The 94,248-nt window shown below is 70.2% G+C and carries 97 protein-coding genes, 1 other RNA gene and 1 pseudogene; 39 read left to right on the forward strand and 60 right to left on the reverse strand.

The features are described from left to right. The first annotated feature begins 115 nt into the window (after nt 1-115). Nucleotides 116-607, forward strand: a complete 492-nt coding sequence (locus ABZ796_RS16445) for a hypothetical protein (protein WP_357338258.1) — start codon at nt 116-118, stop codon at nt 605-607. On the opposite strand, the gene ABZ796_RS16450 is transcribed toward ABZ796_RS16445, so the two are convergent. The 3 genes from ABZ796_RS16450 to gabT form a co-directional block, all read right to left on the reverse strand. Then, complete coding sequence (locus tag ABZ796_RS16450; protein ID WP_357338259.1) at nt 604-4,056, reverse strand: indolepyruvate ferredoxin oxidoreductase family protein; 3,453 nt, start codon at nt 4,054-4,056, stop codon at nt 604-606. The two genes, ABZ796_RS16445 and ABZ796_RS16450, sit on opposite strands and share 4 nt — an antisense overlap. A 165-nt stretch (nt 4,057-4,221) precedes the next feature. Beyond that, nucleotides 4,222-5,682, reverse strand: coding sequence for an NAD-dependent succinate-semialdehyde dehydrogenase (locus tag ABZ796_RS16455; RefSeq protein WP_357338260.1), 1,461 nt, complete (start codon nt 5,680-5,682; stop codon nt 4,222-4,224). Further along, a complete protein-coding gene (gabT, locus tag ABZ796_RS16460) occupies nt 5,679-7,010 on the reverse strand; it encodes a 4-aminobutyrate--2-oxoglutarate transaminase (protein ID WP_357338261.1) in 1,332 nt (443 codons plus the stop codon). Before gabT ends, ABZ796_RS16455 begins: the two co-directional genes overlap by 4 nt. Nucleotides 7,011-7,075: 65 nt before the next feature. Between gabT and ABZ796_RS16465 the strand changes: the two genes are divergently transcribed. After that, nucleotides 7,076-7,972 carry a LysR family transcriptional regulator gene (locus ABZ796_RS16465; protein WP_357338263.1) on the forward strand — a complete coding sequence of 299 codons (897 nt, stop codon included), beginning with the start codon at nt 7,076-7,078 and terminating at the stop codon, nt 7,970-7,972. On the opposite strand, the gene ABZ796_RS16470 is transcribed toward ABZ796_RS16465, so the two are convergent. The 4 genes from ABZ796_RS16470 to ABZ796_RS16485 form a co-directional block, all read right to left on the reverse strand. After that, a complete protein-coding gene (locus ABZ796_RS16470; RefSeq protein ID WP_357338265.1) occupies nt 7,945-8,541 on the reverse strand; it encodes an adenylate kinase in 597 nt (198 codons plus the stop codon). The two genes, ABZ796_RS16465 and ABZ796_RS16470, sit on opposite strands and share 28 nt — an antisense overlap. Nucleotides 8,542-8,625: 84 nt before the next feature. Beyond that, a complete protein-coding gene (locus ABZ796_RS16475) occupies nt 8,626-9,978 on the reverse strand; it encodes an NAD(P)/FAD-dependent oxidoreductase (RefSeq protein ID WP_357338267.1) in 1,353 nt (450 codons plus the stop codon). A gap of 1 nt (nt 9,979) precedes the next feature. Beyond that, nucleotides 9,980-11,026 carry an agmatinase gene (gene speB / locus ABZ796_RS16480; protein ID WP_357338269.1) on the reverse strand — a complete coding sequence of 349 codons (1,047 nt, stop codon included), beginning with the start codon at nt 11,024-11,026 and terminating at the stop codon, nt 9,980-9,982. A 56-nt stretch (nt 11,027-11,082) separates the two neighbouring features. Beyond that, complete coding sequence (locus tag ABZ796_RS16485; RefSeq protein ID WP_357338270.1) at nt 11,083-12,471, reverse strand: APC family permease; 1,389 nt, start codon at nt 12,469-12,471, stop codon at nt 11,083-11,085. Between the two features lie 145 nt (nt 12,472-12,616). On the opposite strand from ABZ796_RS16485, the gene ABZ796_RS16490 reads away from it, so the two are divergent. Then, entirely contained in the window at nt 12,617-13,213 is a 597-nt protein-coding gene (locus tag ABZ796_RS16490) for a TetR/AcrR family transcriptional regulator (RefSeq protein WP_357338272.1), read from the forward strand. Between the two features lie 491 nt (nt 13,214-13,704). Here ABZ796_RS16490 and ABZ796_RS16495 read toward each other — a convergent pair whose 3' ends face one another. From ABZ796_RS16495 to ABZ796_RS16535, 9 genes and pseudogenes are all read right to left on the reverse strand, one after another. Continuing rightward, nucleotides 13,705-13,932 carry a hypothetical protein gene (locus ABZ796_RS16495; protein WP_357338365.1) on the reverse strand — a complete coding sequence of 76 codons (228 nt, stop codon included), beginning with the start codon at nt 13,930-13,932 and terminating at the stop codon, nt 13,705-13,707. After that, nucleotides 13,923-14,165 (reverse strand): hypothetical protein, encoded by a 243-nt coding sequence (locus tag ABZ796_RS16500; RefSeq protein WP_357338366.1) that lies wholly within the window; start codon nt 14,163-14,165, stop codon nt 13,923-13,925. Before ABZ796_RS16500 ends, ABZ796_RS16495 begins: the two co-directional genes overlap by 10 nt. A 131-nt stretch (nt 14,166-14,296) precedes the next feature. After that, nucleotides 14,297-14,449 (reverse strand): annotated as a pseudogene (locus ABZ796_RS16505) (hypothetical protein); the annotation flags it as partial. 4 nt (nt 14,450-14,453) lie between these two features. Continuing rightward, a complete protein-coding gene (locus ABZ796_RS16510) occupies nt 14,454-15,368 on the reverse strand; it encodes an iron-siderophore ABC transporter substrate-binding protein (RefSeq protein ID WP_357338273.1) in 915 nt (304 codons plus the stop codon). A gap of 58 nt (nt 15,369-15,426) precedes the next feature. Further along, the gene (locus tag ABZ796_RS16515) at nt 15,427-16,239 is read right to left on the reverse strand and encodes an ABC transporter ATP-binding protein (RefSeq protein WP_357338275.1); all 813 of its coding nucleotides are present in this window, start codon (nt 16,237-16,239) and stop codon (nt 15,427-15,429) included. Then, nucleotides 16,236-17,294, reverse strand: a complete 1,059-nt coding sequence (locus ABZ796_RS16520; RefSeq protein ID WP_357338276.1) for an iron chelate uptake ABC transporter family permease subunit — start codon at nt 17,292-17,294, stop codon at nt 16,236-16,238. Before ABZ796_RS16520 ends, ABZ796_RS16515 begins: the two co-directional genes overlap by 4 nt. Further along, the gene (locus ABZ796_RS16525) at nt 17,291-18,748 is read right to left on the reverse strand and encodes an iron ABC transporter permease (protein ID WP_357338277.1); all 1,458 of its coding nucleotides are present in this window, start codon (nt 18,746-18,748) and stop codon (nt 17,291-17,293) included. Before ABZ796_RS16525 ends, ABZ796_RS16520 begins: the two co-directional genes overlap by 4 nt. Before the next feature lie 9 nt (nt 18,749-18,757). After that, nucleotides 18,758-19,507, reverse strand: coding sequence for a hypothetical protein (locus ABZ796_RS16530; RefSeq protein ID WP_357338278.1), 750 nt, complete (start codon nt 19,505-19,507; stop codon nt 18,758-18,760). Nucleotides 19,508-19,634: 127 nt separating this feature from the next. Then, the gene (locus ABZ796_RS16535; protein ID WP_357338279.1) at nt 19,635-20,126 is read right to left on the reverse strand and encodes a MarR family winged helix-turn-helix transcriptional regulator; all 492 of its coding nucleotides are present in this window, start codon (nt 20,124-20,126) and stop codon (nt 19,635-19,637) included. Nucleotides 20,127-20,223: 97 nt separating this feature from the next. Here ABZ796_RS16535 and ABZ796_RS16540 point away from each other — a divergent pair, with 97 nt between their 5' ends. Continuing rightward, on the forward strand, nt 20,224-21,135 hold the full coding sequence (locus ABZ796_RS16540; RefSeq protein WP_357338281.1) for a class III extradiol ring-cleavage dioxygenase: 912 nt from the start codon (nt 20,224-20,226) through the stop codon (nt 21,133-21,135). On the opposite strand, the gene ABZ796_RS16545 is transcribed toward ABZ796_RS16540, so the two are convergent. The 4 genes from ABZ796_RS16545 to ABZ796_RS16560 form a co-directional block, all read right to left on the reverse strand. After that, a complete protein-coding gene (locus tag ABZ796_RS16545) occupies nt 21,093-22,322 on the reverse strand; it encodes an AGE family epimerase/isomerase (protein ID WP_357338282.1) in 1,230 nt (409 codons plus the stop codon). The genes ABZ796_RS16540 and ABZ796_RS16545 overlap by 43 nt on opposite strands. 7 nt (nt 22,323-22,329) lie before the next feature. Beyond that, a complete protein-coding gene (locus ABZ796_RS16550; protein WP_357338284.1) occupies nt 22,330-23,199 on the reverse strand; it encodes a carbohydrate ABC transporter permease in 870 nt (289 codons plus the stop codon). After that, nucleotides 23,196-24,134, reverse strand: coding sequence for a sugar ABC transporter permease (locus tag ABZ796_RS16555; protein WP_357338286.1), 939 nt, complete (start codon nt 24,132-24,134; stop codon nt 23,196-23,198). The genes ABZ796_RS16550 and ABZ796_RS16555 overlap by 4 nt, the downstream gene beginning before the upstream one ends. Nucleotides 24,135-24,235: 101 nt before the next feature. Beyond that, a complete protein-coding gene (locus ABZ796_RS16560; RefSeq protein WP_357338287.1) occupies nt 24,236-25,507 on the reverse strand; it encodes an ABC transporter substrate-binding protein in 1,272 nt (423 codons plus the stop codon). A gap of 168 nt (nt 25,508-25,675) precedes the next feature. Between ABZ796_RS16560 and ABZ796_RS16565 the strand changes: the two genes are divergently transcribed. From ABZ796_RS16565 to ABZ796_RS16585, 5 genes are all read left to right on the forward strand, one after another. After that, nucleotides 25,676-26,848, forward strand: coding sequence for an ROK family transcriptional regulator (locus tag ABZ796_RS16565; protein ID WP_357338289.1), 1,173 nt, complete (start codon nt 25,676-25,678; stop codon nt 26,846-26,848). 24 nt (nt 26,849-26,872) lie between these two features. Then, on the forward strand, nt 26,873-27,964 hold the full coding sequence (gene nemA / locus ABZ796_RS16570) for an N-ethylmaleimide reductase (protein ID WP_357338291.1): 1,092 nt from the start codon (nt 26,873-26,875) through the stop codon (nt 27,962-27,964). 63 nt (nt 27,965-28,027) lie between these two features. After that, nucleotides 28,028-30,442, forward strand: a complete 2,415-nt coding sequence (locus ABZ796_RS16575) for a GH92 family glycosyl hydrolase (RefSeq protein WP_357338292.1) — start codon at nt 28,028-28,030, stop codon at nt 30,440-30,442. Nucleotides 30,443-30,488: 46 nt separating this feature from the next. Beyond that, nucleotides 30,489-30,740 carry a hypothetical protein gene (locus tag ABZ796_RS16580; protein WP_357338294.1) on the forward strand — a complete coding sequence of 84 codons (252 nt, stop codon included), beginning with the start codon at nt 30,489-30,491 and terminating at the stop codon, nt 30,738-30,740. After that, a complete protein-coding gene (locus ABZ796_RS16585) occupies nt 30,734-31,135 on the forward strand; it encodes a type II toxin-antitoxin system VapC family toxin (protein ID WP_357338295.1) in 402 nt (133 codons plus the stop codon). Before ABZ796_RS16580 ends, ABZ796_RS16585 begins: the two co-directional genes overlap by 7 nt. A gap of 5 nt (nt 31,136-31,140) precedes the next feature. Here the strand turns inward: ABZ796_RS16585 and ABZ796_RS16590 are convergent, their stop codons facing one another. Beyond that, nucleotides 31,141-32,019, reverse strand: a complete 879-nt coding sequence (locus ABZ796_RS16590; protein ID WP_357338296.1) for a hypothetical protein — start codon at nt 32,017-32,019, stop codon at nt 31,141-31,143. Nucleotides 32,020-32,574: 555 nt separating this feature from the next. Here ABZ796_RS16590 and ABZ796_RS16595 point away from each other — a divergent pair. From ABZ796_RS16595 to ABZ796_RS16625, 7 genes are all read left to right on the forward strand, one after another. After that, a complete protein-coding gene (locus ABZ796_RS16595) occupies nt 32,575-34,035 on the forward strand; it encodes an NCS2 family permease (RefSeq protein ID WP_357338298.1) in 1,461 nt (486 codons plus the stop codon). After that, a complete protein-coding gene (locus tag ABZ796_RS16600; protein WP_357338299.1) occupies nt 34,035-34,715 on the forward strand; it encodes a GntR family transcriptional regulator in 681 nt (226 codons plus the stop codon). The genes ABZ796_RS16595 and ABZ796_RS16600 overlap by 1 nt, the downstream gene beginning before the upstream one ends. Before the next feature lie 67 nt (nt 34,716-34,782). After that, a complete protein-coding gene (locus ABZ796_RS16605; RefSeq protein ID WP_357338300.1) occupies nt 34,783-35,568 on the forward strand; it encodes an ABC transporter ATP-binding protein in 786 nt (261 codons plus the stop codon). A 79-nt stretch (nt 35,569-35,647) separates the two neighbouring features. Beyond that, nucleotides 35,648-36,298, forward strand: a complete 651-nt coding sequence (locus ABZ796_RS16610; protein WP_357338301.1) for an ABC transporter permease subunit — start codon at nt 35,648-35,650, stop codon at nt 36,296-36,298. A gap of 24 nt (nt 36,299-36,322) precedes the next feature. Next, nucleotides 36,323-36,484 (forward strand): hypothetical protein, encoded by a 162-nt coding sequence (locus ABZ796_RS16615; protein ID WP_357338302.1) that lies wholly within the window; start codon nt 36,323-36,325, stop codon nt 36,482-36,484. Nucleotides 36,485-36,517: 33 nt separating this feature from the next. After that, entirely contained in the window at nt 36,518-37,330 is an 813-nt protein-coding gene (locus ABZ796_RS16620) for a hypothetical protein (protein ID WP_357338303.1), read from the forward strand. A gap of 20 nt (nt 37,331-37,350) precedes the next feature. Next, nucleotides 37,351-39,690, forward strand: coding sequence for an amidohydrolase (locus tag ABZ796_RS16625; RefSeq protein ID WP_357338304.1), 2,340 nt, complete (start codon nt 37,351-37,353; stop codon nt 39,688-39,690). A gap of 1 nt (nt 39,691) precedes the next feature. Here ABZ796_RS16625 and ABZ796_RS16630 read toward each other — a convergent pair whose 3' ends face one another. The 13 genes from ABZ796_RS16630 to ABZ796_RS16690 all read right to left on the reverse strand — a co-directional run bounded on the left by ABZ796_RS16630 (nt 39,692) and on the right by ABZ796_RS16690 (nt 50,413). Next, on the reverse strand, nt 39,692-40,717 hold the full coding sequence (locus tag ABZ796_RS16630) for an LLM class flavin-dependent oxidoreductase (RefSeq protein WP_357338305.1): 1,026 nt from the start codon (nt 40,715-40,717) through the stop codon (nt 39,692-39,694). A gap of 13 nt (nt 40,718-40,730) precedes the next feature. Continuing rightward, nucleotides 40,731-41,483 carry an urease accessory protein UreD gene (locus ABZ796_RS16635; RefSeq protein WP_357338306.1) on the reverse strand — a complete coding sequence of 251 codons (753 nt, stop codon included), beginning with the start codon at nt 41,481-41,483 and terminating at the stop codon, nt 40,731-40,733. Beyond that, on the reverse strand, nt 41,458-42,198 hold the full coding sequence (ureG, locus tag ABZ796_RS16640; protein ID WP_357338307.1) for an urease accessory protein UreG: 741 nt from the start codon (nt 42,196-42,198) through the stop codon (nt 41,458-41,460). Before ureG ends, ABZ796_RS16635 begins: the two co-directional genes overlap by 26 nt. Further along, the gene (locus ABZ796_RS16645) at nt 42,191-42,853 is read right to left on the reverse strand and encodes an urease accessory UreF family protein (protein ID WP_357338308.1); all 663 of its coding nucleotides are present in this window, start codon (nt 42,851-42,853) and stop codon (nt 42,191-42,193) included. Before ABZ796_RS16645 ends, ureG begins: the two co-directional genes overlap by 8 nt. Before the next feature lie 5 nt (nt 42,854-42,858). After that, nucleotides 42,859-44,553 (reverse strand): urease subunit alpha, encoded by a 1,695-nt coding sequence (locus ABZ796_RS16650; protein WP_357338309.1) that lies wholly within the window; start codon nt 44,551-44,553, stop codon nt 42,859-42,861. Next, nucleotides 44,553-44,873 carry an urease subunit beta gene (ureB, locus tag ABZ796_RS16655; protein ID WP_357338310.1) on the reverse strand — a complete coding sequence of 107 codons (321 nt, stop codon included), beginning with the start codon at nt 44,871-44,873 and terminating at the stop codon, nt 44,553-44,555. The genes ABZ796_RS16650 and ureB overlap by 1 nt, the downstream gene beginning before the upstream one ends. Nucleotides 44,874-44,883: 10 nt before the next feature. After that, the gene (locus tag ABZ796_RS16660) at nt 44,884-45,186 is read right to left on the reverse strand and encodes an urease subunit gamma (RefSeq protein ID WP_357338311.1); all 303 of its coding nucleotides are present in this window, start codon (nt 45,184-45,186) and stop codon (nt 44,884-44,886) included. Nucleotides 45,187-45,207: 21 nt separating this feature from the next. Beyond that, the gene (locus ABZ796_RS16665) at nt 45,208-45,885 is read right to left on the reverse strand and encodes an ATP-binding cassette domain-containing protein (protein ID WP_357338312.1); all 678 of its coding nucleotides are present in this window, start codon (nt 45,883-45,885) and stop codon (nt 45,208-45,210) included. Continuing rightward, on the reverse strand, nt 45,885-46,610 hold the full coding sequence (urtD, locus tag ABZ796_RS16670) for an urea ABC transporter ATP-binding protein UrtD (RefSeq protein ID WP_357338313.1): 726 nt from the start codon (nt 46,608-46,610) through the stop codon (nt 45,885-45,887). The genes ABZ796_RS16665 and urtD overlap by 1 nt, the downstream gene beginning before the upstream one ends. Next, nucleotides 46,607-47,758, reverse strand: a complete 1,152-nt coding sequence (gene urtC, locus ABZ796_RS16675; RefSeq protein ID WP_357338314.1) for an urea ABC transporter permease subunit UrtC — start codon at nt 47,756-47,758, stop codon at nt 46,607-46,609. The genes urtD and urtC overlap by 4 nt, the downstream gene beginning before the upstream one ends. After that, a complete protein-coding gene (gene urtB / locus ABZ796_RS16680; protein WP_357338315.1) occupies nt 47,755-48,639 on the reverse strand; it encodes an urea ABC transporter permease subunit UrtB in 885 nt (294 codons plus the stop codon). The genes urtC and urtB overlap by 4 nt, the downstream gene beginning before the upstream one ends. Nucleotides 48,640-48,642: 3 nt before the next feature. Beyond that, entirely contained in the window at nt 48,643-49,884 is a 1,242-nt protein-coding gene (gene urtA / locus ABZ796_RS16685) for an urea ABC transporter substrate-binding protein (RefSeq protein ID WP_357338316.1), read from the reverse strand. A gap of 115 nt (nt 49,885-49,999) precedes the next feature. Then, complete coding sequence (locus tag ABZ796_RS16690; RefSeq protein ID WP_357338317.1) at nt 50,000-50,413, reverse strand: MarR family transcriptional regulator; 414 nt, start codon at nt 50,411-50,413, stop codon at nt 50,000-50,002. Nucleotides 50,414-50,495: 82 nt separating this feature from the next. Here ABZ796_RS16690 and ABZ796_RS16695 point away from each other — a divergent pair, with 82 nt between their 5' ends. Both ABZ796_RS16695 and ABZ796_RS16700 read left to right on the forward strand, forming a co-directional pair. Further along, nucleotides 50,496-51,653, forward strand: coding sequence for a substrate-binding domain-containing protein (locus ABZ796_RS16695; RefSeq protein ID WP_357338318.1), 1,158 nt, complete (start codon nt 50,496-50,498; stop codon nt 51,651-51,653). Nucleotides 51,654-51,707: 54 nt separating this feature from the next. Next, nucleotides 51,708-52,130 (forward strand): carboxymuconolactone decarboxylase family protein, encoded by a 423-nt coding sequence (locus tag ABZ796_RS16700; RefSeq protein WP_357338319.1) that lies wholly within the window; start codon nt 51,708-51,710, stop codon nt 52,128-52,130. A 12-nt stretch (nt 52,131-52,142) separates the two neighbouring features. Here ABZ796_RS16700 and ABZ796_RS16705 read toward each other — a convergent pair whose 3' ends face one another. The 3 genes from ABZ796_RS16705 to ABZ796_RS16715 all read right to left on the reverse strand — a co-directional run bounded on the left by ABZ796_RS16705 (nt 52,143) and on the right by ABZ796_RS16715 (nt 54,818). After that, a complete protein-coding gene (locus tag ABZ796_RS16705) occupies nt 52,143-53,465 on the reverse strand; it encodes a DUF222 domain-containing protein (RefSeq protein ID WP_357338320.1) in 1,323 nt (440 codons plus the stop codon). A gap of 303 nt (nt 53,466-53,768) precedes the next feature. After that, the gene (locus ABZ796_RS16710; protein WP_357338321.1) at nt 53,769-54,173 is read right to left on the reverse strand and encodes a type II toxin-antitoxin system PemK/MazF family toxin; all 405 of its coding nucleotides are present in this window, start codon (nt 54,171-54,173) and stop codon (nt 53,769-53,771) included. A gap of 69 nt (nt 54,174-54,242) precedes the next feature. Beyond that, on the reverse strand, nt 54,243-54,818 hold the full coding sequence (locus ABZ796_RS16715; RefSeq protein WP_357338322.1) for a GNAT family N-acetyltransferase: 576 nt from the start codon (nt 54,816-54,818) through the stop codon (nt 54,243-54,245). A gap of 121 nt (nt 54,819-54,939) precedes the next feature. On the opposite strand from ABZ796_RS16715, the gene ABZ796_RS16720 reads away from it, so the two are divergent. Then, a complete protein-coding gene (locus ABZ796_RS16720; RefSeq protein WP_357338323.1) occupies nt 54,940-55,149 on the forward strand; it encodes a hypothetical protein in 210 nt (69 codons plus the stop codon). A gap of 24 nt (nt 55,150-55,173) precedes the next feature. Beyond that, nucleotides 55,174-55,743 carry a hypothetical protein gene (locus tag ABZ796_RS16725; RefSeq protein WP_357338324.1) on the forward strand — a complete coding sequence of 190 codons (570 nt, stop codon included), beginning with the start codon at nt 55,174-55,176 and terminating at the stop codon, nt 55,741-55,743. On the opposite strand, the gene ABZ796_RS16730 is transcribed toward ABZ796_RS16725, so the two are convergent. Beyond that, the gene (locus ABZ796_RS16730; RefSeq protein WP_357338325.1) at nt 55,683-57,389 is read right to left on the reverse strand and encodes a hypothetical protein; all 1,707 of its coding nucleotides are present in this window, start codon (nt 57,387-57,389) and stop codon (nt 55,683-55,685) included. The genes ABZ796_RS16725 and ABZ796_RS16730 overlap by 61 nt on opposite strands. Before the next feature lie 267 nt (nt 57,390-57,656). Here ABZ796_RS16730 and ABZ796_RS16735 point away from each other — a divergent pair, with 267 nt between their 5' ends. Beyond that, nucleotides 57,657-58,361, forward strand: coding sequence for an SGNH/GDSL hydrolase family protein (locus ABZ796_RS16735; protein WP_357338326.1), 705 nt, complete (start codon nt 57,657-57,659; stop codon nt 58,359-58,361). Here ABZ796_RS16735 and ABZ796_RS16740 read toward each other — a convergent pair. From ABZ796_RS16740 to ABZ796_RS16755, 4 genes are read right to left on the reverse strand one after another with little or no spacing between them, the layout of a single operon-like run. Next, on the reverse strand, nt 58,358-58,675 hold the full coding sequence (locus ABZ796_RS16740; protein ID WP_357338327.1) for a DUF4387 domain-containing protein: 318 nt from the start codon (nt 58,673-58,675) through the stop codon (nt 58,358-58,360). The genes ABZ796_RS16735 and ABZ796_RS16740 overlap by 4 nt on opposite strands. Further along, nucleotides 58,668-60,062: an acyclic terpene utilization AtuA family protein gene (locus ABZ796_RS16745; protein ID WP_357338328.1), complete on the reverse strand. Its 1,395-nt coding sequence runs from the start codon at nt 60,060-60,062 to the stop codon at nt 58,668-58,670. Before ABZ796_RS16745 ends, ABZ796_RS16740 begins: the two co-directional genes overlap by 8 nt. Further along, nucleotides 60,059-61,021, reverse strand: coding sequence for an NAD(P)-dependent oxidoreductase (locus tag ABZ796_RS16750; protein WP_357338329.1), 963 nt, complete (start codon nt 61,019-61,021; stop codon nt 60,059-60,061). Before ABZ796_RS16750 ends, ABZ796_RS16745 begins: the two co-directional genes overlap by 4 nt. Next, on the reverse strand, nt 61,018-61,725 hold the full coding sequence (locus ABZ796_RS16755; protein ID WP_357338330.1) for an MFS transporter: 708 nt from the start codon (nt 61,723-61,725) through the stop codon (nt 61,018-61,020). Before ABZ796_RS16755 ends, ABZ796_RS16750 begins: the two co-directional genes overlap by 4 nt. A gap of 108 nt (nt 61,726-61,833) precedes the next feature. On the opposite strand from ABZ796_RS16755, the gene ABZ796_RS16760 reads away from it, so the two are divergent. The 8 genes from ABZ796_RS16760 (at nt 61,834) to ABZ796_RS16795 (ending at nt 68,290) form a co-directional block, all read left to right on the forward strand. Then, on the forward strand, nt 61,834-62,547 hold the full coding sequence (locus tag ABZ796_RS16760) for a GntR family transcriptional regulator (RefSeq protein ID WP_357338331.1): 714 nt from the start codon (nt 61,834-61,836) through the stop codon (nt 62,545-62,547). Further along, the gene (locus tag ABZ796_RS16765; protein WP_357338332.1) at nt 62,547-63,467 is read left to right on the forward strand and encodes an AEC family transporter; all 921 of its coding nucleotides are present in this window, start codon (nt 62,547-62,549) and stop codon (nt 63,465-63,467) included. Before ABZ796_RS16760 ends, ABZ796_RS16765 begins: the two co-directional genes overlap by 1 nt. A gap of 116 nt (nt 63,468-63,583) precedes the next feature. Then, entirely contained in the window at nt 63,584-63,982 is a 399-nt protein-coding gene (locus ABZ796_RS16770; RefSeq protein ID WP_357338333.1) for a DUF1707 domain-containing protein, read from the forward strand. Nucleotides 63,983-64,166: 184 nt separating this feature from the next. Continuing rightward, nucleotides 64,167-65,144 carry an ABC transporter substrate-binding protein gene (locus ABZ796_RS16775; protein ID WP_357338334.1) on the forward strand — a complete coding sequence of 326 codons (978 nt, stop codon included), beginning with the start codon at nt 64,167-64,169 and terminating at the stop codon, nt 65,142-65,144. Beyond that, a complete protein-coding gene (locus ABZ796_RS16780) occupies nt 65,141-65,962 on the forward strand; it encodes an ABC transporter permease (RefSeq protein WP_357338335.1) in 822 nt (273 codons plus the stop codon). The genes ABZ796_RS16775 and ABZ796_RS16780 overlap by 4 nt, the downstream gene beginning before the upstream one ends. Beyond that, a complete protein-coding gene (locus ABZ796_RS16785) occupies nt 65,959-66,735 on the forward strand; it encodes an ABC transporter permease (protein ID WP_357338336.1) in 777 nt (258 codons plus the stop codon). The genes ABZ796_RS16780 and ABZ796_RS16785 overlap by 4 nt, the downstream gene beginning before the upstream one ends. A gap of 17 nt (nt 66,736-66,752) precedes the next feature. Next, nucleotides 66,753-67,541, forward strand: coding sequence for an ABC transporter ATP-binding protein (locus ABZ796_RS16790; protein ID WP_357338337.1), 789 nt, complete (start codon nt 66,753-66,755; stop codon nt 67,539-67,541). After that, nucleotides 67,538-68,290 (forward strand): DUF1932 domain-containing protein, encoded by a 753-nt coding sequence (locus ABZ796_RS16795; RefSeq protein ID WP_357338338.1) that lies wholly within the window; start codon nt 67,538-67,540, stop codon nt 68,288-68,290. Before ABZ796_RS16790 ends, ABZ796_RS16795 begins: the two co-directional genes overlap by 4 nt. Before the next feature lie 142 nt (nt 68,291-68,432). On the opposite strand, the gene ABZ796_RS16800 is transcribed toward ABZ796_RS16795, so the two are convergent. Then, nucleotides 68,433-69,086, reverse strand: a complete 654-nt coding sequence (locus ABZ796_RS16800) for a GntR family transcriptional regulator (protein WP_357338339.1) — start codon at nt 69,084-69,086, stop codon at nt 68,433-68,435. Nucleotides 69,087-69,146: 60 nt separating this feature from the next. Further along, entirely contained in the window at nt 69,147-70,799 is a 1,653-nt protein-coding gene (locus ABZ796_RS16805) for a glycoside hydrolase family 13 protein (protein ID WP_357338340.1), read from the reverse strand. A gap of 322 nt (nt 70,800-71,121) precedes the next feature. Here ABZ796_RS16805 and ABZ796_RS16810 point away from each other — a divergent pair, with 322 nt between their 5' ends. Next, complete coding sequence (locus ABZ796_RS16810; protein ID WP_008357755.1) at nt 71,122-71,325, forward strand: cold-shock protein; 204 nt, start codon at nt 71,122-71,124, stop codon at nt 71,323-71,325. Between the two features lie 91 nt (nt 71,326-71,416). Here the strand turns inward: ABZ796_RS16810 and ABZ796_RS16815 are convergent, their stop codons facing one another. Both ABZ796_RS16815 and ABZ796_RS16820 read right to left on the reverse strand, forming a co-directional pair. Next, nucleotides 71,417-71,896 (reverse strand): YbaK/EbsC family protein, encoded by a 480-nt coding sequence (locus tag ABZ796_RS16815; RefSeq protein WP_357338341.1) that lies wholly within the window; start codon nt 71,894-71,896, stop codon nt 71,417-71,419. 9 nt (nt 71,897-71,905) lie between these two features. Beyond that, the gene (locus tag ABZ796_RS16820) at nt 71,906-72,604 is read right to left on the reverse strand and encodes a fused MFS/spermidine synthase (protein WP_357338342.1); all 699 of its coding nucleotides are present in this window, start codon (nt 72,602-72,604) and stop codon (nt 71,906-71,908) included. A 191-nt stretch (nt 72,605-72,795) separates the two neighbouring features. Here ABZ796_RS16820 and ABZ796_RS16825 point away from each other — a divergent pair, with 191 nt between their 5' ends. Beyond that, on the forward strand, nt 72,796-73,980 hold the full coding sequence (locus ABZ796_RS16825; RefSeq protein ID WP_357338343.1) for an MHYT domain-containing protein: 1,185 nt from the start codon (nt 72,796-72,798) through the stop codon (nt 73,978-73,980). A gap of 3 nt (nt 73,981-73,983) precedes the next feature. On the opposite strand, the gene ABZ796_RS16830 is transcribed toward ABZ796_RS16825, so the two are convergent. The 10 genes from ABZ796_RS16830 to ABZ796_RS16875 all read right to left on the reverse strand — a co-directional run bounded on the left by ABZ796_RS16830 (nt 73,984) and on the right by ABZ796_RS16875 (nt 85,076). Continuing rightward, on the reverse strand, nt 73,984-76,956 hold the full coding sequence (locus tag ABZ796_RS16830; protein ID WP_357338344.1) for a bifunctional [glutamine synthetase] adenylyltransferase/[glutamine synthetase]-adenylyl-L-tyrosine phosphorylase: 2,973 nt from the start codon (nt 76,954-76,956) through the stop codon (nt 73,984-73,986). 27 nt (nt 76,957-76,983) lie between these two features. Then, a complete protein-coding gene (locus ABZ796_RS16835; RefSeq protein ID WP_357338345.1) occupies nt 76,984-77,691 on the reverse strand; it encodes a type 1 glutamine amidotransferase in 708 nt (235 codons plus the stop codon). A 181-nt stretch (nt 77,692-77,872) separates the two neighbouring features. Beyond that, nucleotides 77,873-79,210: a type I glutamate--ammonia ligase gene (glnA, locus tag ABZ796_RS16840; protein ID WP_357338346.1), complete on the reverse strand. Its 1,338-nt coding sequence runs from the start codon at nt 79,208-79,210 to the stop codon at nt 77,873-77,875. Nucleotides 79,211-79,259: 49 nt separating this feature from the next. Then, a complete protein-coding gene (locus ABZ796_RS16845; protein WP_357338347.1) occupies nt 79,260-79,451 on the reverse strand; it encodes a hypothetical protein in 192 nt (63 codons plus the stop codon). Between the two features lie 22 nt (nt 79,452-79,473). Further along, nucleotides 79,474-80,262 carry a hypothetical protein gene (locus ABZ796_RS16850; protein WP_357338348.1) on the reverse strand — a complete coding sequence of 263 codons (789 nt, stop codon included), beginning with the start codon at nt 80,260-80,262 and terminating at the stop codon, nt 79,474-79,476. A gap of 40 nt (nt 80,263-80,302) precedes the next feature. After that, a complete protein-coding gene (locus ABZ796_RS16855) occupies nt 80,303-80,938 on the reverse strand; it encodes a SatD family protein (RefSeq protein WP_357338349.1) in 636 nt (211 codons plus the stop codon). A gap of 71 nt (nt 80,939-81,009) precedes the next feature. Beyond that, complete coding sequence (locus ABZ796_RS16860) at nt 81,010-81,138, reverse strand: hypothetical protein (RefSeq protein ID WP_357338350.1); 129 nt, start codon at nt 81,136-81,138, stop codon at nt 81,010-81,012. A gap of 177 nt (nt 81,139-81,315) precedes the next feature. Next, on the reverse strand, nt 81,316-83,340 hold the full coding sequence (locus tag ABZ796_RS16865) for an NAD(+) synthase (protein ID WP_357338351.1): 2,025 nt from the start codon (nt 83,338-83,340) through the stop codon (nt 81,316-81,318). A gap of 64 nt (nt 83,341-83,404) precedes the next feature. After that, nucleotides 83,405-84,466: a DUF1080 domain-containing protein gene (locus tag ABZ796_RS16870; protein ID WP_357338352.1), complete on the reverse strand. Its 1,062-nt coding sequence runs from the start codon at nt 84,464-84,466 to the stop codon at nt 83,405-83,407. Nucleotides 84,467-84,605: 139 nt separating this feature from the next. Further along, nucleotides 84,606-85,076, reverse strand: coding sequence for a GNAT family N-acetyltransferase (locus tag ABZ796_RS16875; RefSeq protein ID WP_357338353.1), 471 nt, complete (start codon nt 85,074-85,076; stop codon nt 84,606-84,608). Nucleotides 85,077-85,130: 54 nt separating this feature from the next. Here ABZ796_RS16875 and ABZ796_RS16880 point away from each other — a divergent pair, with 54 nt between their 5' ends. Both ABZ796_RS16880 and panB read left to right on the forward strand, forming a co-directional pair. Continuing rightward, nucleotides 85,131-85,667 (forward strand): N-acetyltransferase, encoded by a 537-nt coding sequence (locus tag ABZ796_RS16880; protein WP_357338354.1) that lies wholly within the window; start codon nt 85,131-85,133, stop codon nt 85,665-85,667. Between the two features lie 95 nt (nt 85,668-85,762). Continuing rightward, the gene (gene panB, locus ABZ796_RS16885) at nt 85,763-86,647 is read left to right on the forward strand and encodes a 3-methyl-2-oxobutanoate hydroxymethyltransferase (protein ID WP_357338355.1); all 885 of its coding nucleotides are present in this window, start codon (nt 85,763-85,765) and stop codon (nt 86,645-86,647) included. Nucleotides 86,648-86,776: 129 nt separating this feature from the next. Here panB and ABZ796_RS16890 read toward each other — a convergent pair whose 3' ends face one another. After that, nucleotides 86,777-87,427, reverse strand: a complete 651-nt coding sequence (locus tag ABZ796_RS16890; RefSeq protein WP_357338356.1) for an ion channel — start codon at nt 87,425-87,427, stop codon at nt 86,777-86,779. A gap of 43 nt (nt 87,428-87,470) precedes the next feature. Between ABZ796_RS16890 and ABZ796_RS16895 the strand changes: the two genes are divergently transcribed. Beyond that, nucleotides 87,471-88,685 carry a PQQ-dependent sugar dehydrogenase gene (locus ABZ796_RS16895; RefSeq protein ID WP_357338357.1) on the forward strand — a complete coding sequence of 405 codons (1,215 nt, stop codon included), beginning with the start codon at nt 87,471-87,473 and terminating at the stop codon, nt 88,683-88,685. A 20-nt stretch (nt 88,686-88,705) separates the two neighbouring features. Here ABZ796_RS16895 and ABZ796_RS16900 read toward each other — a convergent pair whose 3' ends face one another. Then, nucleotides 88,706-88,915: a hypothetical protein gene (locus ABZ796_RS16900; protein WP_357338358.1), complete on the reverse strand. Its 210-nt coding sequence runs from the start codon at nt 88,913-88,915 to the stop codon at nt 88,706-88,708. A gap of 75 nt (nt 88,916-88,990) precedes the next feature. On the opposite strand from ABZ796_RS16900, the gene ABZ796_RS16905 reads away from it, so the two are divergent. The 3 genes from ABZ796_RS16905 to ABZ796_RS16915 are packed head-to-tail and all read left to right on the forward strand — an operon-like array spanning nt 88,991 to nt 92,192. Then, a complete protein-coding gene (locus tag ABZ796_RS16905; RefSeq protein ID WP_357338359.1) occupies nt 88,991-90,487 on the forward strand; it encodes a circularly permuted type 2 ATP-grasp protein in 1,497 nt (498 codons plus the stop codon). Beyond that, nucleotides 90,487-91,416: an alpha-E domain-containing protein gene (locus tag ABZ796_RS16910; protein ID WP_357338360.1), complete on the forward strand. Its 930-nt coding sequence runs from the start codon at nt 90,487-90,489 to the stop codon at nt 91,414-91,416. Before ABZ796_RS16905 ends, ABZ796_RS16910 begins: the two co-directional genes overlap by 1 nt. Nucleotides 91,417-91,430: 14 nt before the next feature. Continuing rightward, nucleotides 91,431-92,192 (forward strand): transglutaminase N-terminal domain-containing protein, encoded by a 762-nt coding sequence (locus tag ABZ796_RS16915; protein WP_357338361.1) that lies wholly within the window; start codon nt 91,431-91,433, stop codon nt 92,190-92,192. Between the two features lie 6 nt (nt 92,193-92,198). Here ABZ796_RS16915 and ABZ796_RS16920 read toward each other — a convergent pair whose 3' ends face one another. Together ABZ796_RS16920 and ABZ796_RS16925 are read right to left on the reverse strand one after the other, a co-directional pair. Next, nucleotides 92,199-92,516 carry a 4a-hydroxytetrahydrobiopterin dehydratase gene (locus tag ABZ796_RS16920; protein WP_357338362.1) on the reverse strand — a complete coding sequence of 106 codons (318 nt, stop codon included), beginning with the start codon at nt 92,514-92,516 and terminating at the stop codon, nt 92,199-92,201. Between the two features lie 53 nt (nt 92,517-92,569). Next, the gene (locus ABZ796_RS16925) at nt 92,570-92,995 is read right to left on the reverse strand and encodes a tetratricopeptide repeat protein (protein WP_357338363.1); all 426 of its coding nucleotides are present in this window, start codon (nt 92,993-92,995) and stop codon (nt 92,570-92,572) included. Between the two features lie 88 nt (nt 92,996-93,083). Between ABZ796_RS16925 and ABZ796_RS16930 the strand changes: the two genes are divergently transcribed. Both ABZ796_RS16930 and rnpB read left to right on the forward strand, forming a co-directional pair. Further along, entirely contained in the window at nt 93,084-93,275 is a 192-nt protein-coding gene (locus ABZ796_RS16930; RefSeq protein WP_357338364.1) for a DUF1918 domain-containing protein, read from the forward strand. A 14-nt stretch (nt 93,276-93,289) separates the two neighbouring features. Further along, an RNA gene (rnpB, locus tag ABZ796_RS16935) (RNase P RNA component class A) lies at nt 93,290-93,639 on the forward strand. The last annotated feature ends 609 nt before the right edge of the window (nt 93,640-94,248 follow it).

Below are 94,248 nucleotides of genomic sequence, written 5' to 3' on the forward strand. Positions count from 1 at the left end.
CCAGATCTTCCGACTCGGCGTTGCGGGGCCTACGCTGTGTGACATGACCGATCCGCACCCCGGGCCACGGCGTCCGCTAGGTTGCCTCCCAATCACCTGTCGAAGAGGAGCTCAGATGCCCACACCCGCCCTGCGTACCGCCCAGATGATGGCGCTCGCGTTCATGAGCATGGTCGTGGTGCTGGGGGTGGTCGTCTACCTCAGCGTCCCCGACGCCGACCTGGCGCTGCCGTCGACGTACGTCATCGGGGGTCAGGTCGTGGCCGGGGTCGTCATCGGCCTGGTCCTCTCGACGATCGGGTTCCGGGTCGCTCCGGTCACGCCGGGCACGGACCCGGAGAAGGCGAAGAGCGAGGCGCTTCAGAAGCACCAGACGTCGTTGATCCTCCGGCTCGCGCTCAGCGAGCTGGTCGCAATCGTCTCCATCACCCTCGCGTTCGTCCTCACCGAGGGTCAGCTGATGACGTACGTCATCGGCGGGCTCATCTCGCTGGCGCTGATGGCTGCCTTCGCCTACCCCTCGGCCGGCAACGTACGCCGGGTGGAGGCCAGCCTCGACAGCGCTGGTGCGCAGTCGAGGCTGGCCGAGACGCTCGGCGTGATCTAGACCGCCAGGTCGATGCCCTCGGCGGCGAGCGCCTCGCGGTAGGCCTCGACGTTGCGCATCTTCACGTTCTCGTAGCCGCGCACCATGTCCGGGAGCTCCGCGAGGCGGACGGCCCGGGCGTAGGACTCCTCGGTGAGGTCGGCCGCCAGGCCGGTGACCAGCGCGGAGTAGTGCGCGAACAGGGCACGCTCGGTGCGGCGTACGTGGGCGTGACCGAAGGGGTCCAGGATCGTGCCGCGCAGGAACTTCATGGTCGCCAGCAGGCGGAGGATGAAGTGGGAACGCGGACCGAACGTCATCTTGCCGCCCTTCAGGAACGCCCCGAAGATCGGCGGGGAGAGCTTGAAGCTGATCTTGCCCTGGACCTCGGCGCGGACGCCGTCGAGCGCGGCCGGCGCGGTGAGCAGCCGGGCGACCTCGTACTCGTCCTTGTAGGCGGTGAGCTTGAACAGGTAGCGGGCGACGGCCTCGGAGAAGCGGGTGTCCTCGGTCACCGAGCGCTCGGCGTTCCAGATCCGCTCGACGGTCTCGACGTAGTCACGAGCGGTCGCCTGGTTCTGGAAGGCGACGAGCTTCGGGGCACGGACCTCGGCGAGGCGGCGCACCTCCCCGTCGAACGTCGCGGCGTCCAGGGCCGGCACGACGATCTCCTCGACCGGCGCGGTGGCCGTCCCGGTGACCTTGGCGAACTCCTCCGGCACCGCGACCGAGGCACGGCCCCAGCGGAAGGCGGCGACGTTCGCACTGACGGCGACCCCGTTGATGCCGATGGCCTCCTCGATCGCCTCGGCGGGGATCGGGAGCGCACCGGCCTGGTAGGCGGCGCCGACCAGCAGGAAGTTGGCCGCGGCGGTGTTTCCGAAGAGGGTCTCCGCCGCCGACAGCGCGTCGAAGGCACGCAGCGAGGACGTCGCGCTGTTCACCCGGGTGAGCAGCTCGTCGTCGGCCGGGTAGGCGATGTCCTTGTCGTAGACCATCGGCCCGGTCGGCGTCTTGCTGGTCGACACGACAGCGCGGGTGTGCGCCGGGTCGCCGTAGGCGAGGTTCTTGCCCTCGGCCAGGGTGAGCAGGTCGAAGCCGAGCAGCGCGTCAGCCGAGCCCGGGGTGACCCGGTTGGAGGGGTCGATCGCGCCCGGGCCGAACCGCAGGTGAGCCGTCACCGGGCCCGCCTTCTGGCTCATCCCGACCTGGTCGAGCGACTCCACACCGAAGCCGGCGCGCAGCGCGGCGGTGGCGAGCACCTGGTTGACGGTGACGATGCCGGTGCCGCCGATGCCGGCCATGAAGACGCCGTAGGTCTTCTCCAGCTCGCCGTAGCCCGGGTCGGCCACCGTCGGCGGCTCGGGGGTCGACTTCTTCGCCTTCTTGGCGCTCGGGTCGGTCTCGACGGCCATGAAGGAGGGGCACTCCCCGTCGACGCAGGTGTAGTCGGTGTTGCAGGAGGTCTGGTCGATGCGGGTCTTGCGGCCCAGCTCGGTCTCGACCGGCTGCACGGAGAGGCAGTTGGACTTCACGCCGCAGTCGCCGCAGCCCTCGCACACGGCCTCGTTGATCACGATCCGGGTGTTGCGGGCCTCGATCGTGCCCCGCTTGCGCTGACGGCGGGCGTCGGCCGCGCAGTGCTGGTCGTAGATCAGGACGGTCACGCCCTCGATGTCGCGAAGCTCTCGCTGGGCGTCGCCGAGGCGGTCGCGGTCCCACAGGCGTACGCCCTCGGGGAAGTGGGCGCGGCGGTAGCGCTTCGGCTCGTCGGCGACGACGATGATCGCCTTGACGCCCTCGTTCATCAGCTTGTGGGTCAGCTGCGCCATCGCGACCTCGCCCTGCCGCTTCTGGGCGCCGGTCATCGCGACGACGTCGTTGTGGAGCAGCTTGTAGGTGATGTTGACGTTCGCTGCCACGCACGCCTGGATGGCCAGCTGCGCGGAGTGGAAGAAGGTGCCGTCGCCGACGTTCTGGAAGGTGTGGCCGGCGTGGCTGTAGGGCGCCTGACCGATCCACTGGGAGCCCTCGCCGCCCATCTGGGTGATGCCGACGACGGCGCTGTCCTCGCGCTGCGAGGCGGTCACCAGGGTGTGGCAGCCGATGCCGCCGCCGCCCAGGCTCCCCTCCGGGAGCGCGGTCGAGCGGTTGTGGGGGCAGCCGGAGCAGAAGTAGGGCGTGCGCGAGGTCGAGAGCAGCGGCAGGTCGATCCGGACCGGGCCGGCCGGCTTCAGCTCGGCGTGGCCCTTCAGTGCACGACGCAGCGGCGCGAGCAGGCGACCGGCGGTCAGCTCACCGTCGAGCGGCACCAGCGGGACACCGTTGCGGTCCTTCTTGCCGACGATGACAGGAGCCGACGGCGCGCCGTAGAGGATCTCGCGGATGCCCTGCTCGATGAAGGAGGTCTTATCCTCGACGACGACGATCTCCTCGAGCCCCTCCGCGAAGGTCTCCACGATGGTCGGCTCGACCGGCCACATCATCCCCAGGCGCAGCACCCGGACACCTGCGGCGATCAGCTCGTCGTGGTCCAGGCCGAGGTCCTTGAGGCCCTGGCGCATCGAGTCGTAGCAGGAGCCGGAGGCGACGATGCCGACCTTGGCGTCCGGTGCCTTGACCTCGATCCGGTTGAGGTGGTTCTCGGCGGCGTACGCCTTGACGACGTTCATCCGGGGGCCGTAGAGCTTCGCCTCGGCGCCGACGATCCGGTCGGGGAAGAGCTCGATCTTGGTCGGCTCGTAGGTGTAGGGGACGCCGTCCCACTGGGTCTTCGGGGTGACCGGGTCGAGGACGCCGATCTCGGGGTTGACCACCCAGGCGCCGTCCGCGACGTCGGCGACGATCTTGAGCGCCACGACGCAGCCGGAGGCGCGGGAGAGGGCGATGCCCTCCATGCCGTACTCGACGATCTCGGAGGCGTTGCGCGGGAAGAGCACCGGGATGCCGAGGGAGGCCAGGGTGCGCTCGGAGACCGCGGGCACCGTCGAGGACTTCGCGGCCGGGTCGTCGCCGACCAGCATCAGCATGCCGCCGCTGGGGTGGGCGCCGTACATGTTGGCGTGGCGCATCGCGTCCAGCGCGCGGTCGACGCCCGGACCCTTGCCGTACCAGACCCCGGTGACGCCGTCGTAGCGCTCGGTGTCGAGGGTCACCGCCGACTGCGAGCCCCACACCGCGGTCGCCGCGAGCTCCTCGTTGAGGCCGGGCACGACGGTGATGTCGGCGTCGGCCATCTCCTTCGGCAGGCCCAGCAGGAGCTGGTCGAGGCCGCCGAGCGGGCTGCCCGGGTAGCCGGAGATGAAGGTGCCGGTCCGCAGTCCGCGGCGCTGGTCCAGCGCGCGCTGCTCGACGAGCATCCGCGCGATCGCCTGGATCCCGGTCAGCAGCACGGGGCCGGCTCCGACGCGGTAGCGGTCGGCCAGGTCGTAGGCCTCGAACGATGTCCCAGGCTCGAAAACTGCGGTCATAGGGGTGACTCCTCAATCTGCCGGGCGGCACTGGTGGTCCGTCTGGAGCAATTGCCGGGACCGCCGGGTGAGGCAGTCCCGAGGAACCACCCGCAGGGTGTGCGGGTGGCCTGGGTCACATCATCGTGGATCGAGCCTGCGTGATGCCAATCACCAAGGGCGCCGTCACCAGGCGACGCTGAGGTACTGCGTCTCGAGGTACTCCTCCAGCCCGGCCCTCGCGCCCTCGCGACCGATGCCGCTCTGCTTCACGCCGCCGAACGGAGCCGAGGGATCGGAGACCAGACCGCGGTTGACGCCGACCATCCCGGCGTCGATCCGCTCGGCCACGTGCAGCGCCTCGCCCAGCTCGCCGAAGACGTACGCCGCCAGGCCGAACTCGGTGTCGTTGACGGCGGCGAGCAGCTCCTCGGTGTCGTTCCAGACCACGATCGGCGCCACCGGCCCGAAGATCTCCTCGCGCAGCAGCGGCGAGTCGGCCGGTACGCCGGTCAGGACCGTGGGCGCGTAGAAGTAGCCCTCCGAGGCGGGGACCTCGGCGCGGTGGGCGATCACGGCACCCGCGGCCACGGCGTCGTCGACGAGGCCGGTGACGGTGGCGTACGCCTTGGCGGAGATGAGCGGGCCGATGTCGCTGCCCTGCTCGGCCGGACCCACCTTCAGCGCCTCCACCGCGGCACCGAGGCGGGCGGTGAACTCCTCGGCGACGTCGGCGTGGACGTAGAGCCGGTTGGCCGCGGTGCAGGCCTGCCCCCCGTTGCGGAACTTGGCGACCATCGCGCCCTCGACCGCCGCGGCCACGTCGGCGCTCGAGGTCACCACGAACGGCGCGTTGCCGCCGAGCTCCATCGAGGTGTTCACGACGCGGTCGGCGGCCTGGCGGAGCAGCACTCGGCCGACGCCGGTCGAGCCGGTGAAGGAGATCTTGCGGACCCGGGCGTCGGTGAGCCAGGTGCTGACGATGCCGGCTGCGTCCAGGCCGGGAACGACGTTGACGACGCCGTCCGGCACGCCCGCCTCGGCGATCAGCCGGGCGACCGCCAGCGCCGTCAGCGGCGTCTCGGCGGCGGGCTTGAGCACGACGGTGCAGCCGGCCGCGAGGGCCGGGGCGATCTTGCGGGTGGCCATCGCGGCCGGGAAGTTCCACGGCGTCACCAGGGCGGCCACGCCGACCGGCTTGTGGGTGACGATGGTGCGGGTGCCACCGGCCGGCGAGGCACCGAAGTCGCCGTGTGGGCGTACGGCCTCCTCGGCGTACCAGCGGAAGAACTCGGCGGCGTAGACGACCTCGCCGCGGGCGTCGGCGAGGGACTTGCCGTTCTCGAGCGCGATCAGCGCGGCGAGCTCGTCGGCGTCGCGCAGCATCAGGTCGCGGACCCGGTTGAGCAGGTCGCTGCGGGTGCGTGGCGGCAGCGCCGACCAGCCCGGGAGCGCCGCGGCGGCCGCGTCGACGGCCGCGGTCGCGTCCTCGGGGGTGCCGTCGGCGACGTCGGCGACGTGCTCGCGGGTCGCGGGGTTCTCGACCGCGAAGACGCCGGCGGTGCCCGGGCGCCACCGGCCGCCGACGAGGACGCCGCTGCCTGCGTCGAGGGAGTCGAGGTAGCCGGTCTCGGTAGTCGTGGTCACTTGATCTCCTCCAGTGCGGTCGTGAGTACGTCCAGGGCTTCGTCGAGCAGCTCGTCGGAGATGCTCAGCGGGGGCAGGAAGCGGATGACGTTGCCCCAGGTGCCACAGGTCAGGGCGATGACACCCTGGCTGTGAGCGTAGGCGGCCACGGCCTTGGCGACCGCACCGTCGGGGTCACCGGTGGCCGGGTCCACGAACTCGGCGGCGATCATCGCGCCCCGGCCGCGTACGTCACCGATGCGCGGGTCGCTCTGCTGCAGCTCGCCGAGCCTTCCCAGCAGGCGCGTCTCGATCTCGCGCGCCCGGGTGAGGAGGTCCTCGGCCTCGATGGTGTCGATCACGGCCAGCGCGGCGGCGCAGGCGAGCGGGTTGCCGCCGTAGGTGCCGCCCAGGCCGCCGGGGTGGACGGCGTCCATGACCTCGGCGCGGCCGGTCACCGCGGAGAGCGGCAGGCCACCGGCGATGCCCTTGGCGCTGACCACGAGGTCCGGGACGACACCGTCGTGCTCGACGGCGAACCAGGTGCCGGTGCGGCCGAAGCCGGACTGCACCTCGTCGGCCACGAAGAGCACGTCGTTGGCGCGGCACCAGTCGGCGAGGGCGGCGAGGAACCCGGGGGCCGGGACGATGAAGCCGCCCTCGCCCTGGACCGGCTCGATCACGATCGCGGCGAGGTTGTCGGCGCCGACCTGGGTCTCGATCAGGGAGGTCGCCCGGGCCGCGGCCAGCTTGCCGTCGATCTCGGCGGCGTCACGGAACGGGTAGGACATCGGGGCCCGGTAGACCTCGCCGGCGAACGGCCCGAAGCCGTGCTTGTAGGGCATGTTCTTCGCGGTCATCGCCATGGTGAGGTTGGTGCGCCCGTGGTAGGCGTGGTCGAAGACGACGACCGCGTCCTTGCCGGTGAAGGAGCGGGCGATCTTGACCGCGTTCTCGACGGCCTCGGAACCGGAGTTGAACAGGGCGGTTCGCTTCTCGTGGTCGCCGGGGGTGAGCCGGGCGAGGTGCTCGGCGACGGCAACGTAGCCCTCGTAGGGGGTGACCATGAAGCAGGTGTGGGTGAAGGCCGCGACCTGCTCGGAGACGGCCTCGACCACCCGGGCGGCGCTGGAGCCGACGGTGGTCACCGCGATGCCGGAGCCGAGGTCGATGAAGCGGTTGCCGTCGACGTCCTCGACGATCCCGCCGGCCGCGCGCGCGGCGAAGACGGGCATGGTCGTGGCCACGCCCTGGCTCACGGCCGCGACCTTGCGGGCCATGAGCTCCTGGGAGCGCGGGCCGGGCAGCGGCGTACGCAGGAGACGGGACTGTTCGAGGGACTCGGTCATGGGTTCAGCATGAACCTCGGCGACACATGTCGTCCAAGACCTTTTGACTACTACAATCATGCCTCATGAGCATGGATCTGCGGCTGCTGCGCTACTTCGTCGCCACCGCCGACGCGGGCTCCGCGACCCAGGCGGCCGAGGTGCTGCACGTGACCCAGCCGGTGCTGTCCCGGCAGCTGCGCCAGCTCGAGACCAACCTGGGCGTGCCGCTGTTCGCCCGGGAGGGGCGGCGGCTGCGCCTCACCCGGACGGCCGAGGACCTCCTCCCCCGCGCCCGCGACCTGCTCACGCACGCCGACGACCTCGAGCGGGCCGTCGGCGTGCTCGCCTCGGGCCTGCTCGACGAGCTCCATCTCGCGGTGCCCTCCACGACGCTCACCGACGTCCTCGCACCGTTCCTGGCGACGCTCGGGCCCGAGGATCCGGTCGCGATGGTCCGTGAGCTCGACCCGCGCGGAGCGGTCGCGGCAGTCCGCGCCGGCGCGGACCTGGCGATCGTCACCCGGCCGCCGGCCCGGTCCCTGGCCTCGCGTGCCCTCGCCGTCCTGCCGGTGTGGGCCTACGTCCGGCCCGACGACGCGTGGGCGGGACGGGGGTCCGTGGACGTACGCGACCTGGTGGCCCGGCCGCTCGTGCTGCTCACCGACGACCTGCGGCCGCGCCCGCTCCTGGACGCGGCGGCCGAGGACGCCGCCGTGGGCTACGGCGACGTCCTCGAGGTGTCCAACGCCCAGGTCGCGCAGGCGCTCGCAGCCTCGGGCCGTGGGATCGCGGTCGTCTCCGACGACCCACGCTTCGGCCTGGTGCCGCTGCACATCGAGGCGCCGGCGGGGCGGGTGCGGATCCGGCTGTACGCCGCCTGGGACCCGCAGCACCACGCCGCCGAGGCGCTCTCCGGCCTGGCCGAGCGGCTCTCGGCGTTCTGCGTCGAGCGCTACGGCGCCGAGGTCGCCGTCCGCTGAGCCGACATCGAGGTCAGGGCTCCCAGGATCCGCTCGGTGACCTCGTCGACCGCCCCGAGCCCGTCCACGGTGGCGAGCAGGGCGCGTGCGGCGTACCCGGCGGCGAGCGGCCCGGTCTCGGCGGCGTACACCTCGAGCCGGCGGCGGATGACCGCCTCGGTGTCATCGGCCCGACCCTGCTCCCGGGACCGGGCCAGGAGCCGGCTCACCAGCTCGTCGGGGTCGGCCTCGAGCAGCACCACGGCGTCGAGCGCGACACCCGAGATCTCCAGGATCGCGTCGAGCTCGGCGACCTGCTGCGGGGTCCGCGGGTAGCCGTCGAGGAGGAATCCGCCGTCGCAGTCACCGGCGGCGAGCCGGTCGGCGACCATCGCGTTGGTGATCTCGTCCGGCACGTACTCGCCCGCGTTCATGTACTCCTGTGCCGAGACGCCCAACGCGGTCCGCTGGGCGACGTTGGCCCGGAAGATGTCGCCGGTCGAGATCGCCGGGACGGCGAAGCGCTCGGCGATGACGGCGGCCTGGGTGCCCTTGCCAGCACCTGGCGGACCCATGAGGAGGAGGCGCATACGAGTGGTGGACCTTTCTCGAGGTTGGCGCGCTCACCCCACGATGAGCGCGCCGGTCAGAGGCTAGGCACCGCTCCGCTGCGATCACGTTGCAATGATCCGGCGAGCGATCTCCTCGCCCACACGTACGGCGCCGTCCACGTGCTGGAAGCCGTGTCCGGCGACATCGCTGCTGCCGAACTCGATCGGCCCGAGCGGCTCGCGCAGCACCGCACCCCAGCGCGTCAGGCCACCGAGGTCGAAGCTGGTCCCGTACGCCCCGCCGGTGAGCTCCTGGTGCTGCCAGTCGCTCTCGACGAAGGTGAGCGGCTCGAGCGCCGCGTCCCCGAAGTACGCAGCCAGCGACTCGAGCACCTGGCGCCGGCGCTCGGCGTCGGAGAGCCGGCCGACCGCGTCCGCGCGCTCGTCGGAGACGAAGCCGACCAGCGTCCCACGCTGCTCGCCCTCGGGGGTGTTGTCGTACACCTCGTGGACCAGCTGCCAGGGCGCGAAGCCGGTGCCGCTGAGCCCGTCGGCACGCCAGAACGGCGTCTCGTACTGCGCCTGCACCTTGATGACCAGCCCGAACGACTGGTGCTCGCGGGCGATCCGGTGCTCGGCCGGAAGCTCGGGGCTGAACCGGATCCGCTTGACGAGGGTCGGCGGGACCGCGAGGACCAGCCGGCGCGCGGCATGGATCTCGGCGCCGACGTGGACGACGGCGCCGTCCTCGTCCCACTCGATGTGCGTGACGTCCTGGCCGAGCCGGACGCGATCACCGAGTCGCGAGGCCAGCGTCAGCGGCACCCGCTGCAGGCCACCGACGACCCGGCGGTCGAGGATCACGTCGGCGTCGACGAGGTTGCTGAACGACCCCGCGCTGGCGGCCATCTGCACGGCCTGGAGGGCGGAGAAGGAGTGGGCGGGCTTCGTCAGCATCGCCGGCCCGATGTAGAGGGCGATGTTGTCGATGGCGACCGGGTCGTCGCACTGCTGCTCGAGCCAGGCGCGGAACGAGACGCTGTCGAGGTGGCCGGCGTCGTCGAGCTCCCACGGCCTCGCCGGGTCCATCGCGGCTGCCAGGCCGTCGAGGGTCTTGGTCAGCTGCGCGATGGCGGCCGCGGTGGACTCCCCCACCGGCAGGTCGTCGCCGAAGCGGTGCGCGACAGCTGCCTTGTCGACGTAGAGGGACTCGCCCTCGCGGAAGCGCGGGTACGTCGGCAGGCCGAGCTCGTCGAGGATCCCGATGAGGGCGTCCTGGTCGGGTGAGACCCACTGGCCGCCGATCTCGAAGTCCGCCTCGGCGCCGGGCGCGCCGTGCGCCTCGGTGCGCAGCCGGCCGCCGACGCGGTCGCGTGCCTCCAGGACGAGCACGTCCTGGCCCGCCTGGGCCAGTCGCCAGGCCGCGGTCAGGCCGGTCGCACCGGCGCCGACCACGATCACGTCATAGGTGGTCATGTCAGTTCTCCTGGTTGTCGGTGGGTCGCCGGTCCGGGCGCTGGGCCAGCAGCGGGAGGCTCGGGTCCCAGCGGGTCCCGTCTGCCTCGTCGCGCTTGCGGCGGGCGATGCCCGAGAGCGCCTCGAGGACGACCCGGTTGGCGAGGAACGAGGTGATGTCGGCGTGGTCGTAGGGCGGGGAGACCTCGACCACGTCGATCCCGACCACCGGCAGCTCGTACGCGATCCGGCGGACCGCGTCGAGCAGCTGGCGGGCGGTCAGGCCGCCCGGCTCCGGGGTGCCGGTGCCGGGGGCGTGCCCGGGGTCGCAGACGTCGATGTCGACCGAGAGGAAGACGCCGTCGCACTCGTCGGTGGCGATGGTGAACGCCTCGGTGAGGCACTCCTCCAGGCCGCGGTGGACGATCTCGGTCATCTCGTAGGACCGCATGCCCTGCTCGGCCATCCAGTCCAGCGTCTCGGGCTCGGGCCAGTAGCCGCGCAGCCCCATCTGCAGGAACCGGTCGCCGCGCAGCGCACCGGACTCGATGAGCCGGCGCATCGGCTGGCCGTGCCCGATCAGCGAGCCGAACTCGATGTCGCCGGTGTCGGCATGGGCGTCGAAGTGGATCATCGAGACGCGTCCCTGACCGAGGTGCTGGGCGACGCCGGCGGCGTCGGGCCAGGCGATCGTGTGGTCGCCACCCAGCACCAGCGGGATCGCGCCGTTGCTCGTCACGGCGTGGACGGCCTCCTGCAGGTCGCGCACCGAGCGGTCCGCGTCACCGGAGAACATCTCCACGTCACCGGCGTCGAGCACGCGAAGGTCCTTCAGCGCGTCGACCCGCATCGCCAGCGAGGGCCGCGAGCCGTCGTGGGCCAGGTAGCAGGTCTGCCGGATGAACTGCGGGCCGAACCGGGTGCCCGACCGGTGCGACGTACCTCCGTCGAAGGGGGCACCGAGGATGACCACATCGGCACCCTCGTACGTCGCGGGGTCGGCCCAGTCACACCGGTCGACACCCAGGAAGGTGATGTCGGGGCCGAACTGGGTTCCATAGCGAGCCATGGCGTTCTTCTCTCTTGTTCGATTCGTCGGGTTGGGACGGGTTCAGCTGGGCGTGCTCATTCCTCGGTCGGGTCGACGACGAGGAACCGCTCGCCGGGACGGCGGGCGAGGTAGAGGAAGTAGTAGGCGAGGGCGGCGACCACGACACCGGCCGTGATCACGATGTCCAGCCGCGCGGAGCCGACCAGCGCGTAGCCGATCGCGCCGATGACGACCAGCGGCGGCAGCGGCCACAGCGGCATCCGCCAGCCCTGGGCGGCGGGCCTCTGGCGACGGGCGCGGAGCGCGGCGATCGCCACGACGACGTACATCGTGGAGATGACCACCGAGGTCACCCCGAGCAGCGCCTCGATCTCGACGGCGCCGGCCAGGATCGCGCCGGGGATGCCGATGACGAGGGTGGCCAGCCACGGGGTGGCGTAGCGGGGGTGCAGCTTGGTGAGGACGCCGTTGACCGGGGCGGGCCAGGAGCGGTCGCGCGCGGAAGCGTAGACGACCCGGGCGTTCTGGAGCACCATCACGATGACGGCATTGAGGATCGCGATCGCGATGGCGACGTTCACGGCGACCGCGACGCGCTCACCGCCCCAGGCGGCCACCCACTGGGAGAAGTTGCCGGAGGCGAGGTCGCTCAGGTCGTCGACCGCGAGGACCGTGGTCACGGTCGGGACGAGGATGACCAGGCCGCCCAGGCCGAGGGTCCAGAAGATGACGCGGGCGACGTTGCGGCGCGGGTCGACGATCTCCTCGGCGAGGTAGACCGTGGTGCCGAAGCCGCTGACCAGGAACGTGCTCACGGCGAGACCGGAGATGAGGATCGCCAGAGTGAAGGGCTCCAGGCCGTTCTCACCGATGACGTGCGGCGAGACCAGCTCGCCGGGGCCGCGCTGGACGTGGCCGAGCCCGAGGATCGTGACGACGACGGCGGCGATCATCTCGAGCGCGAGGAAGGTGCCGGTGACGACGGCGTTGGCCTTGATGTTGAGGACCGCGGTGGCGGTCGAGAGGAGCATCACGATCGCACCGGTCGCGGCCCGCGGCAGCTCCACCAGGTCGGCCAGGTAGTCGGCGGTGCCGAGGGCGAAGATCGGCGGGATCAGCCAGAGCAGCACGCCGGCCAGGGAGAACGTCAGCCAGCCCATCGACCTGCCGAGGGTCTGGGTGACCATCGCGTACTCACCGCCCGAGCTGGCGGTGCGGGTGCCGAGCTCGGCGTAGCAGGCGGCGATCGCGACCGAGACCGCGAAACCGGCGACGACGGCCAGCACCGCGCCGCTCCCCTGCGTCGCGAACAACTCCGGGACGATGATGAACAGGCTCGAGGCGGGCGTGATGCACGACAGCACCAGCAGGACCGCGGCGCCGGGCCCGAGCACCCGCGCGAGCCGCCGCTGCTCCGGCGCCGGCTTCACCCCGTCGGGGCTCACCTGCATGGATTCGATCATCGCGGGTCTCCTTGTGATGAGGGTACAGCGAGTTTTGAACGCTGTACAAAACTTTGAACGGCATTCAAAGTGACCCAGATCACCGCTAGAGTCAAGGGGCCGGACCGAAGATTTTGCGAAGCGAACACGAGGGGACACTGGTGAAGTGACGCGCACACGCTCCAACCGACGCCTGGAACGACCGCGCGAGCAGGTGCTCGCGACCACCCTGGAGATGGTGGCCGAGGAAGGGCTCGCCAAGGTGACGATGGCCTCCCTCGCCGCCCGGCTCGGCACCAGCGGCGGCCACCTCCTCTACTACTTCGGCACCCGCAACGGGCTGCTCCTCGAGACCCTGCGCTGGAGCGAGAACGCCTACGCGGCACAGCGGGCGCCGATCTTGGAGAAGGTCGAGAAGGACGGCTCCGGAGGCGTCGAGACGCTGCTGTCCTTCACCGACGTCTACCTCGCCCTCGACGAGCGCGACCCGCGCTGGCTCCTCTGGCTCGAGCTGTGGGCGCGGGCGCCGTACGACGCCGAGCTCGCCGCCGCGCAGCGCGCGATGGACGACGAGTGGCACGCCGACCTGGTCCGGCTCTTCGCCGCCGCGCTCCCCGAGCTGCCCGAGCCAGAAGCCGTCTCCGAGCGCCTACGGGCGATGTGGGACGGCTTCAGCATCGGCATCGTCACCGGCGGTGGGACGACCCTGCGCGAGCGCGCCCTCGAGCACACCCGCGCCGCCGTCGCCGGACAGAAGGGGTAGCGGACGTGCCGGTCGCATCCTGATTCTCTACGTCCTGGACCTCCCCAACGACTACGTCGTGGTCCCCGGCCTGCGCAACGAGGTCCTGAAGGCGTACGCCCTCGGAACGGGCACCGAGCTCGACCATCACCGCATCGGCGGGATCCACGAGGCCCCGGCTGGAGTACGTCTGCACCACCGACGACGCCCTCGACCCGCTGTGCACCGTGATCGCCCTCGAGCTGGACGGCGAGGTATCGGTGCACCGTGAGCACGAGTCTCACTAGACGTGATGCCCAGAACCTTTCGTCAGCACTCCCCTGACAACGACCGCCAGGGCAATCATGTAGCGGGCGAAGGGCATCGGGTACTCCGGGGTGACCAGGCACGCCGCACTCACCCGCACGACAGCGGGCCGACGCGCTCAGCGGCTCAGATGACTGACGAGGTGAGCGACGATCCCTGTCCGACTCGGGGTTTCGCCATGCGCTGGCTACTGCCTGAGGCAGGCATCACCAAGATCTCGACTCATGTCCGTCGAGTGAAGCGGACATCGCCGCTGGGCAGACCCTCGTGGAGATAGGCGGCGTCGCGGGCGCGGGGTGGTGATGGCTGCAGAGCAGCGCGGCGTTGTCCTCGGCCGCGAGCTGTCTCGCTTCCTCGGCCTCGGCGATCTCGAGCGCGATCACGTCCAGGACCCAGCGTCCCAGCCGGCGCAGCTGGGCAGGGTCTAACTGCATGGCGTAGCCGACCAGCCCTCGACCGGGAGGGCGGCCTCGGGATCATCAAGGACATCGAACCCGTGGGGCCGGAAGCGGTGCATCGCCAGGTCGAGGAACGAGTCGCCATGAGAGCGCTCGTGGAGCGAGACCCCGCCGTAGGAGTCGGAGGTGTCCAGCTCGAGGCGCTCGATCTCGGCGGCGGCGTTGTAGTACGACTCCGCACGCAGGAAGTAGCCGTCGCGGGGCCGCACTCGATCACGATGTAGTCCGCGAGCGACGACTCGGTCGCACGGGTGACGAACCTGAACGAGAAGGAGCCGCTCTCGGCGTTTAACCCCGACTCGGCCGCGATCGCCTCGATGATCGTGGACTTCCCGGTGCCGTTGTCGCCGACGAGGAACGTCACCCGCTCGTCGAATTCGATCCTGTCCCCGCCGGCCAGCTCGCGGATGACCGACAGGGTGAACGGATACCGCCCGGTGTCGTGTCTGGGATCGAGGGTCGCCCGGGCGATATAGCGTTCGTCGAACCGCATGGACTCAGCCGATCTCCTTCTCGAACTGGGCGAGGATCTGCTGGGCGGCCTGGATGCCGATGCCGCTGAGCAGGTCGTCGTCGATGTCGTGGACCTGACCGGACTCGACCGCGGCGATGCGCTGCCACAGCGGTCCGCCGAGGACCTCGGCCTTGTCGGTGTCGCCCTCAGGGCCGTAGGTGCTGACGTAGAGGTGGTCGGCATCCACGGTGGTGATCTGCTCGGGCGAGATCTCGAGGAAGGTGTCCTCGCCCACCGCCTCCTCGGGAACGGTCAGGCCCATGTCGTCGAGGATGACGCCGCTGAAGGACTTGTCGGAGTAGAGCCGGATCTGACCTGGGAGGAACCGGACGATCGAGAGCGTCTTGCCGGTGCCGACTGTCTCGCCGAGGGCGGCCGCATCGCTCTCGAAGTCGGCGAGCATCTTCTTCGCCTCGTCGGTCTTGTTGAGCGCGTCGGCGTAGAGCAGGAAGTTGTCCTTCCAGGTGTCACCGAGGTCGGGTGCGAGTACGGTCGGCGCGATCGCGTTCAGCTGCTCATAGATCGCCTCGTGCCGAACCGTGCTGGACAGGATGAGGTCGGGGTCGAGCGCCGCGATCTTCTCGAGGTTGGGCTCGGAGATGGTGCCCACCTCCTCGATGCCCTCGGCCTGGTCGCCGAGGTAGCTGAGGAAGTCGGTGGCCACGTCGACGCGTACGGCACCGACGGGCTTGACGCCGAGCGCGAGGGCGTCGTCGAGCTCACCGGTGTCAAGAACGACGACCCGCTTCGGGTCGACGGGCACCTCGGCCACGCCCTTGGCATGCTCGACCTCGCGGGTCTCGGCGGCGGCCTCCTCTCTCGAGGAACTGCCGCCACAGGCGCTGAGGACGAAGGCGGCGGCGAGCATGGCAGTGACGCCAGTCAGGTACTTGCGCACGATGTTTCCTTTCATGGTGGATTTCCCCCGGACTCTGGGACCGTTCCGCGCTGGACCTTCAGCGCTGAACGGTGGGCGCGGAGCGGCGTACGCCGATCGGGACGATCATCGGCCGGCCCGAGACCGGGTCGACGAGCACCTGGCTGTCGAGGCCGAAGACGTCGCGGAGCAGCTCCGTCGTGATGAGCTTCTCGGGCGGGCCGGAGGTGACGATTCGCCCCTCGCGCATCACGATCAGGTGATCGCTGTAGCGGACCGCCAGGTTGAGGTCGTGGAGAACCATGACGACGGTGCGCTCGAGGTCGGAATGGAGCTTGTCGACGAGGTCGAGCACCTCGACCTGGTGGGCCAGATCGAGGTACGTCGTCGGCTCGTCGAGCACCAGGATGTCGGTCTCCTGCGCCAGTGCCATGGAGATCCACGCCCGCTGGCGCTGACCACCCGAGAGCTCGTCCACGGGGCGGGCGGCGAGCTCGTGCATCCCGGTGAGCCGCAACGCCGCCTCCACCTCTGTCTCGTCGTCGCTGGACCACTGCCGCAGCCACGACTGGTGCGGGTGACGGCCCTTGGCGACCAGGTCGGCGACGGTGAGGCCCTCAGGGGCGGTCGGCGACTGCGGCAGCATGCCGAGCACCTTCGCGACTTCACGCGTACGCATCGAGGTGATCGCCTTGCCGTCGAGCAGCACCTGGCCCGACCGGGGCTTCAGCAGGCGCGCGACGGCGCGCAGAAACGTCGACTTGCCGCAACCGTTGGGGCCGATGATCGTGGTGACCTTGCCCGACGGGATCTCGGTGGTGAGCCCGTCGGCGACGACCCGGTCGCCGTAGGCGAGCACCAGGCCCTCGGCGGTGATCTGGTGCTCGCTCATCGCGACAGCCTCCGGTTGGTGCGAATGATCAGATACATGAGGAATGGCCCTCCGATGGCGGTGGTGACGATCCCGACCGGGAGCTCGACGGGCAGGAGCACACACGCGACGTAGTCGCTGCCGACGACCAGGGCGGCACCGGTGAGCGCCGAGGCGAGCAACGGCGGCCCCGGCGTGCGGGCGATGCGGAGCGCGACCTGCGGCGCGACGAAGGCGACGAACCCGATCGGGCCAGCCGCGGTGACGCATATGGCGGCCAACAGGACCGAGGTGATCAGCAGCACCGACTGGGTGAGTTGCACCCGTACACCGAGCGCGCGAGCAGTGTCGTCGCCCAGCTTGAGCGCGGAGAGCTGGAAGGTCGATCCCAGCGCGATCGCGCCGGTGGCGCCGAGGGCGACCGCCGCGGGCAGGGCGTCGCTCCAGCCCCTACCGTTGAGCGATCCGTTGAGCCAGACGGTCGCCTCCTGCGCGTCCCAGATCTCCCCGACGACGAGCATCCAGTTGGTCAGCGCGAGGAGGATGCCGTTGACCGCTACCCCGATCAGGACCAGCCGGAAGCCCTCGATCCCCTGGCGCCAGGCCAGCAGGTAGATGACCGCCCCGGTCAGCAGACCGCCCCCCATCGCCGCCGCCGGCACCCCGATGGTGGTGCCCAGGAACGCGGTGCCGCCGAAGACGATCACCGTGACCGCACCGGCGCTGGCACCGGTGGTGATGCCGAGCAGGTCGGGGCTGGCGAGCGGGTTGCGGGTGATCGACTGCCAGACCGCGCCCGACATCCCGAAGCCGGCACCGGCCAGCAGGCCGACGACGGACCGTGGCAGGCGCAGTTCCCAGACGATGAAGTGCTCGGCCTCGGTCCCGCCGCCAAGGATCACCGCGGCCGCGTCGGGCACGCTTATCGGGTAGTCCCCCTGGCCGACGTTGAGGCAGACCAGCAGGAAGACCAGGACGAGCAGTCCCACGTCGACCGCGACCAAACGCGGGCGCCAGACCAGCGTCAGCGGTCCGCGCCCGAAGCGCGGGCGTCCGGGCACGAGCGTCGTCGTCACAGGGTCACCAGCTTCCGGCGGCGTACGAGGGCGATGAAGAACGGCGAGCCCACCAGGGCGATCACTATGCCGACCTGCAGCTCGCCGGGACGTGCGGCGACCCTGCCGAGGATGTCGCAGGAGATGAGCATGATGGCGCCGATCAGGGCGGAGCACGGCAGTAGCCAGCGGTAGTCCGGGCCGGTGAAGGCCCGCGCGATGTGCGGGACAGCGAGGCCGATGAAGGCGATCGGGCCACAGGCCGCGGTGGCAGCGCCGGCGAGCAGCGTGATCGCGTTGACGCCGAGAATGCGGTTGAGCGCGACGTTCGTGCCGAGCGAGCGGGCGACCTCCTCACCGAGGCTGAGGACGTTCAGACCGGGAGCATTGACCATGGCGAGCACGCAGCCGAGGGCGAAGAACGGCAGCAGCGGAAGCAGGATCTCCAGCCCCCGGCCAGCGACGGAGCCGACGATCCAGAAGCGGTAGGCGTCCAGCGTGGCCTGGTCGAGCAGCACCACGGCCGCGGTGACGGCGGAGAGGAAGGCCGCCACAGCGGCGCCACCCAGCACGAGGGAGAGCGGTGACGGGCTCCCGCTCCCGACCGCCGATAGCCCGAAGACCATGACGCTGGTGATCAGCGCGCCGGCGAGCGCGAACCAGATGTAACCGGCCGCGCTGGTCACGCCGAAGAACGTGATCGCCAGAACGACCGCGCAGGCGGCTCCGGCGCTGACGCCGAGGATGCCTGGATCGGCGAGCGGGTTGCGGGTGTGCCCCTGGATGAGCCCGCCGGCGACCCCGAGGGCGATGCCGGCGACGAGGCCGAGAAGGGTCCGGGGCGTACGCAGGTGGCGGACGATCAGGTCGGCCTCGGTCGGGGTCGTGTCGTAGGGCGGGAGGAGGCCGTGCCAGATCTCGCCGAAGCTCAGCGGCCGCGAGCCGACGGCGACGCTCGCCAGCAGGAGGACGGCGAGGATCACCAGCAGCGCGAGCAGGCCGATGACGCGGCGCAGGCGCAACTCTGCCGGGGTGAGTTCGACCTGGATCTCGGCGAATCCCTCGTCCACGGCGGTGATCCGGCGGACGACCTCTCGTGGCGCGAGCAGCAGGCTGCGGCGTGGGCCGAGGGGCCGGCCGTCCTGGCCCCGGGCGATCAGCCCGAACCAGGTCATGCCGGTCGACGCACCGCGACGGCCCTGAGCGAAGCCTCGGTTCCAGACGAGGACGGCCACCGCGATGACGAGCGCGAACCCGCCGAAGACCACCCGGTCGACGGTACCGCCGCCGTTCGCGTCGCGCAGCGAGTGCACGACCAGCGCTCCGACGCACAGCGGCAGGGCAACGAGGGCGAAGTCCACGATCGTTGCCCCGACCCTGAGCGCGGCGGGCGCGGGGCCGCGCGGGACCTGCACCCTGGTGTGATCCCCGCGCGCCGAGAGGGCCTCGCCCGAGGCGAGGTCGCTGAGGCGCACGTCGGCCCGTCAGCCCTGCTCGAGGGCCTGGACGGCCTCGAGCTGGTCCGCATAGCCGCTGAAGACCTCGGCGTAGGCCTGGTAGCTGGAGGGCGCGGCGAGATACCAGAGATCCTGCTGGCCGGCCGCGACGGCGGGCAACTGCTTGAAGATGTACTTCTTCCTCAGCCCCTCGATGTCACCCGTGTCGCGAGCGTCGGCCAGAAGCACGTCGGCGTGGCGCTTGCTGATGTTCTCCAGGCCGGCCGGCTCGAAGATGCCCTGCTCGTCGGGGGTCACCTCGGGGAACTTCACACCGATCTCGGCGAGGTAGGCGAGGTCGGGGTGCGCGGGCGCGTTGGCGAAGTAGATCTCCTCGCCGTATGTGGACGCGGCGACCACGGTGAGGTCCGGGTTCTTCTTCACCACGGCCTCGATCCGCGCTGCGGCGTCCTCGAACTCGACCTCACCGGCGTACCACAGGGTCGTGCCGTCGACGGTCATGTCGATCAGGAGATCGGGGTTCATCGCGGCGTACTCCTCGACGTTGAACTGGCCCCAGGCATTGCCCAGGACCTTCGTCTCGGAGACATCGAGGTGTCCGGTCAGGTAGTTGGGCGGCTCCGGCAGGTCACCGTAGACGCCGTCGACCTCGACCGTCTTGCCGCGGGCGTCCTCGTGAACAAAGCCGTAACCAGCTCTGTCCTCTCCGTCGGCGGCATCGGTGGAGCCGCCGCACGCGGTGAGGGTGAGGGCTGCGGCGGCCGCGAGTGAGGGCATGCGGAAACGACGGTTCACAGGCTTTCCTTTGGTCTGACTCGGGTCGTCGGCCGACGCCGAGCCGCCAACCGAAGGTTAGGGTAACCTAAACCAGTCCCGCGTCAGAGTGCCATCCCACCCGCGGCGCTCACCCCGCTCCAGGCGCGATGGGCGGCCTCTTGGCACCCGTCGGGTCGAGGCGCTCGAGCACGGCGGCGGCGATCTCGGAGAGCTGGTCGACCTGATCGGGAGTCAGGGCGTCGAAGACGTACTCGCGCACCGCATCCACGTGACCAGGGGCGGAGGCGACCATCTTCTCGCGGCCGGCCTCAGTGAGACGTACGTTGGTCGCGCGGCGGTCTCCCGGGCAGCTGTGGCGCTCGATGAGGCCGCGGTCGGCCAGGCGCTTGACGACGTTGGAGAGCCGCGGCAGCGTCGCGCTGGTGTAGCCGGCCAGCTCGGTCATCCGCAACGTGTGATCGGGCACCTCCGAGAGCATGGCCAGCACCCCGTACTCGAAGTGGGTCAGCCCGGCATCGCGGCGCAGCTGGGAGTCGAGAGCGCCCGGGAGCAGCTCGAGCACGGCGATGAAGCGCACCCATGCCACCCGTTCCGGTGGCGACAGCCAGTTGCCCTCCACGTCAGGGAGTGTGCCGCAGAAAGTTGCCCGGAACAAACAACGGTCTCCTTGAGTTAGTTCAAGCAACAACTATTAGGCCCAGCCGCAGGAGACCGCCATGACCACCGCACCCGAGAGCACGACCGCCGCCGCGGACGCCCGCCTCCCGCAGACGCATCCGTTCGCCCAGCACCTGCGGACGGTCCAGGCACGCGAGGCGGTCGACCCGCACCGCGCCTGGACGCCGGCCGACGGACCGCTGCCGAGCCTCTACCTGTCCCACGGCGGCGGACCGCTGCCGCTGCAGAGCCCGGAGTGGATCGACCCGCTGCACGCCTGGGCCCGCTCGCTGCCCCGGCCGAAGGCCATCCTGGTCATCTCCGCCCACTGGGAGTCGGCGCCGCTCTCGATCAGCGCGACCCGGCCCGACGAGCTGGTCTACGACTTCGGCGGCTTCGACCCGATCTACCACTCGGTGCGCTACGACACCCCGGACGCGAGCGAGCTCGCCCGCACCACCGCGGCGCTGATGCCCGAGACCGAGACCGCTCACCAGCACACCCGCCGCGGCCTCGACCACGGCGCCTGGGTGCCGCTGAAGATCATGTACCCGGCCGCCGACATCCCGGTCGTGCAGCTCTCCCTGCCCACCGAGGACCCCGACAAGCTGCTCGCCCTCGGCGAGCGCCTGCGGCCGCTGCGCGAGGAGGGTGTCCTCGTGGTCGGCTCGGGCCACATGACCCACGGCCTGCCCTACCTCACCCGCGAGTCGATGACTGAGAACAAGCCCGCCGGCTGGTCCTCCGACTTCGACGCCTGGGCCGCAGAAGCCCTCGACCGCGGCGACGTCGCCGAGCTGGCCAGGTTCCGCACGGCCGCTCCCGGCATGCCGTACGCCCACCCGACCGTGGAGCACTTCACCCCGCTCTTCGTCACCCTGGGCGCCGCCACCGACCCCACGGCCCCCGTCACGACGACCCTGGACGGCTACGGCCTAGGCCTCTCCCGCCGCTCCTTCCAGGCCGCCTGAGACTCCTCGCGCAGCTGCACCGCGAGCACCGGGGCCAGCGGCATGTGGGACAGCAGGAGCGCCTGGTAGGCGTGGTAGACGTCGGGCTTGCCGTGCCAGATCACGTGCGAGGGACGGTTGTGCTCGTCCAGCTCGTGGTGCCAGCTGCCGAGCTCGCGGTCGATCAGGTGGGTCTCGATGTAGGCTTCGAACCGCTGACGCCACTCCGCGTAGGCGGCCTCTCCGGTGCGGGTGTGCAGGGCGCCGGCGGCGGCGAGCGCCTCCGCGGCCACCCAGTGCAGCCGTAGCCGGGTGACGGGTGTGCCGTCCCACGACGTCGTGTAGACGAACCCCGGCTCGCCGTCGGCGGACCAGCCGACCTCGACGGCGCGCGCGAAGAGCGCCCGCGCGTCCTCGACCAGCCACGACGGCGCCTCCGGCAGGCTCGCGTCCAGGTGCAGGAGCAGCCGTGACCACTCCAGCAGGTGCCCGGGCGTGCACCCGTAGGGACGGAACGGGTCGCCGGGACGGTCGGCGTTGTAGTCCGGCAGCGGGGACCAGGAGAGGTCGAAGTGCTCAGGCAGGTCGTAGCCGTGGGAGCGGGCGACACCGTGGATCAGGTGCTCGGCGATCGCCAGCGCCCGCTGGTGCCAGGCGGCGTCGCCGGTGACGTCGCCCGCGGCCAGGAACGCCTCCACGGTGTGCATGCTGGAGTTGGCCCCGCGGTAGGCCTCGCCGGAGCGAAGATCCCGCTCGAGGCTGTCGACCACCCGGCCGGAGTCGTCGAGGAAGTGCTGCTGCATCACCCCGAGCGCCTCGTCGAGCAGCGCGTCCGCACCCGGCACCCCGGCGGCGACACCGCTGCTCGCGGCCAGTATCACGAAGGCGTGGGCGTACGCCTCCTTGAGGGTCCCGACCGGCTCACCGTCGCCGGAGACCGAGGCGTACCAGCCACCGAGGTCGTCGTCGCGCAGTGCACCCGCCAGCGCCCGGATGCCGTGCGCCGCGAGCGAGGCCGCCTCGGGGACGTCCCCGCGCAGATGCGCGAGCGCGAAGACGTGGGTCATCCGCGCGGTGATCCAGGTGTGCACCGGCTCGGAGGGATCCGGGCGACCCGACTCGTCCAGCCACCAGAAACCAGCGGCCGAGGCCGCCGCCGGCCGGGCGAACCCGGCCAGCCGGCGGCACTCGGCGTCGGAGTCGATCATCGGCCGATCATCCCTTGACCGAACCTGCCATCAGCCCGCCCACGAAGTAGCGGCCGAGCAGGATGTAGATGATCAGCGTCGGGACGGACGCGATCAGCGCGCCCGCCATGCTGGCGGAGTAGTCCTGCAGCTGACCGCTCGCCAGGAAGTTGAGCGCGATCGTGACCGGCCCGTTGCGCGAGGTCGAGAAGAAGAGCGCGAACAGGTAGTCGTTCCACGCCGAGGTGAACTGCCACATCAGCACCACCACGAACGCCGGCGCGGAGATCGGCAGGATGATCGAGGCGTACGTCCGGAGCATGCCGGCGCCGTCGACCCGGGCCGCCTCGACGAGCTCGACCGGGACCCCCGCGTAGTAGTTGCGGAAGATCAGCGTGGTGATCGGCAGACCGTAGACCACGTGCAGCACGATCAGGCTCGGGACGCCCGAGGGGACGCCGAGGTTGCTCATCAGCTGGACCAGCGGCACCATCACGGCCTGGTACGGGATGAACATCCCGAACAGGATGAGCGTGAACACCACGTCGGCGCCCGGGAAGCGCCACTTCGAGAGCACGAACCCGTTCATCGAGCCGAGCACGGAGGAGATGATCGAGGCCGGGATGACCATGGCGAACGTACGCCCCAGGGCCGGGCCGAGCTGCTCCCAGGCACGCGCCCAGCCGGCCGTCTCCCAGGACTCAGGAAGCCTCCACGCGTTGGCGGGGGTCGCGTCACCGAGCCCCTTGAAGCTGGTGACGAGCAGGACGTACGCCGGGATCAGGACGATCAGCGCGAAGACGATCAGCAGGACGTACTTGACGGCGCGCCAGATCCCGCGCGAACGCTCACCCGGGATCTTGGTCGCAACGGCTGCCGGGATGGCATCGGTCGTCATCGGCGACGCTCCTGACGGTAGGTGGAGACGAGGTAGGGAACGATCAGGATGGCCACGATCACCAGCAGGACGGTGCCGATGGCGGCCGACTTGGCGTAGTCGCCGCGGGTGAACTCGATCCACATCTGGGTGGCCGGCACCTGGGTCGTGTAGTTGGTCTGGCCCGCGATGGCCATGATCAGGTCGAAGACCTTCAGCGACATGTGGCCGATGATGATGATCGCCGAGAGGGCGACCGGGCTCAGCTGCGGGAAGATGACGTGTCGGTAGAGCTGCCACTCCGACGCGCCGTCCATCCGGGCCGCCTCGCGCAGCTCCTCGGGGATCCCGCGGAAGCCGGCCAGGAAGAGCGCCATCACGTAGCCGCTGAGCTGCCAGATCGCGGGGACCGCGATCGCGAGGATGCCCCACCGCTCGTGGGTCCACCAGGGGTTCTGCAGGAAGCCGAGATGGAGGGACTCGAAGAGCCGGTTCAGCCCGGAGGCACGCTCACCCTCGGCGTTGTTGAGCAGCCAGCGCCAGACCACACCGGAGGCGACGAACGAGACCGCCATCGGGAACAGGTAGATGGCCCGGAACAGGGACTCGCCACGAGCCTTGCGCTCCAGCAGCCAGGCCCACAGGAACCCCAGGCACAGGGTGCCGACGAGGAACGTCGCGGTGTAGAGCAGGAGGTTGCGCAGCGAGTAGATGAAGTCGTCGTCGGAGAACAGGTCGCGATAGTTGTCCAGGCCGGCGAACCCCTGGGACGGCCCGATGTTGTGGCGGTCCTGCAGGGACGTGTTGATGTTCGACCCGATCAGGCCGTAGACGAAGACACCGATGACGATGACGGTCGGCAGGATCAGGAGTACGGGTGCGACCCACCCGTGGCCGCCGATGCGGCCCTTGGGCCGTCGTGGCCGCTTGACGGCGCTGGGCACCGTGGAGGACATGTGTCCGTCCTTTCACAAAGGGCGGCCGAGGGGCCACGGCGGATGGTGCGGCCGCAGCCCCTCGGACCAGATGGAACTCGTCAGGCTCGGGAGAGCCCCGATCACTCGGGCTTGTTGTCCTCGGCGGCCTCGACGAGGCCCTCCTGGAGCTCGGCGACGTCCTTGTTGCTGCCGAACTTGGCAACCGCGGCGGTGATGTCGGTCAGCCAGTTGACCGAGGTCGCGGCGCCGTGGGCGAGCGAGGAGACGATCTCGTCCTCGCCCCACGACTTGATCGCGGTCTGCTGGTACTCACCGAAGTCGGCGGTGTCGGCCGTGGTGCTGGCCGGGATCGAGCCCTTCGCCTTGTTGAAGGCCACCTGGCCGTCGTCGCTGGCGATGGTGTCGAGCCAGGCCTCGGTGCCGTCGGGGTTGGGGCCGTCCACCGGCATGGTGAACGAGTCGGCCAGGAAGTCGAAGACGCCGTCGGTGCCCGGGACCGGCACCGCGGTGTAGTCGGTGCCGAAGGTCTTCTTCTGCTCCTGGAACGCCGCCTCGGCCCAGTCGCCCATGACGTTGAACGCGGCCTGGCCGTCGATGACCAGCTGCGTCGCGTCCGGCCAGTCGAGACCCTGGCGGTCGGTGTTGGTCAGCGAGAGGAGCTTGCTGTAGTCCTCCAGCGCGGCCTTGACCTCGCTGCCGCCCCAGTCGGTGGTGCCGTCCCACAGACCGTTGTACGCCTCGGCGCCCAGATCGGCGAGGAGCACGGTCTCGAGCAGGTTGACCTGCGTCCAGTCGGTGGCGATCGAGAGCGGGATGATGCCCTTGGCCTTGATCTTCTCCAGGTCGGCGATCCAGGCGTCGATCGAGTCGTAGCTCTTGTCGGCCTCGATGCCGGCCTTCTTCAGGACGGCCGGGTTGGCCCAGAGCATGTTGGCGCGGTGGATGTTCGAGGGGACGGAGTAGATGCCGCCGTCCTGCTTCAGCCGGTCGAGCAGGCCCTTCGGGAACTGCTCGTTCCAGCCCTTCTCCTCGTAGAGGTCGGTGAGGTCCTCGATCTGACCGGCGTTGATGTAGTCGGTCAGCTCGGCACCCGCGTGCGCCTGGAAGGTGGCCGGCGGCTCACCGTTCTGCAGGCGGGAATGGAGCACGTTCTTCGCGTCGCTGCCGGCACCACCGGCGACGGCGCCGTTGACGAACTTCAGGTCGGGGTTCTGCTCGTCGAACACCTTGACCAAGGCGTCGAGCCCGGCCTTCTCACTGCCCTCGGCCCACCAGGTGAAGACCTCCACCTCATCGGTGCTGCCGCTCTCGTTGTCGCTCCCGCAGGCGGAGACCGCCAGCAGGCTCAGGGCGGCCAGGCCGGCGGCCAGGGCCTTACGCGTTGCGTTCATCTTGAATCCTCCGGTTGCGCGACCGCCACGTCGGTGTGTGATCTGGGTTACTCGCGGTCGCGTGCCGAGACAACGTACGCCTCTCGGTTCTGTCCAGTCAACGCATAACGCAGGACGTTTTCAACCTGAGATCTGTCGTAAATCGACATAATCACCTACAGTCACCGCATGACCACTCCGGAATCGCGGCTGCGCGTCGCCAACCGATCCCAGGTCCTGGACCTGCTGGGTCGGTCGGCGCCGGTCAGCCGCGCCGAGCTCGCCCGGCGCACCGGACTCTCGCGCAGCACCGTGTCGAGCATCGTCCAGGAGCTGCTCGCCTCCGAGCAGATCGTCGAGACCACCGGCGCCGCGCTGGCCCGGGGCGGCGGGCGACCACCGTCGCTCCTCACCATCAGTGGCTCTCCCGGCACGCTCATCGGCGTCGACATCGGCCATCGCCACGTCCGGGTCGCGGTCGCCGACCTCACCGCGAAGCCGCTCATCGACCACGAGATCCGGCTCGACGTCGACAACTCCGCGGTCGAGACCATCGACCGGGCCGCGGCCCTCGTGCGCGAGTGCCTCGCCGAGGTGGGCATCGACCCGAAGACCGACCGTGTCCTCGGCGTCGGCATGGGGATCCCCGGCCCCGTGGACCCTCACAGCGGCATCGTCGTCTCCCCCATCCTCGGCAACTGGATGGACCTGGCCCCGGGCGAGGAGCTCGCCCGCCGCATCGGTCTGCCCGTGCAGATCGAGAACGACGCCAACCTCGGCGCGCTCGCCGAGATCGAGTACGGCGCGGCGCGCGACGTCGACGACGTCATCTACGTGAAGGCGTCCAGCGGCATCGGCGCCGGGCTGGTCCTCGCCGGCAAGCTCTACCGGGGGATCACCGGGATCGCTGGCGAGATCGGCCACGTACGCTTCGAGGACAACGGCCCGATCTGCCGGTGCGGCAACCGCGGCTGTCTGGAGAAGGCCTTCGGCGGGTCCCGGCTGGTCGAGCTGCTGCAGCCCGCCTACGACGAGACGCTCACCGTCGAGCGCCTGCTCGAGCTCGCCCAGGAGGGCGACATCCGGGTCAACCGGATCCTCGACGACGCCGGCCGCGCCGTCGGCCGGGTGCTGGCCGACCTCTGCAACCACCTCAACCCGGCGCTGATCGTGGTGGGCGACACGATGCGCCAGTCGGAGTCCTTCGTCCTCGGCATCAAGGACTCGATCGACCGCTTCACCCAGCCGGACACCGCCGCGGCGCTCGACGTGGTGCCCAGCGAGCTCGGCGACAACGCGGGGGTCATGGGGGCGCTGGTCATCGCCGGCTCGGCCGCTCCGGCACCGCCGGGAACAATATGAGCGCCCGCTTACGTTGAGCCTGACGTGACTTCACTCTTCTCGCAGCTGAGCCTGGGTTCGACAACCCTCCCCAACCGCGTCCTGATGGCGCCACTGACCCGGATGCGCGCCGGGCAGCCGGGCGACGTACCCAACCCACTGATGGCCGACTACTACCGCCAGCGCGCCTCGGCGGGCCTGATCGTCTCCGAGGGCACCCAGATCTCGCCGCAGGGCAAGGGCTACATGGACACCCCGGGCATCCACTCGGCCGAGCAGGTCGAGGGGTGGCGCCACGTCACCGACACCGTCCACGAGGCCGGCGGCCGGATCGCGGCGCAGCTGTGGCACACGGGCCGGGTCTCCCACGAGTCCTTCCACGACGGCGACCTCCCGGTCAGCGCCTCCGCGCTCCCCTACCGCAACCGCACGACCGTACGCGGCGAGGACGGCACCCCCACCCGGGTCAACTGCCCCACGCCCCGCGCCCTGGAGACCGCCGAGATCGCGGAGCTGATCGAGGACTACCGTCGCGCCACCCGCAACGCCCGCGAGGCCGGCTTCGACCTCGTCGAGATCCACGCCGCCCACGGCTACCTGCTCCACCAGTTCTCGAGCTCGAGCAGCAACGAGCGCACCGACTCCTACGGCGGGTCGCTGGAGAACCGCGCCCGGCTGACGCTGGAGGTGCTCGACGCCGTCGTCGAGGAGTGGGACGCGGAGCACGTCGGGATCAGGATCTCCCCGATCGGCTCGTTCAACGGCCTCGAGGACCCCGAGGGCGCCGAGATGGGGCTCTACCTGGCTGCCGAGATCGGCAAGCGCAGCATCGCGTTCCTGCACCTGTCCGAGCCCGACTGGGCCGGCGGCCCGGAGCTCTCCGACGACTACCGCAAGCAGCTGCGCTCGGCGCACCCCGGCCCGATCGTCGGCGCCGGTGCCTACACCGCGGAGAAGGCCGCCCGTCTGCTCGAGGCCGACCTGATCGACGCGGCCGCGTTCGGGCGTACGTTCATCGCCAACCCGGACCTGCCCCGGCGCCTGGCGGAGAGCCTGCCGCTCAACGAGCCCGACCTGTCGACCTTCTACGGCGGCGGCGAGGCCGGCTACACCGACTACCCCGAGTGGACCGCCTGAGTTCAGCTCGCTCTCACCTGAACCCGCACGGCGGAGACCGTTCCTCTGGAATGGTTCTCCGCCATGCGGGTTCTCGCGACGTGTGCCCTGTCCCTTGCGCTGCTCGGCGGCGCGTTCACCCCGTTCTCGGCGGCGCGGGCCGCTGCGCCACCCGTCGATGACCCGGTGGCGCTGGTAGATCCGTTGATCGGCTCGTCGAACGGCGGCAACACCTACCCCGGAGCCGTACGCCCCTTCGGGATGCTCTCCTTCAGTCCGACCTCCACGGCGGGCGACCAGACCAACACCGCCGCGTCGAACGGCTACTCCTACGACACCACCCGGCTGCGCGGCTTCTCGCTCACCCACGTCAACGGCGCGGGCTGCCACCCCGGCGCCGCCGGGGACGTGCCGATCTTCCCGCACACCGGCGAGATGACCGGGTCGCCGACCGCGGACGTCACCGATGCGACGTACGCCTCGGACTTCAGCCACGCCGACGAGCTGGCCGAGCCCGGGCGCTACCGGCTGGGGCTGGCCAACGGGGCCGAGGTCGACACGGCGGTGACGACCCGGGCCTCGGTCAGCGACCTGACCTTCCCCGCGGACAAGCCGGCCAACCTGCTCTTCCGCACCTCCAACTCGCTCAACGGCAGCGAGACCGCCGTGACCCGGATCGACGAGGCGAAGCGAACGGTGAGCGGGTCGGTGCTCACCGGCGCGTTCTGCGGCCGTCGGGGCAACGGCGGCGGGAGCAACAAGCGCTCCTACTACCGGCTCTACTTCACCGCCCAGTTCGACCGCGGCTTCACCGGCCACGGCACCTGGGTCAACGGCGAGCTCCAGCCGGGTTCGACCGAGGCGCGCGGCGGTGAGGGCTACGAGACCGGCGCGGCCCGGCAGGGACAGGGCTCGGGCGGCTACGTCTCCTTCGACGCCGATGGCGACCAGACGGTACGGATGCGGATCGGGATCTCCTACACCAGCCTGGCGGCGGCCGAGAAGAACCTCGCCACCGAGATCGGACGGCGCGACGCCGTCTCCTCCGTCGCCGCGGAGGCCAGGGCCGAGTGGCGCCGGGCGCTCTCCTCGATCGAGGTCGCCGGCGGGACCTCGGCGGAGCAGACGGCGTTCTACACCGGGCTCTACCACTCCTATCTGCAGCCCAACGTGATCTCCGACGTGGCCGGCACCTACTGGGGCAGCGACCAGGAGGTCCATCGGATCGAGCGCGGCCAGCGGGCGCAGTACGGCAACTTCTCCGGCTGGGACCAGTACCGCGCCCACACCCAGCTGCTCGCCCTGCTCGAGCCGCGCACCGCCGGTGACTTCGCTCGCTCCCTGCACGCCTACTCCCGCCAGCACGGCGGGGTCTGGGACCGCTGGGTCCACCTGAGCGGCTGGACGCACGTGATGACCGGCGACCCCTCTGCCCCGACGCTGGCCGGCTTCTACGCACTCGGCGTCCGCAACTTCGACGCCGCCGGGGCGTACGAGTCCCTGGTCCGCCAGGCGACGGTGCCGCACCCCGACGGCCTGTCCAGCTACGGCTGCCCGGGCCAGTGCATCGGCCAGCGGCCGAACCTGGCCGACTACCTCGCCAAGGGGTACGCACCCCAGGACACCTGCCGCTGCTGGGGCGGCGCCGCGGAGACCCTCGAGGACGCCGTGGCAGACTATTCGCTCGCCGACTGGGGCCGCCGCCTCGGCGCCTCCTCGTCCCAGACGGACTCGCTGATGGAGCGGGCCGGCTGGTGGCAGCACACCTTCAACTCCGCCGCCGGGGACGGCGGATATCAGCAGGCCCGCAACGCCGACGGGAGCTGGGTCCCTGGCTTCACCCCGTCGACACAGACGGGTTTCGCGCAAGGGAGCAGCGCGACGTACACCTGGATGGTGCCGCACGATGTCGACCGGCTGGCCGAAGCCGTCGGCGGGCGCAAGCGGGTGATCCAGCGGCTGGACGCGTTCTTCCACAAGGCCGACGGGTCCTGGCAGTACACCGGCGGCGACGCGCTGCGCTACGACCCGACCAACGAGCCCGGCATCCACATCCCCTGGATGTACAACGCGCTCGGCGCCCCCTGGAAGACCCAGGAGACGGTCCGCGCCATGGCCTCGCTCGCCTACGGGACCGGCCCGCGCGGCCTGCCCGGCAACGACGACCTCGGCACCATGTCAGCCTGGTACGTCTTCTCCGCGATGGGCATCTACCCCCAGGACCCCGCCCGCGCCGAGATGCTCGTCTCCAGCCCCATCTTCGAGAGAGTCGTGATCCACCGCGGCAACGGCGTCGACATCGCCATCGAGTCACCAGAAGCCGGCGCCGAGAACATCTACGTCCGGTCCGTCACCCTCGACGGCACGCCGCGCACCCAGTCCTGGCTCCCCGAGTCCGTGATGAACCGCGGCGGCACCGTCCACATCGACGTCGGCCCCTCCGCCAACAAGGAGTGGGGCACCGCCGAGGCCGACCTGCCGATCTACCACACCGACTGAGGCGTCAGCATTTGGTATGCACTCATCGTGCACGCACAATGAGTGCATGGCCTATCTGCAGATCCGCGACATCCCCGATGACGTACGTGATGTCCTCGCCCAGCGCGCGAAGGACCGTGGGCAGTCGCTGAACTCCTACCTGCGCGACGTCGTCCTCCGGGAAGCGTCGTTCGCCAACAACCAGGCCTTGATCGACCGCGTGATCGCCAGCCGAGGGGAGTCGAAGTTCACCACCGAGGATGTGCTCGCCGCACGCGACACGGCTCGAGGCGAACGCACCGAGGGCGCCGCGTGGTAGTCCCCGATGCTTCGGCCGTCACCCTTCTCTTCGCGGATCCCGGCAGCGACCCTCGGGTGAGCGCGGCCACGAAGATCCTGACCGAAGACCCCGAATGGGTCGTGCCTGAGGTGTGGCGCACCGAAGTCCTCAGCGTCTTCCGCGGGCTCCTCCTCGGCGGCAAGCTCACCCGCCGGGACGCGGAACAGGCGTTGGTCTGGCTCCAGGCGATCACGGTGATCACCGCACCGACCGGCCCGTGCCTGACTCGGATGTGGGAGCTGCGCGGCAATCTGTCGGCCTACGACGCCTGCTACGTCGCCGTCGCCGAGTCGCACGACCTCACCCTCGTCACCGCCGACGTCCGCATCGCGAAGGCAGGCGTCGCGCGCTGCCCGGTGAGAACGCTCAACTGACACCCTCAGGCGGCGAGGGTCAGCGGTGGGTTGAGGTCGTTGCTGATGTCGATGGTGCCGGTCGGGCTGACCAGGTATTGGTAGCCGTGGGGGCTGTGCCATCGGTAGGTGGCGGCTCGGATGCGGTGGTAGGTCCAGCCGTGGTGGGTCTTCATCCGGTGGTGTTGTCGACACAGCGGGGTGAGGTTGTGGCTGCGGGTCTTGCCGCCGTCGGCGTGGGCGGTTCGGTGGTCGAGGTCGCACCGCTCGGCGCGGGCTTGGCAGTAGGGGAAGGAGCACTTGTGGTGGAGCAGTGCGGCTTGGCGGCGCTGGCGGGTGGTCGGGACGTAGCCGGCGGTCTCGATGTCCTCGGTCAGGTCGACCACGAGGATCGGGTTGATGATGGTGCCGGGGGTGGTGGCCCATTGCTCGAGGCGTTCGATGCTGACCAGGCCACGGGTGTTACCCAGCCGTGCCAGGCCGGTGCCGGCCAGGTCGCGGGTGTCGGTGTGGATGACCAGCTCGACGACTCGGGCGACGCCGGGAACGTTCTCGAAGGAGCCTGAGTTGTAGGCCCGTCCCAGGACTCCGAGTGCGGCGGCCCGCCGCACGTCGAGGCTCGCATCGGCGTAGCCGTCCTGGTCGAGGAGACCGTGCGCGATCGCGGCAACCGCCTGTTCCAGGTCCAGGGCGTCGGCGGCGTCGAGGACCCCGTCGAGGTAGCCCAGCGCGAGCACGGCTTGGCCTTCTTCGGCACCCGCACCGACGAACGGGGTCGTCTGGTTGGTGGTGATGGTGACGGATCGGTGTTCGACCGCATCGGATTCGGCGACCGCAGCAGCCACATCGGGTTCGAACAGGGCGGCTGCTTGGGTGGTAGCGCGTTCGAGCTGGATCGGTCCCATCTGGTGGGCGTAGGGTCCGACCTGCTGGTCGACCCAGGCCACAGCCTCGGCGTCGAGGTTCCGGCTCAGGGCTGCCGAGGGCCGGCTCCCGACCCAATCCCGAAGCAGACAGGGCTGGCCGCCGACCCGATATCCAGCCAATCTTTTCTCGATCGTCGCCGGTGTCAAGGACCGCGAAGCGGCCGGCGCAGCCGGCGGCCGAAGGCCGTCCTTTACTCCGGGGACGATCGAGAAGACCCTCAAGAAATGGTCGGCGGCCAGCGACCGCGGCAGCGAAAACCCACCACCCCCTCCGACGAAGCCGAGGACCACGGCAAACCCACCAACACACCCGCCTCACGATGCTCACCGCGGCACTCCCTCCGCACGATCTCTCGATAAAGTCCACGGTCCGCTGCCAGATGCGGCAACGAAGAGAGTCGGCCGCAAGCCGCAAGCCGCGAGCAGGGCCAATTCGAAGCTTCCCCCACCGACGATGCGCACACCGAACAGCACGACGCACACGCACCGAGGGGACTACCCCGGCCGACCGCAACCATCTGCGAAGATGCGGGCGTGAGCACTTCGACGACGTCACGCGGCAACGCTCTCGACCGCTTCTTCCAGATCAGCGCGCGCGGCTCCACGGTCGGGCGTGAGGTCCGGGGTGGTGTGGTCACCTTCTTCACGATGGCCTACATCGTCGCGCTGAACCCGCTGATCCTGGGCTTCGCGGAGGACGTGAACGGCGATCTCCTCGGCGGCACCAGCGGCGACAACCTGGCGGCGATCGCCGCCGGAACCGCGCTGGTGGCGGGCGTGATGACGATCCTGATGGGCCTCGCCGCCAACTATCCGCTGGCCCTGGCGACCGGGCTCGGGCTCAACGCGTTCGTGGCGTTCACGATCGCGGGGCAGATGACCTGGGCCGATGCGATGGGGCTGGTGGTGATCGAGGGCCTGGTGATCCTGGTGCTGGTGCTGACCGGGTTCCGGGAGGCCGTCTTCCACGCCGTGCCGCGCGAGCTCAAGACCGCGATCTCGGTCGGGATCGGCCTGTTCATCGCGGTGATCGCCTTCGTCGACGCCGGCTTCGTACGCCGTATCCCCGATGCCGCGAACACCACCGTCCCGGTGCAGCTCGGCCCGACCGGGCAGCTCGCGGGCTGGCCGGTGCTGGTCTTCGTGATCGGTCTGGCCCTGGTGATCACCCTGTGGGTGCGCAAGGTGCGGGGCGCGATCCTGATCTCGATCGCGGCGACCACGGTGCTGGCCATCATCGTCGAGGCCGTCACGGATCTCGGCGCGAGCAGCGCGGAGAACCCGACCGGCTGGTCGCTCAACGTGCCGGCCGTGCCGGACAAGATCGTCGACTGGCCCTCGTTCGCGACGCTGGGCGAGTTCAACCTGCTCGGCTCCTTCGAGAGCGTCGGCATCGTGACCGCGGTGCTGCTGGTCTTCACGCTCATGCTCGCCGACTTCTTCGACACCATGGGCACGATGACCGCGATCGGGTCCGAGGCCGGCCTGCTGCGCGAGGACGGCACCCCGCCGCGTACGCGCTCCATCCTGGTCGTCGACTCGCTGGCCGCCGCGGCCGGCGGTGCCGGCGGCGTCTCCTCCAACACCTCCTACGTCGAGTCGGCCTCCGGTGTCGGCGAGGGCGCCCGCACCGGTCTGGCGGCGGTCGTCACCGGCGTGCTCTTCCTGCTGACCACCTTCCTGGCCCCGCTGGTCACGGTGATCCCGTCGGAGGCGGCGGTGCCCGCCCTGGTGCTGGTCGGCTTCCTGATGATGCAGCAGGTCAAGGACATCAACTGGGCCGACCCGGACATCGCCATCCCGGCCTTCCTGACCATCGCGCTGATGCCGTTCACCTACTCGATCTCGGTCGGCATCGGCGCCGGCTTCCTGGCGTACGTGCTCATCAAGGTCGTCCGCGGCAAGATCAAGAGCGTGCACCCGCTGATGTGGCTGGTGGCGGTCATGTTCGCCGTCTACTTCGCGATCCATCCGATCTCGAGCTGGATCGGCTGATGAGCGAGCTCGCGCCGGACCCGGGCCCCCGGCAGCCGTTGCGCGAGGTGGTCGCCCGCGACATCCGTCGCAAGATCATGGCCGGTGAGCTGGCTCCGGGCGATCGGCTGCGCGAGCAGGCGCTCGCCACGGAGTACGGCGTCTCGCGCGTCCCGGCGCGGGAGGCGCTGCACGTACTGGCCCAGGAGGGCTTCGTCGACACGGTGCCGCGTCGCGGCGCGACCGTGGCGTTCCCCTCTGCGCAACGGACCCGGCAGCTCATGGTGATCCGGGAGAACCTCGAGATCCTCGCGGCCGGGCTCGCTGCCCGGCGGCGCGGCGGCGACCAGGGCGCGGAGCTGACCGAGGTGCTCGAGCTCGGCACCCGGGCGACGGCCACCGGCGACTACGCCGCGCTGCCGGAGCTGATCGCGCGGTTCCACGACGCCATCGGGATCGCCTCGGGCAACGACGAGCTCGCCAAGCTGACCCGGTCGTTGCGGATGCAGGTGCGCTGGGTCTTCGAGATGCAGCTCGAGGAGCGCTCGGGCCAGTCCTGGAAGCATCACCAGGAGATCGCCGAGGCGGTCCTGGCCGGCGACCAGGAGCGGGCCGAGGCCTCGATGCGGGCCGACGTCACCCGCGATGCCGACCTCCTGGTCGACCTGCTGGTCGCTCGCGCGGAGCGTCAACGGTCCTGACCCCGGCTTAACCAGACCGGGCGGCTTCTGAAACGGGGACGAAACCGCGTGCTGTTTGTATACAAGAATGATCGAACGGTGTACGGAGCCGCCCGTGCTGGTGGTCGGCAACAGCGTCACCAGGTCGTTCCCCAACGGCACCACCGCGCTCGCCGAGGCGAGCTTCGAGATCCGCGCGGGCGAGTTCGTCTCCTTCGTCGGGCCCTCGGGCTGCGGCAAGTCGACGATGCTCCGCATGGTCGCCGGGCTCGACCTGCCCACCAGCGGCAGCGTCGAACGCGGCGACGGCGAGGTCGGCTACGTCTTCCAGGACGCGACGCTGCTGCCGTGGCGTACGGCCCTGGGCAACGTGGTCCTCCCGCTGCGGCTGGCCGGCACGAAGAAGGCCGAGGCCGAGGAGCGGGCGCGCGCCGCGCTCGAGGTCGTCGGGCTGGCTGCGTACATGGACCACCGCCCGGCCCAGCTCTCGGGCGGGATGCGGATGCGGGTCTCGATCGCCCGCTCGCTGGTCCAGCGGCCGGAGCTGTTCCTCTTCGACGAGCCGTTCGGCGCCCTGGACGAGATCACCCGCCAGGACCTCAACAGCCAGCTCGACGCCCTGATGGCGACCGACCCGTTCACCGGGATCTTCGTGACCCACTCGGTCCCCGAGGCGGTCTTCCTCTCCGACCGGGTCCTGGTCTTCTCCGCCCAGCCCGGCCGGATCGTCGCCGACCTCCGCATCGACCTACCGCGGCCGCGTCCCGAGGGACTGCGCTTCAGCAGCGAGTACGCCGAGCTGTGCCGTCAGGTCTCCGACGCGCTCGCCGGCGCCCACCGGAGCACCGACGCGAAGTCGGAGGAGGCCGCATGACCACTCTGATCGAGACCCAGCCGGAGACCCGCCCGCTGACGACGGTCCCGTTCCTCCGCTTCGACCCGGGCCGTGGGAGGTGCTCGAGGCCGGCTTCCTGCAGGAGGCCGGCCGGACCGAGATCTTCACGGCGCTGTGGTCGACCACGAGGATCGCCCTGGTCGGTCTGGTGCTGGCGATGGCGGTCGGCGTGTTCTTCGCGATCGTGATGAGCCAGGCCCGCTGGGCGGAAGCGTCGTTCTACCCCTACGCCGTGATCCTGCAGACCATCCCGATCCTGGCGATGGTGCCGCTGCTCGGGTTCTGGTTCGGCTACGACTTCACCTCGCGGCTGATCGTGTGCGTGCTGCACTCGCTGTTCCCGATCATCACCAACACGATGTTCGGCATCGCCTCGGTCGACGACAACCTGCACGACCAGTTCTCGCTCTTCCGCGCCTCGCGGTGGCAGCGGCTCGTCCACCTCCAGCTGCCGGCCGCACTCCCCGCGGCCCTGGCCGGATTCCGGATCTCGGCCGGGATGGCGGTGGTCGGCTCGATCATCGCCGACTTCTTCTTCCGGCAGGGCCAGCCCGGCATCGGCCGGCTGATCGACACCTACCGGCAGAGCCTCGACACCGACCTGATGATGGCCGCCCTGGCCGCCTCCTCGCTGGTCGGCATCCTCCTCTTCCTGCTCTTCGGCGCCGTCCTGCGCGCCGTCGATGCCCACCGCTCCCCGCGTCGCTGACCCCCACCCCCTGGAAAGAACCTCATGACGTACGCCCGTTGGACCCGCATCACCGCCACCACCGCCCTCGCCGCGCTCGCGCTCACCGGATGCGGTGGCAGCGAGGAGGCGATCGGCGACCCGGACGCCCCGAAGGGATCGCTCGCGGCCGCCTGCCCGGCGACCGTGGTCATCCAGACCGACTAGTACGCCACCCCCGAGCGCTCCCCCGCCTACAACTTGATCGGGCCCGACGGCGAGATCGGTGACACCGGGGTCACCGCCGAGATCCGCCTCGGCGGGCCGTTCATCGGCGGCCAGCCCGTGACGGCGCAGCTGTACACCGACGACACCATCGACCTCGGCGTGGTCGCCACCGACATCGCGATCCGCGACTACGAGAAGTTCCCCACCCGCGGGGTGTTCACGATGATGCAGAAGTCGCCGTTCATGGTGATGTTCGACCCGGCCAAGTTCCCCGAGGTGAAGACCTGGGACGACGTCAAGGACACCGGCGCGCCGGTCCTGCACGCCCAGGGCGTGAGCTGGGTCGACTACCTCGTGCACGAGGGCCTCGTCGACACTCAGCAGCTCGACGGCTCCTTCGACGGCAGCCCGAGCCGGTTCGTCGCCGACGACGGCGCGCTGTTCCAGCAGGGCTACGTCAGCAACGAGCCCTACCGCTGGGAGCACGACGTCGCCGAGTGGGCGAAGCCGACCGCCCACCTGATGCTCGATGACGCCGGCTACCAGGTCTACCAGCAGGCGTACGCGGTCCGGGCCGGCGACGAGGAGGCGCTGAGCCCGTGCCTGGAGGAGCTGGTGCCGCTGCTGCAGCAGTCGGAGCTCGACTACCTCGAGGACCCGAAGCCGGTCAACGACACCCTGATCGAGATCGCCGCCGCCATCAAGGACGGCCCTCCGATCACCCCGGGCGGCAACGAGAACTCGGTGAAGGTCCAGGTCGAGGCGGGGCTCGTCGCGAACGTCCCGGACCTCACCGGCGACGACCTGGTGACCAACGACTACATCGACCCCGAGATCAAGCGTTGACCCCTACGCAGGCAAGCACCGTGATCGGCCGCATTCTCGGGGCCCGTACGTCCGCCGGCCTGGTCGATCTCGGGATCGACGGCGGAGTTGTCTCGACGGTCTCCGACCCGTCCCCCATCGGGCCGGAGACCGTCGTGGACGCCGCCGGGGCGGTCGTCATGCCCGCCTTCGTCGACGCCCACGTCCACCTCGACAAGGCCCACCTGCTGGGGGTTGGCGGCCTCGAGGTCACCGGCCCGGGCGTGGGCCCGGCGATCGCGCTGATGCAGGAGGTGCGGCGTACGCAGCCCGCGGGGATCGTCGAGGTCGGCGCCCGGCAGGGCGTGGAGTCGCTGGTGCGCCACGGGGTCGTGGCCGCCCGGGCGCACGTCGAGGTCGACGCCGGCATCCGGCTCGACATGCTCGACCTGCACATCGCGCTGCGCGAGGAGAACGCCGAGCGGATCGATCTGCAGCTCTCGGTCTTCCCGCAGAACGGGCTCACCCGCGAGGTGACCGCGCTGATGAGCGCCGCGCTGCGCCACGGCGGCGGAGTCGTCGGCGGCTGCCCGTACGTCGACGACGACCAGGAGGCCCACCTCGACGTCGTCTTCGGCCTGGCCGAGCGGTTCGGGGTCCCGGTCGATCTGCACCTCGACTTCGACGACGACCCGTCGGGGTCGATGGTCGCGGCCGTCGCCGAGCGCACCCGCGCGCTCGGGATGCACAGGCAGGTCACCATCGGGCACGTCACCAAGCTGGCCGCGATGTCCATGGACGAGCAGGAGGTCGCGTACGCCCTGATGGCAGAGGCCGGGATCTCGCTGGTCGTCATGCCGGCCACCGACCTCTACCTCGGCGGGTCCGGCGAGCCCGGCAGCCGCAGCCTGGCCCCGCTGGAGCGCGCCCACGCCGCCGGGGTGCGGGTCGCGGTCTCGAACAACAACCTGCACAACGCGTTCTCGCCCTACGGCAACGGCAACCTGCTCCAGGCCGCCTGGACCGCCGGGATCCTCGGCCGGCCCCCCGCACGGCACCTCGGCGGGCGATGTGGCCGACCTGGTCGTGCTGGACACCGACGACCCCCGGCTCGTCGCGCTCCAGGTACCCTCGGTCCTCGCCTCGCTCCGGTCGGGGACGCTCGTACATCGGCAACGCAGCATCCGTACCCAGACCATGGAGGTCACCTCATGACCGGCATCAGGACACTTCGCAACGCCACCCTGGCCGACGGCTCCCGGGTCGACGTCTCGGTGGCCGACGGGACGATCTCGGCGGTCTCGCCGCCGTCCTCCTCGGTCGCCGAGGGCGACATGGATCTGGACGGTGCCCTCCTGCTTCCGGCGCTCGTCAACGGCCACGCCCACCTGGACAAGACGCTGATCGGCTCCGGCTGGCACCCGCACCATCCCGGCACGACCGTCCGCGAGCGGGTGGCGGCCGAGCACACCCTGCGCGGCGAGGTCGGTGTGCCCGTGGTGGAGCGCGCCCGGGCGCTGGCGGAGCAGATGATCTCGTTCGGCACCGGGACGGTGCGTACGCACGTGGACATCGACCCCGAGGTCGGCCTGGCCGGTCTGGAGGCCGTGCTCGAGGTGCGCGAGGCGCTCCGCGACCGGCTGCGGATCGAGATCGTCGCCTTCCCGCAGAGCGGGATCACCACCTCGCCGGGCACCGAGAAGCTGCTCGACGAGGCGCTGGCCGCGGGCGCGGACCTGGTCGGCGGACTGGACCCGGACGGCTTCGACGGCGACGCCGAGGCCCACCTCGACGTCGTCTTCGGCCTCGCCGCCCGGCACGGGGCCGGTGTCGACATCCACCTCCACGACCTGGGCGCTCCCGCGGTCCGTCAGTACGAGCTGATCGCCGCCCGTACCCGCGCCGAGGGGCTGGGCGGGAGGATCAACGTCAGCCACGCGTACGGCCTCGGCTCGATCCCTCTCGACGAGGCGCGGCGCATCGGCGGCCTCTTCGCCGAGGCGGGCGTCTCGGTGCTCACCAACGGGCCGGCCGGACCGATGCCGCCGGTGCTGGTGCTGCGTGAGGAGGGCGCCACGGTCTGGTCCGGCTCGGACAACATCCGTGACGCCTGGTGGCCCTACGGCGACGGCGACATGCTCGCGATCGCCCGTCAGGTCGCCTACCAGTCCGGCTTCCGCACCGACGAGACCCTCGCCGTCGCGCTCGACCTCGTCACCGACGCAGCCGCGTCGGCGGTGGGCCTCGACGCGTACGGGATCGTCGTCGGTGCGCCCGCGGACCTGCTGGTCCTCGACGTGCCGACGCCCGCCGCGGCCATCGCCGCCGCCCCCACCTCGCGGACCGTGCTGCATGCCGGCGAGGTGGTGGCGACGCGCGTGGAGACCGTTCGGATCGAGTAGGTCAGCCCAGCATGTCCTTGACGAGCGGGACGACCTGAGTGCCGTAGAGCTCGATCGAGGCCATCAGGTCCTCGTGACGCACCTGGCCCTGGTCGTACTTCAGGTCGAAGCGGTCCACGCCGAGCACCTTGATGGTGCCCGCCAGCTTCCGGGCGACCGTCTCGGGCGAGCCGACGTAGAGGGAGCCTCCCTCGATCTCGCGCTCGAAGTCGCCGGGGCTCGGCGGCGGCCAGCCGCGCTCGTGGCCGATCTGGGTGCGCATCGCCAGCCAGCCCTCGTAGACCGTCTCCCGGGCCTGCTCGTCGGTCTCGGCGACAAACCCGGGCGAATGGACGGCGACGCGCTGCCGAGGCGTCCCGAACTCGTCCTGGGCGCGCTCGAAGAGGTCGATGTAGGGCGCGAAGCGGTCGGCCGGACCGCCGATGATCGCCAGGAAGAGGCCGAAGCCGTGGCGGGCGGTGCGTACGACCGACTCCGGACTGCCGCCGACGCCGACCCAGGCGGTCAGGCCGTTCTCGGTGCGCGGGAAGACCTCCTGGTCGGTGAGGGCGGCGCGGGTGCGGCCCTCCCAGGTGACCTTCTCCTCCTTCAGCAGCGCGGAGAGCAGCTCGAGCCGCTCCTCGAAGAGCTCCTCGTAGTCGGCGAGGTCGAAGCCGAACAGCGGGAACGACTCGGTGAACGAGCCGCGGCCGGCGACGATCTCCGCGCGGCCGTTCGAGACCGCGTCGAGAGTGGCGAACCGCTCGAAGACCCGCACCGGGTCATCCGAGCTGAGCACGGTCACCGCGGAGCCCAGTCGCAGCCGCTCGGTGCGGGAGGCGACCGCGGCCAGCACCATCTCGGGGCTGGAGACGGCGAAGTCGCGGCGGTGGTGCTCGCCCACCCCGAAGAAGTCGAGCCCGACCTGGTCGGCCAGCACGCCCTCCTCGACGATGTTCCGGATCACCTGCGCGTGGTGCTGCGGCTTGCCCTCGGCGTCGCGGGTGACCCCGCCGAAGGTGTCCAGGCCGAACTCGATGTCAGTCACGACCGTTGAAACCTCAACCAGTCGTGGCGCATTCCCACGGCTCGTTCGGGATCTCGTGGGTCTCGCTCGCCAGGTGGCGCCACAGCGTCCCGCCGCTCTCCAGATCGAGCCGTCCGTCCGGGCAGGCCTCGGGCGGTACGTCTCGCCCAAGCGCGGTGACCGACCCGAGCACCCGGTGCGGGCCGAGGAGTCCGGGGGCCAGCGAGGCGGCGTCCAGGTCGAGCGACTCGACCAGGATCGGACGCCCGTCGTGCTCGTGGGCCGACCAGGTGGTGCTCACCCGACCGGGCCGCTCGCCGTGCCGGCCGAGGACGAGGGTCTCACGAAGGGCGAGCCTGGCTCCGGGCGCGAGGGTGACCCGGGTGTCGCGGGTGACGTCGGCGCCGGCGGAGACGACGAACGGTTCGCCGGCCCAGACCAGGGTGGCGCTCGTCGCGAGGGTGATGCGGACCGACCAGGAGGCCCGTCCACCGTCCATGTCGTAGGCGACCGTCCCGGCAGGCTCGACCAGGGTCAGGCTCGCACCCTCCCCCACCTCGACCTCGACCGTGACGTCGTCGCCGGCGAGGAGCATCGCGCCGTCGGGGACCAGCGAGATCCGCGCCGAGCGGTCGTCGCTGGCGAGCAGCATCGGGCGCAGCGCCGGAGCCGTCGCCGGGCCGGCGACGTCGGTCCCGATGCGCACGCGCGTGCCGTCGACCGCTCCGACCCGCACCCGGGTCAGGGAGCCGCTGGCCAGCTCAGGCGTGCTGATGGTCGTGGACATGCTCGGCGTCGTGCTCGTGGGTGTGGCTGCTGCCGTCCGCGTGGAAGTGCGGCGCCATCGGGCCGGGGTCGGCCGGCACCAGGTCGCCACCGCGGTGCCGGGTCAGCTCGGACCGCACCCACGCCACCAGCGCCTCGACGGAGGCCGGATCCGTGCGGGAGAGCGCGATGACCGGTCGGCCCTCGCGCACCGACCCCGCGTCGGAGACCATCGCGACCGGGTCGACACCGACGTACGGGGCGAGGTCGGTCTTGTTGACGATGAGCAGGTCGGCGCGCTCGATGCCGGGACCGCCCTTGCGGGCGACGTCGCCGCCGCCGGCGACGTCGATCAGGAAGATCTGGGTGTCGACCAGCGCCGGGGAGAAGGTCGCGGTGAGGTTGTCGCCGCCGGACTCGACCAGGACCACATCGAGTGGTGCGAACTCCTCCTCGAGCTCCTCGACCGCGATCAGGTTGGCGGTGACGTCGTCGCGGATCGCGGTGTGGGGGCAGGCGCCGGTCTCGACGGCCCGGATACGGGCCGGGTCGAGCACGCCGGCGGAGCGGAGGAAGCGGGCGTCCTCGTCGGTGTAGATGTCGTTGGTGACGACACCGATCTCCAGGTCGGCGGCCAGCTCCCGGCACAGCAGCGCGATGAGCGAGCTCTTGCCGGTGCCGACCGGGCCACACACTCCGATGCGCAGCCCCCTGCCGTCCTTCGCGTTCTCAAGCACTGAACAACCTCCTGGTCGTGTCGGCGTGGGCGAGGGCCCACAGGTCGAGATGGGGTGCGCTGGGCGCGGGGATCTGGTCGGGATCGGTGAGCGGGGCGACCTCGGTGGCGAGCCGCTCGGCCTCCGGGAGCAGGTCGTGCACCCACGAGGTGGCGTCGAGCGGGTCGAGGGGCAGCAGCTTGAGGGCTGCCGAGGCGACCGTCTGCAGGTCGTCGTACGCCACCAGGCGACCCAGCGAAGCCGGCGCGAGGCCACCGGAGGCGGCCGCCGCGGCCAGGACGAGCGGACGACAGGGACGCTGGAGGACCGCCACCTCTGCGACGTGCGGCGAGTCCGGGAACAGGCGCTTGACCAGCCGCAACAGCGCGCGGCCGAGCGTGCGCGAGGTGTCCCGCATCGGGGCCGCGGGGGTGCGGGCCGCCCACGCGTCGACGACCGGCTCCAACGGCAGACCGGCGCGCAGCCGGTGCAGCGCGACCACCGCCGTACCCGCCTCGACCCGTACGACGCTCGCCTGTCGCGACCGCATGAAGGCCGGCACGTGCTCAGCGGTGAGTCCGGAGCGTACGGCTGCCTCCAGCTGGCCCGACTGGGTGTGTCCGGCGACCGGGAGGCGGGCGTCGGCCAGCAGCATCATCAGCAGGTTCTCGGACATCGCGCTCAGAACATCGAGTAGAGCTGGGTCAGCGGCAGCTCGGTCGCAGGGGCGGGCTCGATCAGCTCGCCGTCGACGTGGATGCGGAACGTCTCGGGCTCGACCCGGATGTCCGGGGTCGCGGAGTTGTTGATCATGTCGGCCTTGCCGATCTCCCGGGTGGGCGCGAGACGGACCAGACGGCGGCGCAGACCGAGACGCTCGGCGAGACCGGCCTCCAGCGCGGAAGGGGCGACGAACGAGACCGCGTGGTCCGCGCCCGGCCCGACCAGCGTCGGTCGCATGAGCACCGGCTGCGGGGTCGGGATGGAGGCGTTCGGGTCGCCGAGGGCACCCCAGACCAGGGCACCGGCCTTCATCACGACCTCGGGCCGGATGCCGAAGAACCGCGGGTCCCACAGGACCAGGTCGGCCATCTTGCCGGGCTCCACGGAGCCGACCTCGGCGGCGATCCCGTGGGCGATGGCGGGGTTGATCGTGTACTTCGCGACGTACCTCTTGGCTCTCACGTTGTCGGCCGGCCCACCCAGCGAGCCGAGCCTGGCCTTCATCGCGTGGGCGACCTGCCAGGTACGGCAGATCACCTCGCCGATGCGGCCCATCGCCTGGGCGTCGGAGGAGGTGATCGACAGCGCGCCGAGGTCGTGGAGTACGTCCTCGGCGGCGATCGTGGTCGCCCGGATCCGGGACTCGGCGAAGGCCAGGTCCTCCGGAACCCGCGGGTTGAGGTGGTGGCAGACCATCAGCATGTCGAGGTGCTCGGCGACGGTGTTGACGGTGTGCGGAAGGGTCGGATTGGTGGAGCCGGGGATGACGTAGGGCAGCGAGGCGACCGAGAGGATGTCGGGCGCGTGCCCTCCCCCGGCGCCCTCGGCGTGGAAGGCGTGGATGGAGCGGCCGGCGATCGCCGAGACGGTCGACTCCAGGTAGCCGGCCTCGTTGAGCGAGTCCGAGTGCAGGGCGACCTGCAGGCCGTGCTCGTCGGCGGCCCGCAGCGCGGCGTCGATGGCGGCCGGGGTCGAGCCCCAGTCCTCGTGGACCTTGTAGGCGGCTGCCCCTGCCAGCGCCTGCTCGGCCAGCCCGGCCGCGGAGACGGTGTTGCCCTTGCCCATCAGCAGCAGGTTGACCGGCATGTCATCGAGCGCGCGGTGGACGGTCTCCAGATGCCATGGCCCGCCCGTGACCGTGGTGGCCTTGGACCCCTCCGACGGTCCCGTTCCGCCACCCCCGATGGTGGTCGTCCCTGTCGAGATCGCCTCGACGATCTGGGACCGGGACAGCAGGTGTACGTGGACGTCGATCGCCCCGGCGGTGAGGATCTTGCCCTCACCGCTGACCACGTCGGTGCCTGGTCCGATGATCAGGTCGGGGTGGACGCCGTCGGCGATGTCGGGGTTGCCGGAGCGGCCCAGGGCGACGATCCTCCCGCCGCGGATCCCGACGTCGGCGCGGACGATGCCCCAGTGGTCGAGCACGAGCGCGTTGGTGATCACCGTGTCGAGCGCGCCCTCGGACGACGGCACCGTTGACTGGTTCATCGACTCGCGGATCGACTTGCCACCGCCGAAGACCGACTCCTCGCCGCCGGCGGTCAAGTCGTCCTCGACCTCGATCCACAGGTCGGTGTCGCCCAGGCGCACCTGGTCGCCGGTCGTGGGGCCGTAGAGCGCGGCGTACTCGGTCCTGCTGATCTCCACCATCACGCCTCCTTGACCTGGATGCCGGGCACGAAGCGCGCGCCCTTGAACGCCACGATCGCGACCTCCCGGGACGCGCCCGGCTCGAACCGGCGCGAGGTGCCGGCGGGGATGTCGAGCCGGAAGCCTTCGGCCGCGTCGCGGTCGAAGGAGAGGGCCGAGTTCACCTCGGCGAGATGGATGTGGGAGCCGATCTGGACCGGCCGGTCGCCGGTGTTGAGGACGACCAACGTACGCCGCTCCGACTCGCTCCGGTCGATGTTGAGCCGGATGGTGCCCTCGGCGACACGTACGGCTCCGGGACCGCTGGACTGCACGGACATGCTGGCCTCCTCAGGCGATGGGCTGGTGGATGGTGACGAGCTTGCGGCCGTCGGGGAAGATGGCCTCGACCTGCACCTCGACGAGCATGTCGACGACGTCGGGCATGACCTGCTCCCGGGTGAGCACGGTCCGTCCCCGCGTCATCAGGTCGGAGACCGAGGCCCCCTCGCGCGCCCGCTCGATCACCCAGGTGGACAGCAGGGCGACGGACTCGGGGTAGTTGAGGAGCACCCCGCGGGCGAGCCGGTCGCGCGCGACCATCCCGGCCACGGACAGCAGCAGCTTCTCGGTGTCGGACGGGGTCAGATGCATGTCGCCAACTCTCTCGACTCTCTAGACGGCCAGCTGGGATCGGACGTGATCGTGCGCCTCGGAGCCGCCGTCACCACGCGCGGTGATCCGGCCGGACTCGAGGATGTAATAGGCAGAGGCCGTACGCAGCGCGAACCCGACGTGCTGCTCGACCAGCAGCACGGTGAGGTCGCCGCGGCCGGTGAGCTCGGAGATCACCCGCTCGATCTCGGCGACCACGTTGGGCTGGATGCCCTCGGTCGGCTCGTCGAGGATCAGCAGCCGCGGCCTGGTCAGCAACGTACGCGCGATCGAGAGCTGCTGGCGCTGACCGCCCGAGAGCAGCCCGGCGCGTCGGCCGAGCAGGTCCTTCAGCGCGGGGAACAGGTCGAGCATCTCGCTGATCCCGGCCCGGTCGCCGGCGAGCTGGAGGTTCTCCAGCGCGGTCATGTCGCCGAAGCTCTGCTGGCCCTGCGGGACGTAGCCCAGGCCTCGCTGGACGCGCGCGCTCGGCCTCAGCGCGGTGACGTCCTCGCCGTCGAGCAGCACCCGGCCGCTCTTGGCCCGGACCAGCCCGACCGCCGCCTTGAGCAGGGTCGTCTTGCCGGCGCCGTTGTGACCCATCAGCGCCACCGCGGCACCGCTCGGGACCTCGAGGCTGACCTCGTGGAGCACCGTGGTGCGGCCGTAGCCGCCGGTGACCGACTCGATCCTCAGCATCAGGCGTCCTCTCCTAGATAGACCCGTTGCACCTCGGCGTCGGCGCGGATCTCGGCAGCCGTGCCCTCCGCGATCACCTTCCCGGCATGCAGGACCGTGACGATGTCGGCGAACCGGCGTACGAAGTCCATGTCGTGCTCGATGACCACGACGGTCCGCTCGGGGCTGATCCGGCGCAGCAGCTCGCCGGTCTCGTCCCGTTCCTCGGCCGACATCCCGGCGACGGGCTCGTCGAGCAGCATCACCGAGGAGTCCTGGACCAGCAGCATGCCGATCTCCAGCCATTGCTTCTGCCCGTGCGAGAGCACGCCCGCGGGCCGGTCCGCCAGCTCGGTGAGCCCGACGGTCTCCAGCACCTCGGCGACCTGCTCGGGCGTCCCCCGCCGCGGCAGCATCAGCCGCCACCGCGCCCGGTGCACGCCGGCGGCGATGTCGAGGTTCTGCAGCACGCTCAGCTCCTCGAAGACCGTGGCCGTCTGGAACGTACGCCCCACCCCGAGGCGGGTGATCCGGTGCGATGCCAGCGCGAGCAGATCGCGTGTGCGATACCGCGCCTCACCACTCCCCTTCGCCAAGCCGGTCAGGGCGTCGACGAGCGTCGTCTTCCCGGCTCCGTTGGGGCCGATCAGGAAGTGCAGCCGGCCGGGTTCGAGGTCCAGGGACACCCCGTCGATCGCGACGAACCCGTCGAACTCGACCCGCAGGTCGCTCACCGTCAGAGTCATCGCGCTGCCGCCTCCTCGGATGCTGACCGAGCTATCTCGGTCTCGCTCTGCTTCCCTCGTGGAACTCCGCGAGGGATGTGATCGCTCACCGAGCTACCTCGGTGAGCATTCGCCCGCCCGATCAGCCCCAGCAGCTGCGCCAGCCCGCCCGGCAGCAGCAGGATGACCAGCACGAACAGGGCACCCTGGAAGTAGGACCACGACCCCGGGAACGCCTCGGAGAGCGAGGTCTCGGCGTAGCCGATCAGCAGCGCGCCGACGGCCGGGCCGAGCAGCGAGGCACGCCCGCCCAGCGCGACCCCGGCGAGCAGCCCGATGGAGGCGACCACGCCGACGTCGTCGGGCGAGACGATCCCGGCGATCGGCACGAAGAGCGCACCGCCGATCGAGGCGAGGACGGCCGCGATGACGTACGCCGCGAGCTTGACGTTGGCCGGGTCGGTGCCGAGGAACCGCACCCGCTCCTCGCCGTCGCGGACGGCGACCAACAGCTCACCGAATCGGGTGCGGTAGAGCCAGGCCATCGCCAGGATCGAGACCAGCAGGATCCCGGCGGCGAGGAAGTAGAGCATCCGCTTGTTGGCCGGGTCGAACAGGGCGTACCCGAAGAAGCCCTGGAAGTTGTTCAGCCCGTTGGCCCCGCCGGTGGTCTTGACCTGACCGACGAGCAGGATCGCGAAGGCGGCGGCGAGCGCCTGGCTCAGGATGGCGAAGTACGCCCCCTTGATCCGCCGCTTGAACACCGCGAGCCCCAGCAGGCCCGCCACCAGTGCCGGCAGGACGAGGATGACGACGACCGCGAGCCCGCCGTTGCGCAGCGGCTCCCACCAGCCCGGCACCGTGGCGTCGCCGTAGAGCGCCATGAAGTCCGGCACCCCGCCGGGGCCGGCGTCGGCGAGCTTGAGGTGCATCGCCATCGCGTAGGCGCCGATGCCGAAGTAGAGCCCCTGACCGAGCACCAGCATCCCGCCACGGCCCCAGGCCAGGCCGATGCCGACCGCAGCGATGGCGTAGCAGCAGTACTTCGCGAGCAGGCCGAGGCGGAAGTCGGACAGGACCGCCGGGGCGAGGACGAGCAGGGCGACCGCGAGCAGCAGCCAGCCGACGTACGGAGAACTGTGCTTGATTCTCAGGGTCTTCATGCTCATGCCAGGCTCCTGGTCCGGACCGAGAGGATGCCCTGCGGGCGCAGCTGCAGGAACGCGACGATCGCCAGGAAGACGATCACCTGGGCGACCGAGCCGGTCAGGGCATGGGCGAGGAAGGCCTGCAGCAGACCGATCCCGAGGGCCGCCACGATCGTGCCCTTGAGGTGCCCGATGCCACCGACGACGACCACCAGGAACGCCTGCACGATGTAGGACGTGCCGAGGTTGGGGCCGGTCGACCCGAGCAGCGTGAGCGCCACCCCGGCCACACCGGCCAGCCCGGACCCGATGAAGAAGGTGGCCCGGTCGGTGCGGCGCGTCGAGATCCCGATGGTCTCGGCGAGATCCCGGTTGCCGACGGTCGCCCGGATCTGACGCCCGAGGGCGGTGAACCGGAGCACCGCGAGCAGCGCCGCCACGCAGAGCCCGGCCAGGACGATGATGAAGAGCCTGGTCAGCGGGAAGTCGTAGCCCAGGATCGGGATCGAGCCGTCCAGCCAGCCCGGCGCGGGCACCTCCTTGGCCGGAGCCCCGAAGATGTCGCGCGCGACCTGCTGCAGGAGGAGACCGACGCCGTAGGTGACCAGCAGCGTGTCCAGCGGCCGGGCGTACATCCACCGCAGCACGCTCGCCTCGAGCGCCAGCCCGAGCAGCCCGCCGACCACGAACCCCGCGGGGAGCGCGATCAGCAGACTCAGCTCGGTGCTGGCGACGATGGTCGAGACGACGTACGCGGTGTACGCGCCGGCCATGATGAACTCGCCGTGGGCCATGTTGATCACGCCCATCTGACCGAAGGTCAGGGTGAGCCCGAGGGCGATGAGGAGCAGGACCGCACCGGCGGAGACGCCGGTGAAGACCTGGGCGAGCAGCGCGTCCAACGGTTAGTTCTTCCACCAGTCGTAGGACTTCAGGTAGGGGTCCGGCTCGATGGGCTTGTCGCTGGACCAGACGGTGTCGATCAGACCCGCGGAGTTCACCTGGCCGATGAGCGCGGTCTTGGCGATGTGGTGGTTCTCGCCGTCGACCTCGACGGTGCCCTCGGGTGCGTCGTAGGTGACCCCGTCGGAGGCATCGATGACGTCCTCGACTGCGAACGAGTCGGCCTTCTCGACCATGCCCTTCCACAGGTGCAGCGAGGTGTAGGCCGCCTCCATCGGGTCGGAGGTGACCGCCTTGGCACCGTTGGCCGCCTTGAAGTCGGTCACGAACTTCTGGTTCGCCGGGCTGTCGATGGTCTGGTAGTAGTTCCAGGCCGTGTACTGCCCCTCGAGGTTGCCCACGCCGACGCCCGGGACCTCCTCCTCGGCGATCGAGACCGAGAGCACCGGCATCGCCGAGGCGGTCAGGCCCTTGCCCTTGTACTCCTTGAAGAAGGCCACGTTGGAGTCGCCGTTGAGGGTGTTGAAGACCGCGTCCGCGCCCGCGGCCTTGACCTTGTCGACGACCGTGCCGAAGTCGGTCGAGCCCAGGGGCTGGTACTCCTCACCGAGCACCTCGATGCCGTTGGCGGCGGCGTACTGCTTGATGATCTTGTTGGCCGTGCGCGGGAAGACGTAGTCGGAGCCGACCAGGAAGATCGACTCGATCTTCTTCTCCTGCTTGAGGAAGTCCAGCGCGGGGATGATCTGCTGGTTCGTGGTCGCGCCGGTGTAGAAGATGTTGTGCGAGGACTCCAGGCCCTCGTACTGCACCGGGTAGAAGAGCGGCGCGTCGTTGCCCTCGAAGACCGGCAGCATCGCCTTGCGCGAGCTGGAGGTCCAGCCTCCGAAGACGGCCGCGACGCAGTCGTCCTGGATCAGCTTGGTCGCCTTCTCGGCGAAGACGGTCGGCTCGGACTGGCCGTCCTCGCTGACGATCTCGAGCTTCTTGCCGAGGACGCCGCCGTCGGCGTTGATCTCCTCGGCCGCCATCGACAGGGACTTGAAGACGGTCGTCTCGCTGATCGCCATCGTCCCCGACAGGGAGTTCAGGAAGCCGATCTTGATGGTGTCACCGCTGGTGTCGACGCAGCTCTCGCTGGTCGCGGTGTCACCGGTCTTGGCGCCGCCACAGGCGGTCGCGGTCAGGCCCAGGGCGAGCACCGAGCTGGCCGCGAGGATGCGGCTCGAGAATTTCGTACGCACGGGATGGGGGTCCTTCCATCGGACAATTGCTCTCGAATGGAAGGAATCTAGGGACGGCTTGTTTCGCCGATGTATCGGGCTCTGTGAGGATTTGTTTCCGGACGGAAACGCCTTCTCAGCAGAGCTCGTCGAGGGCCGCCCGGAGGTCGCGGGCGACGCCGGCGACGGCCTCGGTCTGCTGTCGGGCGCGGATCTCCCGGGTCGCCGATGCACCCACCAGCGAGAGCGCGACCACGGCGCGGCGCTTGTCCTCGGCATGCACCTTGCGCAGCACCAGCCCGCGCTCGACCAAGCGGTCGACGTGGCGGGTCAGGGTGCCGGCTGGGAGCGCGGCGCCGTCGGCGAGACGCGTCATCGTCTGGCCCGGCTCGTCGAGCAGCACGCTGAGGATGCGCCACTGCTCGGCGGTCAGGTCGAAGTCGGCGTACCCCTCGGCGAGCGCACGCTCGATCCGGCGCTGCGCACGAGCGAGGAGAACTGCCAGATCCGAGCTGCGCAGATCCGTGCCGGCCGTCTCGGCCACCTCCATGGCGTCCTCCCACGAATGTCTGCTGGATGCCCGCTGCGCCGAGGGCCCGACTCCCGTACCCTAACCATCCATCGGCTCAATGGTGAGTCATCCCGTCCGGTTCGTCTGGGAGCAGGTGCCGATGTCCCCGCCGTCGTTCACCCCGGCGTCGCATGCCCTGCTCGGCCTCGCGCCCCGCCCACCGGGCGCCCTCTCGATCGCGTTCGTGGTGCCGATGCAGGGCCCGACCGGGATCTACGGTCCCGGCTGCCTGGCCTGCGGCGAGCTGGCCGCCGAGGAGCTCAACGCCGGCGGCGGGATCGCCGGGAGGCCGGTCGAGCTGGTCGCGATCGATGCCGGGCGCGCTCCCCACGAGGTCGCGTCCGAGGTCGCTCGGCTCGTCGAGCTCGGCCGGGTCGACGCGATCGCCGGCTGGCACATCTCTGCCGTCCGCCAGGCGATCACCGACCGCGTCGGCGGCCGGGCGCTGTACGCCTTCGCCGCCATGCACGAGGGCGGCGACGACACTCCCGGGGTCTTCATGATCGGGGAGCGCCCGGTCAACCAGTTGCTCCCCGCCACCACCTGGATGCGGGCCAACCACGGCATCTCCCGTTGGGCGGTGGTGGGCAACGACTACGTCTTCCCGCGCGTCACCGGCTCGACGGCCCGGGCCGCACTGCGCGGGTCGCCCTCGGAGGTCGTGAGCGAGACGTACGTCCCGCTGGGGACCCGCGACTTCGCCGGTGTGCTGCGCGGCTTGGAGAGCGGCGGGCAGGACGGGGTGATCATGCTGCTGATGGGGCAGGACGCGGTGCACTTCAACCGCCAGTTCGCCGCCGCCGGGCTGAGCTCGTCGCTGACCCGGTTGAGCCCAGCGGTGGAGGAGAACACCCTGCTCGCCGGTGGCGTCGGCGCCAATGCGAACGTCTTCGCCGCCGCTGCCTACTTCGACGGCCTCACCACCCCCGAGTCGGCAGGCCTGGCCGAGCGCTACTACCGCCGCTTCGGCGAGTACGCGCCCTCCCTCAACGCCGTGGGCGAGTCCTGCTACGAGTCGCTGATGTTCCTGCGCCAGATCGGCGACGCCTGCGGCGGGCTCGAGGTCGAGCCCGCGCTGCGTCTGACCGACCACCACACCTACTTCAGCCCCCGCGGCCTGATGCGCATGCAGGGCAACCTCGTGGACCAGGACGTCTACATCGCCGCCGCCGACGGCCTCCTCTTCGAGATCCAGGAGCAGATCGCGTACGCCTCGTAGCATCCGCGTCGATCCGTTGACTTCGAGTGCACTCCAACTCCTAGCGTGCGCGGCATGACCTTCGAGAACCCCGCCCAGGACCCCATCTCCCGCTCCGCTCGCCACGACCACGGCCGCGAGATCCTCGACGCGATCGACGGCGAGGCCGGAGCCCGAGTCATCGACTCGCTCGCCGACATCGCCCCCGAGCTGGGCCACCAGGTAGTCGCCTGGGGCTTCGGTGAGATCTACGCCCGCCCCGGCCTGGAGCCGCGGGACCGACAGCTCGTCACCCTCGGCATGCTCACCGCCCTCGGCGGTTGCGAGCCTCAGCTCGAGGTCCACATCAACGCCGCCCTCAACGTGGGCCTGACCCCCGAGCAGATCATCGAGGCATTCCTCCACTCCGCGGTCTACTGCGGCTTCCCGCGCGCTCTGAACGCCACCTTCACCGCCAAGAAGGTGTTCGCCGAACGCGACCTCCTCCCCCTCACCTGACCGCAACACTGGTCACGCGGCGAGGGTGTGGTCGAGGAGTACGTTGCGCAGCCGGATCTCGGCTGGTGATAGTGGCGGCGGGTCCGGGGCCTGGGCGTCGGGCGGTGGGTGATGTCGCCAGGGCTCGGGTGGTGGGCTGGTGTAGGTGTGCCCGGTGGGTGTGGTGGTGATGATGCTGCCGTCGGGTCCGGGTCTGGCTCGCCAGCCGAGTGCCTCTTTCGCCTGGTTGCATCGTTCGCAGAGCCCTTGGAGGTTCGCGGCGTTGGTTTCGCCGCCGTCGGTGTGGCGTTGGATGTGGTCGATGTTGCGGATCGGAGCATCGCAGCCGCTGGTGCGGCAGGTGCCGCCGTCGCGGGTGGTGATGAACTCCGCGAGCCCGTCGGGTGCCTTCCTGGAGCGGGATTCCATCGCGACCAGTTGTCCGGTTGGGTCGGTGAACAGGCGCCGGATGAAGACCTCGGCGTCGGTGAGCGCGTCGCGGGCCCATTCGGCGGGGACCGGTCCGTAGCCCTCGACCATGGCGGGCTGGTCGCCCGTGTTGGCCAGGGCGTCGGCGCTCATCACGATCTTGACCTCGATCCGAGGCTTCACACCGCCCTTCTCACGGCCGGTGACCCGCTCGACAAGGGTGTCGGCCATGACCTGACCCCGGGTCCGCCCGTCACCGGCGGCACGGGCTGCCTTCGCGGCCTGATCCAGGGCCGCGAAGACCGCGACGCCGTCTTTGACAGGGAGCAGGGCGCCGAGCCAGGTCATCGTGTCCGGGGCCGGTCGCAGACTGACCCGGCGGTCTTTGGTCGCGTTCGCGGCGCGGGCGACCACGGAGGCCTGGTCCAGGGTGATGGCGAGTTTCTTGGCCGCGTTCTCGAGCTGCCGTAGCCCCATCGACACCACCGTCGGTACCTCGCCGCTCGGACCGGTGGCGCAGAGGTTCTCATCGATGACCCGACGGTCCTCCAGCGACAGGCAGGCGGTCTCCCGGGCCAAGATCGTGGCCTGCCATTGGGAGAACAGTCCGGCCTTCATCAGCGCGAAGGTGTGCGGCATCTCGCCGAGCAGGACCTTCGCCAGCCCGAGCAGTTTCGCGCCCTTCTCGGGCGCGACCCCCCGCGCGAGCGCGACCTGGGACGCGACCCCCTCGCCCAGTCTCCGGGCAGGAACCCCAGCCCCTAATTGGCGTGCCCGGACCACTTCTTCCAGACGTACCGCCGCTTCCGCTTGGACGGCCTCGGCGGTGCACTTGATTGCTTCGAGCCGAGTGATCCAGTCGACCAGCTCCCCCTCGGACGCACCCAGGGGTGGCCCGGCGAGGAGGCGGTCGATGGTCTCGTTCATACGCCTTATTATATGCGTTCGAGTACGAGCGCGCGACTCATTAATGCTGGTCAGATGACAGTTACGCAGTCAGCGAACAAGACACGTGAGTGCTGCGCCACTCTCTCGCCGCCGCCCCGCTACAGGCGAAATCTTTCTCGATCGGGTGCCGAGTCCAGGATGGCCGAAGGCCACCGGCGAAGCCGGCGGGCGAAGCCCGTCCTTGACGCGGCGCGCGATCGAGAAACACTCAAAGAACGGGTCGGCGGCGAACCCAGAAACGAAACACAGTCGCCAAGAGAGGTCTCCTCCCCAAGAAGACTCCTACCCAACCCCACCGCGCCGAACCCTGTCCCTCATCTCGCCAAGTTTCACGGCAGTCGCCGCACTCACCTCCGTAGTTTCTCCACCAAGACGAAGAGCATCGTCGATCTCGCTGAGCTTCGCGGCAGACAGGACGCCGGCCCGCTCGATGAGATCGTCCCGGGAGACAGTGGTCAGCCACGTGCACGGGGTGAACCCCGGCCGCGGAAGCGCAACCCGAAGGACACCTTCACAAGGCAGCCCATCCGAGGCACCCACAGCCACTTCGACCCCCAGACCGGTGATGTCGACACCCGCCGGAGCGACGACCTGCATCACCTGGATCCCGGACGGTTCGTCTCCCGACAGCAGCACGACCAGCCGCCGCTCGTCGAACTGCACCCACCAGACTTCGCCACGCTGCACATGTGCTCCTGACCCAGGACGACAGGCCGGTGCCTGCGTGAGGACAGACGATCGTGCGCTTGCCGCAGGTCACAGCGTAGGCCGCTGGTGGTCGGACGAGGCCGGGCGACTCGATCCGCGAGCAGAGTCCCCGCCTCCCACAGAGAACGAGATCCACGTGTCGACCGCGCCGCCGGCGCCCACGGTCTCGGACCACGACGGATCACCGTCCGCGGTGACCCGCTCCCAGAACCGCGCGGCCGCATGATTCTGGTTCTGGTAGGCGACCGCCCACTCCCCCGGCGCAGCCGAGACGACAGCCCGGGCGAACTGGAGCCCGAGCCCACCCCGGCGAGCGCCGGCGACGACGAAGAAGCTGTTCAGGACGCGTACGGGCTGGTCGGCGGCGCGGACCAGAGCGAACCCGAGCGGATGGATTCCGGCGGTCAGGATCCAGGTGCGCCAGCCGGGGTCGGAGCGGAGGGCCGCGTCGAGCCGCTCGGAGCGGAAGGTGCCGTCGGCGAACGGAAGGGTGGAACTGAAACGCGACATGTCGTGGCGGAACAGCAGCCAGAGGTGGCGGAGGGCGAGATGGTCCTCGGTCCGGGCGAGGCGGGCGATGACCGGGGACGGAATGTCGTTGAGATCGGTGTGAAGTGTCGTCATACGCGAAAGCCTCGGGGCGCGGCGCGCTCCGAGGCTTTCCGCCACTCTCTCATGTCAGGCGGCACGAGGCCCCGAGAAATGGACGGCGTCGGAACGACCCAGGTCACTAGAGTCATCGGCGATGACCACCGAGGCCGGTTCGGACGACAGCCGCCTGGCGCTCATCCATCCGGACGCCGACCACAAAGATGCGGAAGCCGCTCTGCTCGACGCCGGATGGGTGCGATGCGGAGCGGGTGACTGGGCCATAGCCCTGAGCTCGCCGAACGGACGCGCGGCAGCCCGGATCAGCCCTTTCGATCCGGAAGGGACGTACGACACCGCCTTCTAGCGCGAGGCGGCCGCTACCGGACAGGTGCCGGCGCTGCTCGGCCATCGCCGGCTCGCTGGCGGCGGGAACCTGCAGATCCTCGAGCTGCTCGAGCGCGTGCCCGAGGACGAGGCGAGGAGGTTCGCGCGGGCGATCCAAGAGTCCGGCGGCGGGGTCCTCGAGGTGGCGCTCCGGATCCATGATCGGCTGCGGTGGGAGCAGCCGTGGCCAGGACCCCTCGACCTCAACCCGACCAATGTCATGCGCACGGTCGCCGGCCGGCTGGTGATGTTGGACGTGTTCGCGCTGGACGGCCCGCGGCTGTACGGAACAGCGGCGACGGACCCTGATCTCGTGGCCGCGCGGATCCCGGAGAGCGAGCGGCGGTTCATCGCCGAGATCCCGCTCGCCACCACGGGTGGGCGCCAGGACGAGCAGATGCGCGCGACCGGCGAAGTCCTCGACAGGGCCGATGCTCGCAGGCGCGGTCGACAACTACCACGGAGCCTCGGCCCGGATGATCGCTCACCCGGTCCGAGGCGCCGTGGGCTGGGTCAGGCGATGTGGAAGTCGCTCACGTTGACGTCCACGGCCTCGACGTCGATGTCGAAGTAGTCCTCGACCGCCTCGATCACCTGGGTGCGGATGGCGACGGCGTTGGCCTTGACCGGGGTGCCGTACGCGATCACGTAGGACACCGTGATGTTGGCGATGTCGCCGGCGATGTCGACCACGGTGCCTTCGTCGTCGATGGCGTGTACGCCGTCGATCTTGGCCACGATGTGGTGGACGAGGCGCTCGACGAGGCCCTCGCTCACCGTCGACTTGCCGCGCTCCTCGCGGGCGGCGCGGGCGGCGCGCAGGACACCGGTCAGGGTCGAGTCGGCGGTCGGCTCCGGCTCGAGGACCGGCTCCGGCGCGAAGCCGGGGGCCGGGGTCTCGGACACGATCTCCTCCACCACCGCAGGCTCCTCGACCGGCTCGGACTCCACGGCGACCGGGTCGACGGCCTCTTCTGCGGGCGCCTCGGCGGCGTCCTCGGCCAGCGCCTCGTCGACGACCGTCTCGGTCTTCTCGGCCTCGACGTCGGTCTCCGCGGGCTCCTCCTCGACGACGTCGGTCGGCTCGACGGCCGCCTCGACCTCTTCGGCAGCCTCGACAGGCTCGTCGACAGCCTCGGCGGTCACGTCGGTCTCCTCGGCGTCGACCTCCAGCTCGCTCGCCTCGCCGGTCTCGGGAACCGGGACGACGTCCTCGGCCTCCACCGGCGCCTCCTCGGTGTCGACCTCCTCAGCAGCAGCCTCCTCGACCTGCGTCTCGCCCTCGACCGGCTTGGCCACCTCGATGACCTCGTCGACCGGCGCCGCGTCGCCCTCCAGCGACTCGGCCAGCTCGCCCTCGGCCTCCGGAGCGGTCTCCTCGGTCACCTCGGTGTCCGGCTCGACCGATTCCGTCGTGTCGCCCGGCTCGAAGGACTCCACGACCTCGGACGCCTCACCCTCGTCCGCGGTCACCACCGCATCCTCGACCTCGGTCGGCTCCTCCGCAGCGGCCTCCTCAGCGATCGCGTCAGCGGGCACGAAGGCGTCCTCGGCGTCGACCTCGGGAACGACCGTCTCGGTGGCCTCGACGACGTCCTCGGGCGCGTCTTCGACGGCGCCGTCCTGCGCGAGATCCTCGGCAACCTCCGGGGCGGCGACCTCGTCCGCGGCGTCCGTCGCCTCGGCGTCGGTGGCCTCGACAACCGCCTCGGTCTCGACCGGAGTCTCGTCGACCGACGTCTCCTCGACGGCCGGCTCCTCGGAAGCGGGCTCCTCGACCTCCTCGGTGGTCTCGGCGACGGGGGCGTCGGCGTCGACGCCCTCGAGCGGCGCCTCGTCAACAGCCTCGACGGCCTCGGTCTCGGCGACCTCGCCCACGACGTCGCTGCCCACCTCGACCTCGTCGACGGCGAGCTCGGCCACCTCGGCAGCCGGGGTCTCCTCGGTGTCGGTGACGACGTGCTCAGGGTCGGAGAGCGGGTCGAGGGCAGGGGCCTCGGCGATGGGCTCGATGAGGTTCTCGGCAACCGGCTCGGCAAGCGGGTCAGCAACCGGCTCGGCAATCGCCGGGGCGGGGGGCTCGGTGACGTACGCGCTGGCCTCGGTGGTGGCCAGGCTCTCGCCGTAGCCGGGGGCGGAGACGTCGATCGACTCCCCCTCCCCGGCCTTCGGCTGCTCGTTCTTGTGGCGGCTGAAGATGCCGCTGATGAAGTCGGACATGGCGTCGCATTCCTTCGAGTGGAGGGAGGGTTTTGGTCGAGCGCTCACAACTGGGCGTGATGCTAGGGCTGGCACGCGGTGAGTCGGGTCACGTGTCTTTGATTCCCTTGTCTTGTACCCCAACGGTGACCGGGCTGAGGAGTGTCTGTGTCAAACCTTTCGGGGACATTCGCCCACCGTTCAGCCAACGTCGAAGACCCACCGGAGCACGCGCTGTAGAACGACGGAAGAGCACGTACGTCACGACATTCCGCCCCGGGAGAGACGATGAATCCACTGCTGCTCCCGCTGGTCGCCGCACAGGCCGCGTACGTCCGCCGGACCATCGGGAAGGAGCCTCGCCCGGAGGGTCCGACGAAGGGGTTCGTACCGGGCCCGGAGGCCGATGACGACCCCGTTCCGCTGCGCCTGCTGGTGGTCGGCGACTCGTCCGCGTCGGGCCGCGGCGCACCCACCCACGACCTCGCCTTCGCCGGGTCGACGGCGCGCGCCGTCGCGAGAACGACCCAGCGCCCGGTCGAGTGGCGGGCACTGGGGAAGTACGGCGCGACGAGCGAGCGGATTCGGCACGGCATCCTCACCAAGGTCACCGGCGAGTGGGACCTCGCGGTGCTCCTGGTGGGCGTCAACGACATCCTCGCGCGCCGTTCGGTCGAGGCGTGGACACGGGATCTGACCGCGATCGTGGAGACCCTCCAGGAGCACGCCGCGCGCACCGTGCTCCCGGGGATCCCGGAGTTCGGCGCGTTCCCGTCGCTCCCCCGCACCCTGCGGCGCTACCTCGCCGAGCGCGGGGAGGCGCTCGACGTGGCAGCGCGGCTGGTCTGCGCCGGGCGTACGTCGGTGCAGTGGGTCAGCTCCGCCGACCTCGGTCCCGCCGAGCCGTCCTTCTTCGCGGCCGACGGGTTCCACGCCTCACCGGCGGGCTATGAGCGCTGGGCCCAGGCGATCTGCGACCACCTCGATCTCTAGCTCGAGACGACGAGCTGGGCCAGCGGCACGTGGTGCTGGCCGGCATGGACGTCGCGGTCTCGCAGCGAGCCTTGGGAGACCGGGCGCGGGTAGGAGATCTTGACGACGTTGAGCGAGGGGATCCGGAAGATCTGGACCGACCCGGGGTCGACCCGGTAGAGACCGGCGACGACATCCTCGTCGAGGAAGGTCTCGTCGGCCGCGATCCGGTAGCCCTCGGCATCGCGCATGAACAGCTCCATCGTGATCCAGAACGGGCCGGCGTTCTTGGAGCGGACCTCGATCGCGAGGTCCCCCAGGGTGGTCTCAGACATCGTGCTTCTCTCCCATCTCGTCAGTGAGCTCGGTGCGGAACATCGCGGTCGGCGTGAGGCTGTCGACGGCGTGGTTGAGCGCGAACTCGTACGCAGCTCCCCGCTCGACCTCGGCAGGCGACCCTGGGAAGGCCAGGCTGGGCAGGTAGTCCATGTCCTGGGCCGGCAGGTGCAGCATCAGCGGGTTGGCGACCTTGGCGACGGCGGTGGCGAGGTCCTGGTCGGCGGCCCGGACCAGCAGCATCACCCCGACCTCGCGCGGCGGCTCGGTCGAGGGGTCGAGGTCGCCGAGGACCGCGTTGTAGCCGTACAGACGCAGGTCGTAGTCGTAGTCGTCCCTGGTCAGGCCGAGGGTCTGCTCGACCCGCTGGGTGAACACCACATCCATCAGCGAGGCCCAGTCCTCGATGTCCTTCAGGATCAGCGGGTCGCGGATCGCGGAGAAGGACATCGTCTCGTAGCCGGTGATCCGGGCGCCCTCGAGCTTGATCGTGTGCTGCTCGGCGTGGTGGAACCGCGACCCCTCGACCCGGACCCGGCGCTCGTCGAGCGCGGTGTAGACGGCATCACGCACGTCCAGCGTGCCGTCGGGCTCCCTCATCTCGAACGGGTTCGCGGTCTCGTACAGCATGTGCGCCGCCACCGAGATCGGCGTGCACGCGGCACTCTCGTCGAGCGGCTCGATGGTGAACCCGGTCCGGTCGATGGTCGCGAAGACCCCGCCCGCCCGCGGGTTGGTCGTGCACTGGCCACCGCACTCGACGATCTTGGCCGCGTGCCAGCTCGGCCCGGTGGGCATCCCCGTCAGCAGGGCGTACGCAGCGGCGTTGGCCGTGTCGGTCGCCCGCCCGGCCAGGACCACCTGAGCCCCGGCCGCCAGCGCCTCGGCGATCGGCTCGTGGCCCATCATGGCGACGATGTGGGTGCAGTCCTCGAGGGTCGCGACGTCGAGGTCGCCGAGCGGCGGCAACGGGTGGATCCGGCCGGCCTCGAGCGGCTCCTTCAGGTCGGCGGCGCGCTGCTCGCCGTAGATCCGGGCGACCTTCATCGACAGGCCCTCCTCGGCGAGCAGGCCGGCGACGATCCCGGCGACCCAGTCGACGCCGTCGTCGGTGCCGCTGGTGCCGCAGGAGCCGACGACGAGCGGGATCCCGGCACCGGCCGCGGCACGGAGCAGGAGCCGCAGGTCGCGAGCGATCGCGGCGGCCGTGGTCTTCGGCTTCGAGGCACCCAGGTAGTAAGGACCGGAGTCGGTGGAGCCGCCGTCGACGGCGATCACGTCCGCCCCCAGCGCGATCCCACGGGTGATCGTCTCCTCCGGGAACCCGGCGCCGAGCATCCCGCTGGGCACCAGGATGCTGACGGAGTCAGCGGTGTCGCTGGTCATCTGTTGTCTCTCTTCTCGATCAGGTGGGCGTTGACAGCATGTTTCGGGCAGCCCGCGAGCGCGTCGAGGAGCTCCCTGGCTCCCTCGACGCCGGCGGCCCGGCGAGCCTGGGCGGTCTGCCCGGCCAGGTGGGAGTGGACGACGATGCCGGGCACCCCGCGCAGCGGGCTCCCCGCCGGCAGCGGCTCCTCGGCGACCACGTCGAGCGCGGCGCCGGCGATCCGGCCCTCGCGTACGGCGGCGACGAGCGCGTCCTCGTCGAGGATCGCGCTGCGGGCGGTGTTCACGAGCACCGCACCCGGCTTCATCAGCGCGAACGCGGCGGCGTCGAGCAGCCCTCGGGTCCGTGGGGTGAGCGCGGTGTGGACCGAGACGTGGTCCGCGCCCGCCAGCAGCTCGGGCAGCTCGACGAACCGGACCTCGGGGTCGGTCCGCTCGGCCTCGGGGACCGCAGTGATGCACAGCACCCTCATCCCGAACGCCCGGGCCAGCGGCACGACGGCGCGGGCGGCTGCCCCGTAGCCGATCAGGCCCAGGGTGGAGCCGCGCAGCTCGCGGCCGTCCTGGCGCGGCCAGCCGCCGGACGCGACGCCGGTCGCGGTCTCGACCAGCCGGCGGGAGGAGGCCAGGAGCAGCCCCATCGTGTACTCGGCGACGGCGTTGGCGTTGATCCCGGGCAGGTTGCTGACCGTGATCCCGGCACGCGCGGCCGCTTCGACATCGACCGCGTCGTAGCCGACCCCGGTGCGTACGACCGCCCTCAGCCGGTCGGTGGACGCGAGGACCTCGACGGTGAGCGCGTCGTGCCCGACCAGCGCACCCTCCGCCCCGGCCAGGTCCGCGACCAGGTCACCGGACGGGTAGCGGGTCTCGTGGCCCCGGGAGCGGAGGAGGTCGTCGACCTCGTCGCCGGGCCGCAGGTAGTCGGTGGTGATCAGGATCCGGGCCAACGCGCTCACACCGCCTTCTCGGCGTCGCCGCGCCGCTGGAGGCGGTCGATCCGCACCACGATCACGACCGCGCCCGCCGTGACGACCGCGATGTCGAGCAGCATCGTCGGCCAGCCCAGGACGTCCACGGCGCCGCCGATCAGCGCCGGCCCGAGGAAGGCACCGGCCTGCCAGCCCACCGCATAGAGCGCCGCGTACGTCCCGAAGACCCGTGCCGAGGGCGCCAGGTTCCACAGCACGACCACGGAGGCGATCTTGACGGCGGCGTTGGCCCGGCTGCGGCGCTCGGGGGCGATGAAGTCCGGCACCAGCGCCTCGCCGATCGGCTTGAACGAGTTCGAGACCAGCGCGAACGCGACGATGACCACGATCAGCAGGGGCAGCGAGTCCGCGGTGTGCGGCAGGGTCACGAACAGCAGCGCCGCCAGCGGCATCCCGACCGCGAGGTAGGGCATCCGCCGGCCCCATCGGGTGCGGGTCCGGTCGGACCGGTTGGCCATCCACGGCTGGATGAAGATCCCGAGCAGGTTGTCCATGCCCATGATGAAGCCGACGAGGGCGGCGCTGGCCAGGTGCTCGCGCAGCAGCGGCGGCACCTGACTGTCGTAGAAGTTCCACATCGACTCCTGGGCGAAGACCGCCAGCGCGACGAGGAGGGTGATCCGGCGGGGCCCGAGCTGCCGTGGTGGCGCGGTGGGGATGGTGGTGCTCACGAGACGGACCTCCGTGATCTCAGGACTGTGGCGGCGCTCACAGTAGTTTTGCTACAGCAAAACAGTCAAGAGGTGGCACTGCAGAAAAAGTGGCCTAGGATCAGCACCATGTCGATCTCCTCCCCCGAGACCACGCCGGAGACCACGACCGTGGCCGAGCGCGTCTACCAGGCCTTACGCAGCCAGATCGGGTCCGGCGAGCTCGAGCCCGGCGCGAAGGTGACCGAGCGCGGCATGGCCGAGCGCCTCGGCGTCAGCCCGACGCCGGTCCGCGAGGCGATCCGGCGACTCGAGCTCGACGGACTCGTGGAGCGGGTGGGGCCACGTACGACCCTCGTGGCCCGGATCGAGGAGGACGCCAGCCACGACCTGGCCGAGGTGGAGGTCGCGCTGCGCGGCCTGGCCGCCCGGTTCGCCGCGCGGCACGCGACCGACGACGAGCTCGACGAGCTCGACCGCCTGCTCGACGAGGCCGACGACCTGGTGATCCTGATCCGGGCACGCCACCGCGACGACAAGCCTGTCGAGAAGCACGCCGACCGCTTCCTCGACGTCCTCGGCCGCTTCAACGAGCAGGTCAACGCCGCGGCCCACAACCCGGTCCTGCTGCGCCTGCTGGAGCAGTCCCGCTCGCTGACCCGGTCCCGGCAGCGCGAGATCTCCCGGACGCACCTGCTCGCCGGCGACGAGTTCGGCGCCGACCGCTACGCCGAGCACCGCGCCCTCGTGATCGCCCTGCGCGCCCGCGACGCCGCGGAGTCCGAACGCATCGTCACCGAGCACGCCGCCCGCGGGCTCCTCGACCTGCGGCGCGAGATCTAGTGGCAGGGGTCTTCACCGGCTTCGCCACGATCAGCGTCCTCATCGCCCTCGGCGCCCTGCTCGCCCAGCTCAAGATCCTCGACCAGCACGGCCAGCGCACCCTGTCGACGCTCGCGTTCTACGTCGCGAGCCCGGCCCTGCTGATCACGGTCATGGACGACAGCGACCTCGGCTTCGTGTTCTCCGGCAACCTGGTCGCCGTCGCCGGCGCCGTGCTGGTCTCGGGCACGCTGATCGTCGTCGTCGCCCGCATTCGCCGCCGCGACCTGGGCACCACGGTGGTCGCGACGCTGTGCGGCTGCTACGCCAACGCCGGCAACCTCGGCCTCCCGATCGCGTCGTACGTCCTGGGCGACCCGGTCCTGGTCGCGCCGACACTCCTGCTGCAGATGCTCGTGCTCCAGCCGCTGGCACTGGTGATCCTCGACGCCGACGCGAGTACGACGAGGCTCTCGTTCTGGGCGATCCTGCGCCGCCCGCTGACCAACCCGATCACCGTCGCCTCCCTGATCGGGGTGGCACTCTCCGTCACCGGTCTCGATCTGCCGACCGCGGTCTCCGATCCGCTGGACCTGGTGGCGGGCATGGCGGTCCCCTCGATGCTGATCGCCTACGGGGTCGCGCTCCGGCTCGGCCCGCTCCCCGGTCGCGGCGTGCCCCCGCTCGACCTGGCCGCCGTGGTCGCGACCAAGCAGGTGGTGCAGCCGGTGGCGGCGTACGTCATCGGGCGGTTCCTCCTCGGGCTCGACGCCGAGGCCCTGCTGGCGGTGACGGTGCTCTCGGCGCTGCCGACCGCCCAGAACGTGTTCGTCGTCGCGCAGCGCTACAACCGGGCCGTGCTGCTGGCGCGTGACGTCATCTTCGTCAGCACACTGGCGACCGTGCCGGCGATCCTGCTGGTCGTCGTGCTGCTCACCTGAGGCGACGACCGAGCCCAGACGAAAGTCCCTTGCGGCCGCATTCCTGCCGGCGTACCCTCGCGATATATCGGGACACTACGCCGACAGTCGAAGCGGCATTCACAAAGGGGACACGCATGAGCAACCTCGACAACCTGCGGGTGAGCGAGGCCGATCGGGAGAAGGCGTCGGCCAGGCTCGCCGAGCACTACTCGACCGGCCGGCTCACCGACGACGACTATTACGAGCGCCTGGACGCGGTCTGGTCCGCGAAGGTCCAGGCCGACCTGAAGATGCTCTTCACCGACCTGCCGCCGAGCGCGCCGCAGCCGCCGCAGGTCGCCCGCCGGTCGCGACGGGGCCGGCCGCGGGCGTTCCCGCTGGTCGCCTGCTTCCTGCTCGTGGCGATCGGGCTGGTCGTGATGGGCGTGCCGTGGTGGGTCTTCGCCGCGATCGCGGTCGGGGCGCTCGTCTTCCGCAAGGGACACCACCATGGGCACCGTCATCACCAGCACTTCCATCGTTCCGTGCACTGAACTCCGGATTCGATGGCCTCCACGCGGGCTCACCACTAGGTTGTGCCGCGGTCGCCCCGGCGGCCGTACCCCACAACCCAGCCGGTAAAATTGCCGCCAAGATTGTTTACAATATCTCGTGGTGTGCATCACACTGGCGACCTGCCTGCGATCGAGCGGGCGACCGGCCCACGAGGAGTCCCCGATGAACCGCTCCCCTGCCCGCACCGCGCACCGCGGTCTGGCAACCGCACTCGTTCTCGCCCTTCCGCTCGCGCTCAGCGCCTGTGGCGGCGGGTCCGCCGACGAGGGTGCCGACGGCGCCACCGAGATCACCGTCGGCGTGATCCCGATCGTGGACGTCGCCCCCATCTACCTGGGGGTGGAGAAGGGCTTCTTCAAGGAGGAGGGACTCGACGTCAGTCTCGAGCTCGCCCAGGGCGGCGCGGCGATCGTCCCCGCGGTGGCCAGCGGTCAGTACCAGTTCGGTTTCTCCAACACGACCTCCCTGCTCCTGGCCCAGACCCAGGACGTCCCGATCGAGGTCGTCACGGCCGGCGTCAACGCCACCGAGGATCCTGCGGCCGACATGGCCGGTGTCCTGGTCAAGGCCGGTAGCGACATCACGTCGCCCAAGGACCTGGAGGGCAAGAAGGTCGCGGTCAACACACTCAAGAACATCAACACGACCACCACCAACGAGCTCGTCCGTCAAGACGGTGGCGACCCGACCAAGATCGAGTACGTCGAGCTGGCCTTCCCCGAGATCGGCCCGGCGATCGAGAAGGGCGACGTCGACGCGGGCCAGGTCGTCGAGCCGTTCCTCACCATCGGCACCCAAGCCGGCATGACCGACCTCGGCTCCAACTTCGTCGCCGCCGACCCGGGCCTCGCGGTGGCGGAGTACTTCACCTCGACGAGCTACGCCGAGTCCGACGCCGACACCGTCGAGGCCTTCACCGCCGCGATGAACGAGTCGCTCGACTACGCCCAGCAGCACCCGGACGAGGTCAAGGAGATCCTCCCGACCTACACCGACATCGACGACAAGGTGCTCGCCGAGCTCAACATGCCGCAGTGGACCTCCGAGATCGACGCCGCCTCGATCCAGAAGCTGGCGGACCTCTCCGAGGCCGACGGTCTGTTCGCCAAGGACCCGGACGTGGACGCTCTGCTTCCGTGACCGTCGCCACCCTGCCCCTGGCCGGCACCCGCCCCAAGCGGGTCGCCGGCCGCGGCCGGGACGCCGCCCTGGGTGTCCTCGGTCTGCTCGTCGTCGTCGGCCTTGCCGAGGTGCTGCCGCGTCTCGGCATCGTCGACGACAGCTACCTCCCGCCGGCCAGCGCGATGTTCGCCGAACTGCTCCACCAGTTCGGCGAGGCCACGTTCTGGACCGACCTCGGCGCCACCCTGCGCGGCTGGGCGACCGGCCTGGCCATCGCGATGGCCGCCGGCATCGTGCTCGGCGTGGTCATCGGCTCGGTCGGCTTCCTGCGCGACCTGACCGCCTCCACGATCGAGTTCCTGCGCCCGATCCCCTCGGTCGCGCTGATCCCGCTCGTCGTGCTGCTCTACGGCAGCCGGCCGACCTCGGCGCTCATCCTGGTCGTGTACGCCTCGTTCTGGCAGATCCTGGTGCAGGTGCTCTACGGGGTCGCCGACGTGGACCCGGTCGTGCGCGACACCGCCCGCTCCTACCGCTTCTCGCGGCTGACCACCGTCCGCACGGTCCTGTGGCCCACCGCGCTCCCCTATCTCATGACCGGCTTCCGGCTGGCCGCCTCGGTCGCGCTGATCCTGGAGATCACCGCCGAGCTGATCATCGGCGTGCCCGGCCTCGGCAAGTCCATCGGCGTCGCACAGTCCTCCGGCGCGGTCGAGAAGACCTATGCCCTGGTCATCGTCGTCGGGAGCATCGGCGTCCTCGTCAACCTGGCCGCACGGGCCCTGGAACGGCGCACGCTCCGCTGGCACGTCTCGGTCCGCAAGGAGGCCCGATGAGAGCCCTTCGGACCGTCGCGTACGCCCTCGCCCTACCCATCGTGCTGGTCGCGGTGTGGTGGTTCGCCTCGGCCGGCTCCACGAACGTCTTCTGGCCGCCGCTGTCCAAGATCCTCGGCGTCTTCGGGGAGACCTGGACCGCCGACCGCTGGCGAGGCGACGTGCTGCCGAGTCTCTCGCGGCTCGCGGTCGGCTATCTGGTCGCGCTGGCCGGCGGCGTACTCCTCGGGGTCGTCATCGGCCTCCACCGCTCGGTCCGCGCGTTCTGCGAGCCGACGCTGGAGTTCTTCCGGGCGGTGCCACCGCCGGTCCTGGTGCCGGTGATCGCGCTGTTCCTGGGCTACACCGGCGACACCTCGAAGATCGTCACGATCGCGCTCGGCTGCCTGTGGCCGATCCTGCTCAACACCGTCGAGGGCGTACGCGGCCTGGACGAGGTCATGCTCGACACCGCCCGCTGCTACCGGCTGAGCGCGTGGACCCGGTTGCGGCAGGTCGTCCTGCGCGGGGCCTCACCGCAGATCGCGGCGGGAGCGCGACAGGCGCTCTCGATCGGCGTGATCCTGATGGTGATCAGCGAGCTCTTCGGCGCCAACCGCGGCCTCGGCGCCTCGATCGTGCAGTTCCAGCGCAGCTTCGCCGTCCCGCAGATGTGGACCGGGATCATCCTCCTGGGGATGCTCGGCTTCCTGCTCTCGGTCCTGTTCCGTCTAGTCGAGCACCACTCGCTCGCCTGGTACCGCGGCCTGCGCCAGGCCGACCGCGGCGCCTGACCACAGAGGAGAATCCCGTGCCAACTGCCCTGGACATACGCGGCCTGCAGAAGACCTACACCACCGGCGGCACCTCGCTGGAGGCCATCGAGCAGCTCGACTTCTCGATCGGCCAGGGCGAGCTGGTCTGCATCGTCGGCCCCTCCGGCGCCGGCAAGACCACCCTGCTGCGCTGCATCAGCGGGCTGCTCGAGACCACCGCCGGGGTCGTCGAGCTCGACGGCGCCGCCGTCACCGAGCCGCCCGCCGGGATGGCGGTGGTCTTCCAGGAGTACGGACGCTCCCTGTTCCCCTGGCTCACCGTCCGGCAGAACGTCGAGCTGCCGCTCAAGGAGAAGAAGATCCCGCGCACCCGCCGGACCGAGCTGGTCGACGAGGCGCTGACCGCCGTCGGCCTGGCCGACTCGGCCTCCTCGCACCCCTGGCAGCTCTCCGGCGGCATGCAGCAGCGGGTCGCGATCGCCCGCGCGATCGCCTATGAGCCCTCGGTGCTGCTGATGGACGAGCCGTTCGCCGCCGTCGACGCCCAGACGAGGGCCGACCTCGAAGACCTCGTGCGCGAGCTCTGGAAGCGGCTAGGCGTCACCGTTCTCTTCGTCACCCACGACATCGACGAGGCGGTCTACCTGGGCGAACGCGTGCTGGTGCTCTCCAACCGGCCGACGGTGATCCTGGAGGACGTCGCGATCGACCTCCCCGGCGAGCGCGACCAGCTGACCACCCGCTCCGCTCCTCACTTCGCGGAGCTGCGCGCACACGTCTACGAGCTGATCCAGAAGGCGAAGAAGGGAGAGCGCCCGGCATGATCGTCGCGGTTCTCGGGCTCGGCGAGGCCGGCTCGGCGTTCGTCGCCGACCTGCTGACGGCAGGAGTCACCGTGCGGGCCTACGACCCTGCAGTCGGCGCTCCGCCCGGCACCGTCGCGTGCGCTTCGGAGGCCGACGCCGCCGACGGCGCCGACCTGGTGATCAGCGTCAACTCGGCCACCGACTCGGTCGACGCCGCCCGCAACGCACTGACCGGACTGTCGGTGACGACGGTCTGGGCCGACGTCAACACCTCCTCGCCGGCCCGCAAGCGCGAGGTCGCCGCGGTGCTCGAGGGGCACTGCGCCTTCGCCGACGTCGCGCTGATGTCGACCGTGCCCGACCTCGGCATCCGGGTGCCGATGATCGCCGCCGGCCCGGGTGCCGCCGAGGCGGCGCGGCTGCTGGGTACGGGCGGCGCGAACGTCGAGGTGATCGACGGTCAGGTCGGCGACGCAGCGACCCGCAAGCTGCTCCGCTCGGTCTTCTACAAGGGCCTCGGCGCCGCCGTCCTGGAGAGCCTGGCCGCGGCCCGCGCCGCCGGGCTCGAGGAGGAGACCCGCACCGAGATCATGCGCGAGCTCGAGCGCGCCTCGGCCGCGACCCTCGACCGCCTCGTCGAAGGCAGCCACCGCCACGCCGTACGCCGCTCCCACGAGATGGCGGCCGCCGCCGAGATGCTCGACGACCTCGGCGTACCCGGCCGGGTCGCCCGCGCCAGTCGCGACTGGCTTCAAGACCTCGCCTGAACGGTCACGGAAGCGACTGTGTTGGTTTCGACACGCCTACGCCTAGCGGCTCCGGCGGCTCAACCAACGCCCAAACCCGCTGGTCGAGCCGCGAGGCCGCCTGCGGCCGAGCGTGTCGAGACCAACGCACCAGCCCTTCGCGCTACCTCTCCCGCGCGACCTCGCGTACGGCCTCGAGGACGCTGGCGAGGTGCTCGCGCACGGCGGTGTCCGCAGCAGCGGGGTCACGCCGGGCGAGCGCCTCGATGATCGCGAGGTGCTGGGGCAGCGAGACCTGGGAACGACCGGGCCGGTAGGCGAGCCGGTACTGGTGACGTACGCTCCGGCCTTGGAGCCGCGCGAGCGTCTCGGCCGCGACCTGCTGGCCGGAGATCGCCACGAAGCGCTCGTCGAGCCGGGTGTTGAGCTTGGAGTAGGTGCCGACGTCGCCGGAGGCGACCGCGGCCGACATCTCCTCGCCGAGCCGACGCAGCTCGGCGATCTCCTCGTCGGTGATCTTCTCGGCGGCCTTGGCCGCGCACAGCGCCTCGACGGCGGCCCGGACCTCGATGATCTCGACGGCCTCCTCGATGCTGACCACCCGCACCCGAGCACCGCGGTTGGCGATCCGCTCGACCAGACCCTCGTGGGTCAGATCGATCAGGGCGCCGCGTACGGCACCGCGGCTGGCACCGAGCGACTCGGAGAGCTCGGCCTCGACCAGGCGCTGGCCGGCGACGAGCTCACCGTCGAGGATGTCGCGGCGGATCGCCTCCGCCACGTCACGCTGGGTTACCTGGGTCGGCGAGACCGCCACATGTCCTCCTTGATCGGGTCCAAGGAGCGTACCAATATTGTTGACAATCTTGGTAGACGATCACCCGGCCGCGGGCGCGAGGATCCAGACCGCCGCGTCGGTGGGCAGATCGCCGACGACCGGGTCGCCGCTGTACATCACGATCTCACCCTCGGGCAGCGGCGTCGGCTCCATGCCGCAATTGAGGACGACGATCAGGTCGGTCCTGGTGTCCGCGGACCCGCCGACCCGGCCACGCCGGAACGAGACGACGCCCTCGGGCGCGTCGAGGATCTCCACGTCCTCATCGGCGCCGAGCGCGTAGGCACGTCGCGCCGTCAGCGCCGCCCGGTAGAACTCCAGCGTGGAGTCCCGGACTCCGTTCTGCGCGGCCACAGTGAGGTCCACCCACTCGGCCGGCTGCGGCAGCCACGGCTGCGTGGGCAGCTCCTCCTCGGGCACCTGGCTGAACCCGAAGGGCGGCTCGAACCCGCTCCACGGCAGCGGCACCCGGCATCCGTCACGGCCACCCTCACCGGTCTCCGACCAGGGGTCCTCCTGATACTCCGGCGGCAGGTAGACCTGGGGCAGGCCCAGCTCCTCGCCCTGGTAGAGGTAGGCGGATCCCGGGAGCGCCAGCATCGTCAGCGTCGCCGCCCGCGCCCGGTGAAGCGCCTGCAGCCCGTCGCCGTAACGCGAGCGGTGGCGTACGACGTCGTGGTTGGACAGGACCCAGGTCGGCGCCGCCCGCGACGGACCGAGCGCCTTCAGCGTGGACTCGATGACCTCGGCGAACGCCTCGGCCGACCAGGGCGCCTGCAGCCAGGAGAAGTTGAACGCCTGGTTGAACTCGTCGGCGCGTACGTAGCGCCGCAGCTCGGCCGGGCCGGGGGTCCAGGCCTCGGCGACCATCATCCGGTCGCCGTCGAAGGAGTCGATCAGCTTGCGCCAGGCGCGGTAGATCTCGTGGACGCCGAGGTTGTCCCACATCGGCGCGTCGGTGACGCCGCGCTCGTACATCACCGCGGCGTCCGAGGTCAGCGCGAGCCCCTCGGGAACGACCTGGTCGCGCAGCTCCTTGAAGAGCCCGTGAGCGATGTCGACGCGGAAGCCGTCCACGCCACGGTCGAGCCAGAAGGTGAGGATCTTGGTGAACTCCTCGACCACCTCGGGGTTGTGCCAGTTGAGGTCGGGCTGGTCGTCGTCGAAGAGGTGGAGATACCACTGCCCGTCCGGCACCCGCGTCCACGCCGGCCCACCGAAGACGGATCGCCAGTTGGTCGGCGGCTCCTCCCCGTTCTCGCCGCGGCCGTCGCGGAAGATGTAGCGCTCGCGGGCCCGCGACCCAGAGGCATCGCCGGTGCCCGTCGCTTCGGGCTTCGCTTCAGCAAGTGCCTCGACGAACCAGGGGTGCGCCGAGGAGGTGTGGTTGGGGACCAGGTCGACGATCACCTTCAGGGCGAGCTCGTGAGCACGCGCGATCAGGTGGTCGGCGTCGTCCAGCGTGCCGAAGATCGGGTCGACGTCGCAGTAGTCGGCGACGTCGTAGCCGTGGTCGTTCTGCGGCGAGGTGTAGAAGGGACAGATCCAGATCGCATCGACGCCGAGCGCGGCGAGGTAGTCCAGATGATCGGTGATCCCCTGCAGGTCACCGAGCCCGTCGCCGTTCGAGTCCGCGAACGAGCGCGGGTAGATCTGATATGCGACAGCTTCGCGCCACCATGGCTGGTCCACGTGGATCCCTATCTCGTCTGTTGGCCACCGGTACCCCGATCTTGTCGATGCGATGCTCGGGGTTGTCAAACCGGGCGGTCCGTACCGGCGCAGTATTCGAACGGATCCGGCGCCTGAAACGCCGAAAAACCGGGGATGCCCGAAGTCGGCTCGCGGCATGTAGGCTTGTCTGCGTTGAAGGAGGCGTCCCCACGCGCTTCGCGGTTGCTCTCGGTGACCGTTCGTGCAGCACTTGGTCTTCCGCAGAAGCAGAAATCAGGACTCGTGGATTCAACGCCCAAGGGCGGCACGGAGTCGCCCTGTGTACACAAGGATTAGATTCATGACTCAGGGAACCGTGAAGTGGTTCAACGGCGACAAGGGCTTCGGCTTCATCGCCCAGGACAACGGGGGCGACGACGTCTTCGTGCACTTCTCCGCGATCCAGACCCAGGGCTACAAGACCCTGGATGAGAACCAGCGCGTCGAGTTCGACGTCACCCAGGGCCCCAAGGGCCCGCAGGCCGAGAACGTCCGCCCGGTCTGACCAAAGACCTAGCTGACCTTTCAGCAAAGGCAGCCCCGCTCCTGCTTCGGCAGGGCGGGGCTGTCCCCTATTTGCCGGGTGCCTCTTCGGGTCAGACCTCGGGAAGCCTGGTGACGTCGACCCAGCCCCGGGCCTCGCTGATCGTCTCCAGGTCGCCGAGGGTGAGAGCGATGGTCGTGTTGGCGCTCCCCGCGGCCGGGTAGACCGTGTCGAAGCGCTTCAGCGAGGCATCGAGCCAGACCTCGGCCGACGCGGGGTTGCCGAACGGACAGACGCCACCGATCGCGTGCCCGGTCATCGGCTCCACGTCCTCTGCGGCGAGCATCCGCGCCTTGGTACCGAAGTGCGCCTTGAACTTCGCGTTGGCGATCTTGGCGTCGCCGGCGGCGACGATGAGGATCGCCGCGGTGCGGTCATCGGTGTAGAGGCTGATGGTCTTGGCGATCTCCGCCGGCGAGACGCCGAGGGCGGCCGCGGCGAGCTCGACGGTCGCCTTGGACTCCACCGACTCGATGATGTCTCCACCACGTCCGAATCGGTCCAGGTGCGTGCGGGCCAGCTCGATCGACATGCTCGCAGCCTAGCTGCGCGTCCCGCCGCCGAAGGAGTCGGCGACGGCGCGGCCGGTGAAGACGCGGTACTCCATCGGGGAGGGCGACCCGAACGGCGATGCCGGCACCGCGCCACAGGCGATGACCAAGTTGCCGGGGCGACGGCCCTTCAACGTCGCCGGCTCGGCCCCGACGACCATGTCGCCGAGGTCCCGGGCCGCCGCGATGAAGTCACGGGCCTGGCGGAACGGCGCCTTGTCGACGAGGTTGGCGACGAAGACCCCGGAGGGGGCCAGCACGCGGCGTACGTCCTCCACGAAGGCGGCGGTGGTGAGCTCGGCCGGGGTTCGACCGCCGTCGAAGGCATCGAGGATCACCAGGTCGGCGAAGCCGTCGCGTACGCCGCCGATGCCGCTCTTCCCGTCGACGGGACGCACCTTGATGCCGCTGCGCGGCGGCAGCGGGGCCTCGCGGCGTACGCGCTCGATGACCTCGGTCGACGGCTCCAGCACGATCTGGGAGGAGCGCGGCCGGGTCGCGTGGACGTAGCGCGCCAGCGTCATCGCGGCACCGCCGACGTGCAGAACCCGCACTGGCCCCGGAGGTAGCCGGTCGGTAACATCCCCGATACGCCTCATGTAGTCGAACACGAGGCGGGTCGGGTCCCCCAGGTCGACGGCCGACTGTCGCATCTCGTCGAGTTCGAGCACGTATACATCGTCGGCCATAGCGCCCATACCCTACCCCCCACATGGAATTGGGGGACCTGTTCCTCTATTGTGACCTGCGCGACAACGGCACCATTGCCCGCTATGGATGCATCCCGGATACCCTTAGGGGCATCCATGCATGTTTCCAGATCTACCTCGCCGATCCCCCACACCCCATCCGGCGAGGAACGAGAGGAAGTCAAAGCAGCGTGACAAGCATCGAAGAAGTCACGATCGGGGCGTTCAGCCAACCCCTGGTTGGGATGTCGTTCATCATCTCCGTACTCGGTTCATGGGTCGGTCTGACCTGTGCGACCCGCGCTCGCCGGCGCGGCACAGGAACCGGCGCCTGGCTCTGGCTCTTCGGCGCGGCCGCCTCGATCGGCGGCGGCGCGATCTGGTCGATGCACTTCATCGGCATGCTCGCCTTCGACAGCCACGTGGCGTACGCCCTCGACATCGGCACCACCCTCATCTCGCTCGCCGTCGCGATCATCGCGGCGATGGTCGGCATGCTCATCGCGACCGCCATGCGAGGCAGCGCGGGCTACATCGTCGGCGGCCTGGTCACCGGTGCCGGGGTGTGCGCGATGCACTACACCGGCATGTACGCGATGGACATGAGCGCCAAGATGGTCTGGAAGCCGGGCGTCGTCGTGGCCTCCGTCGTCATCGCGCTCGTCGCCTCGGCGCTGGCGCTGTTCTTCGCCTTCAACGTGACCACGCTGCTGATCCGCGTGGGCGCCGCCGTCATCATGGGCATCGGCGTATGCGTCATGCACTACACCGGCATGCTCGCCCTCGAGATCCACAGCTCCCCCGACGACAAGCTCGGCCACGTCAGCGGTGCCGACCCGGTCTACCTGGCGATGCCGATCTTCGCGATCTCGGCCGGCATGCTGATCGTGATCGGCTTCGCCACCATGTTCGCGGGCATCAACGACGATCTCGAGGACCCGTGGAGCCCGGACCGGCGGGCGGCGACGTCCAACTCCGGTGCTCACCCGATGATGCCGCAGCGGCCGGCCCAGGGACAGCTGTCCTTCCCTGGTCACGAGCCCGAGCTGCTGCCTCAGCAGCCGCTGCAGCCGCTCCCGACGCGTCAGCCCGCCGCCTCCGGCAGCCCGCAGGCGAACCAGCCGGCCGGCGAAGGCATCGGCAACATGTTCGCCCAGCGCCCTCAGCGTCCGACCCAGCTGCGGCCGCAGAACGGACGCTGGACACCCCGGCCCTACGCCCAGCAGCCCTCCACCGCCTACCCGGAGCGGCGGACGGATCTGTTCAACCCGCAGGGTGGACAGCCGGGCGAGGAGACGGGCAACGAGCCCCCGGCCCAGCAGCAGCCTCGGGCGCCGCGCAACCCGGGCTGGCTGCCGCCGCGGAACAACCTCTAGGGCCTACTCCCAGAAGACGCGCTCGACCACGCCGTGGGCGAGGCGGGTCATCCGCAGGTAGTCGTTGACCAGCTCGTCGGTCGCGCCCGCCGGATAGCCGAGGATGGCCGCGACGGCGTGCTGCTCGACCGGTCCGGCGGGCAGTGAGTCCGCCGGACGGCCGCGCGCGAGGGTGACGGCGTTGCGGACCCGGCTGACCATCCGCCACGCCTCGATGAGCGTCTCGGCGTCGTCGGGCTCGATCAGCGAGGCGTCCCGCGCGGCCTCGAGCGCCTCGACGGTGCGCGGCGTACGCAGCCCCGGCACGGCGTACGCATGTCGCATCTGCAACAGCTGGGCGGTCCACTCGATGTCCGCGAGCCCGCCGCGGCCGAGTTTGAGATGGGTGTTGGGGTCGGCGCCGCGCGGCAGCCGCTCATGGTCGACGCGGCCCTTGATGCGGCGCACCTCGATGATCTCGTCCTCGCTCAGGCCGCCCTCGGGGTAGCGCAGCGGATCGATCATCTCGATGAAGGCATCGCGCACCTGCGGGTCGCCGACGACGGCATCGGCGCGCAGCAGCGCCTGCGACTCCCAGATGCCCGACCACTTCGCGTAGTAGGAGGCGTACGCCGGCAGCGTCCGCACCAGCGCGCCCTGGCGGCCCTCGGGGCGCAGGTCGGCGTCGAGCTCCAGGGGCGGGTCGGCCCCGGGGAGGGCGAGCAGCCTGCGCAGGTCGGCGATCACCTTGAGCGCGAACTGGGTCGCCTCGCCGGGGTCGGCGCCCTCGACGGGCTGATGGACGAAGAGCACGTCGGCGTCGGAGGCGTAGGAGAGCTCGAACCCGCCGTAGCGGCCCATCGCGATGATCGCGATCCGGGTCGGCGCATTCTCGAGCTCGCGACGGCCGACCTCCTCGGCCACGACGGTGCGCAGCGAGGCCTCCAAGGTGGCGTCGGTCAGCCGGGAGAGCGCCGCCCCGATGGTGTCGATGTCGGCCTCACCGAGGAGCTCGGCGGCCGAGATCCGGAACAGCTCGCGGCGGCGGATCGCCCGGATGTGGCGTACGGCCTCCTCGGCGGAGGTGGTGGTGCGGCGGCGGGCGGCGCGGGCGACCATCTCGTCGGTCAGCGCCTCGGCGGAGAGCGGCGCGAGATCGTGGCCCAGCAGGCGCAGCGCCTCGGGCTCCCGCTCGAGCAGCGCCGTGGTGTAGCGCGAGGTGGACAGAATCGTGGCGAAGTGCTGCGCGACCAGGCCCTCGTCGCGCAGGGAGCGCAGATACCAGGGCGTGGCACCGAGCGCGTCGGAGATCCGCCGGAACCCGAAGAGCCCGGCATCGGGGTCGGATCCCTCGGAGAGCCACTGCAGCATCACCGGCAGCAGCGCCCGCTGCAGCGCCGCGCGCCGGGAGACGCCCGTGGTGAGCGCCTCCAGGTGTCGCAGCGCCGCCTTGGGGTCGGCGTAGCCCAGCGCGGTCAGCCGCTCCTCGGCAGCCTTCGCGGAGAGGTGGGCATGGCCGGACGGGATCCGGGCGACCGCGTCGAGGAGCGGTCGGTAGAAGAGCTTCTCGTGGAGGCGGCGTACCTCGATCCGCTGGTGACCCCACTCCTTCTCCAGCCGCACCACCGGATCGCGCAGGTAGCCGAGCGAGCGCGCCAGCCAGCGCAGCGACTCCTCGTCGTCGGGGACGACATGGGTGCGACGCAGCCGGTGGAGCTGGAGCCGGTGCTCCATCCGCCGCAGGAACGCATAGGCCTCGTGCATGGCCTCGCCGTCCTCGCGACCGACGTAGCCGGATCGGGTCAGCGCCGCCAGCGCGGAGAGCGTGGTCGGCTGACGGATCCCGGTGTCGGTGCGGCCGTGCACCAGCTGCAGCAGCTGTACGGCGAACTCGACGTCGCGCAGCCCGCCCGCGCCCAGCTTGAGCTCACGGTCGGCCTCCTTGGACGGGATGTGGGCGATGACCCGGCGCCGCATCTTCTGGGTGTCGGAGACGAAGCCGTCGCGCTCGGCGGCCTTCCACACGAACGGGTTGACCGCGTCGACGTAGGCCTGGCCCAGGGCGAGGTCGCCCGCGGCCGGCCGGGCCTTGAGCAGCGCCTGGAACTCCCAGGTGCTCGCCCAGCGCTCGTAGTAGCCGACATGGCCGGTGATCGTGCGCGAGAGGGCACCCGCCTTGCCCTCGGGCCGCAGCGCGGCGTCGACCGGCCAGATGGTGCCCTCGCCGGTGTGGGCCGAGCAGACCTGGATCAGGTTGCTGGCGAGCTGGGTGGCGACCCGTAGCGAGACGTCTTCGCCGACCCCGTCGGCGGCCTCGTGGACGAAGATGACATCTACGTCGGAGACGTAGTTGAGCTCGTGGCCGCCGCACTTGCCCATAGCGACGACTGCCAGCCGAACGGCGTGCGCCTCCTCCCCCACCCGCGCGCGGGCGACCGCGAGCGCGGCGTCGAGGGTCGCGCAGGCCAAGTCGGAGAGCTCGGCGGCGACATCGTCGACCGGGAGCTGGTGGGCCAGGTCGCGGGCGGCCAGCCGGAGCAGCCAGCGGCGGTACTCCACCCGGAGCGCATCGACCGCCTCCGCGTCCGGGACCGTGGCGACCGGGCTCTCATCGGCCGGGTCCGCGCCGACGACCGCGAGCAGCGACGCCCGGAAGACGTACGCAGCGGGCCGGGTCGTGCCGAGGGTCGGGTCGGCCAGCTCGCGCCAGTGAGCGGGATGGCGGGTCAGGTGATCGGTCAGCGCGGGCGAAGCGCCGAGCACCGAGACCAGCCGCATCGCGGTGCCCTCGTCGCCGGCGAGCTCCTCGACGAAGCCGTCGCCCTGGGACTCGGCGAGCGTGACCAGACCGGCGAGCGCCGCGTCGGGGTCGGCCGCCTGTCCCAGGATCGCCAGCAGCTCGTCGGCGCCGGCGCCGAGACCTGCCAGATCCGCCAGGGCCGTGTCCGGGTCGTTGAAGCCGAGCCGGAGCAGCTCGCCCTTGCCTGGCAACGTCATGGCCCCGATTCTGTCACCTGAGCGAGGTCAGGCGCTCCAGGGCCTAGGGGTCGGGATGACCCCTCCACGAGTGCCGCCGGGGGCGACGGCGGCGCTGCGCTCACGGACCAGGCGCGCGAAGCCGAAGGCCAGCGGCTGCCAGGTCTTGATCAGCTCCTTCTCGGCGAAGGTGGCCGTCGCGACGACGTCCTCGACGCTGCGTCCGATCTGCTCGAGCTCCTCGACGGACTCCTCGGCCCAGACCGCGACCGCGGCGGCGTCGACCTCGGGGTGGAACTGCACGCCCCACACGGTCGGAGCGAACCGAGCCGCCTGGACCTGCCCGTCGATCGAGCTGGCCAGCTCGACGGTGCCCTCGGGCAGCCGGCCGACGACGTCGCGGTGCCAGTGCATGGCGCGGTCGTCGCCCGCCAGCAGGCGCATCAGCGGGTCGAAGAGAACCTCGGGCTCCCAGGTCACCTGGTGCACGCCCACGGTCAGCCCGAACGGGCTGCGCTCCACGGTGCCACCGAGGGCCAGCGCGGCCAGCTGGTGGCCCAGGCAGATCCCGAGCGTCGGGATACCGGCCTCGGCGGCCTGCGCGATCCGCTCCCGGGTGACCTGGAGCCAGGGGTGCTCATCGTCGGAGTCGGCGTCCATCGAGCCGCCCATGACGAGCAGCCCCGAGTAGGAGGCGTCCAGCGACGAGAGCGGCGGGATCGGCTCGGCGTATGCCCGACAGACGTCGACGCACATGCCCGCCTCAGCCAGCCAATGACCGAACAACGCCGGCGGAACTGTCTCCTCGTGCTGAATCACAAGCACTCGGGGAAGACTCAACGACATCACTCCCACTCTCCCGTTCGATCCAGTGTGGCAGCACCGGATCGGAAGTGTGGAATCGGGCTTGAGTTTCCTTGACAACCAGTTTGCTGGCTCAGATGACCGGCAGCATCCGGGAGCGCTCGTAGGCGGTCACCTGCTCGCGGTAGGCGGCCCACTCGGCACGCTTGTTGCGCAGGAAGAAGTCGAAGACGTGCTCCCCCAGGGTCTCGGCGAGCAGCTCGGAGTCCTCGGCGATCCCGATCGCCTCGTCGAGGTTCTCCGGCAGCGGGTCGATGCCGAGGCTCTTGCGCTCGCGCTCGGTCAGCGCCCACACGTCGTCCTCCGCCTCACGCGGCAGCTCGTAGCCCTCCTCGATGCCCTTCATGCCGGCCGCCAGGATCACGGCGAAGGCCAGGTAGGGGTTGCAGGCGGCGTCGAGGGTCCTGACCTCGATGCGGGTCGACTGGCCCTTGAGCGGCTTGTACATCGGCACCCGGACCAGCGCGGAGCGGTTGTTGTGGCCCCAGGCGACGTGAGCCGGCGCCTCTCCCCCGCCGATCAGGCGCTTGTAGGAGTTGACCCACTGGTTGGTCACCGCGGTGATCTCGCCGGCGTGACGGAGCACGCCGCCGATGAAGCTGCGGCCGGTCTTGGAGAGCTGGTATTCGGCGCCGGGCTCGTAGAACGCGTTGGCGTCGCCCTCGAACAGGCTCAGGTGGGTGTGCATGCCCGAGCCCGGGTGCTCGGTGAACGGCTTGGGCATGAAGCTCGCCCAGATGCCCTGGCTCAGCGCGACCTCACGGATGACCGTGCGGAAGGTCATGATGTTGTCGGCGGTGCTCAGCGCGTCGGCGTAGCGCAGGTCGATCTCGTTCTGGCCCGGGCCGCCCTCGTGGTGGCTGTACTCCACCGAGATCCCCATCGCCTCCAGCATCGTGATCGCCTCACGCCGGAAGTCGGCGCCCATCGACTGGGCGGTGTGGTCGAAGTAGCCGCTGGAGTCGACCGGGGTCGGCTCGCTGCCGTCGCGCGGGTTGTCCTTGAAGAGGTAGAACTCGATCTCCGGGTGCGTGTAGAAGGTGAAGCCCTTCTCCGCGGCGTTGGACAGGGTGCGCTTGAGGACGTAGCGCGGGTCCGCGTACGACGGCGAACCGTCGGGCATCACGATGTCGCAGAACATACGTCCGGTGGACGGGCCATCCGTGCGCCACGGCAGGATCTGGAACGTGCTCGGGTCCGGCAGGGCCAGCATGTCGGCCTCGGTCACCCGCGCGAACCCCTCGATCGCACTGCCGTCGAAGCCGATGCCCTCCGCGAAGGCGCTCTCGAGCTCGGCCGGTGCCACCGCGACCGACTTCAGATAACCGAGCACGTCGGTGAACCACAGTCGCACGAAACGTACGTCCCGCTCTTCGAGTGCGCGGAGCACGAAGTCCTGTTGCTTGCCCATGCGTGAACACTAACGGTCCGACGTTACAGCTGAGACCTTCGCGCCACGCTCAGCGGCCGGGACCTCTGAAGATCGAGATCACCAGCGCCACCCCGAACCCCGCCAGGGCCGCTCCGAGAACCGACCAGGAGGTGCTCGTGCCGCCTCCGCCGAGATAGCCCATGCCGGTCAGCGCCAGCGCTCCGCCGGCCAGGAGGAGCACGACGGCCACCAGCAGCCCAAGAGCCTTACCCACAGTCATGGCACCGCAATCTAGTCTCGGGCTAGGTGATGACCAGGGCGAGGGTCACCAGCGAGGTCATCCAGGAGACGAAGCTGCCGACGAGGAAGTACTCGGTCACGTCGTTGATGCTCGGCCCATCGCTCTCGCCACGGAACGACTGCAGCTCCGGCCAGCGGATCAGCCCCTTGGCGGCGACCACCAGGCCGGCGGCGGCGAGACTGCCGGTGAGACCGAGCCCGAAGATCGTCAGCCGCTCGAGCGGGCCCAGGAGCCGGCCGCCCTTGAGATTGTTGCCGGCGACCCCGTCGAGCGGGTTGGCCACCTTGGCCACGTCGAGGACGAGCTGCACCACGACGTTGCCGGTCGAGATCTGGACCAGCAGGCCACCGAAGGCGAGCAGCACCGCCTCGGGGCGTGCCGCCTCGACCCAGGCCCAGGGCGCCTGCTCCGTCCACGCGGCGACCGGTCCGCCGACCTCGCCGGCCACCGGGGCCAGCAGGATCCCGACGAAGATCGTCGTGCTCAGCAGGGCCAGCGGGATCCCCGGGCGAGGGTTCTTGTCCGAGCCCTGGGGCGGGTGGGCCAGGAAGCCCCACAGCACCGCGATCCCGGCGATGACGATCACCGCGGCCAGGTCGCCACCGAAGAGGGCCGAGAGCAGACCGAACGCGATCACGACCACGGCGCCGATCGCCTCGGGCACCCAGCGGATCCGCCGGAGCGGGTCGATGAGCGCGTGGGCGAAGTCGACCGTGCCCACCCCGATCAGCAGCAACGCTATCCAGCTCATGCCGCCGCCCCCGTAGCGCAAGCGCCAGGATACGGACACGGCGGCATGATGACCCGATCGCTCGCTCGCTTGCGCTCGCTCATCGCACCTCTCCCAACAGCTCGTCGGCGCGCACGATCACGGCGATGCCGTCGCGGCGGACGCGCTGGGAGACGGCGGAGGGGGTGATGTCGAGCTCGGCGGCGATGGCCTTCTGAGACATGGCGGAGAGCATGCCAGAAAGCACCGACACCGAGGCTCGATCCAGGCGAGAAAAGAGCTCGTCGCGCGCGACCAGAGCGGCGTTGACCGCGGCCGGGTCCGGCCCACCCGCGCCCTCCGCCGGCTGGTACCAGGTCCGTACGCTGCGCGAGGCCGCCTTGTTCTCGGCCCGCTCTGCCGCCTCGATCGCCGCCCGCGCGGACCACCAGCCCGGTCCGTCCTCGACCCGGGGGGCGTCGCGGAGCACTCGGGTGGCGCCCCAGCTGATGCCGTGCCGTACGCCGACCACGGGGTCGAGCGCGATCCGCAGCCGGAATGCGGCCTGGATCGCGGCGCCGACGGTCTCGAAGGCGCCCTGGTACTCGTCGCCGACCGTGATCCGCAGCGGCGTGACCGGCTGCCACGTCTCGTTGATCTCCTCGATGGCGCCCTCGAAGGCCTGGTGAGCCTTTGCACGGTCGGACGTGGTGCGCGACCCCACGAGGTCGCCGATCACTGTCGCCACCGACACCATATGAAGATCATACCTTCATTTTTAGAAAATGAAGGTACTGGCTTTATTCGACTTCAATGAAGCCATTGCCTTCACTGCGAGAGGATGGGCATCGTGCTCGCCCCCGGTCCGGCGAGTTCGCCGGGCCCGACCGGGCGGCCGGACAGCGCGAGCACGAGCGCGATCGCGCTGCCGCGGACCTCGGGACCGGTCCCGATCACCGTCTCGGCACAGCGAAGGCGTCGCCCACTGCGCCGACGCGATCGTCTCGAGATCGCTGATCAACGCCTGGCGTTCGGCATGCACCACGGCCCAGACCGCGCTCTTGGACGACATGCTCCGGACGCTATCGCGACTCGGCGTTCCGAGCTCGCGCAATCATCGCCGCTCCCGGCCGGCTACTCCGCCGGGACCCGAGCCTCGATCTCGGCGAGCCAGGCGGCCGGGGAGGCGTCGGAGGGCATCCGCCAGTCGCCGCGGGGCGACATGGTGCCGCCGTTGTGGACCTTCGGCCCGTTGGGCAGCGCCGAGCGCTTGAACTGGTTGGCGAAGAAGCGCCTCACGAACACCTCGAGCCAGGCACGGATCTCCTTCATCTCGTACGCCGCCCGCTTGTCCTCGGGGAACCCCGGGGGCCACTCGCCGGCCTCGACGTCGTGCCAGGCGTTCCAGGCCAGGAAGGCGATCTTCGAGGGCGAGAAGCCGTTGCGCACGGTGTGGAAGAGGGTGAAGTCCTGCAGGGCGTACGGGCCGATCTTCTGCTCCGTCGACTGCAGCTCCTCCCCCGGCACGAGCTCGGGCGAGATCTCCTGGTCGAGGATCGCCTGGAGCACCTCGTCGGCGGTGCCGTCGAACTGCTCGGTGGTGATCACCCAGCGGATCAGGTGCTGGATCAGCGTCTTCGGCACCCCGGCGTTGACGTTGTAGTGCGACATCTGGTCGCCGACGCCGTAGGTCGCCCAGCCGAGCGCCAGCTCGGAGAGGTCACCGGTGCCCAGCACGATGCCACCGCGCTGGTTGGCGATGCGGAACAGGAAGTCCGTACGAAGCCCAGCCTGGACGTTCTCGAAAGTGACGTCGTAGACCGGCTCGCCGTCGCCGGCCGGATGGCCGATCTCCTTGAGCATCTGGGTGGCGGTGGGACGGATGTCGAGCGTCTCGTAGGTCGTCCCGAGCGCCTCCATCAGCTTGATCGCGTTGGACCTGGTGTTGTCGGAGGTCGCGAAGCCGGGCATCGTGAACGCCAGGATGTCGCTCGCCGGGCGGCCGAGCCGCTCCAGTGCCTTGGCGGCCACGATCAGCGCATGGGTGGAGTCGAGCCCGCCGGAGACGCCGATGACGATCTTCGTGTCCGGGCCGATCGACTGGAGCCGCTTCTCGAGCCCGGAGACCTGGATGTTGTAGGCCTCGTAGCACTCCAGCGCGAGCTTGTCGGGGTCGTCGGGGACGAACGGGAACCGGTCGACCTTGCGGCGCAGCCCGTCGCCGGTCAGGGGCGGCGCGAGCTCGAACTCGATCTCGGAGTGGAAGGCCCCCTCGGCCCGCCGGTTGTCGTCGAAGGTGCCCTGCCGGATCCGCTCGGCGCGGATCCGCTCCAGGTCGACGTCGACCACGGTGCGCCGCGGCCCGTCGGGGAACCGCTCGGTCTCCCCCAGCAGCTCACCGAGCTCGTACGCCATCGTCTGCCCGTCCCAGGACAGGTCGGTCGTCGACTCGCCCTGGCCGGCGGCGGTGTAGACGTACGCCGCCAGGCACCGCGCGCTCGCCGACTGCACCAGGAGGCGGCGCGCGTCGGAGCGGCCGACGGTGATCGGGCTGGCGGAGAGGTTGAGCAGCACGGTCGCGCCGGCCAGCGCGGCCTTGGCGCTCGGCGGCACCGGGACCCACATGTCCTCGCAGACCTCGACGTGGAAGACGAGATCCTTGACGTCGGTGCACCGGAAGAGCAGCTCGTTGCTGAGCGGCACCTCCTCGCCGCCGAGCATGATGGTGCCGTCGGCGCCGTCTCCCGTGCCGTACCACCGCTTCTCGTAGAACTCGCGGTAGGTCGGCAGGTAGGTCTTGGGCACCACGCCGAGCACCTCCCCACCGTGGATCACGACCGCGGTGTTGAGCACCCGGTCGCCGTGGCGCAGCGGCGCTCCGACGACGATCACCGAGAGCAGCTCCTCGGAGGCCACCACGATCGCGCTGATCGCGGCGTGGACGGCGTCGAGAAGCGTGCGCTGCAGGACGAGGTCATCGATCGAGTAGCCCGAGAGGCACAGCTCCGGGAAGACCGCCACGGCCACGCCCTCGTCGGAGCACTCGCGGGCCTGCGCGATCACCTCGCGCGCGTTGGCGGCCGGGTCGGCGACGGAGATCGGGATGGTGCACGCCGCGACCCGCGCGAAGCCATGGGAGTAGGCGGAGTAGAAGTCCACACCCGGAGTCTAGGCGCGATGGCCCGTCCGGCCACCCGATGCCCGCCGCCGACCAGGTGCGACCTCAGGACAGGTCGCGGATGCGGATGTTCCGGTAGGAGACCACGTCCGGGGTGCTGCCGTGAGCCTGGACCCCGACGTGACCGGTCAGCCCTCGGCTGCTGGAGTCCGGGTCGTTCGGGCGACCGGGGAACGGCAGCCCGGGCAGGTTCTCGAACTCGTTGATCACGGCACCGTTGCGGATCACGGTGTAGTGCTGCCCGACGACGCGGATCTCGAGGTCGTTCCAGGTGCCCTTCGGGGTCGGGCGCGCCTCGGCCAGGGTGAGGTCGGCGAAGCCGTAGATCGACCCGGTCTTGCGGGGGTCGTTGCTACCGCCCTCCGGCGAGTCGTTGACCTGGATCTCGTGGCCACAGTTGACCGCGATCCAGGAGAGGTTGCCGGTCTCGCTGCCGTTGAACGTCGTGGGGCAGCCCTCGACCGGACCCCACAGCTCGGGGAAGCGGACCTGGACGCCACTGTTCCCGCGGGCCGCACCGGGTGCGTCGTCGCGGAACTGCAGTCGCAGCGAGAAGTCGCCGAACTCCCGCTCCGGGTACCACAGGGTGCCGAACCCGCCACCGGCTCCGGCGCGGCTGCGGATGGTGCCGTCCGGCACCAGGTCGAACCCGCCGTCGCCGGCGTACGCCCAGTCCTCGAAGGAGTCGCTCGAGCCGTCGAAGAGCCAGTCGTAACCCTCGACCCTCCCGACCTGCGAGCGGCCGGCGGCGGACTGCAGCCGGCCGGCCTCGGCCCGCGTCACCTCACCGGCGGCGACCAGATCGGCGGTGACGCCGCGGACGTGCTTCACGAAGGCACCATGGGTCGGCCACGTCCGCTCGTCGTCGATGACGTCGTTGATGGTGCAGCCGGAGCTCAGGGTGCTGTTGGCGACGCCGCTGTCGAGATCGAGGAAGACCACGTTCGGGCGCGCATCAGGGGCGGGACAGGTGGCGGTCGTCGATGGCACCTCAGCAGGGGTCGCGGCTCCGGCAGGGCCGCCCAGGCACAGGGCGGCGATCCCGAGGACGGCCGAGCCGACGGCGAGCCGGGTCCGAGTGCGGCGTGAGTGGAGGAAGTGGGACATCGAGACTCCGAACGTCGGGACGCCGAATGAGATGTGATGCGCGTCACGTCGGATGCTAGTGGCGACCACCGCTGACTTTCAACCGATCCCGAACGACTTTCGCAGAAAACCTGCAAAAGTTGCGCCCGGGCAACTGGGATCAGCCCACCGGGCGCTCCATCACGATCTCCTCCGGACCGCCGTCGATGGGGCTGGGAACCGAGGCCGACTCGACGAAACCGAGCCGCTCGTAGACGGCGTGGGCGCGGTCGTTGCCGACGAGGTGGGTGAGGCGTAGGGGCAGGTCGCCGGCGAGGGCGATCACCTCGGCCAGCAGCGCGCCACCGGCGCCGGAGCCCTGAGAGTCAGGCAGGACGTACAGCTTCCAGAGCATCAGGTGGTCCTCGAAAACCGAGTAGGAGGCCATCGCGACGACCCGGCCGTCGATCTCGGCGACGAGCACGGTGCCGGCCCTGATCCCGGGGAGCACCGCGTCCGGGGCCCACCACTTCGCGATGCCCTCCTCGACGTACGCCTCGCCGGTGATCGGCGGGTACGTCGCCCGCCAGGTCGTCACCCCGACGTGGATCACCGCGTCGAGGTCCGCCGTCGTCGCCTCTCGCACCCGCATGGACGCGACGATAACCAGGAGCGCCGGGGCTGTCGTTCGGTTTAGCGTCGGACCGTGCTGATCCGACGCGAACGTCTCGAGGACGTGGCCGACATCCGTGCGGTCACCGCCGCCGCCTTCTCCGGTGTGGAGCACTCCGCACCGCCGATCGAGCCCGACGGGGTCCCCGGCGAGGCGACGCTGGTGGGGTGGCTGCGTGAGGATCCGGGCTGGATCCCGGAACTCTCGCTGGTCGCCGAGGCCGACGGCGAGATCGTCGGTCACGTCGTGGCCACACGTGGGCCCCTCGCCGGCCGGCCCGCGCTCGGTCTCGGCCCGGTCAGCGTCTCCCCCGCCCGGCAGCGCGACGGCGTCGGCTCGGCGCTGATGCACGCCGTCCTCGGCGCGGCCGACGCCCTGGGCGAGCCGATCGTCGTCCTCCTCGGCTCCCCGGCCTACTACGGCCGCTTCGGTTTCGTGCCGGCCTCGAGCCTCGGCATCGAATCACCCGATCCCGCCTGGGGCGACTACTTCCAGGCACGGCCGCTGGCGGCGTACGACCCATCCGTGCGCGGGAGGTTCGCCTACGCGGCGCCCTTCGACCGGCTGTGATCACCACCACAGCGCGGACGACACCGTGTCGGCCTACGCTGGAGGTAGTCCGTGGACTCCATCAGGGAGCTGCGAGATGACACCAGAAAGGCTCGATGATGAGCACGAACCCCTCTGCTGAGGAGACCGCCCCTTACGGGACCGGTGCTGCCGCCAGCACGACTGCCAGCGCGCCGGCCAAGCCCGTACGCAAGGTGCGCACGCATCATCTTCGCGAGATGAAGCAGCGTGGCGAGAAGATCACGATGCTGACCTCCTACGACATGTACTCCGCCCAGATCTTCGACGAGGCCGGGGTCGACCTGCTGCTCGTCGGTGACTCGGCCTCCAACAACGTCCTCGGCAACGAGACGTCGCTTCCGGTGACCGTGGACGAGCTGCTGCCGCTGACCCGCGCGGTCTCGCGCAGCGTGAAGCGGGCGATGGTCGTCGGCGACCTGCCCTTCGGGTCCTACCAGGCCTCGCCCGAGCAGGGCTACCTGACCGCCGTGCGGTTCATGAAGGAGGCGGGCGCCCACTGCGTGAAGCTCGAGGGCGGCGCCGAGATGGCTCCGGTGATCAAGAAGCTGACCGAGGGCGGCATCCCGGTCATCGCCCACATCGGCTTCACCCCGCAGTCCGAGCACGTGCTCGGCGGCTACCGCGTCCAGGGCCGAGGAGACGCCTCCGACCGGATCATCGACGACGCCAAGGCCGTCCAGGAGGCCGGCGCGTTCGCGGTCGTCATGGAGATGGTCCCCGGTGAGGTCGCCGCGCAGATCTCCAAGGAGCTCGACATCCCGACGATCGGCATCGGCGCCGGCCCCGACTGCGACGGCCAGGTGCTGGTCTGGCAGGACGCCTTCGGCATGCGCAGCGGCAAGATGGCCCGCTTCGTGAAGCAGTACGCCGACGTGAAGTCGGTCCTGTCCGAAGGCGCCGAGGCCTACATCTCCGACGTCAAGGGCTCGACCTTCCCGGGTCCTGAGCACACCTTCTGAGGATCTCCTCCGACGAAGTGGTCAAGATGGGCCGTCTGCTGACTCCCTGCCGGGCCCATCTTGACCACTTCTCGGGTCCTGTTCCCACGGGGTGTCCTGGTCCCGGTGATCAGCAGGCGTCCTCAGAATCTAGGCGCGTCGGGCCCTGGCGGCCGCCAGGCCGACCAGGCGGGCGACCACCAGAGCGACGTAGAAGACCCCCGCGACCTGCTCGATCATCACGACCGAGCGGGCGTGGGGAAGCACGGGGACGAGGTCGGAGAGACCGACCGAGGTCAGCGTCGTGAAGGAGAGGTAGAGCAGGTCGAACCACTGCCGGTGGTCGCCGAACGAGCCCGGCCAGATCACCTGGATCGCCGCGTACAGGTAAGCGAAGGCCCAGGCGACCACGGTGAATGCCGCCCCGGTCGCGAAGAGCTCGTCGCGGGTCACCACGTCGTCGTGGAAGAGGTAACGGATCATCGCGTAGGAGACGAAGAGATAGAACGGGACGTGGAAGAAGGCCGAGGTCAGCACCACCCAGCCTTCGTTCGGTGCGACGGACTCCCACACCGCGAAGATCGTCGCCGGCCCTCCGAAGATGATGGCCGCCCAGGAGAACGCGGGGGTCATGCGTACGGCCGCGACCGCTGCCAGCAGGAGCAGCAGCTGCAGAACGCCGAGCGCGGCGCGGCCGGTGGTCGAGCCGTCCAGGAAGGGGTAGGCCAGGATCGCCACCACCTGTCCGAGCAGGAGTACGGCGGAGGGGTGCTCGCGCATCGCCCTGATCACGTTCGTCACAACCGCACACCCTAGGGCCCACCCGGCCAGTACCGTCGGCACCATGCGCGCTGCCATGGCCCTCGCCTCCGTGATCGCTCTCGGGCTCTCGACCGCGGCCTGCTCCGGAGACTCCTCTCCTGCCACGACACCGCCGCCGCTGAACCCGTCGGGTTCGGCCAGTGCGCCCCCGAGCGCCTCCTCCTCGGCTCCCGCGGCGGTGCTGCCGATGTCCGACCGGGTGCCGGAGCTCGACGTGGAGGTCGTCAACGACGAGCTCGACCACCCCTGGGACGTCGCCGACATCGGCGAGGACCGGTTCCTGGTCACTGAGCGCGACCGGGCCGTCCTGTCGCTGGTCGAGGGCGGCGAGCGGCGCGAGATCCCGCTCGAGGACAACGACATCTGGGTCTCCGGGGAGACCGGCCTGATGGGCCTGGAGGTCGACCCCGGCTTCGCCGAGAACCGGCGCATCTACACCTGCCAGGGATGGAACGACGGCCAGGACGTACGCGTCATCTCCTGGATTCTCGACGCCGGACTGACCAGGGCCACCCAGGAGCGGACGCTCATCGACGGCTTCCCCACGAGCAGCGGCAGGCACGGCGGCTGCCGCCTGCTGATCAGCGACGACGGTGCGCTGTGGGTGGGCACCGGCGACGCCGCGAACGAGGAGAACCCGCGCAACCTCGACTCCCTGGGCGGGAAGACGCTGCGGCTGGACCCGGAGACCGGCGAGCCGTGGCCGGGCAACCCGTGGGCGGGTGACGAAGGGCCGCGACGATTCATCACGAGCTTCGGCCACCGCAACGTGCAGGGTCTGGCGCAGCGGGCCGACGGCACCATCTGGTCGATCGAGCACGGCCCCGACCGCGACGACGAGGTCAACGAGATCACGCTGGGCGGCGACTACGGCTGGAACCCGGGTGCCGGCTACGACGAGTCGGTGCCGATGACCGACCAGAACCTGCCCGGCAAGCAGATCGAGGCGGCCTGGAGCTCCGGCGACCCGACCGTCGCGACCGGTGGCGGCACCTTCATCCCGGTCCAGGAGCGGTGGGGCGCCTACGGCGGTGCGCTCGCGGTCGCCGTGCTCAAGGACCAGGAGCTGCGGATCCTCTCCTTCGACGAGTCCGGGAAGCTCACCGAGGACCGTTCGCCCGAGGTGCTGCAGGACTACGGGCGGCTGCGTACGGTCTCGCTGGCCGCCGACGGCGACCTGCTCGTCACCACCGACAACGGCGGGGAGGACGTGCTGCTCCGGGTCACCCCGCGCTGAGGGTCACCCGGAGCCGAGGATCACCGCTCCTCGTTGCCGGCGTCGCCCTCCCAGGCCTTGTCCTCCTTGTCCCAGCGCTCATTGTTCTCCTGAACGTGCTCGAGTGCTCGGGAGGCCTCGGCGTGGGAGGCGTAGGGGCCGAGGCGGTCCTTGGCCTTGCAGCCCTCGTACGGCTCGACGGTCTTGTGCTTGAGGCAGTAGTAGTACTCGCCCGCGTGCTCGTCGCTCATATCACCAACTTACCGTTGCCCGAGATGTTCGCGTGGGCAACAGCGCTGTTACACGGATTTCAGTAGGTTGCCTCCATGAGCCAGATTTTCGATGCCTACGAGACTCGGGATCCGGCCTATGACGAGATGTTCGTCGGCAGCGAGCTCCGGCCGCCCTATCAACGGCTCGGCGACTCGCTGGGCCGGCTCAGCGCTTCGGAGCTGATCAGCCGGGTCGAGGCGATGCAGGCCAGCTATCTCGACCAGGGCGTCACCTTCGACATCGGCGGCGAGGAGCGGGCCTTCCCGCTCGACATCGTGCCGCGGGTCATCGAGCGGGACACCTGGGCGACGATCGACAAGGGCGTCCAGCAGCGGGTCAAGGCGCTGGAGCTGTTCCTCGCCGACGTCTACGACGAGGGCAAGGTCTTCGACGACGGGGTCATCCCGCGCGAGGTGATCACCACCTCCAGCCACTACCACCGCGCTGCCGCGGGGGTGCACCCGCCCAACGGCGTACGCGTCCAGGTCTCGGGCATCGACCTGGTCCGGGACAACACCGGCGAGTTCCGCGTGCTGGAGGACAACGTGCGGGTCCCGTCGGGCGTCTCGTACGTCATGACCAACCGTCGCGCGATCTCGGCCGCGCTCCCGGAGGCGATCGCCGAGCACCGGATCCGGCCGGTGGCCAACTACCCGCAGAAGCTCCTCGCGGCGCTGCGCGCCGCCGCTCCAGCGGGTGTCGCGGACCCCAACGTCGTCGTCCTGACCCCCGGCGTCTACAACGGCGCCTACTTCGAGCACGCGCTGCTGGCCCGGACGATGGGGGTCGAGCTCGTCGAGGGGCGCGACCTGGTCTGCCGCAACGGGCAGGTGCTGATGCGTACGACCAAGGGGCTGGCCCCGGTGCACGTCATCTACCGGCGCATCGATGACGAGTTCCTCGATCCGGTGCACTTCCGCCCCGACTCGATGCTCGGCTGCGTGGGGCTGATCGACGCCGCCCGGATGGGCAACGTGACGCTGGCCAACGCGGTGGGCAACGGGGTCGCCGACGACAAGCTCGTCTACACCTACATGCCCGACATCATCCGCTACTACCTGGCGGAGGACCCGATCATCAAGAACGTCGACACCTGGCGGATGGGCGATGCCTCCTCCCGCGAGGAGGTCCTCGATCGGCTCGACGAGCTCGTGCTCAAGCCCGTCGACGGCTCCGGCGGCAAGGGGATCGTGATCGGGCCGGCAGCCTCGGCGCGCGAGCTGGAGGTCCTGCGCGGCAAGATCCTGGAGGATCCCCGCTCCTGGATCGCGCAGCCGGTGGTGCAGCTCTCGACGGTCCCGACCTTCACCGACGGAAGTCTCGGGGCGCGGCATGTGGACCTGAGGCCGTTCGCGGTCAATGATGGCGACAAGGTCTGGGTTCTTCCCGGCGGCCTGACCCGGGTGGCGCTCGCAGAGGGCGAGCTGATCGTGAACAGCTCCCGCGGCGGCGGCTCGAAGGACACCTGGGTGCTCGCCGGACCGACGTCGTCCCGGCCGTCCGGTCGGGGTCAGAGTCAGGGCCAGTCTCAAACGCAGGGGGTTGCGTGATGCTGAGTCGCATCGCCGAGTCGATGTTCTGGATCGGACGCTACGTGGAGCGTGCCGAGGACACCGCGCGGATACTCGACGTGCAGACCCAGCACATCCTCGAGGACGCCGCCACCGACGTGGAGACGGCCTGCCGTTCGCTGCTGGCGGTGATGGGCGTCGAGATCCCGCCCACCGAGAAGGTCGGCCTGCCGCAGATGCTGGACATGCTGGCGTACGACACCACCGCACCGACCTCGATGGCCTATGCGCTGGGCGCCGCCCGGGAGTCGGCCCGTGGGGCCCGGGAGACGCTCTCGGTCCCCTTGTGGGAAGCGCTCAACACCACCTACCGGGCGATCCCTGCCGGCCAGTTCAAGCACATGCGGGCGCCGTTCATCTTCGGCTGGGTGCGCGACCGGGTGGCGCAGATCAACGGCACCGCCGACGCCACGATGATGCGAGATGAGTCCTGGCAGTTCCTGATGCTCGGGCGCTACGTCGAGCGCGACGACATGACCTCGCGGCTGGTGGCGACCACCTCGCTGACCTCGGCCGGCGGGGCCTCGCAGTGGAACTCGACGCTGCGCGCCTGCGGGGCGTACGACGCGTTCCTACGGGTCAACAAGGGGGTCGAGACCGAGCAGGCGGCTGCCGAGTTCCTGCTGCTGGACCGGATCTTCCCGCGCTCGGTGGTGCACGCGCTGCAGCGGGCCGAGGGGGCGCTGGACACCCTGGAGGGGACGACGCGCCGTGCCGGCTTCACCGACGAGGCCCACCGGCTGATCGGCAGGATGCGGGCGTCGCTGGAGTATCGCTCGCTCCACGATCTGCTCGCGGACCTGCCCGCCGAGATGGAGCGGCTCCAGGTCACCTGCGCCGAGGCCACCGAGGCGGTCACCAAGCGCTACTTCGCCGGCGCCGAGGCGCTGGCCTGGCAGCCGGTCTGAGGAGTCTGATCGAGATGAGCATGCAGTTCCGCATCGTGCACACCACGACGTTCACCTACGAGCGAGCCGCGGTCGCCTCCTACAACCAGGCGCGGCTGACGCCCCTGACCACGCCCGACCAGATCGTGGTCCACCACCGCATCGACGTCTCCCCCAAGCCGTGGACCTATGAGTACAAGGACTACTTCGGCAACGAGGTCACCGCGATCGAGGTGATCGAGGCGCACCGGACCCTGAAGGTCTCCGCGACCAGCACCGTCCAGGTCGACCGGAAGCCCGGGGCGGCGCCGGTGCTCACCTGGGAGGAGGCGGCCCTGCCCGGGGTCGCGGACCGGTTCATCGAGTTCCTCGGGCTGCAGCCGTCGGTCACACCGTCCGAGCCGCTCGCGCTGCGGGCGAAGTCGTTGGCTGCCGAGGCCGCGCTTCCCGGCGAGGCCACGACCGCGATCGCTCAGGAAGTCGCCGCCGAGGCCGCTGCCAGCGGCTACCTGGCTCTGGACGCCGCTCACCAGCTGCTCGGGGCGCTGCGTACGGTCGGGATCCCGGCGCGCTACGTCTCCGGCTACGTCTACCCCGGCGGCGCCCACTCCTGGGTGGAGTGGTGGGACAACGGCTGGCACGGGATCGACCCCGTCACCGGCACCGAGCCCGGCGACGCGTACGTCGGTGTGGGCACGGGCCGTGACCACACCGACGTCGAGCCGCTGGGTGGGATCTACTCCGGGCCGGAGGAGCCGGCCGTCGAGGTCACCGTCGAGATGACCCGGCTCGCCTAGCCACGCTCAGATCGAGGACTCCGCCGCGAGCCCGTTGATCACCTTCGCCAGCGCGATGTCGCGGCTGGTGACCCCGCCGGCGTCGTGGCTGGAGAGCCGGATCTCGACGTAGGGGTAGCGCAGGTCGATGTCGGGGTGGTGGTTGGCCTCCTCGGCCTTCGCCCCGATGGCGTTGACCAGCGAGAGACCGGTGATGAAGTCACCGGTCTCCACGCGGGCGGCGATGCTGTCGGGGGCGCCGGCATCGCCGGGCTCGAACGTCCAGCCCGCCAGCTGCTCCTGGGCGACCTGCTCGGCGTCGAGGGTCGTGGTGTCAGGTTCCATACCCCCACCCTGCCATCGCCGGGGTCGTCGCGTCATCCGAGCCACCGCTGGGCTCACTCCTGACGCTGGGCGAGCCGGTTGCGTACGCGGTAGACGGCTGCGTTATGGTCGTAGTCGTCGCTCATCACGGCCGCCAGGCGCAGCGGGCCGAGCGCGTCCTCGAGACGGTCCTGGCGCTCCAGGACGCGACCCAGCGAGTGCTGGCTCCACGCGTCGCTGGGGTCGCGCTCGACGAGCCAGCGCAGCTCGGCCTCGGCCTTGGCGAGCTGGGCCCGCAGCATGTAGGCCCACGCCCGCATGCTCCGCAGCCCGATGTTGTCGGGGTCGTCGGCCAACGCCGGCTCCAGGATCTCCAGCGCCTCCACCGGGAAACGCCGCGAGAGCAGGTCGTGGGCCGTCCGATAGGCCACCTCGTGCGAGGTCTGGCCCGGGAAGACGACAGCCGGGGCTACGTACTCGAAGTCTTCGTTCTCTGTCATCATGCCCTCCGAACGTGATACCCCGCCACGGTATTCCATCTGAGCCCGCGATGGGAGCACCATGGTGACGGTGAGGAGGTGAACGCGCATGCACGCATCAGTTGGTGACCACCTCGTCGTGGCGGGCCAGCACGTCGGGGACCACGTTCGGGAGGCCGAGATCATCGAGGTCAGCCACCCCGACGGCAGCCCGCCCTACCTCGTACGCTGGAGCGACAGCGACCACGAGTCGCTCGTCTTCCCCGGTCCGGATGCCCACATCGAGCCTGCCTCGCCTTAGACTTTTCATGCGGACGGGCTGGCCGGGCGATCGCGTCGTAGAGATACGTCGAGGAAAGTCCGGGCTCCACAGGACAGGGTGGTGGCTAACGGCCACCCGGGGTGACCCGCGGGACAGTGCCACAGAGAACAGACCGCCGCTACCCTCCAGGTAGCGGTAAGGGTGAAACGGTGGGGTAAGAGCCCACCAGTCCTCGTGGTGACACGAGGAGCTAGGTAAACCCCACCCGGAGCAAGACCAGACAGCGTACGTTTGAGGGCGGTCCGTCCGAGTGCGCGGGTAGGTTGCTAGAGGCCATCGGCAACGGTGGTCCGAGATGGATGGTCGCCGACCACAGAACCCGGCTTACAGGCCAGCCCGTCCGCTTCATGGTTCCTCTGATCAGGCAGAACACTGACCAGAGGAACCACCGCACGGAGTCTGCAACCCGACCAGCCATATCCAACACAGAACCCCACCGAGGGCCAGGTCGACGGCATCTCTGATGCGGTCGTCCGAGTCGGGCCAGAGGTGCGAGAAGGTGTCCAGCGTCTCCTTTGCGGTGATATGTCCCGACCCCTTCTGGACCGCCACGACGGACTTCCCGTGTCTGATCAGCAACAAGGCGAAGTAATGAGTCGCGACCAAACGCCGCGGGGCACTTCCCGACGAACGGGCAGCCCTCAAGGTCTTCTGCCTCGCGAACCGACACCGCGAGAAGAACAAGGGCAACAACCCCACCGGCTGAGTCAATGGCTGCCGACCCATCCTCAACGCACTATCAATGACCTACGGCGACCGCCTAGTACCAACTGGCCGACGACCGTTTACATACAAGATCGGGACTGATTCGCCCTGGGTTTCGTTCCTATCGGTTTCCCTGTCCGGCGGTCGCCGGCTGGGCTGAATCAAGGTCAGCGTAGTAGGCCTGTTCGACCTCGATGGGTGTGCGGTAGTCGAGCTCGCCGTGAAGCCTGCTGTTGTTCCACCACCA

It is taken from the genome of Nocardioides sp. NPDC047086, assembly GCF_040643685.1.
Taxonomy (GTDB): Bacteria; Actinomycetota; Actinomycetes; order Propionibacteriales; family Nocardioidaceae; genus Nocardioides.

Coding starts and splice junctions, on each gene's coding strand:
- ABZ796_RS16445 (WP_357338258.1), top strand. CDS start 116: ATGCCCACACCCGCCCTGCGTACCGCCCAGATGATGGCGCTCGCGTTC.
- ABZ796_RS16450 (WP_357338259.1), bottom strand. CDS start 4,056: ATGACCGCAGTTTTCGAGCCTGGGACATCGTTCGAGGCCTACGACCTG.
- gabT (WP_357338261.1), bottom strand. CDS start 7,010: ATGACCGAGTCCCTCGAACAGTCCCGTCTCCTGCGTACGCCGCTGCCC.
- ABZ796_RS16465 (WP_357338263.1), top strand. CDS start 7,076: ATGAGCATGGATCTGCGGCTGCTGCGCTACTTCGTCGCCACCGCCGAC.
- ABZ796_RS16470 (WP_357338265.1), bottom strand. CDS start 8,541: ATGCGCCTCCTCCTCATGGGTCCGCCAGGTGCTGGCAAGGGCACCCAG.
- ABZ796_RS16475 (WP_357338267.1), bottom strand. CDS start 9,978: ATGACCACCTATGACGTGATCGTGGTCGGCGCCGGTGCGACCGGCCTG.
- speB (WP_357338269.1), bottom strand. CDS start 11,026: ATGGCTCGCTATGGAACCCAGTTCGGCCCCGACATCACCTTCCTGGGT.
- ABZ796_RS16485 (WP_357338270.1), bottom strand. CDS start 12,471: ATGATCGAATCCATGCAGGTGAGCCCCGACGGGGTGAAGCCGGCGCCG.
- ABZ796_RS16495 (WP_357338365.1), bottom strand. CDS start 13,932: ATGCAGTTAGACCCTGCCCAGCTGCGCCGGCTGGGACGCTGGGTCCTG.
- ABZ796_RS16515 (WP_357338275.1), bottom strand. CDS start 16,239: ATGAGCGAGCACCAGATCACCGCCGAGGGCCTGGTGCTCGCCTACGGC.
- ABZ796_RS16530 (WP_357338278.1), bottom strand. CDS start 19,507: ATGCCCTCACTCGCGGCCGCCGCAGCCCTCACCCTCACCGCGTGCGGC.
- ABZ796_RS16540 (WP_357338281.1), top strand. CDS start 20,224: ATGACCACCGCACCCGAGAGCACGACCGCCGCCGCGGACGCCCGCCTC.
- ABZ796_RS16545 (WP_357338282.1), bottom strand. CDS start 22,322: ATGATCGACTCCGACGCCGAGTGCCGCCGGCTGGCCGGGTTCGCCCGG.
- ABZ796_RS16550 (WP_357338284.1), bottom strand. CDS start 23,199: ATGACGACCGATGCCATCCCGGCAGCCGTTGCGACCAAGATCCCGGGT.
- ABZ796_RS16555 (WP_357338286.1), bottom strand. CDS start 24,134: ATGTCCTCCACGGTGCCCAGCGCCGTCAAGCGGCCACGACGGCCCAAG.
- ABZ796_RS16560 (WP_357338287.1), bottom strand. CDS start 25,507: ATGAACGCAACGCGTAAGGCCCTGGCCGCCGGCCTGGCCGCCCTGAGC.
- ABZ796_RS16565 (WP_357338289.1), top strand. CDS start 25,676: ATGACCACTCCGGAATCGCGGCTGCGCGTCGCCAACCGATCCCAGGTC.
- ABZ796_RS16575 (WP_357338292.1), top strand. CDS start 28,028: ATGCGGGTTCTCGCGACGTGTGCCCTGTCCCTTGCGCTGCTCGGCGGC.
- ABZ796_RS16580 (WP_357338294.1), top strand. CDS start 30,489: ATGGCCTATCTGCAGATCCGCGACATCCCCGATGACGTACGTGATGTC.
- ABZ796_RS16590 (WP_357338296.1), bottom strand. CDS start 32,019: ATGGGACCGATCCAGCTCGAACGCGCTACCACCCAAGCAGCCGCCCTG.
- ABZ796_RS16600 (WP_357338299.1), top strand. CDS start 34,035: ATGAGCGAGCTCGCGCCGGACCCGGGCCCCCGGCAGCCGTTGCGCGAG.
- ABZ796_RS16605 (WP_357338300.1), top strand. CDS start 34,783: ATGATCGAACGGTGTACGGAGCCGCCCGTGCTGGTGGTCGGCAACAGC.
- ABZ796_RS16615 (WP_357338302.1), top strand. CDS start 36,323: ATGACGTACGCCCGTTGGACCCGCATCACCGCCACCACCGCCCTCGCC.
- ABZ796_RS16635 (WP_357338306.1), bottom strand. CDS start 41,483: ATGTCCACGACCATCAGCACGCCTGAGCTGGCCAGCGGCTCCCTGACC.
- ABZ796_RS16645 (WP_357338308.1), bottom strand. CDS start 42,853: ATGTCCGAGAACCTGCTGATGATGCTGCTGGCCGACGCCCGCCTCCCG.
- ABZ796_RS16650 (WP_357338309.1), bottom strand. CDS start 44,553: ATGGTGGAGATCAGCAGGACCGAGTACGCCGCGCTCTACGGCCCCACG.
- ureB (WP_357338310.1), bottom strand. CDS start 44,873: ATGTCCGTGCAGTCCAGCGGTCCCGGAGCCGTACGTGTCGCCGAGGGC.
- ABZ796_RS16660 (WP_357338311.1), bottom strand. CDS start 45,186: ATGCATCTGACCCCGTCCGACACCGAGAAGCTGCTGCTGTCCGTGGCC.
- ABZ796_RS16665 (WP_357338312.1), bottom strand. CDS start 45,885: ATGCTGAGGATCGAGTCGGTCACCGGCGGCTACGGCCGCACCACGGTG.
- urtD (WP_357338313.1), bottom strand. CDS start 46,610: ATGACTCTGACGGTGAGCGACCTGCGGGTCGAGTTCGACGGGTTCGTC.
- urtC (WP_357338314.1), bottom strand. CDS start 47,758: ATGAGCATGAAGACCCTGAGAATCAAGCACAGTTCTCCGTACGTCGGC.
- ABZ796_RS16690 (WP_357338317.1), bottom strand. CDS start 50,413: ATGGAGGTGGCCGAGACGGCCGGCACGGATCTGCGCAGCTCGGATCTG.
- ABZ796_RS16700 (WP_357338319.1), top strand. CDS start 51,708: ATGACCTTCGAGAACCCCGCCCAGGACCCCATCTCCCGCTCCGCTCGC.
- ABZ796_RS16705 (WP_357338320.1), bottom strand. CDS start 53,465: ATGAACGAGACCATCGACCGCCTCCTCGCCGGGCCACCCCTGGGTGCG.
- ABZ796_RS16715 (WP_357338322.1), bottom strand. CDS start 54,818: ATGACGACACTTCACACCGATCTCAACGACATTCCGTCCCCGGTCATC.
- ABZ796_RS16720 (WP_357338323.1), top strand. CDS start 54,940: ATGACCACCGAGGCCGGTTCGGACGACAGCCGCCTGGCGCTCATCCAT.
- ABZ796_RS16730 (WP_357338325.1), bottom strand. CDS start 57,389: ATGTCCGACTTCATCAGCGGCATCTTCAGCCGCCACAAGAACGAGCAG.
- ABZ796_RS16735 (WP_357338326.1), top strand. CDS start 57,657: ATGAATCCACTGCTGCTCCCGCTGGTCGCCGCACAGGCCGCGTACGTC.
- ABZ796_RS16740 (WP_357338327.1), bottom strand. CDS start 58,675: ATGTCTGAGACCACCCTGGGGGACCTCGCGATCGAGGTCCGCTCCAAG.
- ABZ796_RS16745 (WP_357338328.1), bottom strand. CDS start 60,062: ATGACCAGCGACACCGCTGACTCCGTCAGCATCCTGGTGCCCAGCGGG.
- ABZ796_RS16760 (WP_357338331.1), top strand. CDS start 61,834: ATGTCGATCTCCTCCCCCGAGACCACGCCGGAGACCACGACCGTGGCC.
- ABZ796_RS16770 (WP_357338333.1), top strand. CDS start 63,584: ATGAGCAACCTCGACAACCTGCGGGTGAGCGAGGCCGATCGGGAGAAG.
- ABZ796_RS16775 (WP_357338334.1), top strand. CDS start 64,167: ATGAACCGCTCCCCTGCCCGCACCGCGCACCGCGGTCTGGCAACCGCA.
- ABZ796_RS16785 (WP_357338336.1), top strand. CDS start 65,959: ATGAGAGCCCTTCGGACCGTCGCGTACGCCCTCGCCCTACCCATCGTG.
- ABZ796_RS16795 (WP_357338338.1), top strand. CDS start 67,538: ATGATCGTCGCGGTTCTCGGGCTCGGCGAGGCCGGCTCGGCGTTCGTC.
- ABZ796_RS16810 (WP_008357755.1), top strand. CDS start 71,122: ATGACTCAGGGAACCGTGAAGTGGTTCAACGGCGACAAGGGCTTCGGC.
- ABZ796_RS16815 (WP_357338341.1), bottom strand. CDS start 71,896: ATGTCGATCGAGCTGGCCCGCACGCACCTGGACCGATTCGGACGTGGT.
- ABZ796_RS16820 (WP_357338342.1), bottom strand. CDS start 72,604: ATGGCCGACGATGTATACGTGCTCGAACTCGACGAGATGCGACAGTCG.
- ABZ796_RS16830 (WP_357338344.1), bottom strand. CDS start 76,956: ATGACGTTGCCAGGCAAGGGCGAGCTGCTCCGGCTCGGCTTCAACGAC.
- ABZ796_RS16835 (WP_357338345.1), bottom strand. CDS start 77,691: ATGTGCGTCGACGTCTGTCGGGCATACGCCGAGCCGATCCCGCCGCTC.
- glnA (WP_357338346.1), bottom strand. CDS start 79,210: ATGGGCAAGCAACAGGACTTCGTGCTCCGCGCACTCGAAGAGCGGGAC.
- ABZ796_RS16845 (WP_357338347.1), bottom strand. CDS start 79,451: ATGACTGTGGGTAAGGCTCTTGGGCTGCTGGTGGCCGTCGTGCTCCTC.
- ABZ796_RS16855 (WP_357338349.1), bottom strand. CDS start 80,938: ATGGTGTCGGTGGCGACAGTGATCGGCGACCTCGTGGGGTCGCGCACC.
- ABZ796_RS16870 (WP_357338352.1), bottom strand. CDS start 84,466: ATGTCCCACTTCCTCCACTCACGCCGCACTCGGACCCGGCTCGCCGTC.
- ABZ796_RS16875 (WP_357338353.1), bottom strand. CDS start 85,076: ATGCGGGTGCGAGAGGCGACGACGGCGGACCTCGACGCGGTGATCCAC.
- panB (WP_357338355.1), top strand. CDS start 85,763: ATGATGAGCACGAACCCCTCTGCTGAGGAGACCGCCCCTTACGGGACC.
- ABZ796_RS16895 (WP_357338357.1), top strand. CDS start 87,471: ATGCGCGCTGCCATGGCCCTCGCCTCCGTGATCGCTCTCGGGCTCTCG.
- ABZ796_RS16900 (WP_357338358.1), bottom strand. CDS start 88,915: ATGAGCGACGAGCACGCGGGCGAGTACTACTACTGCCTCAAGCACAAG.
- ABZ796_RS16905 (WP_357338359.1), top strand. CDS start 88,991: ATGAGCCAGATTTTCGATGCCTACGAGACTCGGGATCCGGCCTATGAC.
- ABZ796_RS16910 (WP_357338360.1), top strand. CDS start 90,487: ATGCTGAGTCGCATCGCCGAGTCGATGTTCTGGATCGGACGCTACGTG.
- ABZ796_RS16915 (WP_357338361.1), top strand. CDS start 91,431: ATGAGCATGCAGTTCCGCATCGTGCACACCACGACGTTCACCTACGAG.
- ABZ796_RS16920 (WP_357338362.1), bottom strand. CDS start 92,516: ATGGAACCTGACACCACGACCCTCGACGCCGAGCAGGTCGCCCAGGAG.
- ABZ796_RS16925 (WP_357338363.1), bottom strand. CDS start 92,995: ATGACAGAGAACGAAGACTTCGAGTACGTAGCCCCGGCTGTCGTCTTC.
- ABZ796_RS16930 (WP_357338364.1), top strand. CDS start 93,084: ATGCACGCATCAGTTGGTGACCACCTCGTCGTGGCGGGCCAGCACGTC.